This is a genomic window from Pedococcus sp. P2_D7, from assembly GCF_056404295.1.
In genome coordinates this window covers 671,652-765,014 of sequence record NZ_JBFUEH010000002.1, presented here as the reverse complement: position 1 = coordinate 765,014, position 93,363 = coordinate 671,652, and the positions used below count along the sequence as shown (strand labels likewise).

The 93,363-nt window shown below is 71.1% G+C and carries 88 protein-coding genes (1 of these 88 cut by a window edge); 23 read left to right on the top strand and 65 right to left on the bottom strand.

What is annotated here, in order from left to right; translation table 11 throughout:
• Positions 1 to 336: HNH endonuclease signature motif containing protein (locus tag AC1DWJ_RS07145; RefSeq protein ID WP_477620363.1), on the top strand; the 336-nt coding region annotated here is incomplete at its 5' end.
• A 149-nt stretch (positions 337 to 485) separates the two neighbouring features.
• Complete coding sequence (locus AC1DWJ_RS07140; RefSeq protein WP_477620362.1) at positions 486 to 995, top strand: putative immunity protein; 510 nt, start codon at positions 486 to 488, stop codon at positions 993 to 995.
• A gap of 9 nt (positions 996 to 1,004) precedes the next feature.
• Here the strand turns inward: AC1DWJ_RS07140 and AC1DWJ_RS07135 are convergent, their stop codons facing one another.
• On the bottom strand, positions 1,005 to 1,793 hold the full coding sequence (locus tag AC1DWJ_RS07135; protein ID WP_477620361.1) for a hypothetical protein: 789 nt from the start codon (positions 1,791 to 1,793) through the stop codon (positions 1,005 to 1,007).
• A 123-nt stretch (positions 1,794 to 1,916) separates the two neighbouring features.
• On the opposite strand from AC1DWJ_RS07135, the gene AC1DWJ_RS07130 reads away from it, so the two are divergent.
• From AC1DWJ_RS07130 to rarD, 10 genes are all read left to right on the top strand, one after another.
• Positions 1,917 to 2,219, top strand: coding sequence for an urease subunit gamma (locus AC1DWJ_RS07130; RefSeq protein WP_477620360.1), 303 nt, complete (start codon positions 1,917 to 1,919; stop codon positions 2,217 to 2,219).
• Between the two features lie 14 nt (positions 2,220 to 2,233).
• A complete protein-coding gene (gene ureB / locus AC1DWJ_RS07125; RefSeq protein ID WP_457253993.1) occupies positions 2,234 to 2,587 on the top strand; it encodes an urease subunit beta in 354 nt (117 codons plus the stop codon).
• The gene (locus AC1DWJ_RS07120; RefSeq protein WP_477620359.1) at positions 2,580 to 4,289 is read left to right on the top strand and encodes an urease subunit alpha; all 1,710 of its coding nucleotides are present in this window, start codon (positions 2,580 to 2,582) and stop codon (positions 4,287 to 4,289) included. The genes ureB and AC1DWJ_RS07120 overlap by 8 nt, the downstream gene beginning before the upstream one ends.
• Positions 4,290 to 4,313: 24 nt before the next feature.
• The gene (locus tag AC1DWJ_RS07115) at positions 4,314 to 4,982 is read left to right on the top strand and encodes an urease accessory protein UreF (RefSeq protein ID WP_477620358.1); all 669 of its coding nucleotides are present in this window, start codon (positions 4,314 to 4,316) and stop codon (positions 4,980 to 4,982) included.
• A 7-nt stretch (positions 4,983 to 4,989) separates the two neighbouring features.
• Positions 4,990 to 5,739 (top strand): urease accessory protein UreG, encoded by a 750-nt coding sequence (ureG, locus tag AC1DWJ_RS07110; protein WP_477620373.1) that lies wholly within the window; start codon positions 4,990 to 4,992, stop codon positions 5,737 to 5,739.
• On the top strand, positions 5,723 to 6,460 hold the full coding sequence (locus AC1DWJ_RS07105) for an urease accessory protein UreD (protein WP_477620357.1): 738 nt from the start codon (positions 5,723 to 5,725) through the stop codon (positions 6,458 to 6,460). The genes ureG and AC1DWJ_RS07105 overlap by 17 nt, the downstream gene beginning before the upstream one ends.
• 67 nt (positions 6,461 to 6,527) lie before the next feature.
• Positions 6,528 to 6,776, top strand: a complete 249-nt coding sequence (locus AC1DWJ_RS07100) for an SCO4226 family nickel-binding protein (protein ID WP_056924295.1) — start codon at positions 6,528 to 6,530, stop codon at positions 6,774 to 6,776.
• A gap of 215 nt (positions 6,777 to 6,991) precedes the next feature.
• On the top strand, positions 6,992 to 8,935 hold the full coding sequence (locus AC1DWJ_RS07095) for a 2-oxoacid:acceptor oxidoreductase subunit alpha (protein ID WP_477620356.1): 1,944 nt from the start codon (positions 6,992 to 6,994) through the stop codon (positions 8,933 to 8,935).
• On the top strand, positions 8,932 to 10,029 hold the full coding sequence (locus tag AC1DWJ_RS07090) for a 2-oxoacid:ferredoxin oxidoreductase subunit beta (protein WP_477620355.1): 1,098 nt from the start codon (positions 8,932 to 8,934) through the stop codon (positions 10,027 to 10,029). Before AC1DWJ_RS07095 ends, AC1DWJ_RS07090 begins: the two co-directional genes overlap by 4 nt.
• Before the next feature lie 24 nt (positions 10,030 to 10,053).
• Positions 10,054 to 10,974, top strand: a complete 921-nt coding sequence (gene rarD / locus AC1DWJ_RS07085; protein ID WP_477620354.1) for an EamA family transporter RarD — start codon at positions 10,054 to 10,056, stop codon at positions 10,972 to 10,974.
• Positions 10,975 to 11,032: 58 nt separating this feature from the next.
• Here rarD and AC1DWJ_RS07080 read toward each other — a convergent pair whose 3' ends face one another.
• The 13 genes from AC1DWJ_RS07080 to AC1DWJ_RS07020 all read right to left on the bottom strand — a co-directional run bounded on the left by AC1DWJ_RS07080 (position 11,033) and on the right by AC1DWJ_RS07020 (position 27,866).
• Positions 11,033 to 13,342 carry a glycoside hydrolase family 31 protein gene (locus AC1DWJ_RS07080; protein ID WP_477620353.1) on the bottom strand — a complete coding sequence of 770 codons (2,310 nt, stop codon included), beginning with the start codon at positions 13,340 to 13,342 and terminating at the stop codon, positions 11,033 to 11,035.
• Positions 13,339 to 14,490, bottom strand: coding sequence for a glycoside hydrolase family 15 protein (locus AC1DWJ_RS07075; protein ID WP_477620352.1), 1,152 nt, complete (start codon positions 14,488 to 14,490; stop codon positions 13,339 to 13,341). Before AC1DWJ_RS07075 ends, AC1DWJ_RS07080 begins: the two co-directional genes overlap by 4 nt.
• A gap of 78 nt (positions 14,491 to 14,568) precedes the next feature.
• Entirely contained in the window at positions 14,569 to 15,834 is a 1,266-nt protein-coding gene (locus AC1DWJ_RS07070; protein WP_477620351.1) for an ABC transporter substrate-binding protein, read from the bottom strand.
• A 107-nt stretch (positions 15,835 to 15,941) separates the two neighbouring features.
• Complete coding sequence (locus tag AC1DWJ_RS07065; RefSeq protein WP_477620350.1) at positions 15,942 to 16,829, bottom strand: carbohydrate ABC transporter permease; 888 nt, start codon at positions 16,827 to 16,829, stop codon at positions 15,942 to 15,944.
• Positions 16,822 to 17,703 (bottom strand): carbohydrate ABC transporter permease, encoded by an 882-nt coding sequence (locus AC1DWJ_RS07060; RefSeq protein ID WP_477620349.1) that lies wholly within the window; start codon positions 17,701 to 17,703, stop codon positions 16,822 to 16,824. Before AC1DWJ_RS07060 ends, AC1DWJ_RS07065 begins: the two co-directional genes overlap by 8 nt.
• Positions 17,700 to 18,914 (bottom strand): ROK family transcriptional regulator, encoded by a 1,215-nt coding sequence (locus AC1DWJ_RS07055; protein WP_477620348.1) that lies wholly within the window; start codon positions 18,912 to 18,914, stop codon positions 17,700 to 17,702. Before AC1DWJ_RS07055 ends, AC1DWJ_RS07060 begins: the two co-directional genes overlap by 4 nt.
• Before the next feature lie 121 nt (positions 18,915 to 19,035).
• Positions 19,036 to 19,563 carry a DinB family protein gene (locus AC1DWJ_RS07050; protein ID WP_457254008.1) on the bottom strand — a complete coding sequence of 176 codons (528 nt, stop codon included), beginning with the start codon at positions 19,561 to 19,563 and terminating at the stop codon, positions 19,036 to 19,038.
• A gap of 25 nt (positions 19,564 to 19,588) precedes the next feature.
• Positions 19,589 to 20,233, bottom strand: coding sequence for a response regulator transcription factor (locus tag AC1DWJ_RS07045; protein ID WP_457254009.1), 645 nt, complete (start codon positions 20,231 to 20,233; stop codon positions 19,589 to 19,591).
• On the bottom strand, positions 20,221 to 21,762 hold the full coding sequence (locus AC1DWJ_RS07040) for a histidine kinase (protein ID WP_477620347.1): 1,542 nt from the start codon (positions 21,760 to 21,762) through the stop codon (positions 20,221 to 20,223). The genes AC1DWJ_RS07045 and AC1DWJ_RS07040 overlap by 13 nt, the downstream gene beginning before the upstream one ends.
• A gap of 41 nt (positions 21,763 to 21,803) precedes the next feature.
• Positions 21,804 to 24,938 carry a hypothetical protein gene (locus tag AC1DWJ_RS07035; protein WP_477620346.1) on the bottom strand — a complete coding sequence of 1,045 codons (3,135 nt, stop codon included), beginning with the start codon at positions 24,936 to 24,938 and terminating at the stop codon, positions 21,804 to 21,806.
• Entirely contained in the window at positions 24,908 to 25,267 is a 360-nt protein-coding gene (locus AC1DWJ_RS07030) for a response regulator (RefSeq protein WP_477620345.1), read from the bottom strand. Before AC1DWJ_RS07030 ends, AC1DWJ_RS07035 begins: the two co-directional genes overlap by 31 nt.
• Before the next feature lie 155 nt (positions 25,268 to 25,422).
• Positions 25,423 to 26,724 (bottom strand): D-arabinono-1,4-lactone oxidase, encoded by a 1,302-nt coding sequence (locus AC1DWJ_RS07025; RefSeq protein ID WP_477620344.1) that lies wholly within the window; start codon positions 26,722 to 26,724, stop codon positions 25,423 to 25,425.
• Complete coding sequence (locus tag AC1DWJ_RS07020) at positions 26,721 to 27,866, bottom strand: alanine racemase (protein WP_457254014.1); 1,146 nt, start codon at positions 27,864 to 27,866, stop codon at positions 26,721 to 26,723. Before AC1DWJ_RS07020 ends, AC1DWJ_RS07025 begins: the two co-directional genes overlap by 4 nt.
• 147 nt (positions 27,867 to 28,013) lie before the next feature.
• On the opposite strand from AC1DWJ_RS07020, the gene AC1DWJ_RS07015 reads away from it, so the two are divergent.
• On the top strand, positions 28,014 to 30,038 hold the full coding sequence (locus AC1DWJ_RS07015) for a PhoX family protein (RefSeq protein ID WP_457254015.1): 2,025 nt from the start codon (positions 28,014 to 28,016) through the stop codon (positions 30,036 to 30,038).
• 158 nt (positions 30,039 to 30,196) lie between these two features.
• Here AC1DWJ_RS07015 and AC1DWJ_RS07010 read toward each other — a convergent pair whose 3' ends face one another.
• The 17 genes from AC1DWJ_RS07010 to AC1DWJ_RS06930 form a co-directional block, all read right to left on the bottom strand.
• Complete coding sequence (locus AC1DWJ_RS07010) at positions 30,197 to 31,198, bottom strand: polyprenyl synthetase family protein (protein WP_457254016.1); 1,002 nt, start codon at positions 31,196 to 31,198, stop codon at positions 30,197 to 30,199.
• 116 nt (positions 31,199 to 31,314) lie between these two features.
• A complete protein-coding gene (gene nuoN, locus AC1DWJ_RS07005) occupies positions 31,315 to 32,913 on the bottom strand; it encodes an NADH-quinone oxidoreductase subunit NuoN (protein ID WP_457254017.1) in 1,599 nt (532 codons plus the stop codon).
• The gene (locus AC1DWJ_RS07000; RefSeq protein ID WP_457254018.1) at positions 32,913 to 34,442 is read right to left on the bottom strand and encodes an NADH-quinone oxidoreductase subunit M; all 1,530 of its coding nucleotides are present in this window, start codon (positions 34,440 to 34,442) and stop codon (positions 32,913 to 32,915) included. Before AC1DWJ_RS07000 ends, nuoN begins: the two co-directional genes overlap by 1 nt.
• Positions 34,442 to 36,391 carry an NADH-quinone oxidoreductase subunit L gene (nuoL, locus tag AC1DWJ_RS06995; RefSeq protein ID WP_477620343.1) on the bottom strand — a complete coding sequence of 650 codons (1,950 nt, stop codon included), beginning with the start codon at positions 36,389 to 36,391 and terminating at the stop codon, positions 34,442 to 34,444. The genes AC1DWJ_RS07000 and nuoL overlap by 1 nt, the downstream gene beginning before the upstream one ends.
• A gap of 13 nt (positions 36,392 to 36,404) precedes the next feature.
• A complete protein-coding gene (gene nuoK, locus AC1DWJ_RS06990; RefSeq protein ID WP_344129611.1) occupies positions 36,405 to 36,704 on the bottom strand; it encodes an NADH-quinone oxidoreductase subunit NuoK in 300 nt (99 codons plus the stop codon).
• Complete coding sequence (locus tag AC1DWJ_RS06985) at positions 36,701 to 37,471, bottom strand: NADH-quinone oxidoreductase subunit J (RefSeq protein WP_477620342.1); 771 nt, start codon at positions 37,469 to 37,471, stop codon at positions 36,701 to 36,703. Before AC1DWJ_RS06985 ends, nuoK begins: the two co-directional genes overlap by 4 nt.
• Positions 37,468 to 38,160 (bottom strand): NADH-quinone oxidoreductase subunit NuoI, encoded by a 693-nt coding sequence (gene nuoI, locus AC1DWJ_RS06980; RefSeq protein ID WP_457254022.1) that lies wholly within the window; start codon positions 38,158 to 38,160, stop codon positions 37,468 to 37,470. Before nuoI ends, AC1DWJ_RS06985 begins: the two co-directional genes overlap by 4 nt.
• The gene (nuoH, locus tag AC1DWJ_RS06975; RefSeq protein ID WP_477620372.1) at positions 38,153 to 39,523 is read right to left on the bottom strand and encodes an NADH-quinone oxidoreductase subunit NuoH; all 1,371 of its coding nucleotides are present in this window, start codon (positions 39,521 to 39,523) and stop codon (positions 38,153 to 38,155) included. The genes nuoI and nuoH overlap by 8 nt, the downstream gene beginning before the upstream one ends.
• Positions 39,524 to 39,558: 35 nt before the next feature.
• Positions 39,559 to 42,033 carry an NADH-quinone oxidoreductase subunit G gene (locus AC1DWJ_RS06970; RefSeq protein WP_477620341.1) on the bottom strand — a complete coding sequence of 825 codons (2,475 nt, stop codon included), beginning with the start codon at positions 42,031 to 42,033 and terminating at the stop codon, positions 39,559 to 39,561.
• Positions 42,030 to 43,343, bottom strand: coding sequence for an NADH-quinone oxidoreductase subunit NuoF (gene nuoF / locus AC1DWJ_RS06965; protein ID WP_457254025.1), 1,314 nt, complete (start codon positions 43,341 to 43,343; stop codon positions 42,030 to 42,032). The genes AC1DWJ_RS06970 and nuoF overlap by 4 nt, the downstream gene beginning before the upstream one ends.
• Positions 43,340 to 44,233: an NADH-quinone oxidoreductase subunit NuoE gene (gene nuoE / locus AC1DWJ_RS06960; RefSeq protein WP_457254026.1), complete on the bottom strand. Its 894-nt coding sequence runs from the start codon at positions 44,231 to 44,233 to the stop codon at positions 43,340 to 43,342. Before nuoE ends, nuoF begins: the two co-directional genes overlap by 4 nt.
• Positions 44,233 to 45,591, bottom strand: a complete 1,359-nt coding sequence (locus AC1DWJ_RS06955) for an NADH-quinone oxidoreductase subunit D (RefSeq protein WP_457254027.1) — start codon at positions 45,589 to 45,591, stop codon at positions 44,233 to 44,235. The genes nuoE and AC1DWJ_RS06955 overlap by 1 nt, the downstream gene beginning before the upstream one ends.
• A complete protein-coding gene (locus AC1DWJ_RS06950) occupies positions 45,591 to 46,499 on the bottom strand; it encodes an NADH-quinone oxidoreductase subunit C (RefSeq protein WP_477620340.1) in 909 nt (302 codons plus the stop codon). The genes AC1DWJ_RS06955 and AC1DWJ_RS06950 overlap by 1 nt, the downstream gene beginning before the upstream one ends.
• Positions 46,496 to 47,125, bottom strand: a complete 630-nt coding sequence (locus tag AC1DWJ_RS06945; protein ID WP_477620339.1) for a NuoB/complex I 20 kDa subunit family protein — start codon at positions 47,123 to 47,125, stop codon at positions 46,496 to 46,498. The genes AC1DWJ_RS06950 and AC1DWJ_RS06945 overlap by 4 nt, the downstream gene beginning before the upstream one ends.
• Positions 47,126 to 47,143: 18 nt before the next feature.
• Positions 47,144 to 47,506, bottom strand: a complete 363-nt coding sequence (locus AC1DWJ_RS06940; protein WP_056924312.1) for an NADH-quinone oxidoreductase subunit A — start codon at positions 47,504 to 47,506, stop codon at positions 47,144 to 47,146.
• A 109-nt stretch (positions 47,507 to 47,615) separates the two neighbouring features.
• A complete protein-coding gene (locus tag AC1DWJ_RS06935) occupies positions 47,616 to 48,950 on the bottom strand; it encodes a geranylgeranyl reductase family protein (RefSeq protein WP_457254031.1) in 1,335 nt (444 codons plus the stop codon).
• Positions 48,951 to 49,106: 156 nt separating this feature from the next.
• On the bottom strand, positions 49,107 to 49,805 hold the full coding sequence (locus AC1DWJ_RS06930) for a demethylmenaquinone methyltransferase (protein ID WP_477620338.1): 699 nt from the start codon (positions 49,803 to 49,805) through the stop codon (positions 49,107 to 49,109).
• Between the two features lie 76 nt (positions 49,806 to 49,881).
• On the opposite strand from AC1DWJ_RS06930, the gene AC1DWJ_RS06925 reads away from it, so the two are divergent.
• Together AC1DWJ_RS06925 and AC1DWJ_RS06920 are read left to right on the top strand one after the other, a co-directional pair.
• A complete protein-coding gene (locus tag AC1DWJ_RS06925; RefSeq protein ID WP_457254034.1) occupies positions 49,882 to 51,174 on the top strand; it encodes an isochorismate synthase in 1,293 nt (430 codons plus the stop codon).
• Positions 51,175 to 51,176: 2 nt separating this feature from the next.
• Positions 51,177 to 51,827 (top strand): HAD family hydrolase, encoded by a 651-nt coding sequence (locus AC1DWJ_RS06920; RefSeq protein ID WP_477620337.1) that lies wholly within the window; start codon positions 51,177 to 51,179, stop codon positions 51,825 to 51,827.
• A gap of 66 nt (positions 51,828 to 51,893) precedes the next feature.
• Here AC1DWJ_RS06920 and mmsB read toward each other — a convergent pair whose 3' ends face one another.
• From mmsB to AC1DWJ_RS06830, 18 genes are all read right to left on the bottom strand, one after another.
• Positions 51,894 to 53,309, bottom strand: coding sequence for a multiple monosaccharide ABC transporter permease (gene mmsB / locus AC1DWJ_RS06915; RefSeq protein ID WP_477620336.1), 1,416 nt, complete (start codon positions 53,307 to 53,309; stop codon positions 51,894 to 51,896).
• A gap of 2 nt (positions 53,310 to 53,311) precedes the next feature.
• The gene (mmsA, locus tag AC1DWJ_RS06910; RefSeq protein ID WP_477620335.1) at positions 53,312 to 54,844 is read right to left on the bottom strand and encodes a multiple monosaccharide ABC transporter ATP-binding protein; all 1,533 of its coding nucleotides are present in this window, start codon (positions 54,842 to 54,844) and stop codon (positions 53,312 to 53,314) included.
• 98 nt (positions 54,845 to 54,942) lie between these two features.
• Positions 54,943 to 56,031, bottom strand: coding sequence for a multiple monosaccharide ABC transporter substrate-binding protein (gene chvE, locus AC1DWJ_RS06905; RefSeq protein WP_457254038.1), 1,089 nt, complete (start codon positions 56,029 to 56,031; stop codon positions 54,943 to 54,945).
• Positions 56,032 to 56,130: 99 nt separating this feature from the next.
• On the bottom strand, positions 56,131 to 57,639 hold the full coding sequence (araA, locus tag AC1DWJ_RS06900) for an L-arabinose isomerase (RefSeq protein ID WP_457254039.1): 1,509 nt from the start codon (positions 57,637 to 57,639) through the stop codon (positions 56,131 to 56,133).
• Complete coding sequence (locus AC1DWJ_RS06895) at positions 57,636 to 58,331, bottom strand: L-ribulose-5-phosphate 4-epimerase (protein ID WP_457254040.1); 696 nt, start codon at positions 58,329 to 58,331, stop codon at positions 57,636 to 57,638. Before AC1DWJ_RS06895 ends, araA begins: the two co-directional genes overlap by 4 nt.
• On the bottom strand, positions 58,328 to 59,995 hold the full coding sequence (gene araB, locus AC1DWJ_RS06890) for a ribulokinase (RefSeq protein ID WP_457254041.1): 1,668 nt from the start codon (positions 59,993 to 59,995) through the stop codon (positions 58,328 to 58,330). The genes AC1DWJ_RS06895 and araB overlap by 4 nt, the downstream gene beginning before the upstream one ends.
• A 135-nt stretch (positions 59,996 to 60,130) precedes the next feature.
• Positions 60,131 to 61,144, bottom strand: coding sequence for a LacI family DNA-binding transcriptional regulator (locus AC1DWJ_RS06885; RefSeq protein WP_457254042.1), 1,014 nt, complete (start codon positions 61,142 to 61,144; stop codon positions 60,131 to 60,133).
• 40 nt (positions 61,145 to 61,184) lie between these two features.
• Positions 61,185 to 62,972 carry a 2-succinyl-5-enolpyruvyl-6-hydroxy-3-cyclohexene-1-carboxylic-acid synthase gene (gene menD / locus AC1DWJ_RS06880; protein ID WP_477620334.1) on the bottom strand — a complete coding sequence of 596 codons (1,788 nt, stop codon included), beginning with the start codon at positions 62,970 to 62,972 and terminating at the stop codon, positions 61,185 to 61,187.
• Between the two features lie 36 nt (positions 62,973 to 63,008).
• Positions 63,009 to 64,409 (bottom strand): PGAP1-like alpha/beta domain-containing protein, encoded by a 1,401-nt coding sequence (locus AC1DWJ_RS06875; RefSeq protein ID WP_477620333.1) that lies wholly within the window; start codon positions 64,407 to 64,409, stop codon positions 63,009 to 63,011.
• A 53-nt stretch (positions 64,410 to 64,462) separates the two neighbouring features.
• Entirely contained in the window at positions 64,463 to 64,771 is a 309-nt protein-coding gene (locus AC1DWJ_RS06870) for a hypothetical protein (RefSeq protein WP_477620332.1), read from the bottom strand.
• A gap of 91 nt (positions 64,772 to 64,862) precedes the next feature.
• Entirely contained in the window at positions 64,863 to 65,624 is a 762-nt protein-coding gene (locus AC1DWJ_RS06865; RefSeq protein ID WP_457254046.1) for a VOC family protein, read from the bottom strand.
• Complete coding sequence (locus AC1DWJ_RS06860; protein WP_477620331.1) at positions 65,621 to 67,084, bottom strand: M20/M25/M40 family metallo-hydrolase; 1,464 nt, start codon at positions 67,082 to 67,084, stop codon at positions 65,621 to 65,623. The genes AC1DWJ_RS06865 and AC1DWJ_RS06860 overlap by 4 nt, the downstream gene beginning before the upstream one ends.
• Complete coding sequence (locus AC1DWJ_RS06855) at positions 67,081 to 67,803, bottom strand: esterase family protein (RefSeq protein ID WP_457254049.1); 723 nt, start codon at positions 67,801 to 67,803, stop codon at positions 67,081 to 67,083. Before AC1DWJ_RS06855 ends, AC1DWJ_RS06860 begins: the two co-directional genes overlap by 4 nt.
• A 26-nt stretch (positions 67,804 to 67,829) precedes the next feature.
• Positions 67,830 to 68,978: an alpha/beta hydrolase gene (locus AC1DWJ_RS06850; RefSeq protein WP_457254050.1), complete on the bottom strand. Its 1,149-nt coding sequence runs from the start codon at positions 68,976 to 68,978 to the stop codon at positions 67,830 to 67,832.
• Positions 68,975 to 69,985, bottom strand: coding sequence for a type 1 glutamine amidotransferase family protein (locus tag AC1DWJ_RS06845; protein ID WP_457254051.1), 1,011 nt, complete (start codon positions 69,983 to 69,985; stop codon positions 68,975 to 68,977). The genes AC1DWJ_RS06850 and AC1DWJ_RS06845 overlap by 4 nt, the downstream gene beginning before the upstream one ends.
• A 12-nt stretch (positions 69,986 to 69,997) precedes the next feature.
• A complete protein-coding gene (locus tag AC1DWJ_RS06840) occupies positions 69,998 to 71,221 on the bottom strand; it encodes an ATP-grasp domain-containing protein (RefSeq protein WP_457254052.1) in 1,224 nt (407 codons plus the stop codon).
• Between the two features lie 63 nt (positions 71,222 to 71,284).
• The gene (locus AC1DWJ_RS06835; protein WP_457254053.1) at positions 71,285 to 72,289 is read right to left on the bottom strand and encodes an o-succinylbenzoate synthase; all 1,005 of its coding nucleotides are present in this window, start codon (positions 72,287 to 72,289) and stop codon (positions 71,285 to 71,287) included.
• A gap of 61 nt (positions 72,290 to 72,350) precedes the next feature.
• Positions 72,351 to 72,920: a CHRD domain-containing protein gene (locus tag AC1DWJ_RS06830; protein WP_477620330.1), complete on the bottom strand. Its 570-nt coding sequence runs from the start codon at positions 72,918 to 72,920 to the stop codon at positions 72,351 to 72,353.
• Between the two features lie 276 nt (positions 72,921 to 73,196).
• Here AC1DWJ_RS06830 and AC1DWJ_RS06825 point away from each other — a divergent pair, with 276 nt between their 5' ends.
• Positions 73,197 to 73,679 carry a glutathione peroxidase gene (locus AC1DWJ_RS06825; protein ID WP_477620329.1) on the top strand — a complete coding sequence of 161 codons (483 nt, stop codon included), beginning with the start codon at positions 73,197 to 73,199 and terminating at the stop codon, positions 73,677 to 73,679.
• A gap of 35 nt (positions 73,680 to 73,714) precedes the next feature.
• Here the strand turns inward: AC1DWJ_RS06825 and AC1DWJ_RS06820 are convergent, their stop codons facing one another.
• Entirely contained in the window at positions 73,715 to 74,077 is a 363-nt protein-coding gene (locus tag AC1DWJ_RS06820; RefSeq protein ID WP_477620371.1) for a VOC family protein, read from the bottom strand.
• Between the two features lie 74 nt (positions 74,078 to 74,151).
• Complete coding sequence (locus AC1DWJ_RS06815; protein ID WP_457254057.1) at positions 74,152 to 75,093, bottom strand: hypothetical protein; 942 nt, start codon at positions 75,091 to 75,093, stop codon at positions 74,152 to 74,154.
• A gap of 158 nt (positions 75,094 to 75,251) precedes the next feature.
• Between AC1DWJ_RS06815 and AC1DWJ_RS06810 the strand changes: the two genes are divergently transcribed.
• From AC1DWJ_RS06810 to AC1DWJ_RS06800, 3 genes are all read left to right on the top strand, one after another.
• A complete protein-coding gene (locus AC1DWJ_RS06810; protein WP_457254058.1) occupies positions 75,252 to 75,500 on the top strand; it encodes a CopG family ribbon-helix-helix protein in 249 nt (82 codons plus the stop codon).
• Positions 75,497 to 75,922: a TA system VapC family ribonuclease toxin gene (locus tag AC1DWJ_RS06805; RefSeq protein ID WP_457254060.1), complete on the top strand. Its 426-nt coding sequence runs from the start codon at positions 75,497 to 75,499 to the stop codon at positions 75,920 to 75,922. The genes AC1DWJ_RS06810 and AC1DWJ_RS06805 overlap by 4 nt, the downstream gene beginning before the upstream one ends.
• A 76-nt stretch (positions 75,923 to 75,998) precedes the next feature.
• Positions 75,999 to 76,937, top strand: a complete 939-nt coding sequence (locus tag AC1DWJ_RS06800) for a 1,4-dihydroxy-2-naphthoyl-CoA synthase (protein WP_477620328.1) — start codon at positions 75,999 to 76,001, stop codon at positions 76,935 to 76,937.
• Positions 76,938 to 77,037: 100 nt separating this feature from the next.
• Here the strand turns inward: AC1DWJ_RS06800 and AC1DWJ_RS06795 are convergent, their stop codons facing one another.
• Complete coding sequence (locus AC1DWJ_RS06795; RefSeq protein WP_457254063.1) at positions 77,038 to 77,490, bottom strand: hypothetical protein; 453 nt, start codon at positions 77,488 to 77,490, stop codon at positions 77,038 to 77,040.
• A gap of 66 nt (positions 77,491 to 77,556) precedes the next feature.
• Here AC1DWJ_RS06795 and menE point away from each other — a divergent pair, with 66 nt between their 5' ends.
• From menE to AC1DWJ_RS06780, 3 genes are all read left to right on the top strand, one after another.
• Positions 77,557 to 78,741, top strand: coding sequence for an o-succinylbenzoate--CoA ligase (gene menE, locus AC1DWJ_RS06790; RefSeq protein WP_477620327.1), 1,185 nt, complete (start codon positions 77,557 to 77,559; stop codon positions 78,739 to 78,741).
• Positions 78,742 to 78,753: 12 nt separating this feature from the next.
• Positions 78,754 to 79,038 (top strand): PLDc N-terminal domain-containing protein, encoded by a 285-nt coding sequence (locus tag AC1DWJ_RS06785; protein ID WP_457254066.1) that lies wholly within the window; start codon positions 78,754 to 78,756, stop codon positions 79,036 to 79,038.
• An 83-nt stretch (positions 79,039 to 79,121) separates the two neighbouring features.
• A complete protein-coding gene (locus AC1DWJ_RS06780; RefSeq protein WP_457254067.1) occupies positions 79,122 to 79,997 on the top strand; it encodes a 1,4-dihydroxy-2-naphthoate polyprenyltransferase in 876 nt (291 codons plus the stop codon).
• Positions 79,998 to 80,048: 51 nt separating this feature from the next.
• Here AC1DWJ_RS06780 and AC1DWJ_RS06775 read toward each other — a convergent pair whose 3' ends face one another.
• The 8 genes from AC1DWJ_RS06775 to AC1DWJ_RS06740 form a co-directional block, all read right to left on the bottom strand.
• Positions 80,049 to 80,348 (bottom strand): DUF4229 domain-containing protein, encoded by a 300-nt coding sequence (locus AC1DWJ_RS06775; RefSeq protein ID WP_457254068.1) that lies wholly within the window; start codon positions 80,346 to 80,348, stop codon positions 80,049 to 80,051.
• A complete protein-coding gene (gene ccsB, locus AC1DWJ_RS06770) occupies positions 80,348 to 81,307 on the bottom strand; it encodes a c-type cytochrome biogenesis protein CcsB (protein ID WP_457254069.1) in 960 nt (319 codons plus the stop codon). The genes AC1DWJ_RS06775 and ccsB overlap by 1 nt, the downstream gene beginning before the upstream one ends.
• Positions 81,304 to 82,941, bottom strand: a complete 1,638-nt coding sequence (gene resB / locus AC1DWJ_RS06765) for a cytochrome c biogenesis protein ResB (RefSeq protein WP_477620326.1) — start codon at positions 82,939 to 82,941, stop codon at positions 81,304 to 81,306. The genes ccsB and resB overlap by 4 nt, the downstream gene beginning before the upstream one ends.
• A gap of 1 nt (position 82,942) precedes the next feature.
• Complete coding sequence (locus tag AC1DWJ_RS06760; RefSeq protein ID WP_457254071.1) at positions 82,943 to 83,695, bottom strand: cytochrome c biogenesis CcdA family protein; 753 nt, start codon at positions 83,693 to 83,695, stop codon at positions 82,943 to 82,945.
• 11 nt (positions 83,696 to 83,706) lie between these two features.
• Complete coding sequence (locus AC1DWJ_RS06755) at positions 83,707 to 84,312, bottom strand: TlpA family protein disulfide reductase (protein ID WP_457254072.1); 606 nt, start codon at positions 84,310 to 84,312, stop codon at positions 83,707 to 83,709.
• Positions 84,309 to 84,959 (bottom strand): histidine phosphatase family protein, encoded by a 651-nt coding sequence (locus AC1DWJ_RS06750; RefSeq protein WP_477620325.1) that lies wholly within the window; start codon positions 84,957 to 84,959, stop codon positions 84,309 to 84,311. The genes AC1DWJ_RS06755 and AC1DWJ_RS06750 overlap by 4 nt, the downstream gene beginning before the upstream one ends.
• Positions 84,956 to 86,290, bottom strand: coding sequence for a glutamate-1-semialdehyde 2,1-aminomutase (gene hemL, locus AC1DWJ_RS06745; protein WP_477620324.1), 1,335 nt, complete (start codon positions 86,288 to 86,290; stop codon positions 84,956 to 84,958). Before hemL ends, AC1DWJ_RS06750 begins: the two co-directional genes overlap by 4 nt.
• A gap of 145 nt (positions 86,291 to 86,435) precedes the next feature.
• Positions 86,436 to 86,981, bottom strand: a complete 546-nt coding sequence (locus AC1DWJ_RS06740; protein ID WP_457254075.1) for a MarR family winged helix-turn-helix transcriptional regulator — start codon at positions 86,979 to 86,981, stop codon at positions 86,436 to 86,438.
• Positions 86,982 to 87,097: 116 nt separating this feature from the next.
• Between AC1DWJ_RS06740 and AC1DWJ_RS06735 the strand changes: the two genes are divergently transcribed.
• Positions 87,098 to 87,631 carry a YceI family protein gene (locus AC1DWJ_RS06735; protein ID WP_457254076.1) on the top strand — a complete coding sequence of 178 codons (534 nt, stop codon included), beginning with the start codon at positions 87,098 to 87,100 and terminating at the stop codon, positions 87,629 to 87,631.
• A gap of 72 nt (positions 87,632 to 87,703) precedes the next feature.
• Here the strand turns inward: AC1DWJ_RS06735 and hemB are convergent, their stop codons facing one another.
• The 5 genes in view from hemB to AC1DWJ_RS06710 are tightly spaced (at most 5 nt apart) and all read right to left on the bottom strand, a layout consistent with a single transcriptional unit that may run on beyond the window.
• The gene (gene hemB, locus AC1DWJ_RS06730; protein ID WP_457254077.1) at positions 87,704 to 88,699 is read right to left on the bottom strand and encodes a porphobilinogen synthase; all 996 of its coding nucleotides are present in this window, start codon (positions 88,697 to 88,699) and stop codon (positions 87,704 to 87,706) included.
• A gap of 5 nt (positions 88,700 to 88,704) precedes the next feature.
• A complete protein-coding gene (locus tag AC1DWJ_RS06725; protein ID WP_477620323.1) occupies positions 88,705 to 90,363 on the bottom strand; it encodes a bifunctional uroporphyrinogen-III C-methyltransferase/uroporphyrinogen-III synthase in 1,659 nt (552 codons plus the stop codon).
• Positions 90,360 to 91,463, bottom strand: a complete 1,104-nt coding sequence (hemC, locus tag AC1DWJ_RS06720; RefSeq protein ID WP_477620322.1) for a hydroxymethylbilane synthase — start codon at positions 91,461 to 91,463, stop codon at positions 90,360 to 90,362. The genes AC1DWJ_RS06725 and hemC overlap by 4 nt, the downstream gene beginning before the upstream one ends.
• On the bottom strand, positions 91,460 to 92,770 hold the full coding sequence (locus AC1DWJ_RS06715; RefSeq protein ID WP_457254080.1) for a glutamyl-tRNA reductase: 1,311 nt from the start codon (positions 92,768 to 92,770) through the stop codon (positions 91,460 to 91,462). The genes hemC and AC1DWJ_RS06715 overlap by 4 nt, the downstream gene beginning before the upstream one ends.
• Positions 92,767 to 93,363, bottom strand: the 3' portion of a protein-coding gene (locus tag AC1DWJ_RS06710) for a redox-sensing transcriptional repressor Rex (RefSeq protein WP_477620321.1). 153 nt of this gene lie beyond the right edge of the window; only the last 597 of its 750 coding nucleotides appear in the window; the start codon falls outside the window, past its right edge; its stop codon occupies positions 92,767 to 92,769. Before AC1DWJ_RS06710 ends, AC1DWJ_RS06715 begins: the two co-directional genes overlap by 4 nt.

The window sequence follows — 93,363 nt, the reverse complement described above, 5'->3', positions numbered from 1 at the left end:
GACTCGGTCACCGGCGCGACCCGCTGGCAGGACCCGCGCACCTACCGCCCCGGCGCCGCCACCGCGCGAGCCGTCCGATCCCGGGACGGCACCTGCCGGTTCCCCGGCTGCGCCACCGCCGCCAGACGCTGCCAGCTCGACCACGTGGTCCGACATCCCGACGGGCCGACCACCGTCACCAACCTGCAGACCCTGTGCGCCACCCACCACGGGTTCAAGCACCACGCCGGCTGGCAGGTCACCATGGACGAGCTCGGCGTCTGCACCTGGACCGCCCCCGACGGCCGCACCCACACCACCCGGCCCCTGGACCGCCACGGCTTCCGAGCCGCCTGACCGAGCCAGTTCCCCGAGACGTGTGGGAGACCGGTGCCCGACGGATCGGTCCGGAGCGGAGCACTCAGGGCGGTCACTCCACAGCCATCTCCTCCAGCATCGACCGGCCAGGCCGTGGTGGGAAGGTCGAGGGCTGGCAGGCTGGACGCGTGATCCTCCCCGAAGTCCGTGACCCGCGCTTGGTCACGGTGCGCCGCGGCGGGACGCTCACGGATGCCGACCACCACCTCCTGGCCCGGTGGGCAGCGGCGTGTGCCGAGCACGTCCTGCCCCTCTTCGAGCGGGACGAGCCATCGGATGGTCGCCCACGAGCGGCGATCGACGCGGCGCGCGCCTGGGCCCGCGGCGAGCTGACGATGATGGACGCGAGGTCCCGAGGCGGACAGGCGATGGGTGCGGCGCGACCGCTGCGGGGGCCAGCCCGGTTCGCCGCCTATGCCGCCGGCCAGGCGGCGTGCGTCGGACACGTGGCTGAACACGACCTCGGGGCAGCGGCCTACGCGATCAAGGCCGCTCAGGCAGCGAGCCCGCACGATCCCGAAGCCAGACGACGTGAGCGCGACTGGCAGCGCGACCAGCTTCCCCAGGAGATCCGAGTGCTCGTGCTCGAGGACCAGGCGCGCCGCAGCGCCATCTGCTGGTCCACCTTCGACGACTGACGAGCAACCTCAGCCAGGTGTCGCAAGGGCGCGGAGGAGGCCCAGGAGGAGGTCCGCGACGCGGGCGGGTTCGGCGAGGTGGGCGAGGTGGTGGCCGGCCTCGCGACGCACCACCCAGCCGAGCCCTTCGGCGCGGGCGAGCTCCTCGGCATACGTGTCACCGAAGCCGAGGTATGCCGCGGGCCGCGCCTCCCAGCCCGACGGCACCGGAAGCGGCGTCGTGAAGTAGTCGGGGGGAAGGCGGGGGGCCTCGCGGGTCACGCGGTCGAGCCAGTCGTCGTTCGGGAAGAGGGCCGCGACCTCCGCGCGGTCCCACCACGACGGCCAGGGCGGGAGCACACCATCCGTCAGCGGAAGTGTCTCGATGAACTCCGCGAAGGACGCGGGAGCCAGCCTGGTCTCGGCCACGCCGGGAGCGGGCAGGGCAGCGTCCAGGTAGACGACCGGTAGGTCGCGCGCGCTGGCGAGGGTCGGCGCGTAGTACCCGGCGTTGCTGTGCGCGACGAGCAGGGTGGCCTCATGGTGGTCGGTCACCGCTCCGAAGGCGTGGAGCACGCCGCCCGGCATGACCTCACCGGCAGGCATCGACGCGACCACGGTCGGCAGCCCGCGGTCCCTGAGGAGCCCGGCCAGGGGCAGGTAGCTGGCCGGCCCGAGCAGCGGACTGGGCAGGATGACGACGCGCGGGGAGACGGCGCCCCCCGTGGGGCTGGCACCGGACGTGGGGCTGGCACCGGACGTGGGGTTGGCACCGGACGTGAGGGCGCTGCGCGACGTGGGGGTGCTGCGCGACGACATCCTTGGACGCTAGCGCTGGCGGCGAGGAAATCCGCACGAAACACTGCCTTGGTCTACTGGCCCTGCCCGACCGCACCGAACCACCACCGAGAGGCCGGGCACCGTCACGCCAAGGAGGCCGCGATGCACCTGTCCCCCGCTGACACCGAGAAGCTCCTGCTGTCGGTGGCCGGCATGGTCGCCCGCGACCGCCTGTCGCGCGGCGTCCGGCTCAACCACCCCGAGTCGATCGCCCTCCTCTCGACCTGGGTCATCGAGCGCGCCAGGGATGGCGCCCTCGTGGCCGACCTGATGGAGCAGGGTCGCACCGTGCTCACCCGCGACGACGTCATGGACGGGGTGCCCGAGATGATCGCCGACATCCAGGTCGAGGCGACCTTCCCCGACGGCCGCAAGCTGGTCACCCTCCACCACCCCATCGCCTGAGAGGACGGAACCCGTTGAGCAGCAACACCTCCGGCCCCGGCGCGATCAGGGTCAGGCCCGGCACCGTCACCATCAACGCCGACCGCACCGACGCCGAACGGCTCACCCTCGTCATCGTGAACACCGGCGACCGTCCGGTGCAGATCGGCTCCCACCTGCACCTGCCCGACAGCAACGCAGCCCTCGACTTCGACCGCACGGCCGCCCACGGCTTCCGGCTCGACCTCCCCAGCGGCACGTCGGTGCGGTTCGAGCCAGGGGTCAGCCGGGAGGTCGACGCCGTCGCGTTCCGCGGACGTCGGAGGGTCCCCGGCCTCCAGCTGCCGGCCACGACCGGCCGCCCGACCGAGGGTCAGCTCGATGGCTGACCTCGACCGCGAGCGCTACGCCGCGATCTACGGCCCGACGACCGGTGACCAGGTCCGGCTCGGTGACACCGACCTCTGGATCGAGGTCGAGGACGACCTGACCTTCGGAGGCGAGGAGGCCGTCTTCGGAGGGGGCAAGTCGATTCGCGAGTCGATGGCCCAGGGCACCCGCAGCAGCGCGGACGGGGCCCTCGACACCGTGGTGACGAACGCGATCGTGCTCGACCACTGGGGCATCGTCCGCGCCGACGTCGGCATCCGTGCCGGCCGGATCGTTGCGCTCGGCCGCAGCGGCAACCCCGACATCGCCGACGGCGTGCACCCGGACCTGGAGATCGGGCCGGGCACCGACGTCATCTCCGGCGAGGGCCGCATCCTCACCGCCGGAGGGGTCGACCTGCACGTGCACTTCCTCTCCACCAGCCAGGTCCACGAGGCCCTGGCGGCGGGGCTGACCACCTTGGGCGGCGGAGGCACCGGTCCGTCCGAGGGGTCCAAGGCGACCACCGTCACCCCCGGCCCCTGGCACCTCCAGTCCGTGCTCCGTGGCCTCGACCACCTCCCGGTCAACCTCCTGCTCATGGGCAAGGGCAACACCGTCAGCGGCGCAGGGTTGCGCGAGCAGGCGCTCGCCGGCGCGGCGGCATACAAGGTCCACGAGGACTGGGGCAGCACCCCGGCGGCGATCGACGCAGCCCTGCGTGCCGCCGAGGAGTTCGGCCTGCAGGTGGCGCTGCACAGCGACAGCCTCAACGAGGCGGGGTTCGTCGACTCGACGCTCCGGGCGATCGCGGGGCGCAGCATCCACGCCTTCCACACCGAGGGTGCCGGCGGCGGTCACGCCCCCGACATCATCACCATCGCCGGTCACCCCAACGTGCTCCCCGGCTCGACGAACCCGACCCTCCCCCATACCGTCAACACGGTCGCCGAGCACCTCGACATGCTGATGGTCTGCCACCACCTCAACCCTGCGGTCCCCGAGGACCTGGCCTTCGCCGAGAGCCGGATCCGCGCGACCACCATCGCGGCCGAGGACATCCTCCACGACCTCGGCGCCCTCTCCATGACGAGCAGCGACGCGCAGGCGATGGGTCGCATCGGCGAGGTGGTCACCCGCACCTGGCAGGTCGCCCACGTGATGAAGGACCGGCTCGGCGCCCTGGGCGGCGGCCTCCCCGCCGACAACGAGAGGGCCCGCCGCTACGTGGCCAAGTACACGATCAACCCCGCCATCGCGCACGGCATCGACCACGAGATCGGGTCGGTCGAACCGGGCAAGCTCGCCGACCTCGTGCTGTGGGACCCCAAGCTCTTCGGGTGGCGCCCCGACGTCGTGATCAAGGCGGGCGCGATCGTGTATGCCGCGCTCGGAGACCCGAACGCGTCGATCCCCACACCGCAGCCGGTGCTCATGCGCCCGGCACTGGTGGGCGAGGGCGGGGCGGGCGCCGACCACGCGCTGACGTTCGTGGCGCCCGCGGCCCTCGACGACGGCCTCGCCGACCGGCTCGGCCTGCGCCGCGAGCTGGCCGCCGTCCGTCCGACGCGGGCCGTGACCAAGGCCGACATGGTGAACAACGACGCCCTGCCGATGATCGAGGTCGACCCCGAGTCGTTCGCGATCACCATCGACGGCGAGCGCGTCGAACCGGCCCCGGCCACCGAACTCCCACTCGCCCAACGCTATTCGCTGTTCTGAGTGAGACTGGGACCACCAACCGCCATGCTCCCCCACCCCGAGTTCGCAGCCATGCTGCTGGCCGACGGCCGACTGCCCGTCGGCGGCCACACCCAGTCCTCCGGCCTCGAGCCAGCCCTCCTCGGCGGCCTCGAGCCGCGCGACGTGCCCGCCCTGGTGGCAACCCGGCTGCGGACCGTCGTGCTGGTCGATGCGGCGACGGCGGTGGTCGCCCGACACCGCACCCTCGCCGGACTGCCCCTCGACGACCTCCAACTGGCCTGGGCCGCCCGGACCCCCAGCGAGGTCGTGCGTGCCGCGTCCATCGCGGTGGGGCGGGGGCAGCGCCGGCTGGCCCAGCGGCTGTGGCCGGGCAGCGCCGCCGCCTCCGCCCTCGCGCCCCTTCCCGCTCCCGCCCGGCCCGTGGCGGTCGGCGCGACGGCCGCCGCGGCCGGTCTCGACGGTGCGCGCACCGCCCGTCTCGTCGGGTACGACGACGTCCAGTCCCTCTGCGCCGCAGCCCTCAAGCTCTGCCCGCTCGACCCGGTCGAGACCACCGAGTGGCTGCTGCACGCCGGTCCCGCGATCGAGCAGGTCGTGGCCACCGTCGCGCACCTGACCGAGCCGGACGGCATCCCTGCGCCGTCCGCACCGCTGCTGGAGCAGTGGCAGCACGCCCACCCCACCCACGCACGGAGGCTGTTCAGTGCCTGAAACCGCCATGCCAGACACCACCACGCCTGACACCACCAGTCCCGACGCCACCCGCGCGTTCCGGCTCGGCGTCGCCGGCCCGGTCGGCACCGGCAAGTCCTCACTCATCGCCATGGTCTGTCGCGAGCTCGGCGACCAGCTGCGACTCGGGGTGGTGACCAACGACATCTACACCGACGAGGACGCCCGGATGCTGCGCGCCGCCGGCGTCCTCGACCCCGAGCGGATCCGCGCCGTGGAGACGGGCGCCTGTCCGCACACCGCGATCCGCGACGACGTGACCGCCAACCTGCTCGCCGTCGAGGACCTCGAGGCCGACTTCGCACCCCTCGACCTGGTGCTGGTGGAGTCGGGCGGCGACAACCTCACCGCGACCTTCTCGCCCGCGTTGGTCGACGCCCAGGTCTTCGTCCTCGACGTGGCCGGCGGCGGCGACGTGGTGCGCAAGGGCGGCCCCGGCATCTCCCGCGCCGACCTCCTGGTGGTCAACAAGACCGACCTCGCGCCCCACGTCGGCGTCGACGCCGACCTCATGCAGGTGCAGGGTCGGGAGGCCCGCGACGGCCGGCCCGTCATCGGCCTGTCGCGCACCGACCCCGCCTCGGTCGCCGAGCTGCGCGCCTGGGTCCTGACGATGCTCGGCGCCCACCGCAGCGGCCACCACGTGCCCGTCGACCCCGGCCCGATGGCCCCCCACAGCCACGGTGAAGACGGCACCCACAGTCATGGCGGCGGTGCCGGTGCCCACGCACACTGAGGTCCGCACGGCCCGGGTCGAGCTCTGGGCCCGGGGCGACAGCAGCCGACTCGTGCTGGCCGCCGGCCTGGTCACCCCCCGAGTGGTCCGACAGGAGGGGTCGGGCGCCGAGGTCGCCCTCCTCGCCACGACCGCCACGCTCCTCGGTGGGGACACCCTCCGGCTGGCGGTCGAGGTGGGTCCCGGGATGCGCCTCGACCTGCGCGACGTCGCGGGCACCGTGGCCTACCACGGTCGGGGACTCGGCTGCGTGGTCGACGCCTCGCTGCGGGTGCACGAGGGCGCGACCCTCACCTGGGCCGGCGAACCGCTCGTCGTCGCCGACGGCTCCGCCGTCACCCGCCACCTGCGCGCGGACGTCAGCGAGGGCGGACGCCTGCTGCTCCGCGACCGGGTCGCCCTCGGCCGCAGCGGCCAGGACGGCGGCCGACTCGACTGCCACACGACCCTCGGGTATGCCGGTCGGCCGGCCCTCGTGGAGCACCTCGAGGTGCGGGCCGGGCTGGGACCGGGCGCCCTCGGGACGGCGCGGGTCGTCGACACCCTCACCGCGCTCGGGTGGCGGCCGGACGCCGTCGCCGGCCACGCGGCATACCGGCTGCACGAACCGGGCAGCGTCGCCCGCGAGCTGCTCGACGAGGCGCACACCTCCGGCCTGCCAGCGGTGTGGGCCGACTGGCACGCCGAGCTCCCAGCCCACCGGGGGCTCCCACCAATTTGACGGAGCCTCCGCCCGGCCGCTCGGGCGTAGTTTGGCAGGACAACCAACCTGAGAAAGGGGCGCCACCATGGGTCAGTTCATGGATGTCCACACCAACATGCCCGGGGTCACCGCCGAGGCGCTGCTCGAGGCACACCGGGCCGACCTCGCCATCCAGGACGAGGAGTCAGTGGACTTCAAGCAGGCTTGGGCCGACCCGGTGAGCGGTCACGTCTTCTGCCTCTCCGAGGGACCGGACAAGGACGCCATCCAGCGCATCCATGAGCGCGCCGGCCACCCCTACGACGAGATCCACGAGATCACCGTCACGGCCTGACCCGCCACGCACCACTCGCGGGCCGGCCCGCCGCCGCTCGCGCACCGCCCGCTCGACCTGTCAGGGCTCGATCCGCCGCGCCCATTAACGACATGCCCGACTGTCCGAAATGCGGGTTGCCCGCATGCCCCGGCGGCAGCCGTCCTACCATGGAAGAACGCCCGCAGGAGGCGAGCGGCGCGCAGACAGCAGATGAACAGGTGGCGGAACACGCAGTGACGCAGACACAGTCGAGCGGCAAGAGCGTCCAACGCCTCGATCGGGTCGTGATCCGGTTCGCCGGCGACTCGGGCGACGGCATGCAGCTGACCGGAGACCGGTTCACGTCGGAGACCGCCGCACTCGGCAACGACCTCTCGACCCTGCCCAACTTCCCCGCCGAGATCCGGGCGCCCCAGGGCACCCTCCCCGGCGTCTCCAGCTTCCAGCTGCACTTCGCCGACCACGACGTCCTGACCCCGGGTGACGCACCGGACGTGCTGGTCGCGATGAACCCCGCGGCCCTCAAGGCCAACCTGCGCGACCTGCCGCGCGGCGCGACGATCATCGCCAACACCGACGAGTTCTCGAAGCGCAACCTCGCCAAGGTCGGCTACGACGCCAACCCCCTCGACGACGGCAGCCTCGAGTCCTGGCACGTCCACCCCGTCGCGCTCACCTCGATCACCGTCGAGGCCCTCGCTGCCTTCGACACCTTGTCCCGCAAGGACAAGGAGCGCGCCAAGAACATGTTCGCGCTCGGGCTGCTGTCGTGGATGTACCACCGCCCGACCACCGGCACCGAGTCGTTCCTGGAGAAGAAGTTCGGCTCCAAGCCCGACATCCTCGCCGCGAACCTCACGGCACTGAGGGCCGGTCTCCACTACGGCGAGACCACCGAGGACTTCGCCGTCTCCTACGAGATCGCGCCCGCCAAGATGGCCCCGGGCACCTACCGCAACATCACCGGCAACGCCGCGCTCGCCCTCGGGCTGGTCACGGCGTCGCACCGAGCCGGCATCCCGCTCGTGCTCGGCTCCTACCCGATCACCCCCGCGTCCGACATCCTGCACACCCTCTCGGGCCTCAAGCGCTACGGCGTGACGACCCTGCAGGCCGAGGACGAGATCGCCGGCATCGGCGCCGCCCTCGGGGCGTCGTTCGGCGGCGCCATCGGGGTGACCACGACCTCCGGCCCCGGCGTCGCGCTCAAGTCCGAGACGATCGGTCTCGGCGTCTCGCTCGAGCTCCCGCTGGTCATCGTCGACGTGCAGCGTGGCGGCCCCTCGACGGGTCTCCCCACCAAGACCGAGCAGTCCGACCTGCTCCAGGCGATGTTCGGGCGCAACGGCGAGTCCCCGGTGCCGATCGTGGCCCCGCAGTCCCCCGCCGACTGCTTCGACGCCGCGCTGGAGGCGGTGCGGATCGCCACGACCTACCGCACCCCGGTGTTCCTGCTCTCCGACGGCTACCTCGCCAACGGCTCCGAGCCGTGGTCGATCCCGTCGGTGTCCGAGCTGCCCGACCTGACCGTCGAGTTCGCGACCGAGCCGAACGACACCGACGACAAGGGCGAGCCGGTCTTCCACCCGTACCTGCGCGACGAGGCCACCTTGGCCCGACCGTGGGCGATCCCCGGCACGCCCGGCCTCGAGCACCGGATCGGCGGCATCGAGAAGGCCAACGTCACCGGCAACATCTCCTACGACCCCGACAACCACGACCTGATGACCCGTCTGCGGGCCGCCAAGGTCGAGCGGATCGCCGACACCATCGGTGAGCTCGAGGTCGACGACCCGAGCGGGGAGGCCACCGTGCTGGTCCTCGGCTGGGGGTCGACCTACGGGCCGATCGCCGCCGCGGCGCGCAGCGTCCGCAACACCGGCGCCAAGGTGGCCAGGGCCCACCTGCGCCACCTCAACCCGTTCCCCGCCAACACCGGCGAGGTCCTGCGGCGCTACGACCGGGTGCTCGTCCCCGAGATGAACATGGGCCAGCTCGCGATGCTGCTGCGCGCCAAGTTCCTCGTCGACGTCCACTCCTTCACCCAGGTGCGTGGGCTGCCGTTCACCACGGTCGAGCTCGCCGACGCCATCGTGTCGCTCGCCTCCGGCGACGACGCCCTGGCTCCTGACAGCAAGGCCACCGACGCCGTGGCCGCCAAGGGAGGACGAGCATGACCACCAACCTGGGTATGCCGGGCAGCGCCCCTCCCAGCGGCACCGCCGGGGTCCCGCACCTCGCCGAGGACGCCCCGAAGCAGACCAAGAAGGAGTTCACCTCCGACCAGGAGGTGCGCTGGTGCCCCGGGTGTGGCGACTACGCCATCCTCGCCGCCGTGCAGGGCTTCCTGCCCGAGCTCGGCCTCAAGCGCGAGAACACGGTGTTCGTCTCCGGGATCGGCTGCTCGTCGCGGTTCCCGTACTACCTCGACACCTACGGCATGCACTCGATCCACGGGCGCGCGCCGGCGATCGCCACCGGCCTGGCCACCAGCCGCCCCGACCTGTCGGTCTGGGTCGTGACCGGTGACGGTGACGCGCTGTCGATCGGCGGCAACCACCTGATCCACGCCCTGCGCCGCAACGTGAACCTCACGATCCTGTTGTTCAACAACCAGATCTACGGCCTGACCAAGGGGCAGTACTCGCCGACGTCGGAGGTCGGCAAGGTCACCAAGTCGACCCCGATGGGCTCGGTCGACCACCCGTTCAACCCGGTGTCCCTTGCCCTGGGGGCCGAGGCGACCTTCGTGGCCCGGACGACCGACACCGACCGCAAGCACCTCACCGAGATCCTGCGCGCCGCCGCTGAGCACCGCGGCACCTCCCTGGTCGAGATCTACCAGAACTGCCCGATCTTCAACGACGGCGCGTTCGACCTCATCAAGGACCGCACCCAGCAGGAGGCGCGGATCGTCAACCTCGCCGACGGCGAGCCCGTGGCCGTCGGGCCCGAGGACGACCGGCAGGTGCTCGTCCGCAGTGCGGGCGGCACCATGGAGTTCGTCCCGCGGGCCGAGTCCGAGGGTCGTGACGTGGTCGTCCACGACGCCGGCGCTGCGGACCCCACCCAGGCCTTCGCGCTGTCAAGGCTGGACTCGCCCCAGATGACGCACGTGCCGATGGGCATCTTCCGCAGCGTCTCCCGGCCGACCTACGACGACATGGTCCCGGCCCAGGTGGACGCCGCCATCGACACCGCTGGTGGCCGCCCCACCGACGCCGACCTCGACGCGCTGATCCACGGTCGCGACACGTGGACCGTGGCGTGACCCACGACCCGACCACCGCCTGAGGTGCCGGCGGACGAAGGGCGGCGCGGCGCGGCATACGGGTTCATCGCCTATGCGATCTGGGGGGCCTTCCCGCTCTACTTCGCGGCGCTCAAGCCGGCCGGCGCGTGGGAGATCCTCGCGCACCGCATCCTGTGGACCCTCCTGCTGTGCGCCCTCGTGCTGCTGGTGCGGCGCGACCTCGCCTGGGCGCGGCAGCTGTGGCAGCGCCCGCGACTGGGACTCGGCGTCACCGCCGCCGCGCTGCTCATCGCCGCGAACTGGGTGATCTACGTGGCCGCGGTGCTCGGCGGTCGCACCACCGAGGCGGCCCTCGGTTACTTCCTCAACCCCATCGTCACGGTCGCGCTCGGCGTGGTCGTGCTGCGCGAGCGCCTGCGCCCGCTGCAGTGGGTCGCGGTGGGCATCGGCGCCCTCGCCGGCGTCTACCTGAGCGTGGCCGCGGGGTCGGTGCCCGTCGTGGCGCTGAGCCTGGCCATGTCGTTCGGCCTCTACGGCCTCGTCAAGAAGAAGGTCGGCGCGTCGCTGGAGGCGATGCACTCGCTGACCGCCGAGACCGCCGTGCTCGCGCCGATCGCCGTCGTCATGCTCGCGGTGCTGACCAGCCGGGGCGACACCACCTTCACCACCGAGGGCGAGTGGCACACGACGCTGCTCGTCGCCGCCGGGGTGGCGACCGCGACCCCGCTGCTCCTCTTCGCCGCGGCGGCGCGGCGGGTGCCGCTCGTCACGATCGGCCTGCTGCAGTTCATCACCCCGGTGCTCCAGCTCCTGTGTGGCGTGCTGCTGCTCGACGAGCACCTGTCGCGCAGCCGGTGGGTCGGCTTCGGCATCGTGTGGGTGGCGTTGGTGGTGCTCAGCGTCGACTCGATCAGGAACCTGCCGCGCAGGGGCCGACCGGACCCCGAGCCCGTCCTCCCCTGACCGAGCGCGCGCGTCGTCGCCCCGTGCTCCTGACCCGTCGCTCACGCCATCCGGCGCCTCACCCCTCGAAGATCACTGACAGCCCGCTGGACCACGCCTCCGCCAGCGCATAGACGGGGACGATGTCGAGGGGGACGGGCCGGACGACCTCGCCGCTGCTCACCGCGTCGCCGGTCCAGACGTCGACCCAGCTTCCCTCGGGCAGGTAGGTCGCCCAGCTGTCCGGGCCGGCCTCGGTCACCGGGTTGACCAGCAGGTCGGCGCCGAGCATCCACTGTCGCGGGTGCTGCCAGACCCGGGGGTCTGCCGGGTGGTCGAAGAACAACGGACGCATGAGCGGTCGGTCCGTGTCGACCGTGATGGCTGCCTGCGCTGCCAAGTAGGCCACCAGTCGCTCCCGCAGGTGGGCGAACCGGCGAAACACCGGCACGACTCGGTCGTCGTGCGTCTGCTCGCCCACGTGCCAGGGCGTGCGGTCGCGGAGCGGGAGCTGGTGGTGGTTGAACTCGGAGTGGTACTGCATGATCGGCATGAAGGTGGACGCGCCCGCCGCCCGCAGATAGAGCTCGGCGTCGGGGACTGGTCCGGAGAACCCCGCGAGGTCCCAGCCCCAGTAGACGATCCCGCACGACGCGGCAGTCAGGCCGGCCGTGATCGAGTTTCCGAACGCCTCCCAGGTCGAGTCCTCGTCCCCGGCCCAGAAGACGCCGTGCGCCTGCGACCCCGTGAAGCCGCTGCGGGAGAAGGTCACCGGCGCCTTGCCGTGCTTGCGCAGGAGGTCGCCGAACGCCTTGGCGTAGTGCACCGGATAGAGGTTGTTGCCCTCGTCGCCCCGGCGCCCGTCGGCATACTCCAGGTCGTGGCCCCACGCGTGCTCGCCGCCGTCGGTCTTGAACCCGTCGACCCCGAGCCCCTCCACGAGGTAGTCGCGCTTTGCGGTCCACCAGTCACGGGTGCGCTGGGTTGACAGGTCTGGCATCAGCGCCTGGGGAAACCACCAGCCACGGTTGAGGTATGCCGTCCCGTCGGCCTCCCGGACCGCGTGCCCGCCGTCGACCATCGCCGATCCCTCGGCGAGCACCTGGTCGTGCAGCCCGGCCTCCGACCGAGCCGTCTTGAGCAGGGGGATCTGCCAGAACAAGACCTTGATGTCGCGGTCGTGCAGCGTGTCCACCATGGCCTTGGGATCGGGCCAAGCGCCCTCGGCGGGATAGGTGACGTCCGTTGCGGCGAAAGGGGTTCCGTCAGCCCGGACGTCGTAGGTCGCGTCGCGGGGGATCATGATTCCCTCCTCGTCGCTCCAGGCCTCGATCACCACGGCGCCGACGGGGATGTCGAGCTCGCGGTGGGTCTCCATCCGGGCCAGCACGAGGTCCTGGGTGTTCCACTCGTTGCCCGAGGCCCAGAGCCGGAAGACCCAGTCCGGGAGCTCCTCGGCCCTGCCAGCTTCGTCCAGGAAGGCGGACAGCACCTCGATCGGCGAACCGTCATAGATGCCCAGGTTGACCTGTGCCACGCGGCCACCACCCACCTCGAGCTCGACCCGGAGCTGGTCAGGCGCGCTGGCGCCGACGTCGTACCAGGACCGACGTGACGTGCGGAGGTGAAAGCCCCACGCCGAACCGTCCGCCCCGACGATGTGGGCAAACGGCATCGGCAGGTAGGTGCGTCCGTGGGTCCCCTGGGACTTGTACTGCTCGAAGACGACGGCGTCGAGGCGACGCCCCAGCTGGTCGAGGTGGTCGAACCTCTCGCCGAACCCCACGACGTGGTCTCCCGGTGCGAGCGACAAGGCGAACCTGGCCCGCTGCAGGCCGGTGGCCGTGACCAACCACTCGACCGAGTCCTCGACCAGCCGGCGGCCACCACCGGAGAGGGTCGCCTCGAGCCCGTCGGGGACGGTGGCGGTCCAGCGGGCCGGTCGGACCTCGAACCAGTCGGTCGTGGCCCCAAGGCCGTCCCCCGTCCCGGTCGGTAAGTCGCCCCTCGTGGTCGGGTCGTCGCCCGTCGTGGCGGTGAAGCGGTAGCTGTACCCCGCTTCGTCGTCGACCGACGGGCTCTGCACGGCCCACCCGCCGTCGCCGCCGAGAGAGGCAGCCTGGGCCTCCGCGAGGTGGCCCTCGCCGCCCGCCAGCGCCGCGGCTGAGGCGGCGTCGGCCCGTCGGGGGGACAACGGCAGCCGGACGACCTCCCCGGTCGTGTCGCGCCACTCGCAGGTGACGCTGACGACGCTCGGGTGCGCGACCACCCCGAGCAGCACGCTCTGGCCAGCCTCGGGCTGGACCGGGATCCGCTGGTCGAGGGAGGTGGCGTAAGGGTGCTCGATCCCGTGGGGCCGGTGGGTGAGCAGGGTCGTGGAGGAGGTCACGTGTCCAGTCCTTCGAGCAGGCCGAGCTCGTCGGCGAGGATGAGGTACATGCCGTGCGACCACAGCAGTGGGGTGGCGACCGGCCCCCAGCGGTCGAGCCACTCCTGGCGCGAGCCGGGGTGTCGCAGGTGGTTCGGCACCTGTTCGGGGAGGTCGCCCTCGTCGGTGGCCTGGTCCACGATCCATCGCAGGTGGCGCCAGGCACCGTCCACGTCACCTGCGGACGCCTTGTTCCAACCCAGCAGGGCACTGAGCAGCAGCCACTGGCCGCCGCCGTAGAAGACGTCGGCCCGGAACCGGTGGACGCCACCGTCGAGGTCCAGGTCAGACCCGACCGAGGCGAGCGTCGCGGCAGCCATGGGGTCGTCGACCCCGACCAGCCCGAAGGGAACGATGCAGGCCGGCAGCGAGCCGTCGACCGCGTCAGAACCGAGCCACTTCGACAGGCGTCCGTCGACCACGCCCTCGTCGAGGACCAGAGCCCGCGCCCGCGCGGCCGTGGCGCGGGCCGCCCGGTCGCGTTGGGGGTCAAGGACTCCAGAGCCGGCAATGGCCACCAGTCCGCCGTGGATCGCCCCCAGGGTCGAGGTGTGCCGGTGCTCGACGTGCTCCTCCCACCAGTCGTAGCAGGGCAGGTCCCAGAACTCGGTGGTGAAGTCGAGGGCGACCTCGATGCCCGGCAGCCACCGCCCCAGGTCACGGCCATGACGCTCCGCATGGGTGACGACCGACCACAGCCACATCCCGTAGCCATCGGTCTGGAAGTCCCACCAGGGATCCGAGCCGTCCTCGCCGGTGAAGGTGAATCGGGTGGGGAGCATCCGGTTCAGCGGGATCGCTGCACCTGCCGCCTTGAGCGCGAGCAGGTCGTCCACCTGGCCGCGACGCGCAGCGAGCACACGGCATACCCAGTCATGGAAGCCATCAGCGGACGTGACGTCGCCATAGCGCGAGATCCCCTCTGCCGTAAAGGATCCGTCGCGCAACCAGGCATAGCCACGGTACGCAGAGAAGGTAGGCGAGGCTGGGTAGGCACCGCCTGGATCCTGGTGGGAGGTGATGACCTCGTGGCTACGGCGGGCCAGCTCGCGGAGCCGGTCCAGCTCGTCGGGCGTGGCGGGGGTGGAGGCGTCGTTGAGGACAGTCATGGGTCTCTCATGTCGAAGAGCTGCCGGGGCCCGGTGCGGTTCCGGTGGGGGTCCGGGCCCCGGCAGCGGCGGAAGTGCCTACTTCAGCAGGGCGTCAACGGCCTTCTGGGCAGCGGCCAGCGCCGCGGACACGTCCTTGCGTCCCGCCGCCGCGGCCGTGAGCTCCTTGTTGACCGCGTCCTGCATCTCCTGCTGCCGCTCGATGACGGGCGGGAGCGCGGTGGCCTCGAGCGAGTCGAAGACCGCCTTGCGGTTGGCCGGCTTGCCCGCGTCGAGGTAGCTCGACAGCTTGGCCTGGTCTGCGACTGGCGGCAGCTCCCAGCTGGTGGCCAGACGCGCGGAGACCATGTCGTCGGAGGACGTCAGGAAGGTCACCCACTTCTGGGCCGCGGCCTGGCTCTTGCTCTTTGCGGAGACGACCGCCCCGTTGGTGAACATCGCGGAGGCCTTGGTGGTGTTGCCCGGCTCGACGGCGATGTCCCAGTCGAACTTGGCGTCCGCCATGCCCGAGAACATCCAGATCCCGCTGTGCCACATCGCGAGCTTGCCGTCCTTGAACAGCTTGGAGTCGAAGTCGGGCGTGCCTGCGCCCTGCGCCTCGGTAGGCATCGTGGTGCCCGACTTGGAGACCAAGAAGGTCGCGGCCTGCTTGCCCGCGTCCGAGTTGAAGGTCGCGGACTTCTTGTCGGCGGAGAGGAACTCGCCACCGGACTGGGCCAGCGCCTTGTAGAACTCGAAGAAGGACACTGGCTGGTAGTCACCCCAGACCTTCTTCGACTTGTTGGTCAGCTTCTTGGCTGCGGCCTGCTCGTCGGCCCAGGTCCACGACGACGTCGGCTCCGCGACTCCTGCAGCCTTGAACAGGTCCTTGTTGTAGAACAACACGACGTTGGAGAACGACTCGGGCAGTCCGTACTGCTTGCCGTCAGCGCTGAACGCGTCGAGCAGGGACTTCTTGTAGGCCGCTCCGTCGACTCCCTTGAGCTCGGCGAGCGAGCCATTGGAGGAGTAGGTGACGAAGTTCTCGTAGTTGAGCTCGAACGCGTCACCCGCGGTTCCGCCTGCCACCGCCGTCTGCAGCTTGGTGAAGTAGTCGTCGTACGGCGTGGTCTCGATCTGCACGGTGATGTCGGGGTTGGCCTTCTCGAAGGCCGCCTTGATCGCGTCGAGGTCCTTCTCGTGACCGCCGTTGGCCGAGAAGTTCATGTAGCGGATCGTGGTCTTGCCACCGGACGACGCGGCGTCGACCGACTTCGTGGCTGACCCCTGGGCGCAGGCGCCCAGCGCCAGCACCAAGCCAGCGGCGATGACAGGCGCCACGGTGCGCCTGGCGATGTTCCTCATGGTGTTCCTTTCGGGCCTGCCGCGTTCCGGGTGGCGCGCGGTCGGGACTGCAGTGTCGGACTGTCTTTCGAACGTGTCTGTCGAACGTGTCTGTCGGACGGTGGGGGCTACTTGATGCCGGTGTGCGCGACTCCGGCGATGATGTGCCGCTGGGCCAGGAGGTAGACCACGGCGATGGGCAGGATCGAGAAGACCGAGCCGGCCATCACGACGTCCCACTGCGTGGTGAACTGGCCCTGGAGGGTGGCCAGGCCGAGCGGCAGCGTCATGAATTCGGGCGAGCGGATGACGACCAATGGCCACAGGAAGCTGTTCCAGCTGCCCATGAAGGCGAACACCGCCACGGTCGCCAGGGCTGGCCGGATCAGCGGCAGGATGATCGTGAGGAAGATCCGCAGGTGGCCGGCCCCGTCGATGGTGGCGGCCTCGTCCAGCTCACGCGGCACCGACTCCACCGCCTGCCGCAGCAGGAACACCCCGAACGCCGAGGCGATCGACGGCGCGAGCAGCGCCATGTAGGTGTCCTGCAGGTTGAGCGTCTTCATCTCGATGAAGAGGGGCACGACCAGCACCTGCATGGGCACCATCAAGGTGGCGAGGTAGAGCGCGAAGACAACTCCCTTGCCCCGGAACTTCAGCCGGGCGAACCCGTAGGCCGCCATCGAGCCGGTCACCAGCTGCAGCAGGGTCGACACCACGGCCACCCACAGCGAGTTGGCGACGATCCGCCACATCGGCAGGGTCTCCAACAGCGTGCGGTATGCCGCGAGGGTCGGATTCTTGACGAACAGCGTGGGCCCACCCGCCAGGCTTCCCTCCGGTGTGACGGAGGTGACCACGGTCCACAGGAACGGGAACAGCATGACGACCGCTCCGGCGAGCACCGCGGCATACCGGAGCACGGTCCACGTCGACAGCGGTCGGCGCGGACGGGACGACAGCGCCACCGGGGTGACCGGCGCGGGCGGAGCCAACGGGGCACGGGTGTCAGGCATAGTTCACCCACCGACGCTGGCCGCGGATCTGGACCACGGTGATGAGCAGGATGACCGCGAACAGGATCCACGAGAGGGCACTCGCCTCGCCGGCTCGACCGTAACGGAAGGTGAGGTCGTAGACCTGTCCGACGACGACCTGGCTCGACCCGGACGGACCACCGCCGGTCATGACGTAGACCTGGTCGAAGACCTGGAAGCCGTTGATCAACGAGATGACGACGACGAAGAAGGTGGACGGGGACAGCAGGGGCAGGGTGATCCGCCAGAAGCGCTGCCACGAGCCGGCGCCATCGGCCCAGGCGGCCTCGAGGACGTCCTGGGGAATCGCCTGGAGCCCGGCCAGCATGATGACCATGACAAAGCCCAGGTCCTTCCACGCCGAGGAGAGGATGACGGCCGGGAGCGCCCAGTTGGGGTCGGTCCACCAGCCCGGCTGCGGGGCGCCCACGGCACCGAGCAACGTGTTGACCAACCCGTTGGTCGGGTTGAGCAGCCACTTCCAGACCAGTGCCACCACGACCCAGCTCGTGACGACGGGCAGGAAGTAGGCGGCCCGGAAGAAGGAGCGGCCGGCCAGCTTCTGGTTGAGGGCCAGGGCCAGCGCCAGGCCGCCGGCGAACACGAGCGGCAGGTAGCCGGCGCAGTAGATGAGCGTGTGGAGGAAGACGCTGCGTGTTCCGGGGTCGGTCAGCAGGTTGCGGTAGTTGTCCAGGCCCACCCACTGCATGGGAGAGATGAGGTTCCACTCGTGCAGGCTGACCCAGATCGACGAGGCCATCGGGGTCGCAGTGAACAGGATGAGCGGGATCGCGCTGGGCGCCAGGAAGAACACCACCCAACCCACGTTGCGCCACCCGGCTCGGCTCGTCACGAGGCACCGCCCACGGCAGCCGACTGCATCCGCTCCCGCACCAGCTCACCCTGCGACCCGGCCGTCTCGGCGTCGAAAGGCGCTGCGAGGACGAGTGATGCGGCGCCGACCGCCCACTGGTCCTCGGTCCAGGACTCCACTGCACAACGGATTCCCCGGCGGGTCGGCATCAGGCAGGCCCGGAACGACTCCTCGAACCCGTCCTCCCAGAACTCCCACTCGGTCATGCCCTCGCCCATGAGGAGGACCAGCTCGGGATCGAGGACGTTCACGACGCCGGCGAGCGTGCTGCCGAGCATCCGGCCTCCCTCGCGGTAGACGGCCAGGCCGTCGGCGTTTCCCCCGCGCGCCGCCCCGACGAGGTCGCTGATGGTGCCGCCGACGTCGATCACGCCGCGGTCGATCGCGGCCGCGACCAGCCCGGACTCGCCGATGTGCGCCTCGAGGCAGCCGGTGTTGCCGCAGCCGCAGAGCGGGCCGTCGGCAGTGACCGGGAAGTGGCCGAGCTCCCCCGCGCCACCGTGGGCCCCTCGGCTGACCGAGCCCTGTTGGACGATGCCGAGCCCGACCCCGAAGCCGATGGTCACGACGAGGTAGGACTCGTGCGACCGACCGATGCCGTAAACGCTCTCCGCCGCGGCAAGGGTGTTGACGTCGTTGTCCACGAGGACGGGCACGCCCAACGCCTCACGCAGGCGAGAACCCACTGGCGCGCGGTCCCATCCCAGCGTGGGCGCGTCGACGATGCCCGACGCCTGGGAGTCGACAGCGCCGGGCAACCCGACGCCGACCCCGAGCAGTCGGCCCTCGTGCTGCGCCACGGCCTCACGCAGGATGTCCGCCAAGGCGTCCAGTGCGGCCGGGCGGGCCGCGTCGAAGGGAACCGCCCTGGACGAACGCACCGTGCCATCGAGGTCGACGGACACGAGCGCGACGTGGTTCGGGGTGACCTTGGCGCCGATCGCACCGCCGGCACTGCGCACCAGTCCCAGGAGTGTGGCCGGACGACCACCCTGGCTCGGGACCGACTCCAGCTCGGTCACCAGCTCGCGGGTGAGGAGCTCCTTGATGGTCTGGGTGACCGTCGCGGGGCTGACCCCCAGCACCCGCGCGATGTCGGCCCGTGACGACGGACCACGGGTCCCGAGCAGCCCGAGCACGGCGGCACGCACGAGGTGGCCACGGGTGGCAACTGGTCCGGTCGGAGACATCGTCGGCTCTACCCTTTGTTTGATACTAAATTTAGGGTGAACCTAAGTCTCGGCGGAACTCCTGTCAACCACTTCCGCCCAACTGGTGCGCGAAGTCGGAGAATCGTGACCGCGATCGCTGCTACTTGTCGGGCACGTGGTGGCCGGTGCCCCCGTCGATGAGCTCCCGCAGGATGTCGGCGTGGCCCGCGTGCCGGACGGTGTCCTCGATCATGTGCACGAGCACCCAGCGCAGGCTGACCGGGCGTCCCGTGTATGCCGTGCCGGTCGCGTCCAGCGGCAGCTCGAGGATCGCCGCGTCCGCGGCCGCCCAGGCCCGGCGGTAGAACGCCACGATGTCGGCCGTGGCTTCACCGTCGGCCGCCCGCATGTCGGCCTCCAGGTCCTGGGAGATGTCGGTCAGCGGCTCAGTGGGCCGGCCGAACGTCTCGCAGAACCAGCCGTACTCGGCGTTCGCGAGGTGCTTGACCAGCCCGACCAGGTTGGTGCCGCTGGGCACCATCGGGCGCCGGACCTCCTCGTCGGAGAGCCCGTCCAGCTTCCAGACCATGACGTCGCGGTGGCTCTGCAGTGCGGCGAGCAGGGTCGTCTTCTCGTCGGCCTCGTAGGGAGAGGGCACGGCTGCAGAGGTCTGGGTCGGAGTACTCATCCCGCGAGGCTAGCGACGGCGGGTGTCAGCCGGACCCGAGCCAGGCGAGCGCCGACAGGACCCGGCGGTTGACGTACTGGTCGTCCGGCAACCCCAGCTTTGCGAAGACGTGCTGGGCGTGCACCTCGACGGTGCGCATGCTGATGTCCAGGCGGCGGGCGATCCCCGCGTTCGTCAGGCCCTCCGCGATCAGGCCGAGGACGTCCCGCTCGCGATCCGTGAGTCCGCCCGGGCCCCGCGCCGCCACGGCCGGCAGCAGCTCGGCGACGATCGAGGGGTCGACGACGCACTCCCCCGCCGCGATCCGGTCGAGCGCATCGACCAGGGTGCTCGCCTCGAGCACCCGGTCCTTGAGGAGGTAGCCGACCCCTCCGGAGACACCGTCGAGCAGGGGCAGGACGAAGTCCACCTCGACGTGCTGGGACAGGACGAGCACCCCGGTGGCGGGGTACTGCGCCCGGATCGTGGCAGCGGCCCGGAGCCCCTCGTCGGTGAACGTCGGCGGCAACCGGATGTCCAGCACGGCGACGTCGGGACGGTCCACTGCCACCACGGCCATCAGCCGGTCGAGGTCCCCCACGTCGGCGACGACCTCCACGCCCGCGCGGTCGAGGGTGCGGACGATGCCCTCCCGGGTCAGCAGCTGGTCCTCGACGACTACGACGCGCACGGCAGCACCACGGTCAGCACTCCCCCAGAATGACCCAGTCGTCCACCGAGCGCCTCCACCATGTCGGGGAGCACTCCGGCCACGTCCGGGGGGCCGCCGGCGACGCGCAGCGTCACCGCGGTGGCACCGAGAGGCGTTCGGCCCACCCCGTCGACCGGACCGTCGACTGCCACTCCCTCGACCTGGACCTCGACCTCCACCTCGACCTCCACCTCGACGGTGACCCCTGCGGACTCGCCCCGCGAGACGGAGTCGGACACCACGGCATACGCGGCTCGCTCGACCGGTGCCGGAAGCCGTCTGTCGGGCACGGCACCGACCACGAGCGGGACCGTGGCCCGGCGAGCCAGGCTGCGCAGGGCCGGGCCGAGCCCGCCGGTCGCGAGCAGAGGGGGGTACAACCCGTGCGACAGCGCACGCAGGTCCTCGAGGGCCTGCCTGGCCTGACTGAGACAGCTCTCGAGGACCGGTCCGTCGGGATGGCCCGGCGGCACGTCGGCCAGGGCGCCACGCAGGTCGAGGCCGAGGGCGAGGAGCTGTTGCTGGACCCCGTCGTGCAGGTCGCGCTCGATGCGCCGACGCTCCCGGTCGCCCAGCTCGACCACCAGCGAGCGGGACGTCGACACCTGACGCACCCGGGCTGCCAGGGCCGCGGAGAGCCGCTCGTTGTCCAGGGTGAGTCGGGCTGGAACGTCGAGCGCACGTTCGAGGTCGGGGTGGCCTTCGCGCGAGCCCTGCTCCACCGCGGCCGTGACGGCGCCCGCCCAGCGCAACCGGGTGGCCCCCGGTGGCGGCGGGCGACGCGGCACGCCCGCAGGCGTGACCCAGCCGCCATCGTCGGGCACCCAGTAGGACACGTCGAGGTCGGCATCGCCCCAGGCCTCACGCAGCAGGTCCGCAAAGGGGCGGCCTGAGCGGAGGGTCTCGACGAGCCCGCGCAACCGACGCTGAGCGATCGCAGCGCGGTAGTCCTCGACCCCGACCACCACGGTGGCTGCCACCAGGGCGACGGCGCCGCCGACGTCGACGCTGACGAGGGCGACGACCAGCCCGGCAGCGACGACGACGGTTTCCGCGGCTGCGCCGTTCCGCGCCGCGTGAGCTCCCAGGGCGAGGAGGCCGAGCACCGGTCCCACCGCCGCCAGCCCCTCGGCCAGGCCCGGGTGCGCAGCGAGGACGATCCCGCTGGGGCGGCAGTCGACGCAACCCAGCTGCAGGAAGGGGTCGTACACCAGCGCGCGAACCGGTCCGGCGAGGATCGCCCCGGCCAGCGCGACCCACGCACTGCGGCGAGGCATGAGCACGGCGGTCGCCCCCAACAGGCCGGCCATCGGGCCCACCGCGAGGCCGAGGTCACGCGCCGGCAGGACCGAGGTCGGGTCGTCGGCTGCCGACACCGCCACCAGAGCCACTCCACCGAGGACGAGGACGGCATACCGGCGCCGCTGCCGACCGCCGACGAGGCCGAGGGCGATGGCCACCACGACGGCCACGCCCAGACCCGCGCTCACCCCCACGTCAGTGATCAATGGTGCCGCGCACCCCTCGGTTCGGCGCGTGGCCGCGGTCACTAGGGCGCGGCACGGTGCATCCCACCGGCGAAGAACGACTGGTCGAGCGCGACGTCGTAGAACCGCTCCGCCTGCCAGTCGAAGGACACGACGTCACCCACGCGTCGGAAGGTGCCGGCCATCAGGCCCCAGCACGCGGTGTTGCCGTCGACCCCGAAGCGCAGCGTCACCCTGTCACCAGCGGTGACGAACACCGCGGTGCAGTCGCCACCCTGGGCCTGGTCGACAGCTGCCTCGCCGTTCTTCACCACGAAGGTCCACACGCCGGCGTTGCTGACGGCATCGGAGTCTGACACTCCGGCCGCACGCATGACGTCGGGGTCGACGTCGACGCGCCACGTGCCGTCAAGCACTGTCTGTGGTCCTTGCGGCGCAAGGGAATAGACATCGGTTGCGGCGCCGTGCAAGTTGTCGCAGGTCACCCCGGCTGGCGCTGCCTCCGGCCCCCTCAGGGCAAGGATGCGGTCCACGAGGCCCGCGACCCCGGTGTCCCGACGGGCCGCCGCGACGACCGGTGCCAGCGCGGCACCGAACGCCTCGAGCTCGGCGGTCGTCAGCTGCGCCGACGCCGCTGAGGGTGAGGCGCACCAGCGCTGCAGGCCACGCGCCTCCGTGTCGCGCCGGGCCACCCCTGCACGTATGCCGTCGCGCACGATGGCTCCGAGCTGTCGCCGTTGCTCGGCGGACAGGGCTGCGTGCACGCTGCGGCGCATGACGACCACGTCGACCTTGGTGTACAGCGTGAGGTTCGACGCGACCACCGCCGGGAGGGTCACGGCTCCCGGTTGCTGGAACGACGTCTCGATTCCCGCGATCGCGCGCTTCTCCACCTTCCGGGTCCGGACCTCGCCCACGCTGTGGTCGGTCGTCGCTCCGAGGGCGCCAAAGATCGCCTCCACGCCGGGTCCGACGCGAGTGTTCACGACCTCACCCAGGTAGTCCGTCGGAGCGTCGAACGCCTCGGGGCCGTAGGTGAACGGGTGCCGTGCGCCACCTGGCACCAACGCGAGGCCCACGAGACCCAGGCGGTCGACGTCAGCCATCAGGGCGGCTGCCACCGGGTCGGCCGCGACCCGAGCCGCATGCTCGGGAGCCTGGATGAGCAGGGGCAGCTGGAGTGGTGTCAGCGACACCGCCCCTGCCGCGACGAGACGGTCGGCCCGGATCACGCTGAGGTCCGCCTGACCGGCCCGCAGCGCGCCCAGCGTGCCGCCTTCCTCGTCCTCCGACTCTGTCGCCGAGGGAAGCTTGGTCGCCGGGCCCATCACCACCGACGAGCCGTGCGAGGCGCGGACCAGCTCCTCGAGCACGTCGGCACCGATCCCGCCGGGCCCGTTGCCGTACATGGTTCTGAGCAGGACCGGGTCGGCGTCGCGTCCGCTGCGCGCCAGCGGACCGGCACAGGCCGACAGCACCAGGACCAGGCACAGGCCCAGCAGCGCGACGACGCTGGGCTGCCCGCTGGACGCATCCTCGCCGGCTGGCTGCCCACCCCGGAACGCAGGACCCGACGGTCCGGACGTCACCGGAAGCCGCAGCTCGAGCTCTGCACCACCCGAGGTTCTCGAGCGCGCAGTGAGGGTGCCGCCCAGCGCGGTCGCGCGCTCCAGCAGGCCACCCAGTCCGTGACCGGTCGGGTCGACCCCGCCCGGCCCGTCGTCGCGGACCACCAGCCGGAGCTCGTCCCCGCTGAGGCGGGCGACGACCACGACCTCGGCACCCGGGGCGTGCTTGGTCGCGTTCGCCAGCCCCTCGGCACAGGTGAACCACGCCGCGCGGGACACCGAGGGCCGCGGCCGCCACCCCTCAGGCAGGTGGCACTCCAGCAACGCACCGGTGCCGCTGCGCGCGACGAGCGCGGCCAGCGCCTCCCGCAGGCTGCTCGCGCCCACCGGATCCACCCCGTGGGCGATCTGCAGCAGCTCGTCCCGTGCGCCGGCGGCTCGCGCCGACAGGCCGGCCGGAACCCCGGAGACGGCTCCGGCACGCTCACACGCTTCCAAGGCGTTGACCACGCTGTCCATCCGCGCCACCGGTCCCCGAGCGAGACTGGCCAGGAACCGCTCCCGCTCCGCTTCTGCCGCGCGGACCAACCGCTCCCTCGAGGCCGCGAGCTCGTCAGCCCGCTCCCTGAGCTCCGCCTGGAGCAGGGCGCCTCGTCGGGCGAGCCGCAGCACCTCGCGCACCGACTCGGCCACACCGGCATCCCGGCCGAGTCCGGGGGCGAGTACCGCCACCAGCCGACCGTCCTGGTCCACCACGTCCTCCCCGTCGGCGGGAGTCGTCACCGCGCCTCCTGAGTCGACGAAGGCACCGGCCAGTGGAAAGGCCACCTGGACCTGGTTCCACCCCAACGTCCTGGCCAGGGCCTCCTCCAAACCACGTGGCGCCTCGGCGTCCCGCCCCAAGTGCCACTCCCGCGGCTCCGGGCCGGCGGCCACGGCGAGCGCTCCGAGCCCCAGCACCCCTTCGAGCAAGGAGCTCGCGGTCGTGGCGGCGGCTCCACCGACCCCAGCCGTCACGAGGCCCGTCAGCGCCAGGGCGCCGGCGACCCCGACTGCGATGACCGCTTCCCCGCGAAGGTCGTCCGGGCCCGGACGACGCGGGAGGCCACCGCGGCGCAGGACCAGGGCGACGTAGACCACCCCGGTCGCACCGGTCGCGGCATACGCCCACCGGCCGTAGCCGAGAGCTGCCACGCACGCAGGCAGCAACACCAGCGCAGGCCCGTACCGCACCCAGCCCCGAGCCGCGGGTGCCATGGGTGCCGCGGTACCCGCGTGCCCGGCCGGGACCCGCAGACCCGCGAGGGCGGCCAGGACGACGAGGCTGCCGGGGAGGAGGCCGAGGCGCAGGACCGGCGACTCCAGAGGCGTGGGAAGCAGGCCCGCGAGGCCCACGACGACCCACACGACGCCGGCCACCACCAGCAGCAGACCCACCCGCAACCGACCCCGCCACGCGGCCACGGCCCCAGCCGCGAGCAGGGCCCAGCCGGCGAACTGGTCGCCGAACAAGGGCTGCGGCGCGGCGGCGACTCGGGGGACCAGCCACCCCGCCAGGGCGACCGCCCCGGCCAGGCCGCTCATGACGAGCGGCGCGATCAGCGCAGCAGCGCCGTGATCGCGTCGCATGCCAGGTCCTGCTTGGCGATGAACCCGGCCACCGGTGCCGCCACGACCCGGGGGTCGGAGCCGGCATCGGCGTCGCTCGAGATGATGATCAGGGTGCTCCGGGGACTGGTCTCGGCCAGGTCCTCCGCGAGCTTCAGACCGGCCTCGGAGTCGGGCAGGTTGAGGTCGAGCAGCACCACCTCGGGATCCAGCCGGCGCACCTGGTCGAGGGCCTCGGCGCTGCTGGCGGCGGCGCCGACGACGGTGAAGCCCTCACGACTCAGCCACGCGCTCGCCGACGCCCGGAACTGGGCGTGGTCGTCGACGAGGAGGACGCGGTGGCCCGTCATGGGGCAACGCTACGCGCGCGGGGACACCCTCACCTCGGTGTTTCCCCGTAGTCGCAGCTGCCGGTGGGGCGGCCCCGGTCGCGAGCCCGTGGTGCGAGCCCGTGGTGCGAGCCCGTGGTGTGAGCCCGTGGTGTGAGCGAGGGCAGGCCGCCTGCTCACTGGCCCAGGACGTGGTCGAGGTAGGCGTTGGCGAACCGGCGACCCGGGTCGAGCTGGTGGCGTACCTCGAGGAAGTCGTCGAACCGGGGGTACAGGCCGTGCAGCTCCTCGGCGCCCAGCGTGTGCAGCTTGCCCCAGTGCGGCCTTCCGGCATGCTCGGCCACGATCGACTCGAACGCCGCGAAGGCGCCGTAGTCGTCCATCCGGTGGTACTGGTGGATCGCGATGTAGGCGTTCTGCCGGTCGTACGCCGTGGACAGCCAGATGTCGTCGGCACCGGTGAAGCGGAGCTCCAGTGGGAAGGTGAGCGGCGCGCGGTGTCGCTCCAACCAGCTGCGCACCTCCATCACGACGTCGGCCACGGCCGCCCGCGGCACGGCATACTCGCTCTCACGGAAGCGGACCTTGCGCTCGGCGACGAAGACGCGCCAGGAGTCGTCGGTGTACTCGCGCGCACCCAGGAGCCGCGCGCTCACGCTGTTGAGCCGCGGCACGATCGCCGGCGCGGCGGTCGCCGCCCGGTTGGTGACCTCGAACAGCCGGTTGGACAGCAGCTCGTCGTCGAGCAGCGCACGCCAGCGGGGTAGCGGGGCACCATCGTGGTCGGCACCGACGCGGTCGTTGTGCTTCACCAGCACCCGGTCGGTCAACGGGAACCAGTGCATGTCGACGTGGTCGTGCGCCTCGACGTCGTCCTGCACGCGCTCGAGCACCTCGTGCAGGTCGGCGCTGAACTCCCTGGCGTGCAACCGGAACGCCGGCACGCACTGCAGCTCGACCTCGGTGATGACGCCCAGCGCACCGAGCCCCACCCTGGCCGCCTGGAAGACGCGCGGCTCGACGTCGGCGGAGCACTCCAGGAGGGTGCCGTCAGCGAGCGCGAGCACCAGCCCCGAGACCGCGGCGGCGATGCCCTGCAACCGCAGGCCGGTGCCGTGCGTGCCGGTCGAGATCGCCCCGGCCAGCGACTGGCGGTCGATGTCACCGAGGTTGGGCAGCGCGAGGCCGAGGGCGTGGAGCGCTGGGTTCAGCACGTGCAGCGGGGTCCCTGCGAGGACCCGGACCCGGCTGCGTCCACGGTCGACGTGGGTGATGCCGGTCAGCTCGTCGAGACGCAGCTGGAGCCCGTCCGTGGCCGCGATCGACGTGAAGGAGTGCCCCGCCCCGACGACCTTGACCGGTATGCCGCGTGCCCCCGCCCGCAGGATCGCCGCCGAGACCTCGTCGGGCCGACGCGCGCTGGCCACCTCCACGGGGTGGCTGGTCTGGTTGCCGGCCCAGTTGGTCCACGTGGTCATCCGAAGTTCTTCCCCTCACCCCGGTAGGTCGGCACCGTCTCGACCAGGTGGTCTCCGCTCACCAGGTGGAGGGCGTCGAACCGCTCACACATCTCCCCCGCCTTGGCGTAGCGGAACCACACCTTGTCGCCGAGCGCCAGACCACGGACTCCGTTGCCCTGCAACGGAGTCTGCACCTCACCCACCGCCTCGGACTTGACCAGCTTCACCCCGTCACGGCCGAACGGAGCGGGCACCCGCGACCAGCCGGGCGGCCCCGACGCGACGTAGCCACCACCGAAGGCCGTGACGAACCCCGGGCCGGGGTGTCGCACGACGGGGAGCGCGAAGGCGGCTGCCGGCTGGGGGGTGAAGTCGTCGTAGCCGTCGAAGAGCGTCGGCCCGTAGAGCCCGGACCCGGCCGCGAGCTCCGTCACCGCCGGGTCCGGACCGGTCACGTGCAGCGAGCCGGTCCCCCCGCCGTTGACGAACTCCAGGTCGGCGACCTCGCGCACGGCTGCGACCACCTCGCCCCGGCGTCGACCGAGGGAGTCGGCGGAGCGCTTCTTCACCATCCGCACGGCCGGCGAGGAGTCGGGGAGGCCGGCGATCTGGGCGTCGTAGAACATCAGGCCGACGACCGAGAGCCCGGCCGCCGAGGCGGCGCGCGCCAGGGCGGCCGCGTCGGCGGGCTCGCGCAGGGGTGAGCGCCGGACCCCCAGGTGCACGCGCCCCAGGCGCAGCGAGGCGTCGACGTCGAGGGCCACCCGCAGACCGTGCGGCCGGTCCAGCGCGGCGAGGAGCTCCACGTGCTCGAGCGAGTCGACGGTGAGGGTCACCTGCGCCGCCTCCGTCGGGTCGGCGGCGAGGGCAGCCAGCGCGGCCCGGTCGACGCTGGGGTAGGCCACGTAGACGTCCTCGAAGCCGGTGGCGACCAGCCAGCGGGCCTCTGGCACGGCATACGCCATCACTCCGGCGAAACCGGGCAGGGACAGCGCCCTCGCCAGCAGGGTGCGGCACCGCACCGACTTGGAGGCCACCCTGATCGGTTTGCCCGACGCCCTCCGCACGAGGTCGGCGGCGTTCGCGTCGAAGGCGTCGAGGTCGACGACGGCGAGCGGGGGCTGCAGGGAGGCGGTGGCACGATCCCAGTGGAGGGTCACCCGCCCGACCCTACCGAGGGCTTACTGGCTGTTCACCGAAAGTCAGGCGACGTTCATCTCTTCGCCGTCGTCAGCGGGAGGTGCCCTTCCTAGGTTTGAGCGTGACCGCGTCCCGCAGCGCGCGACCCCAGACCTGGAGGAACTTCGATGTCCACAGCTTCACCCGAGCGCACCACCCTGCCCCTGCTCACCGTCCACCAGGGCGGCCGGAGTGCGATGACGTGCCACTTCAAGTGTGACGACGCCTGCAGCAAGCCCATCCCGAACCAGACCGACCACGGCTACTTCGGTGACCTGGTCGCGGCGGGTGCGTCCCGACGCGCGATCCTCAAGGGCAGCGGACTGGTGGCGGCCGTGGTCGGTCTCGGCACCCTGACCGGGGTGCAGTCCGCAGCCGCTGCAACTGGCTCGGCCCCGTCGGGGGCCTCGGCCGCAGCCCGTGGGACGAAGTCCCCGTTCGGGTTCGCCGCCATCGCTCCACAGCCGGCCGGCACCGACAAGGTCGTCATCCCCGACGGCTTCGAGTGGTCGACCATCGTCGCCTGGGGCGACCCGATCCTGGCCGACGCTCCCGCCTTCGACTTCGAGCACCAGAGCGCGGCGGCCCAAGAGGGTCAGTTCGGCTACAACAACGACTACACGACGCTGGTCCGGGGACGCGACGAGACGCGCGGGACCCTGGTGTGCAACAACGAGTACACCAACGACGAGCTGATGTTCCGCGGCTACACGGGGTCAGCATCGCTGACGCCCGAGCAGATCCGGATCACGATGGCTGCGCACGGGATGTCCGTGGTCGAGCTGCGACGCAAGAACGCCACCGCGCCGTGGCGCTACGTCAAGGGCGCCGCAGCGAACCGCCGGGTCACGGCCACCACGCCGTTCGCCTTCGACGGCCCCGCGGCGGGTCACCGGCTGCTGAAGACCACCGCCGACCCCTCCGGCACGCGCGTGCTCGGCACCTTCGGCAACTGCTCCGGTGGACTCACCCCCTGGGGCACCGTGCTGTCGGGTGAGGAGAACTTCAACGGCTACTTCTCCGCCGCGACCGCACCGGCCGACCAGACCGACGCCTACAAGCGCTACGGACTCACGGGCTCGAAGGGCCGCGGCTGGGAGCGGGTCGACAGCCGCTTCGACGCGACGCGGGAACCCAATGAGGTCAACAGGTTCGGCTGGGTCGTCGAGCTCGACCCCTCGGACCCGTCCTCGACGCCGGTCAAGCACACGGCGCTCGGCCGGCTCAAGCACGAGGGCGCCAACGTCACGGTGGCTCCCGACGGTCGCGTGGTCGCCTACCTCGGCGACGACGAACGGTTCGACTACCTCTACAAGTTCGTCTCGCACGGCCGCTTCCGCCCCGGCAGCTCGGACAAGGCCCGCGCGCACAACCTGACGCTGCTGTCCTCGGGCGACCTCTACGTCGCGAAGTTCACCGGGGACGGGTTCGCGGACGGCATCAGCGACGGCTCCGGCCAGTGGCTGCCCCTCGTCGTCGACAACGAGAGCAAGGTCGCCGGGTTCACCCACGAGGAGGTCCTCATCTGGACGCGCCTCGCCGCCGACAAGGTCGGTCCCACCAAGATGGACCGACCCGAGGACGTCGAGCCCAACCTGGTCAACGGCCGCACCTACGTCGTGTGCACCAACAACACCAGCCGCCAGCCCAGCCAGATCGACGAGGCCAACCCCCGCGCCAACAACAAGCACGGGCACATCATCGAGATCACGCCGACCGCGGGTGACGACACGACGGCCAGCTTCACCTGGAAGATCGTCCTCATCGCCGGAGACCCGACCGACCCGACGACCTACTTCAACGGCTACGACCGCACCGAGGTCTCGCCGATCTCGTGCCCGGACAACATCGCCTTCGACCACGACGGCAACATGTGGATCGCCACGGACGGCAACGCCCTCGGCACCTGCGACGGCATGTACCTCTTCCCACTGTCGGGCCCGCACCAGGGTCACCTGCAGCAGTTCCTGTCAGTGCCCGCGTACTCCGAGTGCTGCGGCCCCCTCGTCACCTGGGACCAGCAGACCGTGCTGGCCGCCGTCCAGCACCCGGGTGAGACCACCGGTGCCTCACCCGCCGCCCCGCAGAGCCAGTTCCCCTACCTCGGGGGCGGCCAGCCCCGCCCGGCAGTCATCCAGATCCACCGCACCTGAGCAGGAGGTATGCCGCGGGCTCAGCCCCGCGGCATACCTCACCTCACGTCGCTCCCCCATGCAAAAGGCGAGTTAGCGCCGCCCGACCCGGCGCCAACTCGCCTTGTGCATGAGAACGCGACGGTGGGGCGGTGGGGCGGTGGGGCGGTCGGGTCTCGTCAGCCGACGCGGGAGACGACGCTGGTCGCCAGGGCCCGCAGCGCGGACTTGGCCTCGCCGTCGGGCAGCGGGTCGAGGACATCCTGCGCCGCGGTCGCGACCGCCGACGTGTGCTCGCGGGCGCGCTCCATGGCCGGGTGCCCGCGCAGGAGGCCGAGGGTCTCGTCGAGCGCAGCCTGGTCGCGCAGGTCGGACTGCAGGAGCTCGCGCAGGCGGGCGTCGGCGGGGTCGGTGGAGGCCAGCGCGTAGAGGACGGGCAGCGTCCGCTTGCCCTCGCGCAGGTCGGTGCCCGGAGTCTTGCCGAGGTCGTCGGCGTCCGACGAGACGTCGATGAGGTCGTCGGCGAGCTGGAAGGCCATGCCGAGCCGCTCGCCGTACTCGCGCATGATCTCGACCGTGGCCGCGTCGCAGCCCGAGAACATCGCGCCGTAGCGGGCCGCCGTGGCGATCAGGACGCCGGTCTTGTCGGCCAGCACCTGGAGGTAGTAGTCGACCGGGTCCTCGCCGCTCGCGCTCGGCCGGTCGTCGCGGATCTGACCGGCGCAGAGGCGCACGAACGTCTCGGCCTGGATCTTCACGGCCTCGGGTCCGAGGTCGGCGATGATCTTCGACGCGGTGCCGAAGAGCATGTCGCCGACGAGGATCGCGGTGGAGTTGCCGTACTTCGCGTTCGCGCTGGGTGCCCCGCGCCGCACGTCGGCCTCGTCCATCACGTCGTCATGGCACAGCGACGCGACGTGGGTCAGCTCAACGCCCGCGGCGGCGGCGACCACGTCGGAGTTGGCGCCACTGCCCAGCTCGGAGGCGAGCAGGGTCAGCAGCGGCCGGAACCGCTTGCCCCCGGCCTCGATGAGGTGGTGGTTGGCCTCGGCGATGAACGGGTCGTCGTGGTCGACCTCGATGCGCAGCACCGCGTCGACCGCAGCCAGCCCCTCCCGCAGGCGGTCGGACAGGTCGTCGGAGACATCGGGCAGGACCAGGACCGGTGGGGTCGTGCTCACGTGGCAGTCCGCGTCGTCGAGACGGAGAGCGTCATCGCGCCCGCGGTCATTTCACCAGCCTGTGTCATCGCACCAGCCTGTGTCATCGCACCAGCCTGTGTCATCGCACCAGGGGGTCATCGCACCAGGAACTGCGACGACCGCTCGGCCAGGTCGAGGACCTGGGCCGGGAGGACACCGAGGACGAGCGTCACGAGGGTGCCGATGGTGATCGCGATCGTGGTGAACGGCGACGCCGTCTCGGCCACGACGACCTCACCGGCCGGCGGCTCGGTGAAGTACATGAGCACGATCAGCCGGACGTAGACGAACGCGGTGATGACGCTGCAGAGCACGCCGATGATGACCAGGGCCACCCCGGACCGGCCGCCGAAGGAGATGGCCGGCGAGAACGCGGCATACTTCGCGGCGAAGCCGGAGGTCAGCGGGATGCCCGCAAAGGCCAGCAGCAGGAAAGCGAAGACGCCCGCAACCACGGGGTGGTTGCGGCCGAGCCCGGCCCACTGGGACAGGTGCGAGGCCTCGGACCCACCCTGGCGCACGAGCGACACGACGGCGAAGCCCGCGATCGTCATGAAGCCGTAGGCGACGAGGTAGAACATCGTGCCCGAGACACCGGTGCGGTCGAAGGACAGCACCGCGACGAGGATGAACCCCGCGTGGGCGATGGAGGAGTAGGCGAGCAGCCGCTTCACGTCGGTCTGGGTCACCGACAGCACCGCACCGACGACCATGGTCAGGGCGGCCACGGCGATGACGCCACCACGCCAGTCCCAGCGGTTGGCCTCGACGCCGACGTAGACGACGCGCAGGATCGCGCCGAAGGCGGCGACCTTGGTGCACGCGGCCATGAAGCCGGTCACCGGGGTGGGCGCACCCTGGTAGACGTCAGGGGTCCAGGAGTGGAACGGCACGGCGCCGACCTTGAACAGCAGGCCGACCAGCACCAGCACGACGCCGGGCAGGAGCAGGCCCTCGAGGGCTCCGTTGGCCGCCTTCACCGCCGTGGCGATGTCGGCGATGTACAGCGAGCCCGCGTAGCCGTAGAGCAGGGCTGCACCGAAGAGGAAGAACGCCGAGCTGAACGCACCGAGCAGGAAGTACTTGAGCGAGGCCTCCTGCGAGAGCAGGCGGCGACGACGCGCGAGCCCACAGAGCAGGTAGAGCGGCAGCGACAGCACCTCGAGCGCGACGAACATGGTCAGCAGGTCACCCGCGGCCGGGAACAGCAACATGCCGACGACCGAGAAGAGCGTCAGCGGGAAGACCTCGCTGGTCGCCAGCCCGGCCCGCAGCGCGGCGGCCTCGTGGGGCGAACCGGGGACGGCCGCACCCATCGGGGTGAAGGCGTCCGCACCCTGGCCGCCGAACTTCTCGGCCATGGTCAGCACGCCGAGCGCCGCCATCAGCAGGATCGATCCCTGCAGGAAGAGGGCGGGGCCGTCGATGATGACCGCCTGGGCCAGCGTGCCACCGCGGTGCGCCTCGTCGGCGGAGACCGTCACGAGGACCACGAACGCGGCGACGAGCGACACCAGGGCCAGCGAGACCTGGATGACGTGGCGGTGGCGACGCGGCGCGAAGGCCTCGACCAGCACCCCGACGAGCGCGCCGGTGATCACGATCAGCATCGGGGCGATCGCACCGTAGTCGACGTCGGCCGGCTTGAAGGCCGTGACCAGCGCCGGGGCGGACAGAACCGTCATGGCGGGCATTACTTCGTGCTCCCGTCAGCAGCGGAGGTGGGGGCCGGGTCGGTGACGCCGACGTACTGCAGGGTCGTGGACACCGCCGGGTTGAGCATGTCGAGGGCCGGCTTGGGGTAGAACCCGAGCACGAGGAAGGCCGCGATGAGCGGGGCCACGACGAGCTTCTCGCGCCGGGTGATGTCGCGCACCGGCGTCGTCAGCTCCGGCGTGGGCCCGGTCATCATCCGCTTGTACATCAGCAGGATGTAGAGGGCGGCCAGGACGATGCCGGCAGTGGCGATGACCGCCGCGGCCGGGTAACGCTGGAACGTGCCGACCAGCACCATGATCTCGGAGATGAACGAGCTGAGTCCGGGCAGCGCCAGACCCGACAGGCCCGCCACGAGGAACACCCCGGCGAGCCCTGGCGTCACCCGCTGCCAGCCACCGAAGTCGGGGATCCGTTTGCTGCCCCGACGGGCGACCAGCATCGCGCCGATGAGGAACAGCGCCGCGGTCGAGAACCCGTGGTTGAGCATGTAGAGGGTCGAGCCCGCGCCGCCGGTCGTCGTGAGGGCGAAGATGCCCAGCACGATGAAGCCGAAGTGGCTCACCGACGTGTAGGCGATCAGCCGCATGATGTCGGTCTGGCCGATGGCGAGCAGCGCGCCGTAGAGGATCGAGATGACCGCCAGCACCAGCACCACCGGGGTGGCCCACTTCGAGGCCTCCGGGAAGAGCTGCAGGCAGAACCGGATCATCCCGTAGGTGCCGACCTTGTCGAGGACACCGACGAGCAGCACGGCGGTGGCCGGGCGGGCCTCGGTGGCGGCGTCGGGCAGCCAGGTGTGCACCGGCCACATCGGCGCCTTCACCGCGAACGCGAAGAAGAAGGCGACGAACATGAGCCGCTCGGGCGTCACGCCGAGGTCGAGCCCGGTCAGCTTGGTGACGAGGAACCCGTCGGCCCCGCCGGGGCCGTAGCGGTAGAGCGCGATCACGCCGACCAGCATGACCAGCCCACCCGCGAGCGAGAAGAGCAGGAACTTCACCGCGGCATACTGCCGACGCGGCCCACCGAAGGAGCCGATCAGGAAGTAGACCGGGATGAGCATCGCCTCGAAGAAGACGTAGAACAGGAACACGTCCGTCGCCGCGAACACGCCGACCATGAAGGTGGCGAGCACGAGCATCAGCGCGAAGTAGTACTTCTCGCGCTTGCCACCCTCGGGGACGTCACGCCACGCCGCGAGGATGCAGACCGGCGTGAGCACCAGCGCCATGAGGATCATGACCAGCGCGATGCCGTCGACGCCCAGGGCGTAGGACACCCCGAACTGCGGGATCCACTCGTGCTGCTCGGTGAGCTGGAACTGCTGGTCCGAGGTGTTCTCGAACTGCAGCGCGGCGGCGATGCCGAAGACGAGCGTCACCAGCGAGAAGCCGAGGGCGACGTGCTTGGCGCGGTCGGTCAGGCCGGCGGGCAGCCCGGCCACGACGGCAGCGCCGATGAGCGGGATCACCCCGATCACGGTCAGCCAGGGGAAGTTCGTCATCACTGGATCACCCACATGGCACCGAGGATCGCGACGACGCCGGCGAGCATCGTCAGGGCGTAGGAGCGGGCGAAGCCGTTCTGGAGGCGACGCAGTCGACTCGACGTGCCACCGACGAGGGCGGCGAGTCCGCCGACCCCACCGTCGACACCCCGGGTGTCGGCGAACACCAGTGCTCGGGTCAGGTGGAGACCTGGCCGCATGAAGACTCCCTCGTTGACGTCGTCCTGGTAGAGGTCACGGCGTGCGGCGCGGGTGGCCAGGGAACCCGTGGGCTGCACCTGGGGCACCTCGTCGCGCCAGTAGCGCATCCACGCGAGCAGGACACCGCCGGCGACCAGCAGCAGCGTCAGCGTCATGAGCAGCCACACCGGCAGGACCGGGTGCTCGCCCTCCTCGTGGCCACCGACGACCGGCTCGAGCCAGTGCGTGAAGGTGCCGCCGATGGACAGGACGAGGCCGAGCAGACCGGAGCCGACCGCGAGCACCATCATCGGGATGGTCATGGTGCGGGGTGACTCGTGCGGGTGCACGTCCTCGGTCCAGCGCTTCTTGCCGTGGAAGGTCATGAAGAACAGGCGCGACATGTAGAACGCGGTGATGCCAGCGCCGATCAGCGCGGCGCCACCGAACACCCACGGGCGCCAGCCCTCGCCGATGAACGCGGCCTCGATGATCTTGTCCTTGGACCAGAAGCCGGAGAACGGCGGTACACCGAGGATGGCGAGCCAGCCGAGGCCGAAGGTGATCCAGGTGACCTTCATGGCGCCCGACAGCCCACCGAAGCGACGCATGTCGACCTGGTCGTTCATGCCGTGCATGACCGAGCCGGCGCCGAGGAACATCCCGGCCTTGAAGAAGCCGTGGGTCAGCAGGTGGAAGATCGCGAAGGCGTAGCCGACCGGGCCGAGGCCCGCCGCGAGCATCATGTAGCCGATCTGCGACATCGTCGAGGCGGCCAGCGCCTTCTTGATGTCGTCCTTGGCGCAACCGACGATCGCCCCGAAGACCAGGGTGATCGCGCCGACGATGACGACGCACAGCTGCGCGTTGGGCGCGTGGTCGAAGACGAAGCTGCTCCGCACCACGAGGTAGACGCCGGCCGTGACCATGGTCGCCGCGTGGATGAGCGCGGACACCGGGGTCGGGCCGGCCATGGCGTCGCCGAGCCAGCTCTGCAGCGGGAACTGCGCCGACTTGCCGCACGCGCCGAGCAGGAGCATCAGGCCGATCGCGGTGAGGACGCCCTCGCCCGCGCCGCCCTCGGCGGCCTGCTGCACCCCGGCGAAGGTGACGGTGCCGAACGCCGCGAACATGATCATGATGCCGACCGACAGGCCGAAGTCACCGACCCGGTTGACGACGAACGCCTTGTTGGCGGCGGTGGCGTAGGCCGGGTTGTGGTTCCAGAACCCGATGAGCAGGTAGGAGGCGAGACCCACGCCCTCCCAGCCGACGTAGAGCAGCAGGTAGGAGTCGGCCAGCACCAGCAGCAGCATCGCGGCCACGAACAGGTTGAGGTAGGCGAAGAACCGGCGCTTGTCCGGGTCGTGCTCCATGTACCCGATCGAGTAGACGTGGATGAGCGACCCCACGAAGGTCACCAGCAGCACGAACGTCACCGACAGCTGGTCGACGAGCATGCCGGCGTCGAGGTTGAACGAGCCGGCCGGCACCCAGTTGAACAGGTGGAGGTGCGCGGCGCGGTCCTCGCCATCGCGGCCGAGCATGGCCATCCAGACGACGAAGCCGACGACGAAGGCCGCCCACGACATGGCGGTGGCGAACAGCGGCCCCCACTTGTCGGTGGCGCGTCCGCCGAACAGCAGCACGGCGGCACCGAGCAGCGGCAGGGCTACCAGCAGCCAGGCGTATGCCGTGACGCCGGTGGCCGCGGCAGCGCTGTCAGACGCTGTGGTGGCGGTGGCGAGGTGGGCGAGGGAGGTCACCTGGTGGCTCCTTCTACAGCTTCAGCAGGTTGGCGTCGTCGACCGAGGCCGACCGGCGGGCACGGAAGATGGCCATGATGATGGCCAGTCCCACGACGACCTCGGCAGCGGCGACCACCATGACGAACAGGGCGATCACCTGGCCGTCGAGGTTGCCGCGCATCCGGGAGAACGTCACGAACATCAGGTTGGTCGCGTTGAGCATCAGCTCGACACCCATGAACACGATGATGGCGTTGCGGCGCATCAGGACGGCCGCGCCACCGATCGCGAACAGCAGGGTCGCGAGGTAGATGTAGTTGACGAGGTTCATCGCTGCGACCCCTCCTCGATCTCGTGCTCGATGCCGTGCTCCGACTCGATGTGGCGGGCCGGCGCGACGTTCTGCTCACGGGCGGTGAGCACGCGCGAGACGGACAGCTCGCTCGGCGTGCCGTCGGGGAGCAGGGCCGGGGTGTCGACCGCGTTGCTGCGGGCGTAGACACCGGGCGCCGGCAGGCCGGCGACGTTGCGGTTCTCGAGGATGCGGCGCTCGGACCAGGCGCGCTGGCTCGGCTTGGTGCCGATCCGCTCGCGGTGGGCCAGCACCATCGCGCCGAGCGCGGCGGTGATGAGCAGGGCCGAGGTGATCTCGAAGGTCCAGACGTACTTGCCGAAGATGAGGTCGGCCACGCCGGACACGTTGCCGGTGCTCTCGTTGACGCTGGCCAGACCCTTCATCGGGCCGAACTGCGCCCGGCCGATCGCGGTGAACAGCAGGGTGGCAAGGCCGAGCGTGAGCAGCGCGCCCGCCCACTTCTGGCCCTTGAGCGTCTCGACCAGGGAGTCGGACGAGTCGACGCCGACCAGCATCAGGACGAAGAGGAACAGCATCATGACCGCGCCGGTGTAGACGAAGATCTGGATGATGCCGAGGAAGTCGGCCTCCTGCGCGATGTAGAAGATCCCGAGGTTGATCATCACCAGGGCCATGCCCAGGGCGGCGTGCACCGCCTTCTTGGCGAAGATCAGGCCGAGCGCACCGAGCACGCTGATCGGCGCGAGGATCCAGAACATGATCTGCTCACCCAAGCCGGTCATCGGCGCACCGCCTCGGTCGTGTCGCGGGTGGCCTGTCGCGTGGTCACGGTGTCCACTCCTTCGACGGGGTCGCCGCTGGGCGCGAGACCGTCCTCGGGCTGGGCGTCGTGCTCCTTCACCCAGGCCTCCTGCTCGGGCGTCGCACGGGCGACCTTGCCCTGGTAGTAGTCGCGCTCCTCGAGGCCCTCGACCATGGGGTGCGGCGCGGGCAGCATCCCGTCCTGGAGCGGGGCGAGCAGCTGCTCCTTGGTGAAGATCAGGTCGGCCCGGTTGTTGTCGGCCAGCTCGTAGAAGTTGGTCATCGTCAGGGCGCGCGTCGGGCAGGCCTCGATGCACAGGCCGCAGAAGATGCAGCGCAGGTAGTTGATCTGGTAGACGCGGCCGTAGCGCTCGCCGGGTGAGAACCGGCCGGTGCCACCGTCGGAGTCGTCGTTCGACGCACCCTCGACGAGGATCGCGTCGGCCGGGCAGGCCCACGCGCACAGCTCGCAGCCGACGCACTTCTCGAGGCCGTCGGCGTGCCGGTTGAGCTGGTGCCGGCCGTGGTAGCGCGGCTGGGTCGGCCGCTTCTCCTCGGGGTACTCCTCGGTCTCCAGCTTGCGGAACATGGTGGCGAAGGTGACGCCGAACCCTCCGACCGGGGCGAACAGGTCGGCGAAGAAACCGGGCTGCTTCTGGTCGTCAGCCACGAGTGGCCTCCTTCTCCGTTGCGGTGTCGGGGCCGCTGATCGCCAGGGACGGCTCCTTGAGCCGCTGGCCGGGCAGTGGTGGCACCGGGTAGCCGCCGGCGAATGGGTCGATCTCCTCCGGCGGCGGCGCGTTGCGGATCGCGGCCTTCTCGTTCTTGCGGGTGTCGCGCATCCAGGTCCAGACCAACACCCCTGCGGCGAGCACGATGATGAAGACGATGCTGAGGATCGGGTACTCGCGGCCGCGGACGGTGAGCTTCGGTCCGTCGATGAAGCCGAGCTGGCTCGCCTTCATGAACGCGGCGATGACGACCCACGTCAGGGTGGCGGGAATGAGGAACTTCCAGCCGAAGCGCATGAACTGGTCGTAGCGGACCCGCGGCAGCGAGCCACGCAGCCAGACGAAGAAGAACATGAACAGCCAGAGCTTGATGACGAACCAGAGCAGGCCCCACCAGCCGTGGTTGAACATGCCGTCGTTGATCGCCGCGATGCCGGGAGGGGCCATCCAGCCGCCGAGGAACATCGTGGTGGCCAGCGCCGAGACGGTGAACATGTTGACGTACTCACCGAGGAAGAACATCGCGAACTTCAGCGACGAGTACTCGGTGTGGAAGCCACCGGTCAGCTCGCCCTCGCCCTCGGCGAGGTCGAAGGGCAGGCGGTTGGTCTCGCCGACCATCGTCACGACGTAGACGAGGAAGCTCGGGACCAGCGGCAGGATGTACCAGAGGTCCTTCTGGGCGCCGACGATCTGCGAGGTCGACATCGACCCGGAGTAGAGGAAGACCGCGACCAGCGACAGACCCATGGCGATCTCGTAGGAGATCACCTGGGCGGTCGAGCGCAGGCCACCGAGCAGCGGGTAGGTCGAGCCGGACGACCAGCCGGCCAGGACGATGCCGTAGACACCGACGCCGGCGACTGCGAGCACGAGCAGGACGGCGACGGGGATGTCGGTCAGCTGCAACGGGGTGCGGTGGCCGAACATCGAGACGGTCGGTCCCATGGGGATGATCGCGAACGACACGAACGCCATGGCACCGGCGATGGCCGGGGCCAGCGCGAAGACCACCTTGTCGGCGTTCTTGGGCGTGAGGTCCTCCTTGAGGGCCAGCTTCACGCCGTCGGCCAGGGTCTGCAGGAGCCCGAACGGGCCGGTGCGGTTGGGGCCGGGACGCTGCTGCATCCGGCCGATGACCCGACGCTCGAACCAGATCACGACGAGCGTGTTGACCAGCAGGAAGACGAAGACCAGCAGCGCCTTGACCAGGTGCAGCCACCACGGGGTGTCGCTGAAGTCCGTGCTCGGGTTGTCGGCGAACGGCGCCTGCGCGCCGAGGCCGGGTGCGAGGTGCGGTATGCCGGTGAGGGCCTGCGCGGCATACGTCAGGGTGCTCACTGGGCGCCTCCCTTCGTGACGGTCACGACGTCACCGGAGACCGCCCCCAGCGAGGCGCGGACGGTGGAGCCGTCGGAGTTCGTCGGGAGCCAGACGACGTGGTCGACCATGCCCTCGGTGACCGCGACGCGCGCGGACACGGAGCCGCGGCGGTTGGAGACCGTCACGGTGTCGCCGTCGACGAGGCCGAAGAGCTCGGCGGTGGCGGCGGACACCCGGGCGCGGGCCTTGGCCGCGGTGCCGGCCAGGAACGGCTCGCCGTCCTGCAGCGAGCCCCGGTCGAGGAGGTGGTGCCAGGTGGCCAGCACGAGCTGGCCGTCACCGGCACTCGGGACCTCGGCCACCGGCACGGTGGGAGCGTCGCGGCGCTCGCCGGTCCAGGGCCCGAGGGCGGTCATCTCGCGGCGGATCTCGGCGAGCGTGCGGGTGCCGAGGAAGGAGCCCATCTCGTTGGCCAGCATGTCCAGGACGCGGTAGTCCGACAGGGCGGCGGTGTCGAGGGCCGGCTCGAAGGACCGCGGACGGCCCTCCCAGTCGACGAACGTGCCACCCTTCTCGGCCTGCGGGGCGACCGGCAGCACGACGTCGGCGACAGCCGTCACCGACGAGGGCCGGAAGTCCAGCGACACGACGAAGGTCTTGGCCAGGGCCTCCTCGGCACGCGGGTCGGCGAGGTCGGCGGCGTCCACGCCACCGACGACCAAGGCGTTGACCGAGCCGGTCGTGGCCGCCCTGAGGATGCCGGCACCGTCGCGGCCGGGCACGTCGGGCAGCCCGACGACGTCCCAGGCCTCGGCGACCTGCTGGCGAGCGGCCGCGTCGGCGACCGGACGGCCACCGGGCAGCATCGTGGACAGGGCGCCGGCCTCGAGGGCACCACGCTCTCCGGCACGACGGGGCACCCAGGCGACCCGGGCCCCGGCCGAGGACGCGAGGGCCGCGGCTGCCGACAGGGCGCCCGGCACGCTGGCCAGTCGCTCGCCGACGAGCACGATCGCCCCCGGGGTCTCGAGGGCCTGCGCGGCCTTGGCCGCGGCACCGTCACCGGTGACACCGTCGGCGAGGGCGCGCAGCACCTCGGCCTCGGTGCCGGGGGCGGACGGGATGAGCGTGCCGTTGAGCTTGGTGAGGCCGCGCGTCTCGAAGGGCGCCACGGCATACACGGCGGTCTTGCCGCGACGCGCCGACTTGCGCAGCCGCAGGAAGACGATCGGGCTCTCCTCCTCGGGCTCGAAGCCCACGAGGACGACGGTCGCTGCCTGCTCGAGGTCGGCGTACGTGACCGCTCCCCCGTCCGGGCCCGTCGCGACGACGGAGGCGGCCAGGAAGTCGGCCTCCTCGGCGGAGTGGGGGCGGGCACGGAAGTCGATGTCGTTGGTCGCGAGGACCGCACGGGCGAACTTGCCGTAGGCGTAGGCGTCCTCGACGGACACCCGGCCACCGGTCAGGACGCCGACACCCTTGGCCGCCGCGAGGCCGCGAGCCGCGACCTCGAGGGCCTCGGGCCACGACGCGACCTGGAGCTCGCCGAGCTCGTCGCGCACCATCGGGTACTCGAAGCGGTCACCGGTGGAGGCGTACTGGAAGGCCCAGCGGCCCTTGTCGCAGTTCCACTCCTCGTTGACCAGCGGGTCGTTGACGGCCATCCGGCGCAGCACGGCACCGCGACGGTGGTCGGTGCGGAGGGAGCAGCCCGAGGCGCAGTGCTCACACACGCTCTTGGTCGACATCAGGTCGAACGGGCGGCTGCGGAACCGGTAGGCCGCGCCGGTGAGCGCGCCCACGGGGCAGATCTGCACGGTGTTGCCCGAGAAGTAGGACTCGAACGGCTGCTGCTCGTAGATGCCGACCTGCTGGAGCGCGCCGCGCTCGACCAGCGCGATGAACGGGTCACCGGCGATCTGGTCGGAGAAGCGGGTGCAGCGGGCGCACAGGACGCAGCGCTCCCGGTCGAGCAGCACCTGCGAGGAGATGTTGATCGGCTTGGGGTAGGTGCGCTTGACGTCCTCGAACCGGGACCGGGCGCGGCCGTTGCTCATCGCCTGGTTCTGGAGGGGGCACTCGCCACCCTTGTCGCAGACCGGGCAGTCGAGCGGGTGGTTGATGAGCAGCAGCTCCATCACACCCTGCTGGGCCTTGTCGGCGACCTTCGAGGTCTCCTGCGTCTTGACCTCCATGCCCTCGGACACCGTGATGGTGCACGAGGCCTGCGGCTTGGGCATCGGCCGCAGCTGCCCGTCCGGGCCGGGCGTGGCGATGTCGACGAGGCACTGCCGGCACGCGCCGACCGGCTCGAGCAGCGGGTGGTCGCAGAACCGCGGGATCTGCACGCCGACCTCTTCGGCGGCACGGATCACCAGCGTGTTCTTGGGGACGGCCACGGCCACGCCGTCGATGGTGACGTTCACCAGGTCGGTCGCGGGCGCGGCGCCCTTCTGGCCTGCGTCATTCTTTGCCTGGGTCACAGTCATGCGGTCACGCGGTCCTTGTGGAAGAGCGTCGACTCCCGGGCGTCGAATGGGCAGCCGCCGTGGGTCAGGTGGTCCAGGAACTCCTGCCGGAAGTACTGGATGCTGCTGGTGATCGGGCTGGTCGCACCGTCACCGAGCGCGCAGAAGCTGCGGCCGAGGATGTTGTCACAGATGTCGAGCAGCTTCTCGAGGTCCTCCTCGGACCCCTGCCCGTGCTCGAGCCGGCCGAGGATCTGCTTGAGCCACCAGGTGCCCTCGCGGCACGGCGTGCACTTGCCGCAGGACTCGTGCTTGTAGAAGTCGGTCCAGCGGTCGACCGCACGGACCACGCAGGTGGTCTCGTCGAAGATCTGCAGCGCCCGGGTGCCGAGCATCGAGCCGGCGGCAGCCACCGACTCGAAGTCGAGCGGGGTGTCGAGGTGCTGGTCGGTGAACAGCGGTGTGGACGAGCCACCCGGGGTCCAGAACTTGAGCTTCTTGTTGGGGTCGCGCATGCCGCCGGCCATGTCGAGCAGCTCGCGCAGGGTGATGCCGAGCGGTGCTTCGTACTGGCCGGGACGCTTGACGTGACCCGAGAGGCTGAAGATGCCGAAGCCCTGCGACTTCTCGGTGCCCATGCCGGAGAACCAGTCGGCGCCGTGCAGCAGGATCGGCGGGACCGAGGCGATCGACTCGACGTTGTTCACGACGGTGGGGCGGGCGTAGAGCCCGGCCACCGCGGGGAACGGCGGCTTGAGGCGCGGTTGTCCGCGACGGCCCTCGAGGCTGTCGAGCAGCGCGGTCTCCTCGCCACAGATGTAGGCGCCGGCGCCCGCGTGCACGGTGATGTCGAGGTCGAAGCCCGAGCCGTGGATGTCCTTGCCGAGGTGGCCCGCGGCATACGCCTCCTCGACCGCGCGCAGCAGGCGGCGGTAGACGTGCACGACCTCACCACGCAGGTAGATGAAGGCGTGGTTGCAGCCGATCGCGAAGGACGTGATGACACAGCCCTCGATGAGGAACTGCGGCGCCGCCATCATCAGCGGGATGTCCTTGCAGGTGCCCGGCTCGGACTCGTCGGCGTTGACGACGAGGTAGCGGGGGCCGCCGTCCGGAGGGGGCAGGAAGCCCCACTTCATGCCGGTCGGGAAGCCGGCGCCACCACGACCGCGCAGACCGGAGTCCTTGGTCATCTGCACCAGGTCGGCCGGCTTCATCGCCAGCGCCTTCTTCAGCGCCTGGTAGCCCTCGTTGCGCTCGTAGGTCTCGAGCGTCCACGACTGGGGGTCGTCCCAGAACTTCGTGAGGATCGGGGTCAGCGTGGTGCTCATGAGTCAGCCTTCCCGTCTGCCTTGCTGTCGCCGTCGAAGAGCGTGGCCGGCTTGTCGTCGACCTTCTCGTCAGGCGCGTTGGCCGCGCTGTCGGTGGAGGTATGCCGCCCTGCCGCCGTCTCGTCGGACGTCGCCGTGGGCTGCTGGTCGTCGTTCGCCGTCTCGCCGGCCGTGCCGTCAGGGGCGGTCCAGCCGCGCTCGTGGGCGAGCCGCAGGCCCTCCAGCGAGGCCGGTCCGGCGCCGACACCCTCGTCCGCGAGGCCGTCGTGGAAACCGGCCAGCACGCGCGAGACCTGCTTGAAGGTGCACACCTTGGCGGGACCGCGGCTGGGACGGACGTCCTTGCCGGCCCGCAGGTCGTCGACGAGCTGCTTGGTCGACTCGGGCGTCTGGTTGTCGAAGAACTCCCAGTTGGCCATCACCACGGGGGCGAAGTCGCAGGCGGCGTTGCACTCGACTCGCTCGAGGGTCACCTTGCCGTCGGGCGTCGTCTCGTCGTGACCGATGCCGAGGTGCTCGGAGACCTCGTCCCAGATCTGGTCACCGCCCATGATCGCGCACAGGGTGTTGGTGCAGATGCCGACCGTGTACTCGCCGTTGGGGTGGCGCTTGTACTGCGTGTAGAACGTCGCGACGCCCGAGACCTCTGCCGTCGTCAGGTCGAGCACGTCGGCGCAGAAGTCGATGCCGCGACCCGTGACGTAGCCGTCGACCGACTGCACGAGGTGCAGCAGCGGCAGCAGCGCGGAGCGCTTCTGCGGGTACTTCGCGACGACCTGGGCAGCGTCCTCGTGCAACGCGGCCAGGACGTCCGCGGCATACGGCTCCTTGGACTCTGGGGCGACGGTCAGGTGTCCCGCCGCCGTCTGGATCCCGTAGTGCTCGGCCATCAGCGGTCCACGCCTCCCATGACGGGGTCGATCGAGGCGACGGCGACGATGACGTCGGCGATCTGGCTGCCTTCGCACATCACGGCCGTGGCCTGCAGGTTGTTGAACGACGGGTCACGGAAGTGCGCGCGGTAGGGGCGCGTGCCGCCGTCGGACACCGCGTGGCAGCCGAGCTCGCCCTTGGGGCTCTCCACCGCGGAATACGCCTGACCCGGAGGCACCCGGAAGCCCTCGGTGACCAGCTTGAAGTGGTGGATCAGGGACTCCATCGAGGTGCCCATGATCTCGCGGATGTGGTCGAGGCTGTTGCCCATGCCGTCGCCGCCGATGGCGAGCTGAGCAGGCCAGGCGATCTTCTTGTCCTCGACCATGACCGGGCCGGGGTTGGCCTGCAGCCGGTCGATGCACTGCTCCGCGATCTTGAGCGACTCGTACATCTCGTCGATGCGGATCCGCAGGCGGGCATAGGCGTCGGACTCGGTGCGGGTGATGACCTCGAAGTCGTAGGTCTCGTAGCCGCAGTAGGGGTCGAGCTTGCGCAGGTCGTGCGGCAGGCCGGTCGAGCGGAGCACGGGGCCGGTGATGCCCAGCGCCATGCAGCCCGACAGGTCGAGGTAGCCGACGTCGACGGTGCGGCCCTTGAGGATGGGGTTCTCGTTGAGGAGGAGCTCGAGCTCGCCAAGTCCCTTGCGCACCAACGGGATCGTGTCGCGGACCTTGTCGATGGCACCGGGCGGCAGGTCTTGCGCGACACCACCGGGGCGGATGAACGCGTTGTTCATGCGCAGGCCGGTGACCATCTCGAAGATCGACAGGATGCGCTCGCGCTCGCGGAAGCCGACCGTCATGACGGTGGTGGCGCCCATCTCCATGCCACCGGTCGCGAGGGCGACGAGGTGGGAGGTGATGCGGTTGAGCTCCATCATCAGCACGCGGATCGTGCTCGCGCGCTCGGGGATCTGGTCGGTGATGCCGAGGAGCTTCTCGACCGAGAGGCAGAAGACGGCCTCGTTGAAGAACGGCGTGAGGTAGTCCATCCGGGTGCAGAACGTCACGCCCTGCGTCCAGGTGCGGAACTCCATGTTCTTCTCGATGCCGGTGTGGAGGTAGCCGATGCCCGCGCGGGTCTCGGTCACGGTCTCGCCGTCGAGCTCGAGGATGAGGCGGAGCACGCCGTGCGTCGACGGGTGCTGCGGTCCCATGTTGACGACGATCCGCTCCTCGTGGAGGGCGGCCGCCTCGTCGACGAGCTGGTCCCAGTCGCCGCCGGTGGCGTTGAAGACGTGGGCGCCCTCCGCGGCCGCCGTGTCGGCGCCCGAGGTGGCGTAGATGTCCGTGTGGGTCGAGTTGGTCGTCATCAGCTGTAAGACCTCCGCTGGTCCGGCGGCGGGATGGTGGCGCCCTTGTACTCGACGGGGATGCCGCCGAGGGGGTAGTCCTTCCGCTGCGGGTGGCCCGGCCAGTCGTCGGGCATGAGGATGCGGGTGAGCGACGGGTGGCCGTCGAACTCGATGCCGAACATGTCCCACGTCTCGCGCTCGTGCCAGTCGTTCGCCGGGTAGATCTCGACGATCGACGGGATGTGCGGGTCGGCATCGGGTGCGGTGACCTCGACGCGGACCCGGCGACCGCCGTGGGTGATCGACAGGAAGTGGTAGACGGCGTGCAGCTCGCGGTCGGCCTCGTGCGGGTAGTGCACGCCGGAGACACCGGTGCACATCTCGAAGCGCAGCGCGGGGTCGTCGCGCAGGGCGCGGGCGACGGCCGGGAGGTGCTCGCGTCGCACGAACAACGTCATCTCGCCGCGGTCGACCACGACCCGCTCGACGGCCTCGGCGTAGGAGGCGGAGCCACCCAGGAGGCCGCGCTCGAGCTGGTCGGCGATCTCGTCGAAGTAGCCGCCGTACGGGCGGACCGCCGCGCCGGGGAACAGGATGGGACTGACCATGCCGCCGTAGCCCGAGGTGTCACCGGTGTCGGCCGCGCCGAACATGCCGCGCCGCTCACCCACCACGACCGGGTCGGGGGCGGTGCCGGGGGCGGCCGGGAGGCGCTCGTCGGTGTCGCGGTCGACGACCTCACCCGGCTGCACGCCGATGGTCGACGCGGCAGCCACCGGGGCCGGCTGCTCAGGTCCGGCACCCTTGTCGGCGGCGGCGGCGTCGGCCTTGGTGCCGTCGATGTTGCTGTTGGCCGTGGCCTTCTTGGGGTCCTCGGCGGGGGCGTCCTTGGTCTCGTCGGCTCCGTCCTTGGTCGCTTCGCTCATTCCACACCACCGTGGGCCACATCGGTGCCGTGCAGGTGACCGTGCGCGTGGGTGTGGCTGCTGCCGGCACCCTGGGCGAGCAGACCGGTCATCTGGTGGGTCGGGGTCGCGGCCAGCGCTGCGGCCTCGGCGGCGCGTGCGGCGGCGACCCGGTTGACGCCGAGCTTGGAGTTCTGGATCTGCTCGTGCAGCGTGATGATCGCGTTGAGCAGCATCTCGGGGCGAGGCGGACAGCCGGGCAGGTAGACGTCGACCGGGATGATGTGGTCGACCCCCTGGACGATGGCGTAGTTGTTGAACATGCCACCGGAGCTGGCGCAGACACCCATCGAGATGACCCACTTGGGCTCAGGCATCTGGTCATAGACCTGGCGGACGACCGGCGCCATCTTCTGGCTGACGCGGCCGGCCACGATCATCAGGTCGGCCTGGCGCGGGGTCGCGGAGAACCGCTCCATCCCGAACCGGGCGATGTCGTAGTCGGGCGTGCCGACGGCCATCATCTCGATGGCGCAGCAGGCGAGGCCGAACGTGGCCGGCCAGACCGAGCTCTTGCGCATGTAGCCGGCGACCTGCTCGACCGTGGTCAGCAGGAAGCCCGCGGGCAGCTTCTCTTCGATTCCCATTTGGTTCCTAGTCCCTCGTCAGTCCCACTCGAGGCCGCCGCGGCGCCACACGTAGGCGTAGGCCACGAACACGGTCAGGATGAACAGCACCATCTCCACGAGCGCGAAGAGGCCGAGCTGGTTGAAGGCCACCGCGAAGGGATAGAGGAACACCGACTCGATGTCGAAGATGATGAAGAGCATGGCGGTCAGGTAGTACTTGATCGGCACGCGGCCACCGCCCGCGGCCTGGGGGGTCGGCTCGATGCCGCACTCGTAGGCGTCGAGCTTGGCGCGGTTGTAGCGCTTGGGGCCGGAGACCGCCGCTGCGCCGACGGAGAAGACGGCGAACCCGCCACCGATGGCCAACAGGAAAAGCAACGGGACGTAGGGGTTGCTCATCGCGGTGCCACTCCCTTTCTGTCGTCGCTGCGGTTGTCAGGTGTGTCGCCGGTCACATGCTTGCGGTGCGGCCCAATCCTATGGGCGACGCCAGAGAATGCACGCCGGGTCATGCGTCCGGGGCCATCTTCGACAGGGCGGTGATGAGGCGGTCGGACGGGTCGCCTCCGTGGGGCTCGGCGAGGTTGGCCATCACCTTGAGGAGGAACTTCATCAAGGTGGTGCGCGGCAGGCCGTACTTCGTCGCCAGCCGCATGACCTCGGGGTTGCCGATCATCTTCGCGAAGTAGCGACCCAGCGTGTAGTAGCCACCGAGCGCGTCGGCCATGACCTTGGGGTAGGACTGCAGGACCCGCTCGCGCTGCGCGTCGGTGCCACGGGCGAACGCCTGGGCGATCACCTCCGCGGCGAGGCGCCCGGACTCCATCGCGTAGGCGATGCCCTCGCCGTTGAACGGGTTGACCATGCCCCCCGCGTCGCCGACCAGGAGCAGGCCGTTGTCGTAGTGCGGCTGCCGGTTGAAGCCCATCGGCAGTGCCGCGCCGCGGATCGGGCCGACCATGGTCTCGTCGTTGTACGTCCAGTCCTCGGGCATCGTCGCGACCCAGCGACGCATGACGTCCTTGTAGTCGGTCTTGCCGAAGGCGCTGGAGGTGTTGAGGATGCCGAGGCCGACGTTCGAGGTGCCGTCGCCGACGCCGAAGATCCAGCCGTAGCCGGGCAGGAGCACCTTCTTGCCGCTGTCGTCGGTGGACCACAGCTCGAGCCAGGACTCGAGGTAGTCGTCGTCGTGGCGGGGGCTGGTGTAGTAGGTGCGCACGGCCACGCCCATCGGGCGGTCCTCACGCTTCTCCCGGCCCATCGACAGGGACAACCTCGAGGAGTTGCCGTCCGCGGCGACGACCAGCGGCGCGGCATACCGGAGCTCGGGGCCGGTCGAACGGCCCTTCTCGTCCACCGCCTTGGCGGTGACGCCGACGATGGAGCCCTTGGAGTCGAGGATCGGGCCGGTCACGTTGGTGGACTCGCGCAGCCGCGCGCCGTGCTTCACCGCGTGCTTGGCGAGGATGTCGTCGAAGTCCTGCCGCGTGCGGACCAGGCCGTAGGGCGGGAAGCTGGCGAGGTCGGGCCACGGGAGGGACAGCCGCATGCCGCCGCCGATGATCCGCAGGCCGTGGTTCTTGATCCAGCCGTCTTCCTCGGGCGTGGGGATGCCCAGGGTGATCAGCTCCTTGACCGCGCGCGGCGTCAGCCCGTCGCCACAGACCTTCTCGCGCGGGAACGCCGTCTTCTCCAGGACCAGGACGTCCAGCCCCGCCATGGCGAGGTAGGCCGCCGTGGCCGATCCCGCCGGACCGGCACCGACGACGATCACGTCGGCGGTCTCCGTGGGTGCGCCGGCTGCGGGAGTGGCTCCCGTGGCCTCGCTGATGGTGTCTGTCACGCCTGCCTCACACGCTTGTGAACGTCTTCACGAACTACCGACTGGGGAGTCTATTCCCGACCCGGCTTCCGGTCACCAGTGAGGCGAGCCTTACTGCTGCCCCACTGCCGAGTCGAGTGCCTGACGCGGGGCCCTGGACCCGCCTCAGGCACGACCTCAGGGGGTGGGCTTGGTCGCCCGGTGCAGCGCCACGATGCCACCGGTCAGGTTGCGCCAGCCGACGTCGCCCCAGCCGGCCGCGGCGATGCGCTCCCCCAGCTCGCGCTGCGCCGGCCAGGCCTGGATCGACTCGGCGAGGTAGACGTAGGACTCGGGGTTGCTGCTGACCTTGCGGGCGATCGGTGGCAGCGAGCGCATGAGGTACTCGCTGTAGACCTTGCGGAAGGCGCCGTTGACCGGCTGGCTGAACTCGCAGACCACGAGCCGCCCGCCGGGGCGGGTGACGCGCAGGAACTCGCCTAGCGCCTGCTCGACGCTCGCGACGTTGCGCAGGCCGAACGACATCGTCACCGCGTCGAAGCTGTCGTCCGCGAACGGCAGCCGCATCGCGTCGGCCGCCGTGAACCCGAGGTCGGGACGGCGACGGTTGCCCACCCGCAGCATCCCGAGGGAGAAGTCGGCGGGCACCACGTTGACCCCGTGGTCGGCGAACGGCTCGCTGCTCGTGCCCGTGCCGGCGGCGATGTCGAGCACCGTCTCGCCGCGCTGCGCGTCGACCGCCTTCAGGACCGCGCGACGCCACAGCCGGTCCTGCCCGAGGGACAGGACGTCGTTGGTCAGGTCGTACTTCCCGGCCACGTCGTCGAACATCGCGGCGACGTCACGGGGGTCCTTGTCGAGGCTGGCGCGGGTCATGGCGTCATCCTCCCATCCACGCCGGCGGCCACCTCCCGCGGCTGCGCGCAGGCCGCGCCGTAGGCTTTCCCCCGACATGACCAGCCTTCCCACGCCCCAGCAGGCGAGCCGACCCGCGGGTTCGCCCGTGGTCGCCCGCACCGTGGCCCTGCACGACCCGGGCACGCTGCTGGGCCTGCTCCCGGACCGGGCCGACCCCACCGAGCTGTTCAGCTGGGTGCGTCGCGGCGAGGGCCTGGTCGGCTGGGGACGCGCGCTGGAGTTCACCGCCCACGGGCCCGACCGGTTCGAGCAGGCCGAGGCGTGGTGGCGCGAGGTCGTCGAGGGCGCCGTCGTGCGCAACGACGTCTCCCTGCCCGGCACGGGACCGGTCGCCTTCGGCTCCATCTCGTATGCCGCGGGCTCACCTGCCGGCGCGACCCTCGTCGTGCCCGAGGTCGTCGTGGGGGCCCGCGACGGCCAGTGGTGGGTGACCACCATCGGGACCGGCGCCGAGCTGCCCACCCCGGTGGTGCCACAGCAGTCCGAGCCGCGGGAGCCCTCGGGGGTGCGCTTCGCCGACGGTGCGCTCGCACCCGGCGAGTGGGCCGGCGCGGTTGGGCGCGCGGTGGAGCGGATCACCGGCGGCAGCCTCGACAAGGTGGTCCTGGCCCGCGACCTGCGGGTCAGCGCCGAGGAGCCGATCGACGCGCGGTGGCTCCTGGCCCGGCTGGCCGAGCGCTACGACACCACGTGGGTCTTCGCCGTGGACGGTCTCGTGGGGGCGACCCCCGAGATGCTGGTGCGGCTCGAGAAGGGCCTGGTCACCTCACGGGTGCTCGCCGGCACCATCCGCCGCACCGGCGACGACGAGCACGACCTGGCGCTGGCCGCCTCGCTGGCCCGGTCGAGCAAGGACCTCGAGGAGCACGAGTACGCCGTGCGCTCGGTGGCCGACGCGCTGCGGCCGCACTGCTCGTCGACGAACGTCCCCGAGGCGCCGTTCGTCCTGCACCTGTCCAACGTCATGCACCTGGCCACCGACGTCGCCGGCGTGCTGGCCGACCGCACCACGTCGCTGATCCTCGCAGCCTCCCTCCACCCGAGCGCAGCCGTGTGCGGCACGCCGTCGACCGTCGCCGACGAGGTCATCAGCGAGCTGGAGGGCATGGACCGCGGGCGGTATGCCGGACCGGTGGGCTGGATGGACGCCAGTGGTGACGGCGAGTGGGGAATCGCGTTGCGCTGCGGGGCCTTCGAGCCCTCGGACCCGTCGAGCATGCGACTCTTCGCCGGCTGCGGCATCGTCGCCGGGTCCGACCCGGAGTCCGAGGTCGCCGAGTCCGACGCGAAGCTCGTGCCCATGCGTGACGCCCTGACCGTGAGCTGACCATGGCTGACCGTCTCGGGCCCAGACCCGCTGATGCCGTCGTCTTCGACCTCGGCAACGTCCTGATCACCTGGGACCCGGTGGCGGCCGTCGCGGTCGCGGTCGGTCCGGAGCGGGCGCGGGCCTTCGTGACCGATCCCGACTTCGACTTCGCCGTCTGGAACCGCGCCAACGACGCCGGTCGCGGGCTCGACGAGGCCGAGCGGGTCGCCCTGGAGTCGCATCCGCACTTCGCCGAGGAGATCGTCGCCTACCGCGAGCACTTCGGCGCCTCGCTCGTCGGCGAGATCGCGGGCAGCGTCGAGATCCTCCGCGAGCTGCACGCGGCCGACGTGCCGCTGTTCGCGCTGACCAACTGGTCGGCCGACCTCTTCCCGGTGGCGCTCGACCGGTTCGACTTCCTCGACCTGTTCGAGGACATCATCGTCTCGGGCGAGGAGGGCGTGGCCAAGCCCGACCCCGAGATCTTCGAGGTGCTGGAGGAGCGGGTCAGCCACCGCGCCGGGCTCGACGACTGCATCTTCATCGACGACAGCCCGGCGAACGTCCAGGCCGCGGCCGAGACAGGTCTGGACGCGGTCCACTTCACCGGTGCCGACCACCTGCGCGAGGACCTCGTCGCCCGCGGCATGCCGCTGCGTCGCCACCCCTGACCGCCCACTACCGGGCTCCGCCGACGACGAACGAACGGTGGCGGCGGCCCGATCCGTGCCAGGTGGCTATCCGGCGCTGGGTTGGGGTGTGGGTGGTGCACTGCTCTCGACCGTCCCGGTGTGGGACCGGCTGGCGTTGCGGAAGCCGGCGCCCTCCGCGCCCTCGGCGACCGGTGTCGATGGACCCGTGCCGCCGCCCGGACCGCCCGAGCCGTCGCCCCCACCTCGTTGCAACCCCTTGAGGATGATCCCGATGAAGCTCGGCTTGCCCTGCGACTTGCTGTAGACGTCGAACGCGACGGCCCCCAGCAGCACCAGGCCCTTGATGATCTGGACGAAGTTCGAGTCCACGCTGAGGTTGGCGAGGCCGAGGTTGAGGACGCCCATCACGAGGCCGCCGATCATCGAGCCGGTGACCGTGCCGACGCCACCCGCGACGGCGGAGCCACCGACGAAGACCGCCGCGATCGCGTCGAGCTCGAAGTTCACCCCGTCCTTGGGGTTGGCGGCGTTGAGGTATGCGGTGAAGACCATGCCCGCGATGGCGGCCAGGAAGCCCATGTTCACCATGACGAACATGTCGACCCGGCGGGTGTCGACGCCGGAGAGGCGTGCGGCGTTGGCGTTGCCGCCGACCGAGTAGATGTGGCGCCCGAGGACGGTCCGCTGCGTGACGAACGTGTAGAAGATGACGAGGCCGCCGAGGATGAGGCCCACGACCGGCACGCCCTTGTAGGAGGCCAGCAGGAGGCCGAAGACCAGGAGCAGACCACCCACGACGACGAGCTTGAGGACTGAGATGACCAGGCGCGGGACCTCGATGCCGTAGCTGCGCAGCTCGGACCGCTTCTTGAGCTCCAGCCAGACGATGACCGCGATGGCCAGCAGGGTGAGGACCAGCGTGGGGTTGTGGTAGCCGGTCACCGGCCCCATCTCGGGGATGTACCCGTTGGCGATCTTCTGGAACGACTCGGGCACCGGGATGCTCTCGGCGTTGAGGATCATCAGGTCCAGCCCGCGGAAGAGCAGCATGCCGGCGAGGGTCACGATGAAGGCGGGGATGCCGACGTACGCCACCCAGAAGCCTTGCCACACGCCGACGAGGCACCCGAGGGCCAGGCCCAGCAGGATCGCGGCCGGCCACGGCAGGTCGAAGCGCTGCATCGACAGCGCGACCGTGGCTCCGACGAAGGCCGACACCGAACCGACCGAGAGGTCGATGTGGCCGGCGATGATGACCATCACCATGCCGATCGCGAGGATCAGGATGTAGCCGTTCTGGACGAGCAGGGACGTGACGTTGCGCGGCTGGAGGAACAGGCCGTCAGTGAGGATCTGGAACATCACGACGAGCAGCAGGAGGGCGATCATCATCCCGTACTGGCGGATGTTGCCACTCATGCTCCGGCGGATCTCGCTCAGCAGCGAGGAGGTGGGGGCGACGGGCTCCTCCACGCGCTCGGGTGCGGTCTGGGTGGCCATGGTCAGTCTGCCTTTCGCTGGGTCATGTAGCGCATGAGCGTTTCCTGGTCCGCGCGCTCGCGGGGTACGTCGGCGGTGATGACACCGGCGGAGAGGGTGTAGATGCGGTCGCACAGGCCGAGCAGCTCGGGGAGCTCGGAGGAGATCACGAGCACGCCCCGCCCGCTGTCCGCGAGCTGGTTGATGATCTCGTAGATCTCGTACTTGGCCCCGACGTCGATGCCACGGGTGGGCTCGTCCAGGATCAGGACGTCGGGCTCGGTGAACATCCACTTCCCGAGGACGACCTTCTGCTGGTTGCCACCGGACAGCTTGCCGACGCCAGACTCGACCGACGGGGTCTTGATGTTCATGCTCGTGCGATAGCGGTTGGCCGCGACGACCTCGGCGCGCTCGTCGACCACCCCGCGTCGCCGGATCTTCTTGAGCCCGGCCGCCGTGATCGACACCTTGACGCTGTCGAGCAGGTTGAGCCCGAGGCTCTTGCGGTCCTCGGTGACGTACGCGAGTCCGGCGTCGATGGCCTGTTGGACGGTGTTCGCCTTGACCGCGCGCCCCTCCTTGACCAGCTCGCCGCTCACCTTGTGACCGTAGGACTGACCGAACACGCTGCGGGCGAGCTCGGTCCGGCCGGCTCCCATCAGCCCTGCGAGGCCGACGATCTCGCCCCGTCGGATGGTCAGTGACGCACCCTTCACGACGAGGCGTCCCGAGTCCTCGGGGTGGCCGACCGACCAGTCGCGGATCTCGAGGAGGGTGTCGCCGATCGAGGGCTCGTGCGGGGGGAAGCGGTGGTCGAGGTCGCGACCTACCATGCCCCGGATGATGCGGTCCTCGTTGATCTCACCGCGGCTGACGTCGAGGGTCTCGATGGTCCGGCCGTCACGGATGATGGTGATCGAGTCCGCGATCTCCTCGATCTCGCCGAGCTTGTGGGAGATCATGATCGACGTGATCCCCTTGGCCTTGAGGCCGAGCAGGAGGTCGAGCAGGTGGCGGGAGTCGGTGTCGTTGAGGGCGGCAGTGGGCTCGTCGAGGATGAGCAGCTTGACGTCCTTGGCGAGCGCCTTGGCGATCTCGACCAGCTGCTGCTTGCCGATGCCGATCGCGCGGATCGGGGTGTCCGGGTCCTCCCGGAGCCCCACCCGCGCCAGCAGCTCGAGCGCTCGCTGCCGCGCGGCATACCAGTTGATGACCCCGCCGCGGCTCTGCTCGTTGCCGAGGAACAGGTTCTCGAGGATCGACAGCTCGGGGATGAGGGCGAGCTCCTGGTGGATGATCACGATGCCGGCACTCTCGCTCTCGCGGATGCCCTTGAACTCGCAGGGCCGGCCCTCGAAGTGGATGTCGCCGGTGTAGCTGCCGTAGGGGTAGACGCCCGAGAGCACCTTCATCAAGGTCGACTTGCCGGCGCCGTTCTCGCCGCAGATCGCGTGGATCTCGCCGCGCGCCACCTCAAGGCTCACGTCCGACAGCGCCTTGACGCCGGGGAACACCTTGGTGATGGAGCGCATCGACAGGATGGGTTCGCTCATCGTCACGCCTCGTTGCATGGGTCTGGGTGGGGGATGGTCCTGGAACCCGGTGGTGGCGGCACGCGAGACGCCGCCACCACCGGGCGTTCATGGGTGTACTACTTCAGCTGGTCCTCGGTGTAGTACTTGGCGTCGAGGAGGACCTGCTTCACGTTCTCCTTGTCGGCCGCCACCGGCTCCAGCAGCTGGGTCGGGACCTTCTTGACGCCGTTGTCGTAGGACTCGGTGTCGTTGACGGTCACGGTCTTCTTGTCGGCGATCTCCTGGATCATCTTCACGGTGGCCTGGGCCAGGTCACGGGTGTTCTTGAAGACCGTGGAGTACTGCTCGCCGGCGAGGATCGACTTGACCGACTCGAGCTCGGCGTCCTGACCGGTCACGACGGGGAGCTTCTTGCCACCGCTGCCGTAGCCGCTGCCCTTGAGGGCAGCGATGATGCCGCGGGACAGGCCGTCGTAGGGCGACAGCACGCCGTTGACGTCGGCCTTCGAGTAGGCCTTGGTCAGGACGTTCTCCATGCGCTTCTTCGCGACGGCAGCGTCCCAGCGCAGGGTCGCCACGGTCTTGAAGTTGGTCTCGCCGGACGCGATCTTGATGTCACCGGCGTCGATCTTGGGCTGGAGGACCTGCATCGCACCATTGAAGAAGAACGTCGCGTTGTTGTCGTCGGGCGAGCCGGCGAACAGCTCGACGTTCCACGGCTTGGGGGCGCCGCTGGCCTCGAGACCCTTCAGCAGGGACTCGGCCTGCAGCTTGCCGACCTTGAGGTTGTCGAAGGTCGTGTAGTAGTCCACCGCGTCGGTGTCACGGAGCAGTCGGTCGTAGGCGATGACCGGGATCCCGGCGTCCTTGGCCTCCTTGAGCGCGCCCTTGAGGGCGGTGCCGTCGATCGAGGCGACGACGAGCACCTGGTTGCCCTTGGTCACCATGTCGTTGACCTGGGTGACCTGGGTCGGGATGTCGTCGTTGGCGTACTGGAGGTTGACCTTGTAACCGGCGGCCTCGAGCTGCTGCTTGATGTAGTCGCCGTCCTTGATCCAGCGCTCGGACGTCTTGGTCGGCATCGCGACCCCGATCGTGCCCTTGGCGGCCGGTCCGTCTCCGCCGGTGCCGGCGTTGGCCTCGGTCTGCCGGCCGCAGGCGCTCAGGCCGACAGCCAGGGCACCGACTGCAAGAGCCGCAATCATTCTGCGCACCACTGTGTGCTCCATTCTGTGCAAGTCAACCTGCGCTTTTGCCGGCTGATCGAGTGTCCTGCGTGTGTTGCTGCGTGCCCGCACCGGCCGTCAGGAGAGTCCCTGGGCCAGTCGGTGGTAGGCGTTGTTCCACCGCAGCTCCTGGGCGAACCCACGAGTCGTGGTGGTCCCGTCGATGAAGGCGAGCTCCACGCCCGCCATCTCGGCGAAGTCATCGAGGTGCTCGCGCCGCAGGGCGGTCGAGAGCACGGTGTGGTGCGGTCCCCCAGCGGTGAGCCACGAGGTCGTGGAGGTCCGCAGGTCGGGAAGGGGGCTCCAGACCGCCCGGGCCACGGGCAGCTTCGGCAGCTCGGCGAGCGGGTGGACGACGTCGATCGCGTTGCCCACCAAGCGGAACCGGTCGCCCATGTCCGCCATGCCGACGGTGAGGCCGGCGCCGGGTGCGGCGTCGAAGACCAACCTGACGGGGTCCTCGCGGCCCCCGATCCCCAGCGGGTGGATCTCGACCCGTGGGCGAGCATTGGCGATGGTCGGGCAGACCTCGAGCATGTGCGCGCCGAGGATCAGCTCGGCACCGGGGGCCAGGTGGTAGGTGTAGTCCTCCATGAACGAGGTGCCGCCGGGCAGGCCCGCCGCCATGGCCTTGAGGGTGTGCAGCAGGACCGAGGTCTTCCAGTCACCCTCTCCGCCGAAGCCGTAGCCGTCGGCCATCAGCCGCTGCACGGCCAGGCCGGGCAGCTGTCGCAGCCCCCCGAGGTCCTCGAAGTTCGTCGTGAACGCGCCGTACCCGCCCTCGACGAGGAACTGGCGCATCCCGAGCTCGATCCGCGCGGCATACCGGAGGGCGTCGTGCCGCTCCCCCGCCGCGGCGAGCTCAGGCACCACGTCGTACTCCTCGGCATACACCTTGACCAGGGCGGTGACGTCCTCGTCGCCGACCGCGTCGACAACGGCCACCAGCTCGTTGACACCGTGGGTGTTGACCGAGACGCCGAAGCGTCGCTCGGCCTCCACCTTGTCGCCGTCGGTCACCGCGACGCCCCGCATGTTGTCGCCGAACCGCACGAGCTTGAGCCTGCGCACCGCAGCCAGTCCGGTCGCCGCACGCGCCCACGTCGCGACACCCTCGACGACCACGGGGTCGGTGACGTGGCCGGCCACGGTCTTGCGCTGGACCCCGAGGCGGGACTGCACGTAGCCGAACTCGCGGTCGCCGTGCGCGGCCTGGTTGAGGTTCATGAAGTCCATGTCGATCGTGGCCCATGGGAGGTCACGGTTGACCTGGGTGTGCAGGTGCAGCAGCGGCTTCTGCAGTCGCTCCAGCCCGGAGATCCACATCTTCGCGGGCGAGAACGTGTGCATCCAGGCGATGACGCCGATGCACTCGTCGGCGCTGTTCGCCTCGAGCATGACCCGCCGGATGGCGTCGGAGTCGGTGAGCACCGGCTTCGCGACCACCTGCGGGACGATGGCCCGCGCCGAGGCGAGGGCGTCCGAGATGGTGCGGGACTGGGTCGCGACCTGGTCGAGGACGTCGTCCCCGTAGAGGCCCTGGCTGCCGGTCAGGAACCAGATCTGGGGGGCAGTCGCGGTGCTCATCGGTTTCCGTCCTGTTGTCCGTACACGTTCTGGTAGCGGTCGTAGAGCCGGTCGATGTCCGCGTCGTCGAGGCGCCACACCTGCCCGAGCTGCTGGGCGACGTGGACGGTCCGCGCGACGTCCTCGAGCATCACGGCCGCCTTGACCGCGTCGCGGGGGTCGCGCCCGATCGTGAACGGTCCGTGCCCGCCCATCAGGACGGCCTTGGAGCGACTGCCCCGCAGGGTCTCGACGATGCCTCGCCCGATCGAGTCGTCCCCGATGAGGGCGAAGGGACCCACGGGGATGTCCCCCCCGAACTCGTCGGCCATCATCGTGAGGACGCAGGGGATGGGCTCACGGCGGGCGCACCACGCCGTCGCGTAGGTCGAATGGGTGTGCACCACGCCGCCGACCTCGGGCATCTGCCGGTACACGTACGCGTGCGCAGCCGTGTCCGAGGACGGCTGGCGCTCTCCCTCGACGAGGCGGCCCTCGAGGTCGCACACCACCATGGACTCCTCCGTCAGGTCGTCGTAGGTCACGCCCGACGGCTTGATGACGAAGAGATCGGCTCCGGGGACCCGGCCCGACACGTTGCCGGCGGTCCAGATCACGAGCTCGTTGCGGGTGAGCTCGGCGTGCAGGTCGGCGACGTCCCGCCTCACCCGGTCGACGGCCTCGCGCACGGCGGCGCTCGTGCTGGCGCTCATGCGTGGGCCCTCCGTCGGATCGCCTTGAGTGTCCGCATCACCGGGTTGGTGCCGCGGCCGAAGTAGTCGTGCAGGGTGCGGTACTCCGCGAACAGCTCGTCGTAGGCGGCAACGCTGGCCGGCACGGGCAGGTAGGCGGCCACCTGTCGTCCACCCATCGCCCCGGCGGCCTTGCGGACGTCGGGGTAGGCACCTGCTGCCACCGCCGCGTGGATCGCCGACCCCAGGGCGGGCCCCTGCTCGGAGGTGACCACTGACAACGGCATGCCCAGCACGTCGGCATAGATCTGCATGAGCAGCGGGTTGCGCAGCAGGCCCCCGGCCACGATGAACTCGGTGACCGGGACCCCGGCCTCGGCGAAGGTCTCGACGATCACCCGCGCGCCGAAGGCCGTCGCTTCGAGCAGCGCACGGTACGTGTCCTCGGGCCGGGTCGCGAGGGTCTGCCCCACGACCAGGCCGGACAGCTCGTGGTCGACCAGGACGGAGCGGTTTCCGCTGTGCCAGTCCAGGGCGACGAGGCCGTGCCCGCCGATCGGCTGCTCCGCGGCGAGCTCGGTGAGGTACTCGTGGACGGTGAGCCCGCGCTCGTCGGCGGCGGCGCGGTACTCCTGCGGGACCGCCCCGTGCACGAACCAGCCGAAGATGTCGCCGACCCCCGACTGCCCGGCTTCGTAGCCCCAGAGACCGGGGACGATGCCGCCCTCGACGGCGCCACACATGCCCGGCACCTCGCGCAGCACCGCGCCGTTCATGACGTGGCAGGTCGACGTGCCCATGATGGCCACCATCTGGCCGGGCTCCACCGCCTGGGCCGCTGCCGCCGACACGTGGGCGTCCACGTTGCCGACCGCGACGGCGATGCCCTCCGGCAGCCCGGTCCAGCGCGCGGCCTCGGCTGTGAGCCGGCCGGCGGCCTCCCCGAGCTGGCCGACGCGGTGGGCGAGCTTGTCGTCGACGAAACCCGCGAATCCCGGGTTCAGCTCGGCGAGGAACTCGCGGGACGGGTACTCCCCTCCCTGGTAGATCCCCTTGTAGCCGGCGGTGCACGCGTTGCGGACGTACTCTCCGCACAGCTGCCACACGATCCAGTCCGCGAGCTCGACCCAGCGTGCCGTCGCGGCATACACCTCAGGGGCCTCCTCCAGGAGCTGGAGGCCCTTGGCGAACTCCCACTCCGAGGAGATGAAGCCGCCGTAACGCGGGAGCCACGACTCCCCACGCCGGGCGGCGAGCTCGTTGATCCGGTCCGCCTGCCCCTGGGCGGCGTGGTGACGCCAGAGCTTGACGTAGGCATGCGGTTCGGAGGCGAACTCGGCGGTCTCACAGAGGGGAGTGCCGTCCTCGAGCGTGGGCAGCATCGTGCAGGCGGTGAAGTCGGTCGCGATCCCGATCACGTCGGCGGCGTCGATGCCCGCGAGCCGGACTGCCTCGGGGACTGCAGTGCGCAGCACGTGCACGTAGTCGGTCGGGACCTGCAGGGCCCACTCGGGCGGGAGCTTCTGGCCGGTGCCGGGCAGGACCGTGTCGACCACTCCGTGGGGGTAGTCGCACGTCGCGGTGGCGAGCTCGGCCCCGTCGCTCACCCGGACGACCAGCGCGCGGCCCGAGAGGGTGCCGAAGTCCACGCCCACGACGTAGGACTCGGTGCGGTCGTTCGGCATTGAACAGCTCCTCGGTGAGCGGGGCGGTGCGACGGTTCGCAGTGGCGTGTTAGCGCTAACCGGTAGTGTTAACGCTAACATTCAGCGCCGTCAAGAGGCACGGCCGAATCTTTTCGGATCGGAGGGTGACGACCCTCAGGTATGCCGCCGGGCCGTGGATGCTCGCACGACCAGCTTCGGTGGGACGACGACAGAGCCCGAGGTGCTCTCGCCCCGGATGCCTTCGGTGAGCAGCTCCAGCGCCCCGCGGCCCAGCGCCACGAAGTTCTGGCGGACCGTCGTCAGGGGCGGGGTGAAGTACTCCGACTCGGGGATGTCGTCGAAGCCCACCACGCTCACGTCCTGTGGCACCCGCAGGCCGGCCTCGGCGAGCGCCCGCAGGAGCCCGATGGACATCTGGTCGTTCGACACGAAGACGGCGGTCGCCCTCCCCTCGGCGGCCAGCTCGCGGCCCAGGGCATACCCGCTCGAGGCACTCCAGTCGCCCACGAGGACCTCCGGCACCTCCAGCCCCGCCTGGACCAGGGTGCGGCGCCATCCGGTCTCGCGAGCCTGTGCCTGGTACCAGTCCCGCGGGCCACTGATGTGCGCGATGTGCTCGTGGCCCAGGTCGACGAGGTGTTGGGTGGCGAGCGCGGCGCCGGCCTCGTGGTCGACGCCGACGGCGAAGCTCGCGCGACCCGGCTCGGCATCGAGCACCACGACCGGAATGGGCAGCCTGGAACCGATCCCGAGGTCGAGCCCGGTGTCGTCAGGGGCGATGAGGACCATCGCCTCGACCGACTCCGACACGAGGTGGTCGATGGCCTCGGAGGTAGCCTCGGGAGTCACCTCCGGGAGGGAGGCGAGCACGATGCTGTAGCCCTGGGCCCGTGCTGCCAGCTCCAGGCCGACCACGGTGCTCGACGGACCGAAGTAGCCCAGCCCCGCGACCACGACCCCGATCACCCCGGACTTCTGCGTCACCAGGGCCCTCGCTGCGTTGTTGCGGCGGTATCCCAGCTCGCGCACCGCCTCGAGCACCCGGTCACGGGTGGCGGGCGCCACCTTCGACGAGCCGTTGATGACCCTGGAGACGGTCTGGTGGGATACCCCCGCGACGCGCGCGACGTCCTCGAGCCGTGGCGCCGACCGAGTCGTGGCACTCATCGGGCCTCCTCCCTCCTGCGTGCGGGCTTCTGCCGCACGACTATGGCAGGTCGCCGAGGACAGACCGAGCGGCACGGCGCATCTCAGCATGACTGCTGCGGTGCAGGTCGCGGGTGACGGGCACCTCGATGACCGTCACCCCCCGTGGCGGGCTCGCCACGGCGAGGGCCAGCTCCCGCGCTGTCGTGACCCGCTGGTGGACCACGCCGAGCGCGGCACAGAGCATGCCCAAGTCAGCCCCGGTCGGCGTGCCGAAGAGCCGCTCGAAGTCCTCGGCCCGGTCTGGCTCACCGGGCTCGAGCAGGGTGAAGATGCCCCCTCCGTCGTCGTTGCCCACGACGATCGTCAGGTCCGGTCGCCGCTCGAGGGGTCCGACCAGCAAGCCGTTCGCGTCGTGGAGGAACGTCAGGTCTCCCATCCACGCATAGGCCGGCCGTGACCCAGCCAAGGCGATCCCCACGGCCGTCGAGACACAGCCGTCGATGCCGGCCAAGCCGCGGTTGGCCACCACGGTCATCGCGTGGTCGCGCCGACCGGCGGTCAGGTCGAGGTCCCGCACACTGTTGGACGATCCGACGAAGAGCGTTGCGCCAGAAGGGATCTCGTGCCAGAGCAGGCGGGCGATGTCGATGCCGAGCAGCTCCGGATCGAGGGTGCCGAGATGGGCCCGTTCTTCTGACGAGGCACCCGACAGGGTGGCGCCGACCGCATGTCCTGCGTCCACCCAGGCAGTCGCCCAGCTCGACCCGCCTGCGAAGCCCTCGACCCGGTGGTCACCCAGGACGTCGAGCACCTCCGGCTCCCAGATCCGCGCCACCGTCGGGGCCGACTCGATCCACCGGTGCGTGCGGACCGCCTCCAGACGGACCCCGGGTCGGCGCAACAGGGCCGCCACCGGTCGGGACAGCGTGACCCGACCCACCGTGACCACTCGCGCGGGGGCGTGGGCGGCGAGCCACTCCTCGCTCGCCAGGACCAACGGGGCGTGAGGCGTCACACCGTCACGCGGGTGGGTCCCGAACGGCTCGGCCACGACTGGCCACCCGTGGCTGCGCGCCCAGACGAGCACCCGCCCGAACTGCTCGGGGTCGGGCAGGTCGCCCACCACGACCAGCGTGCGTGCCTCGCGCGTGGCCCCCTCGCCCGAGCCGTCGGTGGGGCCACGGCCCCCCGACACCGTGCCCGAGCCGGCCACGTCCTCGCGCTGCTCGGCCCCGAGTGCGGGCACCGGGTCGGCTGCCCCGGCCAGCTCCTCCGGCCGGGCCCGGCCCGGCGTCGGCACCAGGGGCTCACGGAACTGGACGTTGAGGTGGACCGGGCCCGGCTCCCCAGCGCCCCTGGCGCCGGTGGCGTGGCGGACGGCGTCGGCAGCCAGCGAGCGCCAGCGCCCGAGCTCGCCGGCGGGGCCGCGGGGGGCGTCCACGTCGGCGGACCACCGCACCGCCGTGGCGAACATGCCCGGCTGGACCGTGGTCTGGTTGGCACCCGTCCCCCGCAGCTCGACCGGTCGGTCCGCCGAGAGCACGACCAGCGGCACGACTCCGTGGTGCGCCTCGAGCACCGCAGGGTGGAGGTTGGCCACGGCCGTGCCTGACGTCGTCACCACGACCGCGGGCACCCGGGTCAGCTTGGCCAGGCCCAGCGCGAGGAACCCTGCGGACCGCTCATCGACGCGCACGTGCAGCTCGACCCGACCAGCGCGCTCGGCCTCGCGCAGGGCGTAGGCCAACGGCGCCGACCGTGAGCCCGGGCAGAGGACCGCGTGGCGGACTCCCTGCCGGACCAGCTCGTCCACCAGGACCGTCGCGAGGGCGGTGGACGGGTTCACGGGTCGGATTGTGCCACCACCGCGGGGGCTCGTTGGTCAGGGCCGCACCCGGGTGATCGCGTAGTCGCGGATCACGGGCTCGCCGTGGGTCGCCCCGTCGAAGAACGGGGCGCTGGTCGAGCGCCAGGTGACCAGCGACGGGTCGGTGGATGCGTCGATGAGGGCAGCGGTGTCGACGTATCCGCTCACGTCATGGGTCTGGCTGGCCCGGTCGACCCCGTCACCGTGGGCGTCGCGCGTCACCGTCACCCAGCCCGACCGGTCGGGGTTGCGCTGGCCGTCCAGCCGCGGGACGGCGTCACGGGTGTGCTCCAGCGACAGGACCTGGGTGTCGACCGGCACAGGCATGCGACCCACCGGCGCGCCCATGGTCACGACCTGGGTGACCAGGTGCCCTGCGGTGAACCGGGGCGACGAGGCCAGCCCGGCCGCGGCGATGCCTCCGAGGCTGTGTCCCACCAGCATCACGGGAGCGCGGTCGAGCGGCGCCGCCCGGACTGACGACTCCGCCTGGGCCTGCTCGAGTGCCTGCTGCACGCCGTCGGCGAGGACGGTGGCCTCCTGCGCCATCGAGCGGACATCGGTGGTGAGGTCGAACGGTGTCTCGCCGGCCCGGGGGTCCCAGTCCTGGGTGCCACTGATCTCCACCACCCACACGGACCCGCCCGGCTGCGGCACCTCGATGACGCGCACGTGGCCGCCGTAGTCCTCGCCGTCTCCGACGTTGCGCTGGTCGGCGGCGAGGTCGCGCAGGCTTCGCGGGGCCCGAGCGCCGGATCGCGGCACCGGCTCGGCCGTGACCTGTGCCCGACCACGGTCGTCGAGCAGTCCCCACACCCCGGCGGAGTCCGCCAGCGTCGAGACGGCCAGCTCGTAGTCGCGGCCCGCGCCGTCGTCGCCGTGCGCGCCCCGGCCGAACGATGGCGGTCTGACGGGGACCAGCGGAGCGGTGAGCGGGTTCGACTGCAGGCCCAGCACCAGCCCTTCCGCGCCGCCGGCGAGGTCGGCGACTCCGGGCTGGTCGAACACCAGCCGGTCGAGCAGGGTTGCGACGTCCACCCCGAGGGCGTCGAGGGCCAGGACACCGACGAACAACTCCGGAGCCAGCTGTCCCGCTGCGAACAGCACTGCGTCCTGGGCGCGCTCGACCGCCGCGCCGACAGCCGCCTCTCCGGCGCGGTAGGCAGCCGCGGTTGCCCGCACCGTGGCCGCCAGCGTGACCAGTGCCGCGACCTCGCACCCGAGCCCCAGCGGCCCAGCCTCCTCGACCAGTGCCTCCTCGACGACCACCCCCGTCGCAGGGCTGAGGAGGGCGCCGGCCACCACGTCAGCGTCGGCGGCACCGGCTGCCACGAGGCCCACGACCACGCCTGCCTCGCGCGCCACCTCCGCGAGAGCGCGGGCGGCCTCGTCGAGCGAGTCCAGCCCCACGGCCACGCCGCCAGAGCCTCCCCGCACGCGGAGCCCGCTCGAACGGCCCTCACCAGTGCTCACCCCCGCCCCACCACTCGCGCACCCAGCGCCGCGCCCATCGCGACGACCTGGGCCAGCTCCGCGCGGGCGACGGTGACCGCCTCGGCGTGCACCTCGACCAGACGGGCAGCCGTCTCGAGGTCGATCGCGCAGCGCCGCAGGCCATCGGCCCGCTCGGCCACCCGGACGCGGAACAGGGTCGCCGCCGGTGAGCGCCACGCCACGTCGCCGGTCCCGAGGACCCGCGTGGCGAGCCACCGCACCCGGTCCGCCTCGGCCCTCAGCCGGGCGGCCACCACCCTGATCTGTTCCGGCTCCCCCACCATGTCGCAAGGCTGTCGCGCTGGCCCGTCGCGCCCCAGCGACCGACGACCTGCCTGTGGAGCACAGCCAGCGAGCGCTCGAGCTGTGGACGGCCTAGCGCGCTACGAGCCCGGTCAGCGGATCGCGCTCGGTCAGGCAGTAGCGACGCCCGGCCGGGTCGACGAGCACCGTCCAGACGGCCTCGACGCGCTCGACGGCAGCCCCGAGGGCGACGTGCCGCGCCGTCTCGGCCTCTCGGTCACGGCAGGCGAAGTCCACGTGCGCCCGCACGTCTTCGTCACCCTCCACGAGCTGCTGGAGCAGCAACCGCACCGGTATGCCGTCGGGCCGCAGCAGGCTCGTGAAGCCCGGGACGCTTCCCGGCCGGGCCTCCCACCCGGTGAGCGCGGACCAGAAGGCGAGCTCCGCGGCATACCCGGACGCGGGGACGTCCAGGCAGACCTGGTCAAGCAGGGTCTGCGCTCCCGATCGGACCTGGCCCGCAGCGGTCTCGTGGGCCTGCCACCGCGTCAGGCAGAAGACGAAACCGCCGGGCGAGCGGCACACGACGACGCCCAGCACCCCGTCGTCGTCGGGCACCTCGGCGAGCACCTCGGCGCCGAGCCTGAGGGCCTCGTCGCGGGCCCTCTCGAGGGGCTCCTGCACGTCGAGGTCGAGGTGCACCCCGCCGGGGCCGCCCACCCGCTGCACCTTGACCCACGCCGAGCCGTCGGCGGGGAGCAGCGTGGCGAACTCCTCGCGGTCACCGCGCCGCGGCGAGACGACCGTCGCGGTCACCGCGCGCCAGTACTCGACAGCCTCGTCGAAGCGCTGCTCAGGGAGGTCGAGGAAGGTCCAGACCCAGCGGACCCTCATGACCCCTCCTCCGTCAGCCCACCGAGGTCCGCGTGGCTGTCCCAACCTCCCAGCTCCGCCAGGCTGTCCCAACCTCCCAGCTCCGCCAGGCTGTCCCAACCTCCCAGCTCCGCCAGGAAGAGGGCCTGGGTGAGCGCGGTCCGCCGCAGCTCCTCGGGGTCGACGCTCTCGCCCGGCGCGTGGATGCGCGAGGCGGGCTCCTCGACACCCAGCAGCATGATCTCGGCGTCGGGCACGAGCTCTGCGAGCGCTGTGGCCAAGGGGATCGAGCCGCCTTGCCCGGTCGTGACGGCGTCCCGACCGAAGGCAGTGCGCATGGCTCGCTGCATCGCCGCGTAGGCCGGTCCATCGGTCCGCGCCCGGAAGCCGTGGCCGAGGGAGACCGGCTTGATCTCGACCTCGCCGTACGGCGTGTGCGCGCGAAGGTGCGCGATGAGCAGCTGCTGCGCGGCCTCGGCGTCGGTGTCTGCGGGCACCCGCAGGTTGACCACGGCGCGCGCCTCCCCCTGTGCCGCAGCCGTCACCTGCGAGATGGGTGGGCAGTCGATGGCCAGGACGGTTGCTGCCGGGCGTGCCCACAGCAGGTCAGCGATGGCGCCCGTCCCGGTCAGCGGCTCGACGTCGTCGAGCAGGCCGGCGTCCTCACGAAAGCGGTTGGTGTCAAAGGGCGCTCCGTCCCATACCCCTTCGTGCGACAACCCGTCGATGGTGGTTTCACCATCGGTGCCACGCAGGCTGGCGAGGGCGGTGAGAAGGGCCTGGAGTGCGTCGGGCGCCGGACCGCCGTACATGCCGGAGTGTGCCGGGTGGGTCATGGTGCGCACCGTCATCAGCACGCTGCCCGTGCCCCGCAGCGAGGTCGTCAGGGTGGGTAGGCCGGCCTCGACGTTGCCGGTGTCCGCAAGGAGCAGGGCGTCGCAGGCGACGAGGTCCGGTCGAGCGCGGGCCAACGCCTCCATCCCACCGCTCGACTGCTCCTCGGAGCCCTCGCAGACGACCGCGACCCCCACGGGCCAGGCGCCGAGCACTTCCCGGAGCGCCCGGAGGGCGAGCAGACTGGCCACGAGGTTGCCCTTGCAGTCGGCAGATCCCCTTCCGTACCAACGCCCGTCACGCTCGGTCAGCTCCCAGGGCGGCGTCTGCCACCCGTCCGGGTCGCCGACCGGCACCACGTCGTAGTGCGAGTAGAGAAGCACCGTGGGCGCGCCAGCCGGGCCGGCTGTGCGGCCGACCACCGCGAGCGAGCCGTCCGGCGTGGGATGCGCCTGTATGCCGTCCACGCCGGCCTGCGTGAACAGGTCACCGACCAGCTCGGCGGCGGCCACGCACTCGCTCTGCGGCTCGATCGCGGGGTTGGCGACCGAGCGCAGCCCGACGAGACGTGCGAGGTCGTCGCGAGCCCGCGGCATACCGGCGTCGACGGCAGCGGCGAGGCGCTCGGCGAGCGAACCCTGCGTCACGGCACCAGGTCGTCGAGGTAGAGCGGCAGCATCTCCCACCAGGTCGGCCAGTCGTGGTCGTAGCGGTCGCCCCAGTCGTCGACACGGTTGGGGATTCCCTTGCGGCCCAACGCATCAGCCGCGGCCCACGACTCGCCCACGTCCTCCCAGCGGCCACTGCCCGAGGCCAGCACGACGTAGCGGTGGCGCAACATCTCCAAGGCCGGCCCCTCCAGCCCGGGGAGGAACTGGAGCGGCGAGGAGAAGTACCAGTCCTCGGTGGTGTCGCCGCCGATGAACTGCTCCACGTGGTAGGTGCCGCTCATGCAGATCGCCGCGCTGAAGAGGTGCGGGTAGCGGCAGATCATGGCGAACGAGTTGAAGGCACCGATCGAGGCACCGGCCACGACCACCGACTGGGGGGAGCTGTCGGCGTGGATGGCAGGCACCACCTCCTCGGCGATGGCCTGGTGGTACTGGTTGAACAGCCACATGCGGTGCTCGGGCGAGCCCTCGTTGCGCTGCAGCGCCTGGCCCGCGGCGCTGTCGCACGAGTAGAGCTTGACCCGGCCGGCCTCGATCATCGGGGCCAGGGTGCCCACCAGGTGGTGGCGCTCGACCTCCTCGGCGTCACCACCGGCCGTCGGGAACAGGAGTACGGGCACGCCGTAGTGGCCCCAGCGGACGAGCGAGATGTCTCGCCCCATCCGCTGCGAGTGCCAGCGTTCGGTGACCTTCATGCCGTCCTCCATCTGGTCGGGTGCATCTACTCGTACACGAACTTCTGGGGTCCGGGGAACAGCCAGGACAACCCGTCACGCTGGCGGTCGCGCCAGTCCTCCCAGTTGTGCCCGTCGCGCGCCTCGACGTACTTCACCGTCATGCCCGCGCTGCGGAAGACCGGCACCATCGACCGGTTCGGGGTGATCAGCGGTTCGTAGGTGCCGCAGCTCATGAAGAGCCGCTCCACCGGTGCCGTCGGCTTCGCACGGTAGCGGTTGACGAACTTCACCACCGGGTCGAAGGCCGGCCCACCGCCGTGGTCGGTGCCGATGTCCGTGAAGACCAGCGACGCCGACTGCAGGAACAGGGACCCGAAGACGCCGGGATAACGGACGGCCGTGGACAGGGCCGCGATCCCACCGAAGCTCGACCCCATCAGGCAGCGCGCCTCGGGGTCGTCGACCAGGGGCAGTCGCTCGGCCAGCGTGGGCAGCAGCTCGCGGGCGATGAACCGGGCGTGCGGTGCGTGGTTCGGGTACTCCCGCAACCGGTCGCGGGGTGGGACGAACGCCGCGATGAGGGGTGCCACGTCGAGCCGGTGGATGAGGTTGTCCAGCACGGTCTTCATCGCCGCGTAGTTGAGGTAGTCGTCGCCGTCGTGGACGACCAGCAGGGGGTAGCGCAGCGCGGGGTTGTAGCGCGCCGGCAGGTAGAGCTTGACCGGCTGCTCGCGACGCAGCGCCTTCGACGTCAACGTGTCCTCGATGAGCTCGCCAGGCCTGGCCTCCGGGTCGTGGTGCACCCAGTCGGGCACCTCGTAGCCCGTGGCGGCGCAGACCGAGCTCGACCCCATCGGCGAGTGCGCCACGCGGGGGTTGAGCGGGTCGTTGAAGGTCTCGTAGCGGTCGCCGTGGCGGGTCTCGAGCTGGTACTCGACGCGCGAACCGCTGGGCAGCACGGTCGTCGCCGCCCAGAGGTCGGTGTCGGGGAGCCGCTTCATCGGGAGCGGGTCGGGCAGGCCCACGACCCGGTGGCGGACCCGCACCTCGTCGGCCTCGCCCCGGAAGAGGAAGGTCGCCCGCTCGCCCTCGATGATCGGGGCACCGTGCCGGGCGATGAACCGGTCGAGGGTGGCTCCGTCGACGGGCAGGCGCTCCCGGAGCCGGTTGATGACCAGGCGTGCCTCACTCACGAGCCGGCCCCCCGGCCGTCCATGACCTCGTGCGCTCCGCGCGCATCGTCCACCGTCTTCGCCCCGTTCGCCGCGCCGAGCTCGTGGACCGCTCCGTCGATGCCGAGGATCCGGGCACCGCGCGGCAGCCCCCCGTCCTCCGTCAGCTCGAGGGCGGTGCCGTCGTCGAGCAGGACGCAGTGCTGGTCGGTGAACCGGCGGGCCATGACGGCGCAGCGGTCCCGGTCGTCGAGCCGCAGCCGGCGCCGGGCGTGCGGCAGGGCCACGATCCCCTGGACCCGGCCCAGCCCGCGGTCGAACACCTCGGCCTCGGTGTTCCCCTCCGGGCCGTGGTCGTGGAACAGGACGACCCGCTCGGTCAGCGCCATCGCCCCGGCGGACCAGGCGATCACCGGCACGTCGTCGGGGATGCTGATCGCGAAGAGCCGCAGGGTCCGCAGGAGGGTGCCCACGTGGCCACCGGTCAGCACGACCGCCGCCGACTGCCCGAGCAGGTCGGCGAGCTCACCACGGTGCCAGCCGATCACCCCGCTGGAGTCGATCGGCGCTGCCCCGTCGAGGTCGGTGTAGAGCCCCTTGAGCTGGGTGGCGTACCACTGGTCGACGTGCCGGACGACCTCGATCGAGTCGTCCAGGGCAGCGTATGCCGTGGGCTCGCCCCGGACTCGTCCCTCGCCCTCGCGCGTGCGGCGCTGCACGGCATACACACCGTCCATGGCGTTCTGGAGGCGCAGCCGGTAGAGGGACAGGAGCGCGTCGTGGCGGTCGCGGAAGGCGAGCGCGGCGCTGCCGAACGCCTCGTCCTTGGTGATCACGTCAAGGCTGCGGTGGTAGAGCCGCAGGTGGCGGGTGTCGCCGCCGAGGACGGTGTCGAGCTCGTCGACGACGTCCTCGCGCTCCTCCCAGCCGGCGTTGATCGTCGCGACGGGTCCGTCGACACCGAGGGAACGCAAGGCGGTGCCGGCCGTGGTCATGAACCGTTGCGGCCCGAGGAGGACGGTGCGCATCAGGGGCCGGGACTAGCCCGCGTGGACGTGGACGGTGCGCCCCACGTCGTCGAGCATCCCGCGCAGGGTGTCGTAGTCGGGGTGGCGCATCCGCACGTAGGCGTTGGCCATGTAGCCCGCCTCGACCGGCTGGGTGTGGTGGCCCACCGGCGGGAAGTGGCCGTCGATGATCCACTCGCCGTGGCGCCCCTGGATCTCGTCGATGCCGCTGTACCCGGTGATGTGGCCGTCGGCGTCGGGGCGCAGGGCCACGATGCCGGCGGAGTAGGGGCGACGCATCGGCGACTCGGGGACGCCGTGCGTGATGATGTGCGCCCACTCCCGGTAGACATCCACGTCGTTGCTCGCGGAGTAGAGGTCCCAGCAGCCGACGCCAGGTGGCCGGCAGCCGATCTCGGAGAACTTCAGGCCCTTGGGTCCGTGGAACCACTCCATGTGGGTCGCGCTGGTCCCGATGCCCAGCGCCTCGATGACCTTGGCACCCATGGCGGCGACCTCGCTGTAGAACGACGAGTCGGTCATCCGGTTGGTGGTGGCGAACTGTGGGGAGATCCAACGGCTGCGCATCGCCTCGAGGACGTTGGGGTAGTAGTGCGTGGTCCAGTCGTGGACGACGTGGCCATCCTTGGCGATGGTGTCGTAGAAGCCCTCGTGCCCCTCGACGAACTCCTCGATCGCGATCGACGCGGCTCCGTGCGAGCCGAACTCGGTGAGCGCGTGGGCCATCTCGGCGTCGTTGTCGACCCGCACCGTGTCCTTGGCGCCGGCGCCGTCGCGGGGCTTGAGGATGAGGGGGTAGCCGACCGCCTCGGCGAACGCCCACGCCTCGTGGGCGTGGTCGATGGCGGCGGACGCGGCCGTGGGGACGCCCACCTCGCGCAGCGCCTGCTTCATCGACGGCTTGTCACGGCACAGCCAGGTGGTGCGCACCGAGGTGCCGGGGACGCCGGTGGCCTCCCTGACCTGGGCGGCCACCATCGTGTGCGCCTCGACCGTGGCCTCGAGCGCATCGACCCAGACCTTGGACTGGATGAACTGCACGGCCTCGGTCATCGCGCGCAGGTCGGTCACCGAGCCGACCTTGTAGTAGCCGCTCATCGCGCTGCGGAGCTCGTCGTCGAGGGTGTACTCGTCGGACTCCCCGATGCCGATGACGTTGGCCCCGACCGACGCGAGCGCGAGGGCGAACCGGCGCTGGTTGGCAGGGAACCCCGGCTCCACGAAGACGATGTTCACGGCCCCGACTCTAGCCACGCGGGGCGATCCGTGCGCGGGCCCGGGGTCGCAGCGAGAGGCTCGTCAGGCCAGGACCGCCCAGGAGTCCCGGACCCGCTGGGTCCACCAGTCGACGCGGTCGGCGGGGGCCGCCCACTGCGTGAGCAGTGCCTCGTCCGCCTCCACCCGGCCGACCGGGAGGACCCCAGCGCGTGGAAGGAGCGGTGCGTGGGTGACGTCGCCCTCCAGCAGGGCCACCGTGCCGAGCCCACAGGCGAATGGAAGCGCGGGCAACGCTGCCGCCAGCGCGACCCCCGCGGCCATGCCCACCGACGTGTCGAGCGCCGACGAGACCACGGCAGGCAGCCCACACTCACCGACCACCTGCAGCGCGCGCCACACCCCGCCGAGCGGGGCGACCTTGACCACGACCAGGTCGGCCGCCTCCTCGCGCGCCACCCGCACCGGGTCCTCGGCCTTGCGGATCGACTCGTCCGCGGCCACCAGCACGTCGGTCCCGTGGCGGGCGAGGGCGAGGCGCAGCTCGCGCAGCTCGCTCACCTGCGCGCACGGCTGCTCCGCATACTCGAGCCGGTATGCCGCGAGGCGGCTCAGTGCGTCCGTCGCCTCGCGCACCGACCAGCCGCCGTTGGCATCCACCCGGATCCGGCCGGCCGGGCCCAGCACGTCGCGCACCGCGGCCACGCGGTCGAGGTCGTCCTCGAGGCGCTGGCCCCGCTCGGCCACCTTGACCTTCGCCGTCGTCGCGCCCTCGAACCTGGCCAGCACCCCTGGCACGTCAGCGGCGGCCACGGCCGGCACGGTCGCGTTGACCGGGACGAGGTCGCGTCGCGGCTGCGGCCACCGGCCCCATCCTGCCTCGACGGCGGCGGCCAGCCAGCGCGCGGACTCAGCCGGCCCGTACTCGAGGAAGGGTGCGAACTCCGCCCACCCGGACGGGCCGCGCAGCAGGGCCGCCTCGCGCACGGTGACCCCGCGGAAGCGGACCCGCAGGGGGATCGACACCACCCGGAGCCCCGCGAGCAGCTCCTCGACCGGAGGCGGCTCGGGCGAGGGCGGCGACGTCATGCGCCCATTGCAGCAGACGCGCCCGGACCGTGGCTGTCGGCCCGGGCGCGACCCCCTGCGCTCAGTGGTCGTCGTGCGCGCTCAGCTGGTTGCGGATCTCACCCGCCGGGTACTTCGTGCTGTGGACGTTGGCATAGGTCGAGTCGGCCCGGATCGCCGACAGCAGCTCGGAGAGCTCACCCGGCGCGATGCCCTGCCCGGTGGGGCCGATCACGTCGGAGGAGTCGAGGACCCCGCTCACCTCGCCCGGGTTGGTCGTCGGGCAGGCCGGCGTGACCACGCCCGGAGGGGACCCGACGTTGCTGCACAGGAAGACGCTGACCCCACCTGTCTGCGACGGTGACCCGAAGTGGATGTGCGACTGGGTGACGGTGCCCTCGAGGTTGGCATAGCGCACCGTGTAGGCGATCGTGCCCGCCACCGGGTCGATGCGCAGGCGGATCGAGCCCTGCCCGCTCGTCGACAGGGCCAGCGGGGTCTCGTGGAAGCCACTGAGGCGTTCGGTGATCGTGAAGGGTTTCTGGCCGCCGCTACCACCGTCGGCCGAGGCCGCCGCAGTGAACGCTGCGACGCCCACCGCGCCGAGCCCTGCTGCCGAGGCGAGCACGCCCCACTGCTTGAGTCTGTTCATGCAGTCCTCCTGACAGGTTCCGGGGGCATGGCTGCCCCCGTCAGGTGGAGACGAGGCAGCGGCTCACGCGGTTCACCCGGGCGGGGACCCCTCTGGCCCGTCATGGACATCGGCGACAATCCCGATGGAATAGGTGTGGACGGGAATCCGCTGCACCAGTGGCTACGAATCCCACCCAAGCAGGTCACTTCGGCCTGCCCGGGGAACAGGCCCAACCACCTTCCGGACCCGCCAGCCGAGTCCGTCCCCCCGACCGTCACCCGAAAGGCTCCCCCCGTGCCGACTCTCTCCGACTTCACCGCCACCACCCTCACCGGTGAGGAGCAGCCGCTGGCCGACTTCGCCGGCAAGGTCGCCCTCGTCGTCAACACCGCCAGCGAGTGCGGCTTCACCCCCCAGTTCGAGGGCCTGGAGAAGCTGTACGGCGAGTACGAGGAGAAGGGCCTGGTCGTGCTGGGCTTCCCGTGCAACCAGTTCGGTGGCCAGGAGCCCGGTGACGAGGCCCAGATCGGCGAGTTCTGCCAGCGCAACTACGGGGTGAGCTTCCCGATGTTCGCCAAGGTCGACGTGAACGGTGCCGACGCCCACCCGGTCTTCGACTGGCTGAAGTCGGAGAAGGGCGGCCTGCTCGGCAGCAAGATCAAGTGGAACTTCACCAAGTTCCTCGTCGGCCGCGACGGCCAGGTCATCAAGCGCTACGGCTCGACCACCAAGCCCGAGGACATCGCCAAGGACCTCGAGGAAGCCCTCGCGGCCTAGCCCGGCCCCCGGCCCCCGCCCCCTGCCGCGACCGCTCAGCGGTCGCGGCTCGACAGCACGCAGAACTCGTTGCCCTCGGGGTCGGCCAGGACCGTCCACGTGACGTCGTCGTCCTGGCCGACCTCGGCGAGGGTCGCACCGCGCTCGAGGAGCGCCGCGATCTCAGCGTCGCGGTCCTGGCTGGTGTGCGGCGCGAGGTCGAGGTGCAGCCGGTTCTTGACCGTCTTGCCCTCGGGCACCGGCACGAAGACCAGCCCCTGGGCCTGCCGCATCCAGGTCGCGCCGTCCTCGATCACGTCCTCGCTCATGTGCTTCGGAATGACCGCGACCTCGTGCTCGTCCTCGTAGACGATCTGGAAGTCGAGCGTCTCCGCCCACCAGCGAGCCTGCGCCGCGATGTCGTGACAGTCGATGACGGATGTCGTGACAGTCGATGACGACGGTGTACCAGCGAAGTGCCATGGCCCCGAAGCTATCCGGGCGGACCGACAGCGGCGACCGGGTCGACAGGCACGGCCGGCGCGGCCGGCTCGGCGTCGGCGAGGACGCGCTGCCTGATCAGGAAGGCCCTGAACCGGCCGATCAGCAGGTCGGCACAGCCCAGGCTCCACGTCTGGGAGGAGCGGTAGGGGTGGCCCAGGTCGACCTCCACGCCGTCGGGGCCGGCCACGGCGTGCGCGAACCTGCGGGCCCGGTCGTGCGGAGAGGACCGCAGCCCCAGGTGCCGCCACAGGGCGGATGCCGCGACCGCCCGGCCAGCGCCGACCAGGTCGTTGGCCATGGCGACCGCATGCAGCACCGCACCGGCCGACATGTCGTCGCGGTCGTAACCCCGCAGCAGGGCGGGTTCGGCGGCCACGGCGCGCACCAGCAGGCGCCGGCAGGCGGTGCGGCCCTCGACCCCGACCAGGGACAGCGCCACGGCGTCGATCCGGTCGGAGATCGCGGTCACCCGCTCACGCAGGTCGCCCGGCACGCGGCTCACGTCGAGCGGTTCGTCGGGCAGCGGCTGCGCGGTCAGTGCCGCCAGCTCGTCCGGACCTCCGACGAGGGAGCGCAACCAGGTCAGTGCCAGTTCGTGCCGAGGCTGCATCGGCACGTGCACGACCGTGGGCCGGGGCGTCGGGCGAGGCGTGCCGCGCCCGAGCTCGAGCGCGGCGCACTCGTAGCCGCTCCCCCGGACGGGTCGCCGCACGGTGTCCACGACCTTGTCGTCCATCATCACGACCATGGTGAAGTGACCGAGGTCGGGCCCGTATCCGCCACTGAAGCCGTCATCGCCGTCGTCGAACCGGTCATCGAAGCCGTCGTCGCCCATCAGGTCCTCGTAGCGGCGCTCGTCGTCGCTGCGTCGGCCGAACGGCAGCACCGCCGCCGCGTCGCCCCACTGCCGGCCGCCATCGCCGTGGCTCATCCCTGCCCCCATCTGCCAGGGCGACCCACCCCCGGGCCGCCGCTCTGGGACCAACCCTGACAGCCCCCGCCGACACTCCCGCCCACTTGTCCACAGCCTCCGTTCGAGACGAGGGCGATTTCCTTGCATCATGATGCACCCTGTGATGCACTGATGCCATGCGCACCACCATCACGATCGACGCCAGCCTCCTCCGAGAGGCGAAGGTCCTGGCCGCCCGCACGGATCGCACGGTCAGCAGCGTCCTCGAAGAGGCTCTCCGCGAGCTGCTGGCCCGCCAGATCGAGGCCGATGAGCGCAGACGGGCGGGCTTCAGCCTGCCCAGCTATCACGGCGGCGGCTTTCTCGTCGACATCCTCGACAAGGAAGCCCTGGCCGACGCCCTGGGCGACAACGACCCCCGGTGATCATCTTCGACGTCAACGTCTTCGTGAACGCCATGGACCTGGACGCCGCAAGCTACCCCGTGGCGAACGAGGCCCTGGTCCGGGCGCTGACAGGGACCGAGCCCGTCGGCATCATCGACGAGACGCTGACAGCCACCGTGCGGATCTGCACCAACCGGCGGATCAAGGCCCACACGGCCTCGACCGATCGAGCCCTGGCCTTCTGCGAGCGCATCCGGTCCGCGCCCATGGCCGAGCGCATACGGTCCGGCCCTGACGCCTGGCAACGTTTCACCACCATGGTCACCGCTTTGGAGCTGCGCGGTAACGACATCACCGATGCCTGGTTCGCCGCCCAGGCGATCGGCCTCGACGCACATTTCGTCACCTTCGACCGCGGCTTCCAGCGGTTCCCGGGTCTGCGGCTCACCGTCCTCGGTTAGCCCGCACCACGGCGAGGTATGTCGCGGGGGCGACCGCGCGGCATACCTCGCCTCTGGCGCGGCTAGGCTCGCGCAGGTGAGTGAGCAGCCTGTGGTGAGCCAGCCCTTCGACCCCGACGCGTGGGACGCGGTGGAGGGGTTCGAGTTCACCGACATCACCTACCACCGGGCGCGCGAGGTGGGGGCGGTGCGGATCGCCTTCGACCGGCCCGAGGTGCTCAACGCGTTCCGCCCGCACACCGTCGACGAGCTCTACCGGGCCCTCGACCACGCGCGCCGCACCCCGGACGTGGGCGTCGTGCTGCTCACGGGCAACGGCCCCGGTCCGGACGGCTCGGGCAGTGCCGGCCAGTGGGCGTTCTGCTCCGGGGGCGACCAGCGGATCCGTGGCCGGTCGGGCTACCAGTACGCGCAGGGAGACACCGCCGACACCATCGACGAGCGACGGGTGAAGGCCGAGGGTGGCCGCCTGCACATCCTCGAGGTGCAGCGCCTCATCCGCACGATGCCCAAGGTCGTCATCGCCGTGGTCGGCGGGTGGGCTGCCGGCGGCGGACACTCGCTGCACGTCGTGTGCGACCTGACCATGGCCAGCCGCGAGTGCGCCCGGTTCAAGCAGACCGACGCCGACGTGGGCTCGTTCGACGGCGGCTACGGTTCGGCCTACCTCGCCAAGATGGTGGGGCAGAAGTTCGCCCGCGAGATCTTCTTCCTCGGCCGCACCTACACCGCGGACGACATGCACCGGATGGGCGCGGTGAACATCGTCAGCGCCCATGCCGAGCTCGAGTCGGACGCGCTGCAGGTCGCCCGCGAGATCATGGGCAAGAGCCCGCAGGCGCAGCGGATGCTCAAGTTCGCGTTCAACCTGCTCGACGACGGGCTGATGGGGCAGCAGGTCTTCGCCGGAGAGGCGACCCGGCTGGCCTACATGACCGACGAGGCCGTGGAGGGCCGCGACCAGTTCCTCGAGAAGCGTGACCCCGACTGGTCGCCCTACCCCTGGTATTTCTGACCCGTCGACCTCACCCGGCGGGCGCGACGTGTGGCCACCTGCTCGTCACCGACCGACCCACAACCGATCTCCGCGACGACCTGCGCGCCCCACGTGCCGGTCAGCCGGAGCCGCCGAGGTCCACCTCGTACGCCTCGTAGACCAGGTCGGCGCCGATCTGCCGGTGCCGCACCAGCTGGCCCATCAGGGTGGTGACCTCCTCGCGGAAGGCCGGCAGGTCGGCGATCGTCCCGCCATGCTCCAGCACCGCCAGGTAGCCGCCGATCGCCTCGGAGTAGCGCGCATGCTCGCCGGTCAGCCGGTCGACCGCGGAGATCAGCCGTGGCGCCCCGTGCCGCACCCCGTCGTAGATGCCACCGGGCCGCTCGGTCAGGTCGATGTGGTCGCGGAAGTCGTGCGACAGCTCGGCCAGCGCAGCGCGCACCCGCTCCCGCCACGCCCCTCCGCGGGCGATCGGGGAGGCCAGCGCGTCGTCCACGGCTGCGACCGAGTCGCGCAGCTCGCCGCGGTGAGCGCGCACCCGCTCGATGTATGCCGCGAAGTCGGCGTCCATGGCACCTCCCGACCCCATCGTCCCGCCGCGCGTCGGCGCCGTCCACCTGACGGCTAACCTGACCGCGTGACGTCGCTGCGACCGCTGGCCATTGCTGCCGGCCCGGACGCCGTGGCCGCGCTCCCCCTCCTGCGCAGGGCGCTGGACGGCGAGTTCGCCGTCCTCCCGTATGCCGCCTCGTCACCTCCTCCGCCAAGCCCCGACGGCGCCGCCCCCGACGAGGGCACCGCCGTGGTCGTGGGCACGTCGGGCTCGACCGGCAGCCCCAAGCTCGCGATGCTGCCGGCCCGATCCCTCGCCGCGAGCGCAACAGCGACGCACGACCGGCTCGGCGGCCCGGGCGCGTGGCTGCTGGCGATGCCGCCGCACCACATCGCCGGGGTGCAGGTGCTCCTGCGGTGCGTCGCTGCCGGCACCGAGCCCGGGTTCGTCGACCTGTCCGACGGGTTCACCCCCGACGCCTTCAGCAGCGCGGCCACCCGCTTCGCCGAGACCACAGCCGGAGCCCGTCGCTACACGGCACTCGTGCCCACCCAGCTCGTGCGACTCCTCGCCGACGAGGCTGCGACCGCCGCATTGGCCGGGCTCGACGCCGTCCTCGTCGGCGGCGCCGCCAGCCCTCCGGCCCTCCTCGCCCGGGCCAGGGCCGTCGGGGTGCGAGCCGTCACCACCTACGGCATGAGCGAGACCTGCGGGGGCTGCGTCTACGACGGCGAGCCACTCACCGGCACCACGGTCCGGGCCGATCCCGACGGCCGGCTCCTGCTCGACGGCCCGACGCTGGCCACCGGCTACCTCGGTCGCCCGGACCTGACAGCCGCCGCGTTCATGACCGACGACGACGGGACGCGGTGGTTCCGCACCGACGACGTCGGCCACCGCGACGAGCAGGGCCGCTGGCACGTCGACGGCCGGCTCGACGACCTCATCACGACCGGTGGTCTCAAGGTCGCGCCGCGGCTCGTCGAGGAGGCCCTGACCGCACTGCCCGGCATCGCCGAGGCCGTGGTCGTCGGCACGCACGACGACGACTGGGGCCAGGTCGTCAGCGCGGCGATCGTGCCCAGCCCCGAAGGGCAGCGCCCCGGCTCCGCGGCACCCACGGTGACGACCCTGCGCGAGCAGCTGCGCGGCATACTCCCGGCGCATGCGCTGCCCCGACGAGTCCTGGTGCTGACCGCGATCCCGCTGCGCGGACCGGGCAAGCCGGACCGCGTGGCGGTCGCTGATCGGTTCGCCGCCGACGCGTGACACCATGGGGTCATGATCCGGCTGCTGCCCTGGCTGCTGACGATCGCGGTGACCGTCTACGCCGTGGTCGACTGCATCCAGACCGACGACGCGCAGGTCAGGGGCCTGCCCAAGCTGTTGTGGCTGTTGCTGATCCTGCTCTTCCCGATCGTGGGGGCGATCGCCTGGTTCATCGCCGGCCGCCCGCAGCGCGGCACTGCCGGGCGCGGCCCGGGGGGCGGGCCGCGTGGGCCATCTCACCGTCCGCCGCCCCCGCGTGGCCCCGACGACGACCCCGACTTCCTCCGTAGGCTCTGAGCCTGACGCATCCGTCGTCCGCACCCGCACCTGCCCGCACCACTGTCCGTCACACATCACCGCAAGTGAGAACACCACCCCCCATGGCCACCCTGAACCAGTGGATCGCCGGCGCCCGCCCGCGCACCCTCCCCGCCGCCATCGCCCCCGTCGTCGTGGGGACCGCAGCCGCCGTCCCGCTGGACCGCGCGAACCTGGGGCTCGGGCTGCTGGCCCTCCTCGTGTCGGTGGGCCTGCAGGTCGGCGTGAACTACGCCAACGACTACTCCGACGGCATCCGCGGCACCGACGGCGACCGCGTGGGTCCGGTGCGCCTGGTCGGCCAGCACCTCGCCGACCCCGCGAACGTCAAGCTGATGGCGTTCGCGTTCTTCGGGTTCGCTGCGCTGGTCGGTCTGGCGCTGGTGGCCCTCAGCGAGGCCTGGGTCATGATCCCGCTCGGCGCCCTGGCCGTCCTCGCCGCATGGAAGTACACCGGCGGCGACAACCCGTACGGCTACCGCGGGCTCGGCGAGGTCTACGTCTTCCTGTTCTTCGGGCTGATGGCCACCCTCGGCACGCTCTACACGCAGGCCAAGGAGCTAACCTGGGTCGGCGTCGCCGGCGCGGTCGGGGTCGGCGCCATCGCCTCGGCGATCCTCGTGGTCAACAACCTGCGCGACATCCCCACCGACCGCGAGAGCGGCAAGCTCACCCTCGCGGTGCGGTTGGGCGACCACCGCACCCGCTGGTTCTACGCGCTGCTCATCCTCGTCGCCGTCGCCATGGTCGTCGTGGTGGCCCTCCAGCACCCGCTCGCCCTGATCGCCCTGCTGTCGCTCGGGCTGCTCTGGAAGCCGCTCCAGGCGCTGCGCACCGGCGCCACCGGGCGGGACCTCGTGCCGGTGCTCGCCGCGACCGGCCTCTTCGAGGTCGGGTATGCCGTGCTGCTTGCTGCTGGGATCGCCCTCAGCTCGTAGGGCACCCGGCCCTGACGCCACGCTCCCCAGCTACTGCCAGAGGGGTTGCCGTCAGCGGTACTCGACCGGCCCGCCGCGCTCGTCCTCGGCGTCCTCGGCCGCCTCGTCGGCCCCACTGACGGCCGGGGCGTTCGCCTGCTTGGCCGCCGTCCGTCGTTCGATGCGGCGGGCCAGCTCGGCGGTGCTCTCCTCGCGGAACCGCGCGAGCACGAAGAAGGACAGCACCATCGAGATCAGTGCGCTGAGGACGAGCAGCATCCAGCGTTGGCCGGGGTCGCGCAGCCCGAGCAGCCAGAGCAGCGACAGCACCCCGAAGAAGATGAGCAGTCGCAGGACGGAGTAGCGCAGCATTACAGCCCCGAGTAAGAGTGCTGGCCGACGAAGAACACGTTCACGACGGCGAAGTTGACGATGATGCAGGCGTAGCCGGCCAGCGCGATGTAGGTCGCAGTCTGGCGGCTGATGCCACTGGTCGCCCGCGAGTGCAGGTATGCCGCGTAGACGACCCAGATGACGAACGTCCAGACCTCCTTCGGGTCCCAGTTCCAGTAGGACGCCCACGCCTGGCGGGCCCAGATGGCGCCGGCGATGAGGGTGAAGGTCCAGAGGGGGAAGGCGACGATGTGCAGGCTGTAGGCGGTGCGCTCGATCGCCGGGGTCTCGGGGAACCGGTCGAGGACGCTGGCCCTCCCGGACCGCTCGAAGGCGTCCTTGAGCAGGTAGACCACGCTCAGGGCGGCTCCGATCGTGAACACCGCGGTGGCGAGCGTCGCCACCGTGACGTGGATGACGAGCCAGTAGCTGCGCAGGGACGGCATCAGCTCGGACGCCTCGGTGTACCAGACCGCGACGGCCATGCCGAGGACGAGGAGCACCGGGCCGGTGATGAACAGCCCCAGCCAGCGCAGGTCACGGCGGGTCGACCAGATCGAGTAGGCCAGCACGGTGAACATCGAGCCCATGACCGCGAACTCGAACATGTTGCCCAGCGGCCAACGGTGCACGGCGACCCCGCGCAGGGCCACCGACAGCAGCAGCAGGAAACCGCCGAGCCAGGTCGTGGTCGAGCCGATGCCAGCCGCCTTCGCCGCCCGGGAGGACAGCTCGGGCCGGGCCGGGGCCTCGGCCGGCACGGGCGCGCCGGCACCCACCAGCTCGCGGTCGCGCTCGGCTGCCTTGGCCCGCAGGCCGTCCCGGGCCGGGAGCAGGGCGGCCAGGTAGACGGCGTGGCAGACCATCGCGATCGTGAAGACCGCCATCGCCGAGTAGAGGCTCAGGTTGGCGTAGCCCGCCAGGGTCTCGTTGGTCATCCTCGTGCGTCCAATCTGCTGTCCGGCTCGGGCTCGCGTTCAGGGTCGGGCTCGGTTCCAGGGTCGGGCTCGGGATCCGGTCCGGGAGCGAACCGGGCCTCCAGGTCGGCGACCAGCCGGTCGACCAGCTCCTGGAGCCCGTCGTCGTCGCCCTTGGCGAGGCCGCCGACGGCTACCACGGTACGACCCGGTGCCGTGGCGGGGGAAACGCGGACGAAGACCCGCCGGCGCCGGACCACCAGCGAGCAGATCAGCCCGGCCAGGGCGAGGAGTGCGGCCACGAGCGTCACGAACTTGCCCGGGTCGTGGCGGATCGACAGCCCGGCGAACCGCTCCACGCCCTCGAAGCTGATGCTGCCGCGACCGCCCGGCAGCTGGTAGGTCTGGCCCGGCTCGAGCCAGATGCGCAGCGGGTCACCCTTCGCGCTCTTGAGCTGGGTCATCTTGGCCGTGTCGAGCAGGTAGACCGACTGCGGCCGCCCGCCGGGAAAGAGCTCACCCTCGTAGACCGTGAGGGCCAGGGCCGGCTTCTTCGCGTCGGGGAAGACCGAGATCGGGCCGAGCTCCTTGTCGATGGTGGCCGTCGGCAGGAACAAGCCCGAGAACCCGAGCTGCTTCGGCTGGGCACCGGTCACCTTCACGACCCCGACGGACTTGTAGTTGTTGTCCTGGGCCAGGAACGGCGTCGGCGCGCTGTAGACCTTGTCGCCGTTGGCGTCACGGACCGTGATGACCGGGGCGTAGCCGTTGCCGAGGAGGAAGACCCCGGCGCCGTCCATCTCGAGGGGGTGGTTCACCTTGATGGTCGACTGCCGGTCGGCAGACGACGGCGTCGCCTTGGTCGTCACGTGGGCGGTGAAGTCGCGCGGCGAGCCGAACTGCCCACGCCCCGTGACGTTCTCCTCGAAGGTGGCGTCGAGCCGGTCCACCGTGAGCTCGAACGGCGAGAGGCTGTCGGCATCGACCCACGGCCCGGGGCTGAAGGTGTCGTAGCGCGCGAGGGTGTTCGCGAAGGACTGGCCGACGGGGATGATCACGTCGCCCTTCCACCCGAACAGGTGCCCGATCGCGACGCCGACGATGACGAAGATGAGCGACAGGTGGAAGACGAGGTTGCCGGTCTCCTTGAGGTGACCCTTCTCGGCGCTCACCGAGGTGTTGTCATGCGACACGAGACGGAACCGCTTGGCGCGCAAAAGCTCCCGCGACGCGGCCACCACGTCGTCCTCGGTGGCCCGCACCTCGATGGTGCCTCCGGCGGGTAGTCGAGCAGGGCGGGCCGGGGCCTTCGGCGGCGCCGAGCGCATCGCCTTCCAGTGCACCTTGCTGCGGGGTAGGACGCAGCCGACCAGCGAGATGAACAGCAGCAGGTAGATGGCCGCGAACCACGGCGAGGCGTAGACCTCGAAGAACCCGAGCCGGTCGAGCCACGGACCGGCCTTCGGGTGGTTGGCGATGTAGTCGGCCGTGCGGGCCGCGTCGATGCTGCGCTGCGGCCAGATCGACCCCGGCACCGCACCGACCGCGAGCAGCAGCAGGAGGAAGAGCGCGGTGCGCATGCTGGTCAGCTGCCGCCACATCCAGCGCAGCCAGCCGAGTGGGCCCAGCGTGGGCTGGGTGATGGTCTCGCCCATGTCAGATCACCGTCTGGAAGCTGTTGACGAGCGTGGTCTGCACGTGGCGGGTCAGGGAGTCCCAGAGCCCCGTGACGAGCAGGACGCCGACCACGAAGAGCAGCGCCCCGCCGAACAGCTGGATGCCGCGCTGCCGCTTCCGCAGGAAGCTCGAGACCCGGCCGAACCGTTCGTAGCCCGCGGCGATCAGCAGGAACGGCACGCCGAGCCCGAGCGAGTAGAGCAGCGCGAGCACGACCCCCCGCGTCACGGCCGAGCCGTTCCCGGAGGCCGTGGCCAACACCTGCACCGCGCCCAGGGTGGGGCCGGTGCACGGCGCCCAGCCCAGGCCGAAGACGGCTCCGAGCAGCGGCGCACCGGCAAGGCCCGAGGCCGGACGGCGGTGCAGCTTGAGCTCCCGCTGCGTCCCCGCGCCGATGAACACCAGCGCCATCAGGATCACCACGACACCACCGACCCGCATCAGCACCTCACGGTGCTGGATCAGGGCCGACCCCACCCCCGCGATGATCACGGTGGTGGTCATGAAGACGACGGTGAAGCCGAGGACGAACAGCAGTGCCCCGAGGACCATCCGGTGGCGCTTGCGCTCGGCGAGCGACTCGTCGGACAGCCCGGTGACGTAGCCCAGGAAGCCCGGCACGAGCGGCAGCACGCACGGGGACGCGAACGACACCAGGCCGGCGACCAGGGCCACCGCCATCGCCACCGGCAGGGCACCGGAGGTCACCGTGTTCGCGGCATCAGCAGTCATCAGGTCGCGTTCTACTGCTCGGCCAGGACGTCGTCGACGAGCCCGGTGAGCGTCGCCGTGGTCACGGCGCCGCTGACGCGGGCGGCGATCCGGCCCTGGCGGTCGAGCACCAGCGTCGTGGGCGGCGAGGTGACCTTGCCCTGCAAGGAGAGGATGGTCCGGCCGCTCGGGTCGTCGAGCGACGGGAAGGGGATGCCCCACCGGGCCGCCGTCGCGCGACCGGAGTCGGGGTTGTCGCGGTAGTTGATGCCCATGAAGACCACGGGCTCGTCGCCCGAGGTCAGGGTCTCGGCAGCCTTCTTGAGATCGGGCGCCTCGGTCTCGCACGGTGGGCACCAGGACGCCCAGAGGTTGAGCACGGCGACCTTGCCGACGGCCTCCTGCGACGACCACTCCTTGGCGTCGAGGGTCGTGCCGGTGAGGGCGACCGGCTTCTTGCGGTCACCGACCGCGATGGTCTCGATGTTGCCGTCGCCCGAGATGTATCCCTGGCGGTTGCCCGACTTCGCTTGCGCCGCAATGGAGTTCGGGTCGTCGCTGCACCCGGACAGCGCCACGAGCAGGAGGGGCGCCATGAGCAGGGCGGCCGCACGCGGCATACGTCGTCCGCGGCTCACCCGGTGCCCCCGTGGGACTGGGCGAGGAGCGACGCGGCGGGCTCGGAGTAGGTGAGCGACTCGAGGTCGTCGCCGAGGTAGGTGAGGGTCGTCAACGAGGCCAGCCGGCACTCCCGCTTCCTCGGGTCGTGCCACAGGCGCTTGCCCATCAGCGCGTTGCGGGCGGTCCAGATGGGCAGCTGGTGGGAGACGATCACGGCCTCGTGGCCCCGGGCGGCGCTGCGCGCGTCGGCGATGGCTGCCGACATCCGTTGGGCGATCTCGGCGTACGCCTCGCCCCACGAGGGACGGAACGGGTTGACCAGCTTGGACCAGTGCGAGGGGTGGACGAAGTCGAGGGGGTTCATGTCGCCCACCAGCTGGCCCTCGAAGTCGTTGGCTGCCTCGATGACCCTGTCGTCGGTCGTGATCGCGACGCCGTGTGCCTCGGCGACCGGCGCGGCCGTCTCCTGGGCGCGGAGCAGCGAGGACGCGACGACGTGGGTGACGTCATGGTCGGCGAGGTGGTCGGCGACCGTCCGGGCCATCTCGTGGCCGAGGTCGGACAGGTGGTAGCCGTCGAGGCGACCGTAGAGGACCCCGTCGGGGTTGTGCACCTCACCGTGGCGCATGAGGTGCACCACGGTGCGGTCGGCTTGGCTGGTCACGAGTCGATTGTCGCAAACGCCTCGGCGGCCGCTGACGCCGCGCCGGGGAGCGCCGCGAGCACCCGGTCGACGGCTGCCTCGTCGTGCGCCCCGCTGACGAACCACGACTCGAAGGCGCTCGGCGGGAGGTAGACCCCCTGGCTGAGCATCGAGTGGAAGAACGCCGAGTAGGCCGGCACGTGCTGGGCCCGCGCCTCGTCGTAGTCGCGCACCGCGCCGTCCCGGAAGAACACGCTGAACATGCTGCCCGCTCGCTGGGTCACGTGGGGGACGCCAGCCGCGCCGAGGTGCTCGTCCAGCCCTGCCTTGAGGGCGTCAGCGACCTCGTCGAGGCGCGCGTAGAGGGCCGGCGTGCACAGCTCGAGGGTGGCGAGGCCGGCGGCGGTCGCGACGGGGTTCCCCGACAGCGTGCCCGCCTGGTAGACCGGACCGAGCGGGGCCAGGAGGGCCATCACGTCGGCGCGCCCACCGAAGGCCGCGGCCGGGAACCCGCCACCCATCACCTTGCCGAACGTGAAGAGGTCGGGTGCGCCCGCGGCATACGGGCCCTCGAGGCCGAACCACCCCGCCGCACTGCACCGGAACCCGGTCATCACCTCGTCGGAGATGAGGAGGGCGCCGTGGGCGGCGGTGATGCGACGCAGACCCTCGGTGAAGCCCGGGGCGGGCGGCACCACGCCCATGTTGCCGGGCGAGGCCTCCGTGATGAGGGCGGCGATCTCGCTGCCCCGCTCGGCGAACGCGGCCTCCACGGCATCGAGGTCGTTGAACGGCAGCACGATGGTCTCCGCGGCCATCTCCTTCGGGACACCGGCGGAGTCGGGCAGCGCGAACGTCGCCACTCCCGAGCCGGCCTGCGCGAGCAGCGAGTCGACGTGTCCGTGGTAGCAGCCGGCGAACTTCACGACGAGCGAGCGACCGGTGTAGCCGCGGGCCAGGCGGATGGCGCTCATCGTCGCCTCGGTGCCGCTGGACACCAGCCGGACCTGCTCGACCGGCTCGACGCGGCGGACGATCTCCTCGGCGAGGGCCACCTCGTTCTCGCTGGGCGTGCCGAAGGAGAAGCCCCGGGCGGAGGCGTCGAGGACCGCGCGCTGCACCTGCGGGTGGCCGTGCCCGAGGATCATCGGACCCCACGAGCAGACCAGGTCGACGTACTCGCGGCCGTCCGCGTCAATGAGGTAGGGGCCGTTGCCGGACACCATGAACCGTGGCGTCCCCCCGACCGCGCGGAAGGCGCGGACGGGCGAGTTCACCCCACCCGGGGTCACCGCGAGGGCTCGCTCGAGCAGGGCCTGCGAGGCAGGTGCGTCGAAGGGGTATGCCGTCATGGCCGCCATTGTCCCAGCCGCACCTGAGTGCCCCCGCCCGGGGCGCAGTCCGCGGCGCCCACTCATGCAAAAGGCGAGTTAGCGCCAGTCTGGATGGCGCTAACTCGCCTTTTGCATGGGTGAGCGACGGCAGGGGGCGGCGGGATCAGGGCCCGGCGCGGTATGGCGCGGTGGCCTCGTGGGCCATCGCCTCGCGGGCCACCGCGGGGTGGTCACCGTCGGCGCCGCCGGGGGCCAGGGCGCTGCGGATCAGGTCCATGGCCTCACCCAGCGCCGAGAACAGCGGTGGGGGCACCGGGTCGAGGACGGCGCGCCGGACGCTGGCCACGTGCACCCTCGCCATGTCCTGCACGGCCTGGTAGCCGCGGTCGGTGAGGACCAGCTCGACGCCGCGCTTGTCGTCGAGGCAGGACTCGCGCACGACCCAGCCGCGCTTCTCCAGGCGGGTGGCCGTGTGCGTGAGGCGGCTGCGCGACTGCACGACCAGGTCGGCCAGGCTCGACATGCGCAACCGACGGCCCGGGCTCTCGGAGAGCATGGAGATGATCTCGTACTCGGTCAGCTGGACCCCGTGCGACTGCAGGTCGCGGTCGAGGGCCTCCTCGATGAGGCGACTCCCGCGCAGATAGGCACGCCAGGCCCGCTGTTCGTCCTCGCTGAGCCACTGCGGCTCACCCGATGGGGTGCTCATGAGCAGGAAGTATGACAGGTGGACGGTTAGTTGAAATATAAATGAAGTCTGCTACGTTCGAAGAGATGAAGCGGATGGGACCGTCCCGGACGCAGACCCCCCTACAGGAGATTTTCATGGCAAGCATCAACGACCTTCCCGCCGGCACCTGGACCGTCGACGCCTCGCACAGCGAGATCGGCTTCGTGGCCCGTCACCTGATGGTCACCAAGGTCCGCGGACAGTTCAAGGAGTTCGAGGGCACCGTCAAGGTCGGCGACGACATCACCGAGTCGCAGGTCACCGCCGTGGCGCAGATCGCCTCGGTCGACACCGGCTCCGCCGACCGCGACACCCACCTCAAGTCCGGCGATTTCTTCGACGCCGAGGCCAACCCCACCATGAGCTTCACCTCGACCGAGGTCACCCCCGACTCCCTCACCGGCGACCTGACCATCAAGGGCGTCACCAAGCCGGTCACGTTCGACCTGGAGTTCACCGGTCTGGCGACCGACCCGTGGGGCAACGAGAAGGCCGGCTTCGAGGCCAGCGCCGACATCAACCGCAAGGACTGGGACCTCGGCTGGAACGTCGCCCTCGAGGGTGGCGGCGTGCTCGTCTCCGAGAAGGTCAAGCTCAACCTGGACATCCAGCTCACCAAGGCTGCCTGACCAGCAACACCAGGGCCCAGCACGGGCTCGACAGACTGACGACGGGCCGGTTCGGGGGAACCGGCCCGTTCGTCATGTCCGCAGGAGGCGGGCGGCCTCGAGGGCGTAGTAGGTGAGGATGATCTGCGCGCCGGCGCGACGGATGTTGAGCAGCGACTCCATCATCGCCCGCTCGCGGTCGATCCAGCCGTTCGCCGACGCGGCCTCGATCATGGAGTACTCCCCGGAGATCTGGTAGGCCGCCACCGGCACGGTCGACACCGCAGCGGCTGCCGCGACGATGTCGAGGTGGGGCATGGCCGGCTTGACCATGACGATGTCGGCGCCCTCGGCGATGTCGAGCTCGAGCTCGCGCAGCGCCTCGGTCGCATTCGCCGGGTCCTGCTGGTAGGTCGCCCGGTCGCCCTCGAGCGAGGACTGCACCGCCTCGCGGAACGGGCCGTAGAGACCCGAGGTGTACTTCGCGGCATACGCGAGGATCACGGTGTCGGTGAAACCCTCGGCGTCGAGCGCGTCGCGGACGTGGGCCACCTGGCCGTCCATCATGCCGGACAGGCCGAGCACGTGGGCGCCGGCGCGGGCCTGCGCGAGGCCCATCGCGGCATACCGCTCCAGGGTCGCGTCGTTGTCGACGCGGCCGTCAGCGGTGAGGACCCCGCAGTGGCCGTGGTCGGTGAACTCGTCGAGGCACAGGTCGGCCATCACGACGATCCGACTCCCCACCGCGTCGACGACGGCGCGCAGGGCGACGTTGAGGATGCCGTCGGGGTCATCGGCCCCGGAGCCGACCGGGTCCTTGTCGAGCGGCACGCCGAACAGCATGATCCCGCCGACCCCGGCGTCAGCCGCCTCGCGGGCGGTCGCCACGAGGGACTCCAGGGTGTGCTGGACGACCCCGGGCATCGCCGAGATCGCTTGGGGCGCGCCGATGCCCTCGCGGACGAAGACGGGCAGCACGAGCTCGGCGGGGTCGAGCCGCGTCTCGGCGACGAGCCGCCGCAGGGCCACGGACTGCCGCAGCCGGCGGGGCCGGATCACCGGCCCCACCGGCTGCGAGTGGTCAGTCATGCGGGCTACTTGGCCCGACGACGCGACGCGGACTTCTTGGCGCTGGGGCGCACGACCGGCTCGCCGGCCTCCGCCGCAGCCGCCGCGAGACCCAGGCCGTAGTCGGCCAGCGCGTCGATCAACGAGTCCGACGACGCCTCCGGGGCGAGGACGTCGACCCGCAGGCCGTGCTCCTCGGCGGTCTTGGCCGTGGCCGGGCCGATGCACGCGATCACCGTGGAGGGGTGCGGCTTGCCGGCGATGCCGACGAGGTTGCGCACCGTCGAGGACGACGTGAACACCGCGGCGTCGAACTGGCCGCCCTTGATCGCCTCGCGGATGTGGGCGGCCGGCGGCGCGGCGCGCACCGTGCGGTATGCCGTGACGTCGTCCACCTCCCAGCCCATCTCCTGGAGACCGGCGACGAGGGTGTCGGTGGCGATGTCGGCCCGCGGCAGGAAGACCCGGTTGATGGGGTCGAGCACCTCATCGAACGGCGGCCACTCCTCGAGCAGACCGTGTGCCGACATCTCACCGGACGGCACGAGGTCGGGCACGATGCCCCACTCGCGCAGGGCGGCGGCGGTGACCCCACCGACGGCGGCGATCTTGAGCCCGGCGAACGCGCGGGCGTCGAGACCGAACTCCTCGAACTTCTCCCGCACCGCCTTCACGGCGTTCACCGAGGTGAAGCCGATCCACTCGTAGCGACCGGTGACCAGGCCCTTGACCGCGCGCTCCATCTGCTGGGGCGTGCGCGGCGGCTCGACCGAGATCGTCGGGACGACCTCGGCGGTCGCGCCGAAGGACTCGAGCCGGGCGATGGTCGAGCCGGACTGCTCCTTGGTGCGGGGCACCAGGACGTTCCAGCCGAACAGCGGCTTGGTCTCGAACCAGGAGAGGTTCTCGCGGAGGGCCACGGTCGAGCCAACCACGGCCAGGGCCGGGAACTCCAGGGTCTTCATGACCTTCGCGACCTCGCCCAGGGTGGTCACGCGGGTGGCCTGCCGGATGGTGGTGCCGCGCTCCGTGAGGGCGACGGGGCTCTCTGCCGGCCGGCCGGCGGCCAGGAGCTTGCCGAGGGCCGTGCCGAGGTCGTCGGGCTGGCCCAGCAGCACGACCGTGACCGACTCGGCCACCGAGGCGGCCCAGTCGACGTGCCGGTCGTTCGCCGAGATGACGTGCACGGCGGGCGAGCTGCTCGACGTCAGCGGGATGCCGGCATACGCGGGCACGGCCGAGACGGCGCTGACGCCGGGGACGATGTCGAACCCGATGCCGGCCTTCTGGCAGGCGAGGGCTTCCTCGGCCAGGCCGTTGAAGGTGCCCGGGTCGCCGTCCATCAGCCGGACGACGAGGCCGCCCGACGCGGACTTGGCCGCCTTGACGACCAGCTTGGCCCGCATCGCGTGGGTCAGCGGCTGGCCGTGGTCGCCGTGACCGGCGTCGATGACCTCGACGCCCTCACGGCAGTAGCGGCGGACGACGTCCTCGCGGGCGACCTGGTCGATGACGACCACGGCGGCGGCGGCGAGGAACTCCAGCGAGCGCACCGTCATGAGTCCGGAGTCGCCGGGGCCGGCGCCGACGAAGGCGACGCGTCCCGGGACCCGGCTCTGGCGAGCGGTCGGGCTGGTGGGGCTCGAGGAGGTTGAGGTGGTGGTGGTCGAGCGCGTGGGGCTCACAGTGCACGCTCCGTGCTGTCGTGTTCGGGTATGCGGTCGGTGCTGCTGTCGGGGCCGGCGAGCGGATCGGGTCCGGTCGCCCCGGGTGGGTCGGGCGGCAGCGCCTCGGGGCGGCGGCTCGCGGGACCGTCGCCGGACGGCGTCGGTGGGGCTGGTGGTCGCTCCTCGGGACCGCGCAGCAGGTCGCCGCCGTCCTCGAGCAGGACTGCCGCGAGCCGTCGGCCCAGGGCTTCGCCGTCGTCGGCGCTACCCACGAGCGAGCGGCGCAGGTCGAACGACCCGTCGACGGCGCCGACGAAGGCACGCAGCGACAGCTCGAGGCCGTCCTCGCCCTCGACGACCTCGGCGAGTGCCCCGACCGGCGCGGAGCAGCCGGCCTCGAGCGCGGCCAGGACGGCCCGCTCGGCGGTGACGCAGACGCGGGTGTCGGGGTCGTCGAGGACCTCGAGCGCTGCCAGCGTCACGAGGTCGTCGGCACGGCACTCGACCGCCAGGGCACCCTGACCCGGGGCCGGCAGCATCTGGAGCGGGTCGATGGCCTCGGCCACGTCGTCGAGCCGGCCGAGCCGGGCCAGGCCGGCGCGCGCGAGCACGACCCCGTCGAGGGCGCCGTCCCTGACCAGGGCGATGCGGGTGTCGACGTTGCCACGGATGTCCTTGACGGACAGTCCGAGACCGAGGGCCGCGAGCTGGGCGACCCGGCGCGGCGAACCGGTGCCGACCACGGCACCCTCGCCGAGCTCACCCAGCGTGCGTCCGCCGGACGACACCAGGACGTCACGCGGGTCCTCGCGGACCGGGACGGCCGCGACGACGAGCCCGGGCTCGGGCGTGGTGGGCAGGTCCTTGAGGGAGTGCACGGCGAAGTCGACCTCGCCGGCAAGCAGGGCGCGACGCAACGCCGCGGCGAAGACGCCGGTGCCACCGATCGAGGCCAGCGAGGCGGTCGAGGTGTCCCCCTCGGTGACGATCTCCACGAGCTCGACGGTGTGTCCCCGGGCGCGCAGCAGGTCGGCCACCCAGGTCGACTGGGTGGTCGCGAGCGCGCTGCGGCGGGTGCCCAGGCGCAGGCTCAGCGGGGTGGCGGCGGGTGCGCTCACGGCATACCTCCCCGCTCGGGCGGCGGGACGGACGCGGTGGCAGCCTCGCCGGGGCGCAGGTCGAAGAGCTCGCGCAGGGCCTCGGCGTAGTCGGCGCCCTGGCCGCCCACGGCCCGCTCCTTCACCCTGATGGTGGGGGTGTGCAGCAGCTTCTCGACGATGCGGTGCACCGCGAGCTGCACCTCGGCGCGGGCCACCTCGTCGAGGTCGGGCAGCCGCTGGTCGAGGCGGGTCAGCTCGCCCGCGACGACCTCCGCGGCGTGCGAGCGCAGCGCGGCGACGGTCGGCGCGACGCTCTCCGCGGCGCGCGAGGTGAGGTATGCCGCGACCTCACCGATGACGAGGTCGGCCACCTCGCTCACCTGCGGCGGCGTCTGCCCGCCGGACAGCTCCTCCCCCAGCGCGGCCAGCCCGGCGAGGGTGACCCCGCTCAGCGAGGCGACCTCGGGAGCCACGTCGTGGGGCAGGGCGAGGTCGATGTAGGCCTGCGGGCGACCGGCCCGGGCCACCTGGGCGTCGCCTGCGTTCGCGAGGTCGACCACCACACCGGTCGAACCGGTGCAGGAGATCACGACGTCGGCGCCGGCGAGGGCGGCGGACAGGTCGTCGAGCGGGCGGGCGGTGCCGCCGGTGCGCTCAGCCAGCCGGAGTGCCTTGGCGAGGGTGCGGTTGACGATGGTGAGACCCGCGGCGCCACGACGCAGCACGGTGGTCGCGGCCAGCGAGCTCATGCCGCCGGCCCCGACGACGAGCACCCTGAGGCCGGCCAGCGGGCCCAGCTCGCGCTCGGCCCGGGCCAGCCCGGCCTCGACGAGCGAGACGCTGACCGCGTCGATGCCGGTCTCGGTGTGGGCCCGCTTGCCGACCCGGAGGGCCTGCTGGAACAGGGTGTTGAGGGCCGGCCCGGCGTGCCCGGACTTCTGCGACTCGCGCAGGGCCGTGCGCATCTGGCCGAGGATCTGGGCCTCGCCCACCGCCATCGAGTCCAGCCCGCAGGCGACCGTGAAGGCGTGCGCGATCGCGCGGTCCTCGTAGTGGACGTAGAGGTGCTCGCGCAGCTCGTCACGGCCGACCCCGGTGACCTCGGTCAGCGCGTCGGCGATGTCGGTGACCGCCCCGTGGAAGGTCATCGACTCGGCGTAGACCTCGGTGCGGTTGCACGTGGACACGACGATCGCCTCGGTGAGGTTGTCGCGACCGGTCAGGCTGGCGGACAGGGCCCGCCGGCCGGCGGCGTCGAGGGTCATGGCCTCGAGGAGCGGCAGGGGCGCCGTGTGGTGGGACAGGCCCAGGATCACGAGGCTCATCGACGCACCACCCGGGTCGTCTCGAGGCCCACGGACTCGCGGCCCACGGGCTCGAGGTTCACGGGCTCGCGCGCGACGGCGTCGAGCGCACCCTCGGCGGCGAGCGCCTTGCGCTGCTCGTGGAAGGCCAGGATCTGGAGCTCGGTCGACAGGTCGACCTTGCGGACGTCGACGTCGTCGGGCACCACCAGCACGCACGGGGCGAAGTTGAGGATCGAGCGCACTCCGGCGGCCACCAGCTGGTCGCAGACCCCCTGGGCGGAGGCGGCGGGCGTGGCGATGACGCCGATGGCCAGGCCCTGCTCGGCGACCAGCTCGTCGAGCACGGACATCGGCTGCACGGTGATGCCGGCGATCTCCTGGCCGAGCAGACCGGCGTCCTGGTCGAGGAGGGCCACCACCCGGAATCCCCGCGTGGCGAACCCGCTGTAGGCCGCGAGCGCGTGGCCGAGGTTTCCCATGCCGATGATGGCGACCGGCCAGTCCTGGGTGAGGCCGAGCTCACGGGAGATCTGGTAGGCGAGGTGGTCGACCTCGTAGCCGACACCCCGCACGCCGTAGGAGCCGAGGTGGGACAGGTCCTTGCGGAGCTT

Bases quoted from the DNA above. Each gene is read 5' to 3' on its own strand.
- AC1DWJ_RS07135 (WP_477620361.1), bottom strand. From the start codon at position 1,793: ATGTCGTCGCGCAGCACCCCCACGTCGCGCAGCGCCCTCACGTCCGGT.
- AC1DWJ_RS07130 (WP_477620360.1), top strand. From the start codon at position 1,917: ATGCACCTGTCCCCCGCTGACACCGAGAAGCTCCTGCTGTCGGTGGCC.
- AC1DWJ_RS07120 (WP_477620359.1), top strand. From the start codon at position 2,580: ATGGCTGACCTCGACCGCGAGCGCTACGCCGCGATCTACGGCCCGACG.
- AC1DWJ_RS07115 (WP_477620358.1), top strand. From the start codon at position 4,314: ATGCTCCCCCACCCCGAGTTCGCAGCCATGCTGCTGGCCGACGGCCGA.
- ureG (WP_477620373.1), top strand. From the start codon at position 4,990: ATGCCAGACACCACCACGCCTGACACCACCAGTCCCGACGCCACCCGC.
- AC1DWJ_RS07100 (WP_056924295.1), top strand. From the start codon at position 6,528: ATGGGTCAGTTCATGGATGTCCACACCAACATGCCCGGGGTCACCGCC.
- AC1DWJ_RS07090 (WP_477620355.1), top strand. From the start codon at position 8,932: ATGACCACCAACCTGGGTATGCCGGGCAGCGCCCCTCCCAGCGGCACC.
- AC1DWJ_RS07075 (WP_477620352.1), bottom strand. From the start codon at position 14,490: ATGACTGTCCTCAACGACGCCTCCACCCCCGCCACGCCCGACGAGCTG.
- AC1DWJ_RS07070 (WP_477620351.1), bottom strand. From the start codon at position 15,834: ATGAGGAACATCGCCAGGCGCACCGTGGCGCCTGTCATCGCCGCTGGC.
- AC1DWJ_RS07065 (WP_477620350.1), bottom strand. From the start codon at position 16,829: ATGCCTGACACCCGTGCCCCGTTGGCTCCGCCCGCGCCGGTCACCCCG.
- AC1DWJ_RS07055 (WP_477620348.1), bottom strand. From the start codon at position 18,914: ATGTCTCCGACCGGACCAGTTGCCACCCGTGGCCACCTCGTGCGTGCC.
- AC1DWJ_RS07050 (WP_457254008.1), bottom strand. From the start codon at position 19,563: ATGAGTACTCCGACCCAGACCTCTGCAGCCGTGCCCTCTCCCTACGAG.
- AC1DWJ_RS07035 (WP_477620346.1), bottom strand. From the start codon at position 24,938: ATGCGACGCGATCACGGCGCTGCTGCGCTGATCGCGCCGCTCGTCATG.
- AC1DWJ_RS07030 (WP_477620345.1), bottom strand. From the start codon at position 25,267: ATGACGGGCCACCGCGTCCTCCTCGTCGACGACCACGCCCAGTTCCGG.
- AC1DWJ_RS07025 (WP_477620344.1), bottom strand. From the start codon at position 26,724: ATGACCACGTGGACCAACTGGGCCGGCAACCAGACCAGCCACCCCGTG.
- AC1DWJ_RS07015 (WP_457254015.1), top strand. From the start codon at position 28,014: ATGTCCACAGCTTCACCCGAGCGCACCACCCTGCCCCTGCTCACCGTC.
- nuoN (WP_457254017.1), bottom strand. From the start codon at position 32,913: ATGCCCGCCATGACGGTTCTGTCCGCCCCGGCGCTGGTCACGGCCTTC.
- AC1DWJ_RS07000 (WP_457254018.1), bottom strand. From the start codon at position 34,442: ATGACGAACTTCCCCTGGCTGACCGTGATCGGGGTGATCCCGCTCATC.
- nuoK (WP_344129611.1), bottom strand. From the start codon at position 36,704: ATGAACCTCGTCAACTACATCTACCTCGCGACCCTGCTGTTCGCGATC.
- AC1DWJ_RS06985 (WP_477620342.1), bottom strand. From the start codon at position 37,471: ATGACCGGCTTGGGTGAGCAGATCATGTTCTGGATCCTCGCGCCGATC.
- AC1DWJ_RS06970 (WP_477620341.1), bottom strand. From the start codon at position 42,033: ATGACTGTGACCCAGGCAAAGAATGACGCAGGCCAGAAGGGCGCCGCG.
- nuoF (WP_457254025.1), bottom strand. From the start codon at position 43,343: ATGAGCACCACGCTGACCCCGATCCTCACGAAGTTCTGGGACGACCCC.
- nuoE (WP_457254026.1), bottom strand. From the start codon at position 44,233: ATGGCCGAGCACTACGGGATCCAGACGGCGGCGGGACACCTGACCGTC.
- AC1DWJ_RS06955 (WP_457254027.1), bottom strand. From the start codon at position 45,591: ATGACGACCAACTCGACCCACACGGACATCTACGCCACCTCGGGCGCC.
- AC1DWJ_RS06950 (WP_477620340.1), bottom strand. From the start codon at position 46,499: ATGAGCGAAGCGACCAAGGACGGAGCCGACGAGACCAAGGACGCCCCC.
- AC1DWJ_RS06945 (WP_477620339.1), bottom strand. From the start codon at position 47,125: ATGGGAATCGAAGAGAAGCTGCCCGCGGGCTTCCTGCTGACCACGGTC.
- AC1DWJ_RS06940 (WP_056924312.1), bottom strand. From the start codon at position 47,506: ATGAGCAACCCCTACGTCCCGTTGCTTTTCCTGTTGGCCATCGGTGGC.
- AC1DWJ_RS06930 (WP_477620338.1), bottom strand. From the start codon at position 49,805: ATGACCCGCGCCAGCCTCGACAAGGACCCCCGTGACGTCGCCGCGATG.
- AC1DWJ_RS06925 (WP_457254034.1), top strand. From the start codon at position 49,882: ATGACCAGCCTTCCCACGCCCCAGCAGGCGAGCCGACCCGCGGGTTCG.
- AC1DWJ_RS06920 (WP_477620337.1), top strand. From the start codon at position 51,177: ATGGCTGACCGTCTCGGGCCCAGACCCGCTGATGCCGTCGTCTTCGAC.
- mmsB (WP_477620336.1), bottom strand. From the start codon at position 53,309: ATGGCCACCCAGACCGCACCCGAGCGCGTGGAGGAGCCCGTCGCCCCC.
- mmsA (WP_477620335.1), bottom strand. From the start codon at position 54,844: ATGAGCGAACCCATCCTGTCGATGCGCTCCATCACCAAGGTGTTCCCC.
- chvE (WP_457254038.1), bottom strand. From the start codon at position 56,031: ATGATTGCGGCTCTTGCAGTCGGTGCCCTGGCTGTCGGCCTGAGCGCC.
- araA (WP_457254039.1), bottom strand. From the start codon at position 57,639: ATGAGCACCGCGACTGCCCCCCAGATCTGGTTCCTGACCGGCAGCCAG.
- AC1DWJ_RS06895 (WP_457254040.1), bottom strand. From the start codon at position 58,331: ATGAGCGCCAGCACGAGCGCCGCCGTGCGCGAGGCCGTCGACCGGGTG.
- araB (WP_457254041.1), bottom strand. From the start codon at position 59,995: ATGCCGAACGACCGCACCGAGTCCTACGTCGTGGGCGTGGACTTCGGC.
- AC1DWJ_RS06885 (WP_457254042.1), bottom strand. From the start codon at position 61,144: ATGAGTGCCACGACTCGGTCGGCGCCACGGCTCGAGGACGTCGCGCGC.
- AC1DWJ_RS06870 (WP_477620332.1), bottom strand. From the start codon at position 64,771: ATGGTGGGGGAGCCGGAACAGATCAGGGTGGTGGCCGCCCGGCTGAGG.
- AC1DWJ_RS06865 (WP_457254046.1), bottom strand. From the start codon at position 65,624: ATGAGGGTCCGCTGGGTCTGGACCTTCCTCGACCTCCCTGAGCAGCGC.
- AC1DWJ_RS06855 (WP_457254049.1), bottom strand. From the start codon at position 67,803: ATGAAGGTCACCGAACGCTGGCACTCGCAGCGGATGGGGCGAGACATC.
- AC1DWJ_RS06845 (WP_457254051.1), bottom strand. From the start codon at position 69,985: ATGCGCACCGTCCTCCTCGGGCCGCAACGGTTCATGACCACGGCCGGC.
- AC1DWJ_RS06835 (WP_457254053.1), bottom strand. From the start codon at position 72,289: ATGACGTCGCCGCCCTCGCCCGAGCCGCCTCCGGTCGAGGAGCTGCTC.
- AC1DWJ_RS06830 (WP_477620330.1), bottom strand. From the start codon at position 72,920: ATGAACAGACTCAAGCAGTGGGGCGTGCTCGCCTCGGCAGCAGGGCTC.
- AC1DWJ_RS06815 (WP_457254057.1), bottom strand. From the start codon at position 75,093: ATGAGCCACGGCGATGGCGGCCGGCAGTGGGGCGACGCGGCGGCGGTG.
- AC1DWJ_RS06810 (WP_457254058.1), top strand. From the start codon at position 75,252: ATGCGCACCACCATCACGATCGACGCCAGCCTCCTCCGAGAGGCGAAG.
- AC1DWJ_RS06795 (WP_457254063.1), bottom strand. From the start codon at position 77,490: ATGGACGCCGACTTCGCGGCATACATCGAGCGGGTGCGCGCTCACCGC.
- AC1DWJ_RS06785 (WP_457254066.1), top strand. From the start codon at position 78,754: ATGATCCGGCTGCTGCCCTGGCTGCTGACGATCGCGGTGACCGTCTAC.
- AC1DWJ_RS06780 (WP_457254067.1), top strand. From the start codon at position 79,122: ATGGCCACCCTGAACCAGTGGATCGCCGGCGCCCGCCCGCGCACCCTC.
- AC1DWJ_RS06775 (WP_457254068.1), bottom strand. From the start codon at position 80,348: ATGCTGCGCTACTCCGTCCTGCGACTGCTCATCTTCTTCGGGGTGCTG.
- ccsB (WP_457254069.1), bottom strand. From the start codon at position 81,307: ATGACCAACGAGACCCTGGCGGGCTACGCCAACCTGAGCCTCTACTCG.
- resB (WP_477620326.1), bottom strand. From the start codon at position 82,941: ATGGGCGAGACCATCACCCAGCCCACGCTGGGCCCACTCGGCTGGCTG.
- AC1DWJ_RS06760 (WP_457254071.1), bottom strand. From the start codon at position 83,695: ATGACTGCTGATGCCGCGAACACGGTGACCTCCGGTGCCCTGCCGGTG.
- hemL (WP_477620324.1), bottom strand. From the start codon at position 86,290: ATGACGGCATACCCCTTCGACGCACCTGCCTCGCAGGCCCTGCTCGAG.
- AC1DWJ_RS06740 (WP_457254075.1), bottom strand. From the start codon at position 86,981: ATGAGCACCCCATCGGGTGAGCCGCAGTGGCTCAGCGAGGACGAACAG.
- AC1DWJ_RS06735 (WP_457254076.1), top strand. From the start codon at position 87,098: ATGGCAAGCATCAACGACCTTCCCGCCGGCACCTGGACCGTCGACGCC.
- hemB (WP_457254077.1), bottom strand. From the start codon at position 88,699: ATGACTGACCACTCGCAGCCGGTGGGGCCGGTGATCCGGCCCCGCCGG.
- AC1DWJ_RS06715 (WP_457254080.1), bottom strand. From the start codon at position 92,770: ATGAGCCTCGTGATCCTGGGCCTGTCCCACCACACGGCGCCCCTGCCG.